The organism is Roseovarius sp. 10 (genome assembly GCF_033100315.1).
Lineage (GTDB): Bacteria > Pseudomonadota > Alphaproteobacteria > Rhodobacterales > Rhodobacteraceae > M30B80.
The window spans coordinates 1-115343 of record NZ_JAWLVH010000001.1 but is presented as its reverse complement, the minus strand read 5'-3'; the positions used below and the strand labels follow the sequence as shown (position 1 = coordinate 115343).

The following is a 115343-nucleotide window of genomic DNA, read 5'->3' as shown; positions in this document are numbered from 1 at the left end:
ATCGACCCTCCCCAAAGCCACCCCCACCCTGCCCGATGCGCAGCGCGTGACCTTTGTGAAACATTGGACGGATCGGCTGTTTTCCTTCCGCGTAACGCGGCCTGCAAGCCTGCGCTTTCGGTCGGGCGAATTTGTTATGATCGGATTGATGAGCGATAACGGCAAACCGCTATTGCGCGCCTATTCCATTGCCTCCCCCTCCTGGGATGAAGAATTGGAATTCTATTCTATCAAGGTGCAAGACGGCCCCCTGACCTCAAAGCTGCAACATATCCAAGTGGGTGATGAAATCATCCTGCGCCCCAAACCTGTGGGGACATTGGTGCATGATGCGCTGTTGCCTGGAAAGCGGATTTGGTTCTTTGCCACGGGCACGGGCTTTGCCCCTTTCGCAAGCCTCCTGCGCGAGCCGCAAACCTATGAAGATTATGACGAGGTCATCATCACCCATACCTGCCGCGAAGTGGCAGAATTGGATTATGGCCGCACCCTGATCGAAGAGATCAGGCAAGATGAGCTGTTGCGCGAATTGATCGGTGACGGGTTCGCGGATAAAATCCGATACTACCCCACCACCACCCGCGAACCGAGCCCCAAGATGGGCCGCATCACCGATTTGATGCGGGCAGGCACTGTGTTCGAAGATTTGGGTGTTCCGCCCCTCAGCCCCGAATGCGACCGCGCCATGGTCTGTGGCAACCTCGCCTTCAATCTTGAGATCAAAGATATGCTTGAGGGCTATGGTTTGGTCGAAGGGGCCAATTCCAACCCACAGCATTACGTTGTGGAAAAGGCCTTTCTTGACTGATTGCAGCAGCCAAGAACGTGCCCCCTTGAAAGCCCTTTGGTGGGCCTGTAGGTTAGTGCATCATCACTGTAAAACCACAGAAGGACAAAACCCATAGCCCGCAGACCCCACAACGCGCCGCCCAGCCGTGACACTGGCCCGCGCGTCAACGACCGTATCCGCTGCCCCGAAGTTCGCCTGATTGGCGCAGAGGGCGAGAATATTGGGGTGGTCACCCCAGAACGCGCAATGGAATTGGCAGATGAGGCAGGATTGGATTTGGTGGAAATCTCCCCAAATGCTGAACCGCCCGTTTGTAAAATCATGGATTTCGGCAAGTTCAAATATGAACAGCAGAAACGTGAAGCCGAAGCCCGCAAAAAGCAAAAGGTGATCGAGGTCAAAGAGGTCAAAATGCGGCCTGGCACCGATGATCACGATTTCGACCGCAAGGTGCGCGATGCCATCAAATTCCTTGAGAATGGGGATAAGGTGAAGGTAACGCTGCGCTTCCGTGGCCGCGAAATGGCGCACCAACAATTGGGCCGTGAATTGCTAGAACGTGTAGCCGAAAAGATTGAAGGCGTGGGTAAGATCGAGAATATGCCCAAGCTGGAAGGTCGCCAAATGGTAATGATGATCGGCCCCGCAAAATAATCTGGACGAGGGCATGGGCCTCAGGCCCATGGCACGAAAAAAGCCCCGCTTTCGCGGGGCTTTCTTTTTTTGGATTGTGCTGACCTTAAGCTGCCGCGACAGCCCGCGCGGTCAACACTTTGACCAAATGAGCGCGATAGGCGCCTGTGCCGTGCAGATCAGAGATCATCCCATCCGCCGAAGGGGCCGCTACGCCGTCAAGCGCCGCTGCGGTGAAATCCTTGGACAGTGCCGCTTCGGCCTCCGTCCAACGGAACACGCCCTCGCCTGACGCGCCCGTGACCGCCACGCGCACACCATCTGCGAATTTCGCAACAAACACCCCGACAAGCGCAAAGCGCGAGGCGGGCTGCACGAATTTTTGATAATTCGCCTTTTGCGGCACGGGGAATTTCACCTCGGTGATAATCTCGCCTTCTTCAAGGGCCGTGGTGAACATGCCTTGAAAGAAATCATCCGCAGCGATTTCGCGGCTGTTGGTTTTCACAACGGCCCCTGAGCCTAGCACCGCAGACGGGTAGCAGGCAGAGGGGTCGTTATTGGCAAGGCTGCCGCCAATTGTGCCACGGTTACGCACGGCGGGATCCCCGATATGGCCTGCAAGATCAGACAGCGCCGGATAAGATTTGGCCACCTCGCGTGCGACCTCTGCATGGGTTGTTGCCGCGCCGATGCAAATCTGGCCTGCATCATTGGTGCAAATGCCCTTCATCTCTTGAATGCCTGTGAGGCTGACCAAGGTTTCAGGCATGGCAAGCCGCGCTTTCATCGTGGGGATGAGGGTCTGCCCGCCACTGAGCGCCTGACCGCCTGCGCCAATGGCCGCAACCGCGTCTTTGATGCTGCTTGGGCGGGTAAAGTCGAAATTATACATATCCCGTTTCCTCTGGTTCCAAGGGGCATGGCCCCTCTTTGACGTTTATGGTGCGCGGGTCAGAGCACCGGCCCGCGCGTGTTTTCTTTAGCCCTGCATTGCTTGCCAGACGCGGTGCGGTGACAGGGGCATATCAATATGCGTCACGGCATGACCACCGCGGTTCAACGCATCGACAACCGCATTCACCACCGCAGGGGGCGAGCCGATTGCCCCCGCCTCGCCGCAGCCTTTCACGCCCAACGGGTTATGGGTGCAAGGGGTCTGACAGGAATGATCGACCTTGTAGAAGGGCAGATCATCGGCGCGTGGCATCGCATAATCCATATAGCTCGCCGACAAGATTTGCCCGTTCTCGTCATAGCTGACCCCTTCAAGCAGGGCCTGACCAATCCCTTGACCGATCCCGCCATGTACTTGGCCATCCACGATCATCGGGTTGACGATGTTGCCAAAGTCATCGGCGGCTGCAAAGGCCATGATCTCGACCTTGCCCGTATCAGGATCAACCTCCACCTCACAGGCATAAGCGCCCGCAGGATAGGTGAAGTTGGACGGATCATAAAAGGCTGTCTCCTCAAGACCGGGTTCGATCTCATCCAGCGGATAGTTATGCGGCACATAGGCGGCCAAGGTTACATCGCCCCAAGCCACCGATTTATCCGTGCCTGCCACTGAGAATTGACCATCTTTCAATTCGATATCGGCCTCAGACGCCTCCATCAAATGAGCCGCGATTTTCTTGGCCTTAGCGATGATCTTTTCCGTTGCGCGCACCATGGCAGAGCCGCCCACCGCCAAAGAGCGCGAGCCATAAGTGCCCATGCCCATTGGCGTGTTGGCTGTATCGCCATGCACGATTTCAACCATGTTTTCATCAATACCAATCATATCGGCCACAACTTGGGCAAAGGATGTCTCATGACCCTGCCCATGGCTGTGGCTGCCTGTCATGACAACAAGCCCGCCGGTGGCATTCACGCGCACAGTGGCCGATTCATAGAGGCCCGCGCGCGCGCCCAACTGACCGACCAATTGCGAAGGCGCAATACCACACGCCTCGATATAGGAGTTGATCCCAAGACCACGCAGCTTGCCGCGCTTTTTCGCTTCGGCAGCACGGGCATCAAACCCTTTGCGGTCGATCATCTCCATCAGCTTGTCCATGGTGGCGTTATAATCGCCCGTGTCATATTGCACGGCGACAGGCGTCTGATAGGGGAATTCGGTGACGAAATTCTGCCGCCGCAATTCCACAGGATCCACGCCCAATTCGCGCGCCGCTTTGTCAATCACGCGCTCAAGCTGGAAGGTGGCCTCAGGCCGCCCCGCCCCGCGATAGGCGTCCACAGGCACGGTATTGGTAAAGACCGCCTTCACATTCACATAGATCAGCGGGGTTTTGTAATTGCCCGCCATCAATGTGCCATGCAGCCACGTTGGAACCGAGGGCGCGAAGGTGGACAGATACGCGCCCATATTCGCATAGGTTTCAGTGCGAATGGCGGTAAAGTTATTGTCCTTATCCAAGGCAAGTTCGATTTTGGTCACATGGTCACGGCCATGCGCGTCAGACATAAACGCCTCAGACCGCGAAGATGTCCATTTCACGGGCCGTTTAATCGCTTTGGCCGCGAAGGTGCAGAAGGCCTCTTCTGCGTAATGGAAAATCTTTGAGCCAAACCCACCCCCCACATCGGGGGCAATCACGCGCAGCTTATGCTCAGGGATGCCAAGCACGAATGCGCCCATCAAAAGGCGGATCACATGGGGGTTTTGCGAGGTGGTATAGAGGGTCGATTCATCGGTGCCCTTATTATAATCACCCACCGCAACGCGCGGCTCCATTGCATTGGGGGCAAGGCGTTGGTTCACAAGTTCCAGCGTAGTGACATGCGCCGCGTTCTTGATCGCCTCATCCACCGCTGCGCGGTTGTCTTCGACAAAGCCCCAATCATAGCAAAGATTGTCGGCCAAATCGTCATGCACTTTCGGCGCGCCCGCAGCGACCGCCTTTTTCATGTCGATGACGGCAGGCAATTCTTCGATATCAACCTCGATGGCCTCGGCCGCATCGCGCGCGGCGCTCAGGCTTTCGGCCACAACGGCGGCAATCGGGTCACCCACATGGCGCACTTTCCCTTGGGCAAGGATTGGGTGCGCGGGCTCCTTCATTGGGTTGCCCTCGCGGTCGGTCACCTGCCAGCCGCAGGGGATGGTGCCCACCCCTTCAAAATCTGCGCCGGTAAAGATCCGCACCACGCCTGGCATTGCAGAAGCCGCTTTGGTGTCGATGGATTTAATCCGACCATGCGCCACATCCGAGCGCAGGAAATAGACATAAGCCTGTCCATTGAGATTGATATCATCGGTGTAGCGACCGCCACCCGTCAGAAATCTAAGGTCTTCGCGCCGCTTTGACGCGGCCCCGATGCCACTATCTTTTGGCATGGTCATTCCTCCCTTGGGTTCTGTCACGCCCACCTGACGATGAGGCAGGCCAATTTGTTTTGATTACCTACCCTCGGGCCTCCTCCGCCCGAAGGGGTGGCGTTTATTCTGCAGCCATCGCCGCGACATCTTGGCCCGAGGCCGCAAGGATCGCTTTGACGATGTTATGATAGCCCGTGCAGCGGCAGATATTGCCTTCAAGATAGGCGCGCACTTCGCCTTCGGTGGGCTTTGGGTTTTCTTTCAGCAAGGCAGCTGCCGTCATCACCATACCAGGTGTGCAGAACCCGCATTGCAGGCCATGATGCTCTTTGAAGGCTGCTTGGATCACCGAAAGCGAGCCATCAGGATTGGCCATGCCTTCGATTGTGGTCACCTCTGCGCCCGCGACATCCATCGCCAGAACCGAGCATGATTTCATAGATTTGCCGTCCACATGAACGGTGCAAGCCCCGCATTGGCTTGTATCACAGCCCACATGGGTGCCTGTCAGACCAAGTTTTTCGCGCAGCACCTCAACAAGAAGTGTGCGGCCTTCAACCTCGGCTGACATTTCCTTTCCATTTACTGATAGTTTGACCGTCGTCATTCGATCCTCCCTGAACGATTGCTGTTATCCAAACATGGATTTTGCCAATGGCAAAACAAAAAAATGCATTCGCGCCAATTTGCCCCCTCAAACCCGCGTGAGGGGGCTATCGTCTGCGTCCATCACGGGGCTGTGGCCGCGTGGGAATTTCCTTTAACAAGCCCCCAACCCCCATCGCGCCAATTTCTTCGGCGCTTGGCGGATGGCCACAGATAACCCGCTCCAACACCCAATCTGCCCCATTCAAGGCGGGACTGCGCGCGCAACCGGGCAAGCCTATGACAGGGATGTCTGCCAATGCGCCCAAAACCAAAAGATTGCCTGGATCAACGGGCATTCCAAACCGCGTCACCTGCCCCCCCGCGCCCCGCAGCGCAGCAGGCATCACATCATCAATGTCAGATGTGGCAGAGGCGGTGAGAATTAAGATCAGGCTTGACTTTGCCTGCGCAATCTCAACCTCAAGTGCGGCTTTGTCATGCGGGCAGATGTGGGTGTCTTTGAGGTCAACATGCAACGCAGCCAGACGCGCCTCAACCGCAGCGATAGATTTCGCCTCAAGCGCGGCCGCCTTTTGCCCCTCATGGCTCGTGAGGATCAGGGTGGCCGAAGAGATCTGCGGCGCGATATGGGCCAAGGCCCCACCACGGGCCGCCTCTTCCGCGGCTAAGAGCGCGGCCTCTGGCACGGCATAGGGAATGATCTTGATTGTGGCGACCATCATCCCCTTTGAGACACGCTGCCATGGCGGCAGGGTGGCAACCGTGATGCGGGGATCAATCGCATTCACCGCCGCGATTTTTGCGGCATCCACCGACACAATGCCCGCGCCGCGACTGCGCAGATTGACCCGCCCTGTAAAGGCGGCTTCAATCTCAAGGTCTGCATCGGCACCGCATAACGCATGCGCCAATCGCGCGGCGGCGGTGTTTTCATCGACATCGCCCGTCTCCATCGCGGCCACTGTCACCTCGGCCACGCCCGCGGCCTGCAGCGCCGCGATATGATCTGCCCCAAGGCGCGTGCCCTTACGGATCACCCCCCCTTCAACGGGCACGGAATGGGCCAAGATCGCGCCCATCCCTTCGGTTATCGGACGCGGCCCAAACCTCATGATTTGCGCAACCTTTCAGTGATTTGCGCCATGATCGAAATTGCAATCTCTGCAGGGCCCATCGCCCCAATATTCAAACCAACAGGGGCATGGATGCGCGCAATAGCCTCGGCACCAAAGCCTGCCTCGGTCAGGCGATCCACCCGTTTTGCATGGGTGCGCGTTGAACCCAAGCAGCCCAGATAAAACACATCGGCCCGCAGCGCGGCCATGATTGCGGGATCATCAAGCTTGGGATCATGGGTCAAGGTCACAACGGCGGTGCGGGCATCAAGCCCGATGTCATCCAAGGCCTCATCTGGCCAAGCATCAAGCAGTCGCACCGCCTCAAAGCGGGCGGTCGAACCAAAGGCCGGGCGCGGATCAACCAGCGTCACATCATACCCTGCCATTTGCGCCATTGGGATCAGGCTTTGCGCAATATGCACCGCCCCCACAACAACCATGCGCAACGGCGGGTTGTGGATTGCAATATAGCGCAAGCCCTCCGCATCAAGGCCCGATTTATCCTTGGCGAAGGCCTCGCTCAGATCGGGCGCTTCTGCGCGTTCTACGACATGCGGCGGGGCTGCGCCCGTGACATCGCTGATCAAGGCCACCGCATGGCGCGCCGCACGCGCCGCAACGAGATGCTGCAAGATGGCCTCGGGCAAGGCTCCGCCAATGGGCTGCAGCAGAATTTTAATCCGCCCCCCACAGGCCAAGCCCACAGCAAAGGCTGCATCATCAGAAACCCCAAATTCCAATAGCTTGGGCGCGGTTGCATGGGTGGCAAGCATATCCTGCGCCTCAAGAACCACAGCCCCTTCGACACAGCCCCCCGATACGGAGCCTTGCATCTCGCCATCGCCTGCAACCACCAATTGGCTGCCCACACGGCGCGGCGCGCTGCCCCATGTCTCCACCACAGAGGCCAAGACCGCACCGCGACCCGCGCGATGCCATTCAAGCGCCAATTCGGGCATATTTTCCATCATGACCCCTCCCATTCCACTTTAGCTTGCCGCATCGGATAGCATCCGCGCAAGCCGTGCTTTTTCGTTGAAATCCCCGCGCGCATTCAGCGCCTCGGCCAAGCCCTGCAACGCCGCGATATTGTGCCCCGCACGGAACATATCAACATGGGGCAAAATGGCACGAATACCTGCGGCCTTTGGCGCAAACCCCTCCCAACGCAAAAGCGGGTTAATCCAGATCAGCCGCTTAGATGACAAGCTAAGACGCTGCATCGCACTCGATAACAGTTCGGGATCATCCCGATCCAGACCATCGGTGATCAAAAGAACAATCGCGCCCTGCCCCATAACACGGCGCGACCAATCGCGGTTAAAGCGGTCGATGCAATACCCAATGCGCGTGCCGCCTTCCCAATCTTGCGCCTCCGCCCCCGCAGCGGCCAGCGCCGCATCCACATCGCGCCCACGCAAGTGGCGGGTGATATTGGTAAGTCGCGTTCCAAAGGTGAACCCATGGACCTTTGACCAACCCGCCCCTTTCGCGTTTGAGAGCGCGTGCAGAAAATGCAAAACCGCACGGCTATAGGCTGACATCGACCCAGAGATATCGCAAAGACAAATCAAGGCCGGCATCCTTTCGCGCCGCGCCTTGCGCGCGAAGCCTTGCATCTCGCCACCATGGCGCATGGCTTGGCGCAGGCTTCTGCGCCAATCGGGCTTGGTGCCATTGGCATCTGCCGCATATCGGCGGGTCAGGAGCGGTGGCACAGGCAGGCTCAACCGCGCCAAAATACGCCGCGCCTCGGCCATTTCAGCCACGGACATTTGTTCGAAATCAAGGCTGCGCAAGCGTTCTTCACGGCTCATCGTCAGGCTTGCGTCAATTTCGATTTCCGTGTCCTGCGGGCGATCCTCGCCTTTTATATCGGGGGCCTCAGGCGTGATCCCGTCCAGCAAACTTTCTGCCGCGCGTTTTTCGGCAGGTTTGGCTTGGCGCTCCTCCGCCACGCCGCGAATAGCGGGCAGCATCAAGGACATCATATGTTCCATATAACGCGGATCCCGCCAATAGAGGCGGAAGATCTGCGCAAAAATTGGCAAATGCTCGGGGCGCGTACAAAAACAAGCACGCAAAGCATAGAAAAACGTATCCCGATCCGTAAAACCGACACTGGCCAAGGCGCGCGCCGCATCCATCACACGCCCTGACCCCGCAGGCAGACCCGCGACGCGCAAGGCGCGCGCAAAATGCGCAAGGTTGCGCAAAAGCTGCGGATTGTCGGGCAGATCAAGCGGGGCGTATTCCATAGCGCCCTAGCCCAAATCGGCGCGGATTTCGTCCAAGATACGCTTGGCCTCAGACCCTTGCAGCCGCGCGATATCGTCTTGATATTTCAAAATCGCGCCAAGCGTATCTGCAATCACCTCAGGCGATAATTCGATCACATCAAGCGCAAGCAGACATTTCGCCCAATCAATCGTTTCTGCGACACCTGGCTTTTTGAATAGATCTTCGCTGCGCAGGCGCTGCACGAAAGCCACGACCTCGCGCGAGAGTGTCTCTGCCGCCTGTGGCACACGGGCGTGCAAAATCTCCATCTCGCGGGTGATGTCGGGATAGTCGACCCAATGATAGAGGCACCGCCTTTTGAGCGCGTCATGCACCTCGCGGGTGCGGTTTGATGTCAAGATGACGATGGGCGGCTCTGGGGCTTTGATCTGGCCAAGCTCGGGGATTGTGACCTGAAAATCTGACAGCGCCTCAAGGAGGAACGCCTCAAAAGGTTCATCTGTTCGGTCAATCTCATCAATCAACAAAACAGGCGCCCCTGCGGGATCAGGGCACATGGCCTGCAACAAAGGCCGTTCGATCAAATAATCTTGCGAGAACAAGTCAGCGGTCAGGCTTGCGCGATCTGCGCCGCCCGCAGCCTCGCTTGCGCGGATGGCGACCATCTGCGCGGCAAAATTCCATTCATAGACCGCAGAGGCCGCATCAAGCCCCTCATAGCATTGCAAGCGGATCAGGCGGCGGCCCAACATCGCGGCAATAGATTTGGCAATCTCGGTTTTCCCCGTGCCTGCCTCGCCTTCTAGAAACAAAGGCCGCCCAAGGCTGAGGGCAAGATAGGCAACCGTGCCCAATGATTTGCCGCAGATATAGCCTTCGGCGCTCAACCCTGCGCGCAATGCGTCAATGGATGGGGGAATTGCCGTTTGGTTTGGTGTCCCGCTCATGCTGCCTCCCTCAATGTGTTGCCCCTATCAAGGCGAGAGAATAGCGCGCGGTCAAGCCCGTGCAAATTCCCTTTGTTCCGTCCTTCTCAGCTGCTAGGATCGCAACAGGGTTACGACAAAAAAGGAGCGGCAGCGGGCGCGAAAGTGGCCCCCTTGCAACGCATATTTCATGAATGAATTGATCCCAAGCACTGGCCAGCCTCGCCCAGGCGAGGGCCAGACCGCGAATGCAGCACAAGTCTGGCGCGCGAAAATGGCGCAGCTTGGCAAGGATTATGGCAGTTTTACACAGCTTGGGCGCAAGCATTTCGCGCTCTTCGTTGAAAGTGGTATGGATTTGGTTGTGACCTTCGACAACGCAGCGCGATTGGCGGCGATGGGGACAAAAGGCCTGCCCTTGGGCACAGAATTGGCACAGCAACATGGGTTTTCCACCCTGACATTCATGTCCGCAGGGCAAACATGGTTCCGCGATTCTGATCTTTTTGCCTATATCGACAGATTGGTGGATGAGGGTTTTTTTGACAGTTTCAAACGCGTTGTCTTTTGCGGCCTTGGGCCTGTTGGCGGCTATGCGGCCGCGGCCTTGTCGATTGCAGCGCCACAGCCCGAGTTGATCCTGACCTCCCCCGTGGCCAGCCTTGCGCCCAAAGATGCGCCGTTTGAGACGCGGTTTTCACGGGCCAAGCGGTTGGATTTTTCGACCCGATTTGGCTTTGCCCCCGAGATGAGTGCGCATGCCAAAGCGCTCTATCTGATTTTTGACCCTGCAACCACGATGTCCGCCGCTCATGCCGCGCTTTATCGTGGCGCGCATGTGACGAAAATATCTTTGCCCCGCCACAGCCCGCTGATCGAACGATTGGCAATGGCCGATGGCGGATTGGGGGATCTTGTTTTGGCCCTTGAGGCAGACAATCCCACCGCCCGCTTGCGCCAAATTTTTCGGGATCGCGCCCGCGCGGATGAAACCTATTTGGTCAATCTCGCGGCACAGGCCAAGGCGCGCAATCACCCAAAACTCGCCGCACGGGCCGCAGGCTATACGCCCACCAGATAGCGCGCTTACCCCTTGGCAAGGCTGCGGGAATTCTGTAGCGCAAGGAACATGACACACAGCCTGACCCTTCGCCGCCCCGATGATTGGCATTTGCACCTGCGCGATGGTGCAATGCTGCGCGCCGTATTGCCCGAAACCGCGCGCCATTTTGGTCGCGCCATCATCATGCCCAACCTTGTGCCGCCCGTGGTCACAGGGGACGATGCCCGCGCCTATCGCGACCGTATTTTGGCGGCCCTGCCCGAAGGCATGACCTTCACCCCTTTGATGACATTATATCTGACCGAAGGCACTGATCCCAACGATCTGGCCGCCGCGCATGCGGCGGGACTGATCACGGCGGTGAAGCTTTATCCTGCAGGGGCGACCACAAATTCCGCCTCAGGCGTGCGCGACATCGCCAATGTGCGCGCCGTTTTGGAAAAGATGGCGGAGATTGGCCTGCCTTTGTGCATCCATGGCGAGGTCACGCGCCATGATGTCGATATTTTCGACCGCGAAAAAGTGTTTCTAGACACGGTTCTTGACCCGCTGCGCCGTGATATTCCTGAGCTCAAAGTGACGCTTGAACATGTCACCACAAGCGATGGGATCGACTATGTGCGGGAGGCAAGTGGCGATATTGCGGCCACCCTCACAACGCATCACCTGATGATCAACCGCAATCATATCTTGGTGGGTGGGATCAAGCCGCATTACTACTGCCTGCCCGTGGCCAAACGCGCGACCCATCAAGAGGCGCTGCGCAAAGCCGCCATTTCGGGAAATCCGCGCTTCTTCCTTGGCACGGACAGCGCCCCCCATACCGACCCCAATAAAGAAAGCGCCTGTGGCTGTGCGGGATGTTTCACCGCAGCCAACACCATGGCCTGCCTCGCCCATGTATTCGAGGAAGAAGGCGCGCTTGATAAACTTGAGGGCTTCGCCTCGCTCTTTGGCCCAGCGCGCTATGGTTTGGCCCCGAATGACACTATGATCACCTTGGTCAAGGAAGACACCCCTGTGACCTATCCCGCGAAAATCGAGACAGAAGATGGGCCTGTCACTGTCTTTGACCCAGGCCATCCGCTGTTTTGGCGGGTTCTCGACCAATAAAGGAGCCATGCCATGATCCCGGCAAGCTATCCCGATCAGGCGCAGATTGCGAAAATGTCAGCACGGATGTTGCTGGATATTGGCGCGGTGCATTTCAACGCGGACGAGCCCTATACCCATGCATCGGGCAAACGTGCGCCCACCTATATTGACTGTCGGCGGATTATTTCCTTCCCGCGCGTGCGCGCCACATTGATGGATTTCCTGACCTGCACAGTCATGCGCAATGCGGGGCTTGAGGCCTTTAACAATATCGCAGGCGGCGAGACGGCAGGCATTCCTTTTGCCGCCTTCGTGGCCGAGCGTATGGCCCTCCCCATGAGCTATGTGCGCAAAAAGCCCAAAGGTTATGGCAAAAACGCCCGTATCGAGGGGGCAATGGATGCGGGTGACCGCGTGCTATTGGTGGAAGATTTGACCACGGATGGTGGCTCAAAACTGAGCTTTGTCGATGCAATCCGCGAGACAGGCGCAAGCTGTGCGCACACGGCGGTTGTGTTCTATTACGGCATTTTCGAGGACACGATCCCGCGGTTGCGGGAGCACGGGGTTGAATTGCATTGGCTCTGCACTTGGGCCGATGTGATTGCCGAGGCACGCGCAGGCAACGACTTTGACGCGAACACGCTTGAGCAGGTCGAACATTTCCTGCGTGACCCCGAAGGGTGGCGCGCCGCGCGGGGATTCGCCTAAGCCCCAAGGCACAGGCCCTAAAACGGCCCAGAATTCACGCGGCCTCATTAGCCCGATCCATCAAGCAAAGCAGAGGCCCGAAAAAAATTTCTGCCGCCTTGCCCTATGTGGTAGGGTTTGCAAAGGGGGCACCCATATCTTGGGGTGATTGTCGGGGGTCAACATATCCACAGGATATCCAGATTGACGCTGCGGCATACGCAGCATACCGCAGATAGGGTGTGATTTGTCGGGGGAGTAATCATGAGCGAGATCGCCAATCTCAATGCCAAAGCATTGCGCAAATCAGGCGATGGTGACCCCGACACGGACGCAAGCGCCCTTTCCCCTCTGCCGCATAACATCGAAGCCGAACAGCAATTACTGGGCGCGATTTTGGCGTCAAATGACGTCATTGATCGCCTGCAAGACCTGATTGAACCTGCGCATTTCTATGACCCCGTGCATGGCGCGATTTTCGAGGTTGCGCGGGCGCGCATCCTCAAGGGGCAGCAAACAGACGCGACAACCCTGAAAAACTTTATGGCCGAACACGAAGGTCTGCGCGCCCTTGGGGGGGCCGAATACCTGTTGAAATTGCAGCTTTCGGCCATCGCCACATCGGCCGCGCGCGATTACGCCCAGCTGATCCATGATCTGGCTGTGCGCCGCAATCTGATTGATTTGGGAAAATCCATTTCAGATCGCGCGCAATCGATGCGCGAAGATGTCTCGCCCGATGAGCAGATCGTGCAGGCTGAATCCGATTTGTTCCAACTCGCCTCAACGGGCAGCACATCCCGCGGGTTTCAATCATTCTTGCGCGCGCTGCATGATGCGGTGGAAATGGCCAATGCAGCCTATAATCGGTCGGGCGGTTTGGCGGGCCTTTCCACGGGCTTGGCTGATCTGGATAAGATGTTGGGCGGTTTGCACCATTCTGACCTTTTGATCCTTGCGGGGCGCCCCTCGATGGGAAAAACCTCGCTTGCCACCAATATCGCCTTTAACGTGGCCCGTGCCTTTAAGCGGGGTCTTAAGGATGATGGCACAGAGGGCACGATTGATGGCGGTGTGGTGGGTTTTTTCAGCCTCGAGATGTCTGCCGCGCAATTGGCGCAGCGGGTTCTGTCAGAGGCGGCCGAGGTGCCATCGGAACTGATCCGCAAAGGCGATTTGAACGAGCAAGAATTCCAACGCTATCTGATCGCAGCGCAGGATTTGCAGAATTGCCCCTTGTATATTGACGACACCCCCGCGCTGCCGATTGCTCAGGTCGCCGCCCGCGCGCGCCGCCTCAAGCGCAGCCCGCAGGGGTTGGATTTGTTGATCATCGACTATTTGCAATTGTTGCGGGGCAATGGCCGCAACGAAAACCGCGTGAACGAAATTTCGGAAATCACCCAAGGGCTCAAGGCAATTGCGAAGGAATTGGATATCCCTGTGATCGCGCTGTCGCAGCTGTCCCGCCAGGTCGAAAACCGCGATGATAAACGCCCCCAATTGTCAGACCTTCGGGAATCTGGATCAATCGAGCAAGATGCCGATGTGGTCATGTTCGTCTATCGCGGCGAATATTACAAAGAGCGCGAAAAACCAGGCGAAGAAAATCTTGAGGCCATGGCAAAATGGCAGCAGGACATGGACGCGCTTCATGGCAAGGCCGAGGTGATCATCGGCAAGCAGCGTCACGGGCCGGTTGGCACGGTTGAGCTAAGCTTTGAGGGGCGCTTCACCAAATTTGGCAATCTCGTCAAACCATGGCAGCAAGGCGCGGACGGGTTCAACTAAGGCGCGCATTCGTGCCATGATCTGTTGGAATTTCGGACAAAACCCGCCTTGCCCCTTGACGGGTTCCGATGAAAACGGGACAGAAGGCGCATGGCATCTGGAAAGCTTCATATTGATCTGGGCGCGATTGTCGCCAATTGGCACGCCCTTGACGGCCTGACCAACGCGAAAACGGCCGCGGTGGTGAAGGCAGACAGCTATGGCTTGGGCGCAGGGCGCGTGGCCCCTGCCTTGGCCCGCGCAGGCGCTGACACATTCTTTGTTGCAATTGCCGAAGAAGGCGCGGCACTGCGCGCCGCCCTCACGGAGGCGGGTTTCCCGCACGCCCGCATTTTCGTCTTTTCGGGTCATATGGCGGGTGATGACGCGCTGTTGCGGGATCACAATTTGATCCCCCTTTTGAATTCCGCCGCTCAATTCCGCCGCCACCGCGATGCGGGCGACCTGCCCTATGGAATTCAACTTGATACAGGCATGAACCGCCTCGGCATGGAGGCGGCTGATTGGGCCGCCTTGCGCGATGAGGCCGAGCGCGGGCCCTGCCAGTTGATCATGAGCCATCTGGCCTGCGCTGATGAGCCTGATCACCCAGAAAATCCCGCGCAATTGGCAAATTTCCGCGCCATGACCGATGGCACGCATCACCCCCGTTCGCTCTCTGCCACGGGTGGCGTTCTTTTGGGCGAGGCTTATCATTTTGATCTCACCCGCCCTGGAATCGGGCTTTATGGGGGGCTGCCCTTTGCGGATGCGACCCCCGTGGTGCGTCTCTCCCTGCCCGTCATCCAAGTGCGGCCAGTCGAGTTGGGCGAGTTTGTGGGCTATGGCGCAGGCTATCGCCCCAACAGCCCCCGCCAGATCGCAACCGTGGCTGCAGGATATGCCGATGGGTTGATCCGCGCGATGACGGGCAAAGCCGCAGTCTATGCAGGTGACACGCCCTGCCCGCTTGCGGGGCGCGTGTCGATGGATTTGATGGGGGTGGATGTCAGCGGGCTTGGGGCAGATGTGCCAGATCACCTAGACATTCTCTGCCCCGCACAAGGCGTGGATCAACTGGCGGATCATGCGGGCACGATCGGCTATGAAATCCTCACCTCGCTTGGCGCGCGCTATCAGCGTCACTATCAAGGGGGTTAGGGATGGCTGCACTCATTCTTGCACCGCTTGCCACGATTGGCCGCTCGGTGATGGGGCTGTTGGCAGGTGTAGGGCGCGTCAGCATCTATGCAGGCGCGACTGTCTCGCACCTGTTTCGCCCGCCATTTTACCCGCGCGAGTTCCTGATCCAACTGATGCAAATTGGGTTTTTATCTCTGCCCGTGGTCGGCCTGACCGCCCTGTTTACGGGCGGGGCCTTGGCGCTGCAAATCTATTCGGGGGGCGCGCGATTTAACGCCGAGGCGGTTGTGCCCTCGATTGTGGCCATTGGCATGGTGCGCGAACTTGGGCCTGTTTTGGGTGGCCTCATGGTTGCGGGCCGCGTGGCGGCTGCGATTGCCGCCGAGATTGGCACGATGAAAGTGACCGAACAGATTGATGCGTTGGTCACGCTTTCGACCAACCCGCTCAAATATCTGACCCTACCCCGGGTTTTGGCCGCGACCCTGTCCTTGCCGCTTTTGGTGGCGGTTGGGGACAGTATCGGGATTTTCGGCGGCTATTTGGTGGGCACAACGCGGCTTGGGTTCAACGCGGCCAATTACATTCAGAACACCGTTGATTTTCTCGAAGCTTGGGATGTCATCTCGGGCATGATCAAGGGGGCGGTGTTTGGCTTTATTGTGGCCATGATGGGTTGCTATCACGGGATGAATTCAGGCAAAGGGGCCGCGGGTGTGGGCCGCGCCACAACCAATGCGGTGGTCTCGGCCTCTATCCTTATTTTGGCGTCAAACTACATTCTGACAGAGGTGTTTTTCAGCGCATGATTACCCTGTCCGATGTCCATAAATCCTTTGGCCCCAAGCAGGTCTTGCGCGGCGTGAACCTTGAGGTTCCCAAAGGCGAAAGCATGGTCATTATTGGCGGCTCTGGCACAGGCAAATCGGTTTTGCTGAAATCGGTTTTGGGTCTTGTGCGCCATGACAGTGGGATGATCCTGCTTGACGGCGAGGATGTCACCCGCGCCGCGCGTGACCCGTTTTTGGCCCGCTTTGGGATGCTGTTCCAAGGTGCGGCTCTGTTTGACAGTCTGCCCGTATGGCAGAACGTAGCCTTTCGTCTGATGCGCGGCCATCTTAAGCGGCCAAAATCAGAGGCGCGCGAGATCGCGATTGAAAAATTGCGCCGTGTGGGGCTGAAGCCCGATGTCGCTGACCTTTACCCGTCTGAATTGTCAGGGGGCATGCAAAAGCGCGTAGGCCTCGCCCGCGCCATTGCAGCGGAGCCTGAAATTATCTTTTTTGACGAGCCAACCACAGGGCTTGATCCGATCATGTCGGGCGTGATCAATGATTTAATCCGCGAAATCGTGGTTGAGATGGGCGCAACCGCCATGACCATCACCCATGATATGTCCTCGGTGCGCGCGATTGCCGATAAAATCGCCATGCTGCATGACGGGGTGATCCAATGGACTGGCCCCGTTGCGGATATGGACAGCGCCGATGACCCCTATTTGCGCCAGTTTATCACTGGCTCCGCCGATGGCCCGATTGAGGCGGTGCGCTAAGGCGCAGCATACTCTGGCCAAAGCGCGCGACCCGCGCTAATCCTGTGCCATGGCAAAACCTATAACCCAATTCATCTGCGGCCAATGCGGCACGGTTCATAAAAAATGGATCGGGCGTTGCGATGGCTGTGGCGAGTGGAACACGATTGTTGAGGAGGCCCCGCTTTCGGCAGGCCCCGCCAAATCGGGCTTGGGTGCAGGCAAGGGGCGCAAAATGGCGCTGATGGATTTGGCCAGCCAAGAGGCCCCGCCACCGCGCCACCCTTCAGGCTTGGCGGAATTGGATCGTGTTCTTGGTGGTGGGCTTGTGCCTGCCTCTGCGCTGCTTTTGGGGGGGGATCCGGGTATCGGGAAATCAACCCTATTGCTGCAGGCTGCGGCCAGTTTCGCGGCCAAGGGCCTGTCGGTTGTTTATGTCTCGGGCGAGGAAGCCAGCGCACAGGTGCGCATGCGCGCGCAACGTCTGGGGCTGGGCGCAGCCCCGATGGCCTTGGCGGCAGAAACCAATTTGCGCGATATTCTGACCACTTTGGACGAAACCCGCCCCGATTTAGTGATTATCGATTCCATCCAAACCATGTGGCTTGACACAGTCGACAGCGCGCCTGGATCTGTCAGCCAAGTGCGCGCCGCAGCACATGAATTGGTTACCTTCGCCAAACGGCGTGGGGTCAGCGTGATCTTGGTGGGCCATGTCACCAAAGATGGCCAAATTGCGGGGCCGCGCGTGGTCGAACATATGGTCGATTGCGTGCTATATTTTGAGGGCGAACGCGGTCATCAATTCCGCATTCTGCGCTCGGTCAAAAACCGCTTTGGCCCTGCGGGTGAGATTGGTGTTTTTGAAATGACCGGTGCGGGCCTTTCCGAGGTTGCAAACCCGTCTGCTCTGTTTCTCTCAGAGAATGAAGCCGCCTCACCTGGATCGGCGGTCTTTGCAGGCATTGAGGGCACAAGACCCGTCTTGGTCGAAATCCAAGCCTTGGTCGCCCCCTCCCCGCTTGGTCAACCCCGCCGCGCGGTTGTGGGCTGGGACAGCGCACGGCTTGCCATGATTTTGGCGGTGCTTGAGGCCCGTGTGGGGATCGCTTTTGCGGGCCTTGATGTTTATCTCAACATCGCAGGCGGGTTGCGGATCACTGAACCTGCGGCGGATCTGGCGGTTGCTGCCGCCTTGCTGAGCGCGCGCGAGGATGCGGCGCTGCCACAAGGGTCGGTGATTTTTGGCGAATTAAGCCTATCTGGCGCGCTTCGGCCCGTGACACAGGCGGAAAACAGGTTGAAAGAAGCGCAAAAACTTGGTTTCTCGACTGTGATCGCGCCAGAGGGCTGCAATTTTGGCTCGGTCGGGGGTGTTAAGCTGATGCAAATGGCGGATATGACGCGATTTGTGGGCGATATATTCGGCGCGGGCTAGCGCCAAAATAAGTGAGGGAGCGGGCGATGGATGGGTTCACGATGATTGACGGCATTGCAGGCGGGGTGATTTTCATCTCGGCCATCTTGGCCTATTCGCGCGGTTTTGTGCGCGAGGTCATGTCCATCTTGGGCTGGATCGCCGCCGCCATCGTGGCCTATTGGGCCGCGCCAGAAGTGCGCCCACTGATCTCGGAAATTCCCTATATCGGGCCATATGTCGATGACAGCTGCGAATTGGGCATGATCTTGGGCTTTTCGGCAGCCTTTGCTGTGACACTGATTGTTGTCTCGCTCTTCTCACCGCTGTTTTCCTCATTCATCCAGAAAACCAAGCTAGGCGGGTTTGACGCGGGTGCGGGTCTTTTCTTTGGCGTGCTGCGCGGTGTTGCCTTGGTGGCGGTGGCCTTGGTCGCCTATGACCGACTGGCAGGAAGCGATCCTGCGGCGGCAGTTGTGAACAGCCAAACCGCACAAATCTTTGCCTCGCTGACCACGCAAATCGACAGCGAAATCCCAAGCGATGCGCCGGGTTGGTTGATCGGTCGCTATGAGGGGCTGACCGCAGGATGCGTGGCCCCTGCCGCAGGCGACACGCAAAGCGCGCGCGCACTCCTATCCGTGCCCGCCGCGTAACTGCGTGCCCGCGCCGCGTTGCGGTAAAATTATACGTGAATTTCGAGCGCAAATTGTGACGCATTCATGACAGCTAATAGGTGACAGCGCCGCGCCTTTGTCCTAGGTAAGGCGTGCAACCGACTCGCCCATTTCCGTAGCTTTCGGCTATGACCGCAGGCAGGAGCCCGCCGATGCCCAGCAATTTTGCGTCCCCGCGCACCGCACAATTCCCCGCCCATCCCTTTGATCCCCTCTCTGATGATAAGCTGCGTGAAGAATGCGGCGTCTTTGGTGTGATCGGTGTGGCGGATGCCGCGAATTTTGTGGCCCTTGGCCTGCACGCGCTGCAACATCGCGGCCAAGAGGCGGGCGGGATCGTCAGCTATGACCCTGTCGAAGGGTTCAACTCGGCCCGCCGTTTCGGATATGTGCGCGATAATTTCACCAATGCCAGTGTGATGGACACGCTGCCCGGTGCGCTTGCCATCGGCCATGTGCGTTATTCCACGGCAGGCAATAAGGGCAACACGGCAATTCGTGATGTGCAGCCCTTTTTTGGCGAATTCGCCATGGGTGGGGCGGCGATTGCGCATAATGGGAATATCGTCAACGCCGATGAACTGCGCCGCGAATTGATTGAACGCGGGTCCATCTTCCAGTCCTCATCGGACAGTGAGTGCATCATTCACCTGATGGCGCGCAGCTATCAGAAAAATATCCCCGAGCGCATGAAAGACGCGCTGCGCCGCGTAGAGGGCGCGTTTTCGGTTGTGGCCATGACACGCACAAAATTGATGGGTGTGCGCGACCCACTTGGGGTGCGCCCCTTGGTATTGGGCAAAATCGGCGATGGTTACGCGCTTTCCTCCGAAACCTGTGCGCTTGATATCATCGGCGCCGAATTCGTGCGCGAGATCAAGCCCGGTGAGATGGTCGTCATCACCGCGCAGGGCATCGAAAGCTATATGCCCTTCGAGCAGCGTAAATCGCGCTTTTGCATTTTCGAACATGTCTATTTCTCGCGCCCCGACAGTATTTTGGGCGGGCGGTCAGTATATGAAACCCGCCGCCAGATTGGCGTGGAATTGGCGCGCGAAGCCCCTGTTGAGGCAGATCTCGTCTGCCCCGTGCCCGATAGTGGCACGCCTGCGGCCATCGGGTTTGCCCATGAAAGCGGCATCCCGTTTGGCATGGGGATCATCCGCAACCAGTATATGGGCCGCACTTTTATCGAACCCACCGAACAGATCCGCAATATGGGTGTGCGTCTTAAGCTGAACATCAACCGCGCCTTGATTGAAGGCAAGCGGGTGATCTTGGTAGATGACAGCGTTGTGCGCGGCACCACCTCGCAAAAGATCAAAGAAATGATTTTGGACGCAGGCGCGGCCGAGGTGCATTTCCGCATCGCCTCTCCGCCGACAGCATGGCCTTGTTTTTACGGGGTGGACACGCCACAGCGCGACAAGCTTCTTGCGGCGACAATGAGCGCCGAAGAAATGCGCGCCCATCTGGGTGTGGACAGCCTGCGCTTTATCTCGCTTGATGGGCTCTATCGTGCCGTGGGTGAGGCCAAGGGCCGTGACCCCAAAAACCCCACCTATTGCGATGCCTGTTTCTCAGGCGAATATCCTGTGCGCCCCACAGATCAAATCGCCAAAGGTTTTGCCATGAATGAACCCGCCGCTGCTGAATAAACGGCACCATGGCACAAAAGAAAAAGGCCGCTCCGAGGAGCGGCCTTTTTCTTTTGATCTTTACTGCAGATCAGCGGATCGCTTTGCGCAAGTTAAACGCCCCCGCCACAATCAAAGCTGCCAAAAGCGCCTTGACCATATCACCCGCGATGAAGGGCGCCATCCAGCCAGAGAGCAAGGTTGAAGGCTCAACCCCCATGACCAAGGCAGGCCATGCAAGGCCGGGGACATAAAGCGCGGCCGAAGCAACCAGTGCCGCAGCAAAACCAAGGATTGGCTTACGCGCCATGCCACGATCCGCAGCCAAACCCGCGATATAAGCCATCACAACAAAGCCCAGAAGGAAACCACCGGTAGGCCCGAACATATAGGCCAAACCTGCACCGCCATTGGCGAACACAGGCAGCCCCATCGCGCCCTCAACCAAATAGGCCACAAGTGCCGCAACGCCCAAACGCGCGCCCAAGGCGAAAGCAACGGTCAGGATTGCTAAGGTTTGCAGCGTCATTGGAACGGGGAACATCGGCACCGAGATTTGCGCCGCAATCGCAATCACAAGCGAGCCCGCCAAGACCAATGCCGCTTTTTGCGCAAGGCTTGTGGGGGTGGTCAGGGATTTGGTTAGAAAGTCAGAACGGCTCATAAATCGGGCTCCTCAAAGGTTCTGGGGAATTCGCGTTTAAGCTGTTTTCCGCTTGCAGCACGGCAAAGTCAAGCAAAGAGCACGCAAATTACCCACAGCCACCGCAAATCAGGCGCGGCAAAAAACCCTGCTTGCCAAATCGCTGCTTTCATCCCATGTGGGAGGCATGGAAAAGATTTTGTCAGGTAAAATCGCCCTCGTCACAGGGGCATCGCGCGGAATTGGGGCAGCCTCGGCGGAATGGTTGGCCGCTCGCGGCGCTCATGTCGTTGCCGTTGCCCGCACCACGGGCGCTTTGGAAGAATTGGATGACCGCATCCAAGCCAAAGGCGGGCAAGCCACGCTTGCCCCCATGGATATTACCACGGATGCTGCAATGGCGCATTTGTGCCGTTCAATTTTTGATCGGTGGGGGCGCGCCGATATTTGGGTGCATGCGGCCTTTCACGCAACCGCGCTGACCCCTGCCCCGCATATCACGGAAAAAGACCTTGATCGGGCCATCGGCACCAATATCCGCGCAGTATCGCGTTTGATCACCATGATCGCGCCATTGATTGAGCCGTCTGACGACCCGCATGCCGTATTCTTTGACGATACATGGGACGCGAAATTCGCAGGCACCTATGGTATGAGCAAGGCCGCCACCCGCGCCTTGGTGCAAAACTGGCAATCCGAGACGGAAAAGCACGGGCCGAATGTGCATCTGCTACACCCAAAGCCCATGCCAACCGCGTTGCGCGCACGGTTTTATCCTGGTGAAGATCGGGAGGGGTTGGCAAAGCCCAGTGACGAAGCCGAACGGCTGTTGCAACCGATCTTCGGCTAAAAGCCGAAGGTCAGCTAATCTTTATCGTCATCTTCTTCGTCCTCGACCGCAGCCGCTTTGGCCTTCGGGGCTACAGGCGTGGGACGGGGCGCTTCAACCTCAGGCATTTCTTCGATACGATCTGCCAAGGCCTCGGCGCGGGCGGCAAGCTCGGCCAACCCATCCACCACTTGCGCAGGGATGACAGCCACCTCTGCCGGCGGTTTCGCTGTTTCAAGATCTGCGATTTTCATCTGCGATTTGCGCAAAAGATCCTCAGCTTTGGCCAGCGTCTCTTCCATCGCCTTGATTTTGGTTTGCGCGGCCTCAAGCTCATCGGTTTTGGCAAGGGTTTTATCGGCCAAAAGCAGACCCGCCATCAGCAACATCCGTTCCGCAGGCAACCGACCGATCTGACCCGAGACCACAGAGGCCTCGGTGTCCAACATTTTCGCCGCCGCTTTGAGAAGGGGTTCCTCGCCCTCTTGGCAGGCGACTGGGAAATTACGGCCACCGATGGTAATCGTTACATCAGGCATTACGCGCCCCCTTCTTCGGTCACGGTATCAATCTCGGCCAAAATCTGCGCCAGTTCTTGGGCATCAGCGGCGCGCTGCGCCTTGAGCGCACGAATTTCCGCCAAAAGACCAGATTGCAGCAATTCGCGATCAAAATTCCCTTCCGGCGCCTCGCGCAACTCTTCCAAGGTCTCTTGCAGCCTTGCGATTGTTGCGCGCAATTCGCCCAATGTGCTGTTCGTCATCTGAGCGCCCCGATCCTCGAGCGCATCGCGCGCGGCATCACGCTCATCGCGGGCCTCGTTGCGTTCTTCGCGCAAGCGCGCGGCGCGCATCCGCAGGATTTGCACCTCACTCTCGCCCGTGGCTTCGGGTATTGGGGCGGCATCAGATGCGGGCTCGGCTTGGGTGGTAGATTGGGCAAGGTTAGATTTCAGCTGCTCAACCTCGGCACGGGCGGCTGCCAATTCGGCCTTGAGCGCATCCCGCGCGGCCTCGGCCTCAGCGGCCCGCAATTCGGCCCCATCTGTGCTGCCCTGCGCCTGAGCCTCCATCGCTTTAAGCCGTGCCGCCAGATCCAATCGCGTGCGCTGCTCTAGCGCCAATTCCTCGCGCAGATCGGACAGCTCATCCGAGGACGCAGTGCCGTTTGCGGGGGCGCGGGCCTTTCCCATCGCCGCATCAATTCGCGCAAGCGCAGCTGACAGGCGCGCCTCAAGCTGATCGACTTTTTCAATGGCCAAAGGATCGCTCATTTTGCCTCCCCCAATTGCGGGCGTTTGGATCGCCTCATGAAACATTTACGCGGCAGTCGTATCACGCAGACCATGTCAGATCGTGCGGGCCGAATCTGACCCCCTGCGACACATTATGATCCAATTTCGGGAGTTTGGCAGGATTTCTTGATCTAAGGCAACCCTTGCGTCTTTAGCGACCAACAGGACTTGGGCGTGGGCTTCGGGCTTGAACTTTGGTCACGCCCTGCTAAACCCGTGCGCGTTAACGCTCGCACAAGCACTCCCGCAGCCCTCTTCTAGGACATTGATATGGATCTTTCTGCACTTGCCGCCCGCAATCCTGACCATTGGCGCCGCGCCGCCTGTATCCGCACGCTTGCCCTTGACGGGGTGGCCGCCGCGAATTCGGGCCATTCTGGCATGCCGATGGGGATGGCGGATGTTGCGACCGTGCTGTTTGACAAGCACCTCTCTTTTGACGCATCGGCCCCGAACTGGCCAAATCGTGACCGCTTTATTCTGTCGGCGGGCCATGGCTCGATGCTGATCTATGCGCTGCTGTATCTCACGGGTTACAAGCAGATGACATTGGAGCAGATCAAGAATTTCCGTCAGCTGGGCGCCATCACAGCGGGCCATCCTGAATTTGGCCATGTCGAAGGGGTTGAAACGACCACAGGCCCCTTGGGGCAAGGGATTTCCAACGCGGTTGGCTTTGCCATGGCCGAGGAACATCTGCGCGCCACATGGGGCGCAAAGATTATGGATCACTACACCTATTGCATCGCGGGCGATGGCTGCCTGATGGAGGGCATCAGCCAAGAGGCGATCGGTCTTGCAGGGCGTCATGAACTCAGCCGCCTGATTGTGCTTTGGGATGACAATAACATTACCATTGATGGCACGGTTGATATGGCCTGCCGTGTGGATCAGCGCGCGCGCTTTGCCGCCGCAGGGTGGGATGTGTTTGACTGTGACGGCCATGATGCCGCCGATATCGACCGCGCGATCACGGCAGCCAAGGCAAGCCCGCGCCCCGCAATGGTGGCCTGTAAAACCCATATCGCAATCGGCTCTGCCGCACAGGACACCCCCAAAGGCCACGGCGCATTGACCGACCCAAAAGTCGTGGCTGATACCAAGGCCGCCTATGGCTGGACGCATGGGGCCTTTGAAATCCCTGCCGATCTCAAAAACTGGTGGGAAGCTGTCGGCGCAAAAGGCGCCACCGCGCGCGCCGAATGGGAGGCCCGTCTTGCCGCCCTGCCCGCCGCCAAACAGGCCGAGTTTACCCGCGCCTTTGCAGGCGAGGTTCCCGCGAAATTGGGCAATGCGCTGCGCCGCTATAAAAAATCCCTCGCGGATGAGGCGCCCAAAGTGGCGACCCGCAAGGCCAGTGAAATGGCCCTTGCCGTGATCAATCCGATCATGAAAGAGACCTTGGGCGGCTCTGCAGATTTGACTGGGTCGAACAATACCAAAACGGGCGATATGGGGATTTTCACCCCTGAAAACCGCAAAGGGCGCTATGTCCATTACGGCATCCGCGAGCATGGCATGGCGGCAGCGATGAACGGCATGGCGCTACATGGGGGCGTGCGCCCCTATGGCGGGACATTCTTTACTTTTACCGATTACGCGCGCCCTTCGATGCGACTTTCCGCTTTGATGGGGATTAACGTGGTCTATGTGATGACCCATGACAGCATCGGCGTTGGCGAGGATGGCCCAACCCACCAACCTGTTGAGCATCTCGCCATGATGCGGGCCACGCCAAATTGCCTTGTGATGCGCCCTGCCGATGCGGTGGAAACCGCCGAATGTTGGGAGATTGCGCTGTCGCAACCAAACCGCCCGAGCGTTTTGGCCCTGACCCGTCAAAACCTGCCCACGTTGCGCAGAAAACATGTCTCGCGCAATTTGGCCGCCCAAGGGGCCTATGTTTTGGCCGAGGCCGAAGGCAAACGTCAGGTGATCTTGATGGCAACAGGGTCGGAAGTCGAAATCGCCATGGCGGCCCGCGACAAGTTGCAGGCCGAAGGTATCGGAACACGGGTTGTCTCGGTGCCGTCTATGGAACTCTTTGCCGAGCAAGACGAAGCCTATCGCAAGCGCGTTCTACCTGCTGGGCCCGTGCGCATTGCGGTTGAGGCCGCTGTGCGTCAGCCTTGGGATCGCTGGTTGTTGGGCGAGCGTGGTCGTGAGGCCAAGGCGGGCTTTGTTGGCATGAACAGTTTTGGCGCTTCTGCCCCTGCTGAAGTTCTCTACGAGCATTTCGGCATCACCGCAGAGGCGGTCGTGGCCGAGGCCAAAGCGCGCCTTTAGGCACAGAACCTAAGATGCACAATCGGGCGTGTGGGGCCTCCTACACGCCCTTTTTCATTGGGAAAAGTGGCAGGATCACCGCAACGACCGGGATCAAACAGGCCCCAACACCCAAGCCCAAAATACCTGACCCGAGGGCGAACACCGCCCATTCCACCAATCCGTGGGCCGAGGCCACAGCATCCGCTGCGGTAAGGCTGAGGTGATGCAGCATCTCTTCTGGGGCGGGCCAGCCCAGTTGCGCGGCCCCGTGCAGAAGGATCGCGCCCCCCACCCACAGCATCGCCGCTGTGCCAATTCGGGTGAGCCACAACAGGAAGCTTGGCATCGCGACCACGATCCCCCGCCCCAGACGTTGTAAGGCGGGCGCGCGGTCGGGATGCGCCAAATGCAACCCCACATCATCGGCCTTCACAATCAGGGCGACCGACCCATAGACCAAAGCGGTGATGCCAATCGCCACAAAGGCAAGCGCGAAACCCGCATAAATCAGGCTCGGCGCCTCAAGCGCCGAAAGCGCGATGGTCATGATTTCAGCGGAAAGGATGAAATCTGTTTTGATCGCACCTTTGACACGCGCCTCTTCCAAATGGGCGGGGTCGCTTGCCGCAGGATCGCGCGTCTCAGAATGCGAACGAAAGGCATGAAGGATTTTTTCCGCCCCCTCGTAACACAAATAAGCCCCCCCCATCATCAACAGCGGCGGAATCGCCCAAGGGGCGAATTGCGACAACAGAAGCGCCACAGGCAAAAGGATCACCAATTTATTGACAATCGAGCCGCGCGCGATCTTCCAGACAATCGGCAATTCTCGCTCAGGCGAAAAACCTGTAAGATATTTGGGGGTGACGGCCGCGTCATCAATCACCGCGCCTGCGGCCTTTGCCCCTGCTTTGGCTGCTTGTGCCGCGATATCGTCCACGGACGCCGCCGCAACCTTGGTCAAAGCCGCGACATCATCCAACAGCGCCAATAATCCGCTCATTCACCCCATTCCTTTTGCAGCCAACAGCCGCCTCTAGCATAGCGGCACGGCATGTTCGCGCAACCGTTCGCGCTAACATCGGATGTTTTCGCTAACATTATGAAAATTCGTCATTTTTTCCTTGGGGATCGGGCGCGGCTTTTGTATGCGGTCAAGCAAGAGCGCAAATCGGATCGGAGACAGGATCATGACCATCACCCTTGGCATCAATGGATTTGGCCGCATCGGGCGGTGCACCCTTGCCCATATCGCAGAGGCTGCACGTAACGATGTGCAAGTGGTCAAGATCAACGCGACTGGCCCGCTTGAGACAAATGCGCATCTTCTGAAATATGACAGCGTGCATGGCCGTTTTGGCGGCGAGGTGCGCCTGACCGAGGACACAATGGATTTGGGCCAAGGCCCGATTAAAGTCTTTTCCACCTACGACCCACAAGAGCTGGATTGGGAAGGCTGCGATGTCGTTCTCGAATGCACGGGCAAGTTCAACAATCGTGACGCGGCAGCGGTGCATTTGACCCGCGGCGCAAAGCGGGTTTTGGTCTCCGCCCCCGCGAAACAAGCCGATAAAACCATCGTCTATGGCGTAAACCACCGCGATCTGCGCGAAGATCATCATGTGGTCTCGAACGGGTCTTGCACCACGAATTGCTTGGCCCCTTTGGCAAAGGTTCTGAATGACGCGATTGGTATTGAACGCGGGATCATGACCACGATCCACAGCTACACAGGCGATCAGCCCACGCTAGACCGCCGCCACTCCGATCTTTACCGCGCGCGTGCCGCCGCGATGGCGATGATCCCCACATCGACTGGCGCTGCAAAAGCGCTGAAAGAAGTTCTGCCTGAGCTCGAAGGTCGGTTGGATGGCACGGCCATGCGGGTTCCGACACCGAATGTCTCTTGCGTTGATCTGACCTTTGAGGCGGGGCGCGATACATCGGTGGAGGAGGTCAACCAAATCATGCGCGATGCGGCCGAGGGCCATATGCGCAGCGTCTTGGCCTATGATCCAGAACCCAAGGTTTCGATTGATTTCAATCACACCACGCATAGCTCGATTTTTGCGCCAGACCAGACAAAGGTCATCGGTGGGCGCACGGTTCGGGTTTTGGCATGGTATGACAATGAATGGGGATTTTCGGCGCGTATGGCGGATGTCTCTGCTGCCATGGGGCGTCTGATCGCCTGACCCCCTGTCCTAAGGGACGACCTTTTGCAAAACCCAGCCATGATGCATGGCTGGGTTTTTGCTTTTTCACCCCCTGAACGGCCTAAACCCTAGTTATACTGGCCCCAACCACAGATCGAACTCTGCCATCTATAACCCGCGTCCAATGGTGATTGGGGCGATTTCCTCTCAAATCCTTTCTCACGAGGCCGCCACAAACAGGTGGGCCGTTCACCACAGCAGAAAGGAAATCCACATGTCTTTCATCAAAACATCGACCTTTGTCGCAGCACTGGCCCTGACCACCGCCCTACCTTTGGCGGCACAGGCCTCTGGCTACGAGCGTCTGACTGAAGAGCAGCGCGCAAACATCACCGCCGCCATGACCGAACAGGGCTATGAGACCCGCAAGATCGACATGGAAGATGGCATGATCGAAGTTTACGCCCTCAAGGATGGCGAACGCTTTGAGCTGTATCTCAATGACAATCTGGAAATCATCCGCGTGTCCCGCGGCGATTAATCCCGACCCTGCCCGCGCGCGCGTTTTGCAGCCCCCTCCCCCGTGTCTGCAAAACGCGCCTCTGCCCCCCTCGCTGAGGATATGACATGTCACATACGAAAAGTTACAAAATCTGGGATCCGCTGATCCGCCTGTTTCATTGGAGCCTTGTGATTGGCTTTGCATCGAATGCGCTGATCACTGACCCCGAAAGCAACCTGCACGAATATATCGGCTATGCGATTGCAGGGCTGATTGCCTTCCGCCTGATTTGGGGGCTGATTGGCACGAAATATGCGCGGTTTTCTTCCTTCATGCCATCGCGCGTGTCAATCAACACCCAGCTAGACGACATCATCACCGCGCGCCGCAGCACCCATTTGGGGCATTCGCCGCTTGGGGCGTTGATGATCTTTAATCTCATCGCAACCATTATCGGCATCGCGATCACAGGCTATATGATGACCACCGTGACCTTTTGGGGCATCGGATGGGTGGAAGAAACACATGAAATTCTCGTGACTTGGGCGGAACTTTCTATCGTTCTGCACATCGCTGCCGTATTGTGGGAGTCGCGCCGCACGGGTGTAAATCTTGCCCGCGCCATGGTGACAGGCATCAAAGCCATCCCCGAGACAGTCAAAATCAAATAGGGACGCGATCCATGCAGAAGCAGCCCATGTTCCTCGGCCTTTTAATTTTGGCACAGGTGGCCTCTATCCTGTTTTTCATGACGGATGTGGTCACCGATGCGCAGAGTTTGGGACGCTTCTGGTATCTGGATCAACATTTTCGGGTGGAATTGATCGCGGCTTTGCTGCTGACGGCAGCGGTCGCGATTGAAACCCGATATCTGAGCCATTTAGTGGCCCATGCGCGGCGAATGGAGAAACAACTGTCCACCGCCGCTATGGCCTTTCATGATGTGGTGGACGCCCATTTCACCGAATGGGGGCTGACCACATCCGAAAAGGATGTCGCGCATTTCATGGTCAAGGGCTGCTCTATTGCAGAAATCTCTGATTTGCGCGGCACAGCCGAGGGCACAGTCAAAAGTCACATGAACGCAATCTACCGCAAAGCAGGCGTCACCAATCGCGGCGAGCTTTTAAGCCTGCTGATCGAAGATTTAATGCAAGCCGAGCGCCCGTAATCTTTGGGCACGCGCGGCATCACCACCATCTTCCCCCCGGCCAGAAATTTGTTTAGACTTAATTTTTATGACAAATACGATTGCAATCTGTCTGGGTGTTTTAATCCTTTGCGTCATCGCAGTGGATTTTCTTTTTCTAGATGCGGCAGGCCTCGTTTTTCTTGGCAAAGATTTGATCCATATCCTCGATAAAATGGCGTTCTGGCGATAGAGATCCCCTTTCCTTTTCGCGGCTAAGGGACTATACCACCCGCAACTGTTACCGCTAACAATGCCATGCTTGGCGCACTGGAGGGGATTATGGCTGTTAAAGTTGCCATTAATGGGTTTGGTCGGATTGGACGCAACGTGCTGCGCGCGATCATCGAGTCGGGTCGCACCGATATTGAGGTGGTCGCAATCAATGATCTGGGGCCCGTTGAAACCAACGCGCATCTTTTGCGTTTTGACAGCGTGCATGGCCGCTTTCCCGCCGAAGTGAAAACAACCGAGACGACCATTGACGTGGGTCGTGGCCCAATTGAGGTCACCGCCATTCGCAACCCCGCTGAATTGCCATGGGGCCATATTGATATCGTCTTGGAATGCACGGGCATTTTCACCGACCGCGACAAGGCCGCCGTGCATCTTGAAAACGGGGCTTCGCGTGTCTTGGTTTCGGCCCCCTCAAAAGGGGCGGATAAGACCATCGTTTACGGGGTAAACCACGGCACGTTGACAAAGGACGACATCATCGTCTCCAACGCCTCTTGCACCACGAACTGCCTTAGCCCTGTGGCCTTTGCGATCCACAATGCCATCGGCATTTCGCGCGGCTTTATGACAACGATCCACAGCTACACAGGCGATCAGCCCACCTTGGACACGATGCACAAAGACCTCTATCGCGCCCGTGCCGCCGCGATGAGCATGATCCCCACCTCAACAGGGGCCGCGCGCGCCGTTGGTTTGGTTTTGCCCGAATTGAATGGCAAGCTGGACGGGGTCGCAATCCGCGTGCCGACACCGAATGTCTCGGTTGTTGACCTGACCTTTGAGGCGGCCCGCGCCACATCAGTTGAAGAAATCAACGAGGCGGTGATCAAGGCGGCCAATGGCCCGCTTAAGGGAATTTTGGGCGTAACGGATCAGCCTAATGTCTCGATGGATTTCAACCATGATCCCCGCTCCTCGATCTTCCATTTGGATCAGACCAAGGTGATGGATGGCAATATGTGCCGCGTTCTAAGTTGGTATGATAATGAATGGGGCTTCTCAAACCGCATGGCCGATACGGCCGTAGCGATGGGAAAACTGATCTAAAGACAAAAAGGCGCGGAACACCGCGCCTTTTTCTTTGCCAAAAAATTGACCTTTGCGCTGGAAAAGTCTAGCGCAAGGAAGTCTATATTTCCCAAATATTGGAGGCCGAAAATGGGCTGGAACACCTTGGATGATCTCGATCTTGCGGGCAAAACGGTGCTGACCCGTGTCGACATCAACGTGCCCATGGAAAATGGCCGCGTCACCGATGCGACACGGATTGAGAAGATCATCCCCACGATCCGCGACATCCGTGCGAAAGGTGGCCGCGTGGTTCTTTTGGCCCATTTTGGCCGCCCAAAAGGGCGCCCCGTTCCAGAAATGAGCCTTGCGCAATTGACGCCTGCCCTTGAGGCCGCGCTGGGGCATGAGGTGATTTTCATCGAAACCCCAAGCCGCGCCGCGATTGAGGCAACTCCCACAGATGCTGTGATCTTGGTTGAGAACACTCGCTTTTCCCCGATGGAGGAGGCAAACGATCCGCAAATGGCGCAATTCCTTGCAGGGCTTGGTGACATTTACTGCAATGACGCTTTTTCAGCGGCACATCGGGCGCATGCCTCGACCGAAGGTGTCGCGCATTTGCTGCCCTCTTGCGCAGGCCGCCTGATGGCTGCGGAATTGGCCGCATTGGAAGCCGCGCTTGGCACCCCTGCCCGCCCTGTTATGGCCGTTGTTGGCGGGGCAAAAGTCTCGACCAAGCTGGATCTTTTGCACAATCTGGTGGGTAAGGTGGATCGCCTCGTAATCGGGGGCGGCATGGCCAATACGTTTTTGGCGGCACAAGGCCATGATGTCGGCGCATCTTTGTGCGAACATGATCTGGCGCAAACGGCGCGCGACATTTTGGATCACGCAAAAACCACGGGTTGCGCCATCATTTTGCCAAGCGATGTGGTCATCGCCCGCGAATTCAAATCGGGTGCTGCGCATGAGGTGGTTGCAAGCACGGCCGTGCCCAAGGATGCAATGATTTTGGATGCAGGCCCGAACAGTGTGGCAGCCGTTATTGCCCAGATTGAAACTTCAAAAACCTTGATCTGGAACGGCCCGCTTGGCGCCTTTGAACTGAGCCCCTTTGACGCGGCCACCAATGCGGCCGCACAAGCGGCAGCGCAAGCCACCCAAGCAGGCCATCTGATTTCTGTCGCAGGTGGCGGGGATACGGTCGCGGCCCTCAATAAATCGGGCGCGGCAGAGCATTTCACCTATATCTCAACCGCTGGCGGTGCCTTCCTTGAATGGATGGAGGGTAAAACCCTCCCAGGTGTTGCGGCACTGGGGGTCTGACCCCCTAAATTTAGTGCTATAAATAACTGACTCTAAATATAAAAAAAATCGAATCAGGGGGATTCCCTTTTCGATTGGGATATGCGAATCTGCCCGCACGATATCGGCACAAATTCAAAGAATGCCGAATTGATGAGGCAGTAACGCATGTCGAAGACACGCAAACTTTCCCTTGCGGGGGCAGTTCTTCAGATCACGCTGATTTTGGTCGGTGGGTATTTTGGGCTTGCCGCGATCCAAGGGGACTCGGGCCTGTTCGAGCGCATCCAAATCGAAGCGGAAGCCGATGAGCTGCGTCTCGAATTGGCAGCGTTGCAGGCTGAAACGGCCCATCTTGAGACGCTGACACGGCGCATGTCGGACACGTTCCTCGACCTTGACCTTCTGGATGAGCAAGCCCGCGAAATCCTCGGCTATCTGCGCGCGGATGAGATCGTCCTGCGTTAAGGTGCAAAAAACCCCTTCAACCGCCGCATTCCGCCTTGCCCCCATGGGATGGGCTTCTTAACACTATGGCGAGATCGGATGAAAACAGGGGAGATCACCATGCGCACCAAAGCAGCCGTAGCCCTAAAAGCGGGCGAACCATTGACCGTGATGGAGGTCGAATTGGACGGCCCAAAGGCGGGCGAGGTCTTGGTGGAAATCAAAGCCACAGGCATTTGCCATACGGATGAATTTACCCGCTCAGGCGCGGACCCTGAGGGGATTTTCCCTGCTATTCTTGGCCATGAAGGTGCAGGCATTGTGGTTGAGGTGGGCGAAGGCGTGACCACCCTGAAACCTGGTGATCATGTGATCCCCCTCTACACGCCTGAATGTCGGCAATGCGCATCCTGCCGCTCAGGCAAGACCAACCTTTGCACCGCCATTCGCAACACCCAAGGTCAAGGGCTGATGCCTGATGGCACAACACGGTTTAAGATGCTCGATGGCACGCCGATTTATCACTATATGGGCTGCTCAACCTTCGCCAATCACACAGTGCTGCCCGAGATCGCATTGGCCAAAGTGCGCGATGACGCGCCGTTTGACAAAATCTGCTACATTGGCTGCGGCGTGACCACGGGTATTGGCGCGGTGATCAACACCGCAGGGGTCGAGATCGGATCAACAGCCGCCGTGTTTGGCCTTGGCGGCATCGGCTTGAACGTCATTCAAGGCCTGCGCATGGCAGGTGCAGATATGATCATCGGCGTTGATCTCAATGATGGCAAAGAGGAGATGGCGCGCAAATTCGGCATGACCCATTTCATCAACCCATCAAAGATCGAAGGCAGCGTTGTGCAGGAAATTGTAAACCTCACCAAGCGCGGCGATGACCAGATCGGTGGCGTGGATTATTCCTTTGACGCCACAGGCAATGTCAAAGTGATGCGCGATGCGTTAGAATGCAGCCACCGTGGGTGGGGTGTTTCCGTCATCATCGGTGTTGCCCCCGCAGGGGCCGAGATCAGCACGCGGCCCTTCCAACTTGTGACAGGGCGCGTCTGGAAAGGCACGGCCTTTGGCGGCGCGAAAGGGCGCAGCGATGTGCCAAAATTTGTCGATTGGTATATGGATGGTAAGATCGAAATTGATCCGATGATCACCCATAAATTGACACTTGATCAAATCAATGAGGGGTTTGATCTCATGCATGAGGGCAAATCCATCCGCGCGGTGGTGGAATTCTGATGCAGGTGATCAGCGAAAATCGTGCATTTGGCGGCAAGCAAATTGTCGCCAAGCACCTGTCAGATGCGTGCAACTGCGAAATGACCTTTGCCGTTTATCTGCCACCACAGGCCGAAGACGGGCCTGTGCCCGTGTTGTATTACCTGTCAGGTCTGACCTGCACACATGAGAATGCGATGACCAAAGCGGGCGCCCAAGCATGGGCGGCAGAGTATGGCATTGCCGTGGTCTTTCCCGACACCAGCCCGCGTGGCGAAGGCGTTGCCAATGACGAGGCCTATGATCTGGGCCAAGGTGCAGGGTTCTATGTCAATGCGACCGAGGCCCCTTGGGCTGCACATTTTAAGATGTGGGATTACATCGCAGAAGAATTGCCTGCCTTGATTGATGCGGCATTTCCCATTGACGGCACCCGCGCGGGCATCACGGGCCATTCAATGGGCGGGCATGGGGCGCTAACCCTTGCCATGACCTATCCTGAACGATTCAAAAGCCTTTCTGCCCTTGCACCAATCGCCAACCCCACCCAATCAGATTGGGGGAAAAAGCAGCTTGCCGCCTATTTGGGGCCTGATCAGGGCCAATGGGCCGCGCATGATGCAAGTCTTTTGATGGCTACACGGGGCTATCCGAGTGACATCTTGATTGACCAAGGCGGCGCAGATCAATTCCTTGACCTGCTGCGCCCTGCCAGTTTGGCCCATGCCATGACAGAGCGCGCGCAACCTCATGTGATGCGGATGCATGAGGGCTATGATCACAGCTATTTCTTTGTTGCGTCTGCAATCGAAGACCACATTCGTTGGCACGCTGAACGGCTGTAAAAATAGCAGAAATTTGCGCAAAAACCCTTGGGCCGAATTCCCCCTACCCTTTCCCCTGACTTTTGTGATAAAGAATAGTTCAACGTTAAACTATTCTTTCGAATGGGAGGGCCCAAGGATATGGCCGCGAAACGACCGACCCCCGCATCGAGCGGAAAAACCAAAGCGAAATCAAATGTTTCGCCTGATGAATTGAAAAAATTCTATCGCGAAATGTTGCTGATCCGCAGATTCGAAGAAAAAGCAGGTCAGCTTTACGGCATGGGTTTGATCGGTGGTTTTTGCCATCTCTATATTGGGCAAGAGGCGGTTGTTGTCGGCCTTGAGGCTGCGGCCAGCGAAGGTGACAAACGGATCACCTCCTATCGCGACCACGGGCACATGTTGGCCTGCGGGATGGACGCCAAGGGTGTTATGGCCGAATTGACGGGCCGCATCGGGGGCTATTCCAAGGGCAAAGGCGGCTCGATGCATATGTTCTCGAAAGAGAAACATTTCTACGGCGGCCACGGCATCGTGGGCGCGCAGGTGCCGTTGGGTGCAGGTTTGGCCTTCTCGGACAAATATCGCGGCAATGATCGCGTCACCTTCACCTATTTCGGCGATGGTGCAGCCAACCAAGGTCAGGTCTACGAGACCTATAACATGGCCGAGCTGTGGTCGCTGCCCGTTGTTTTCGTGATTGAGAACAACCAATACGCGATGGGCACCTCGGTGCAGCGTTCAACAAAATCCCCAAGCCTATGGGAGCGCGGCGCGGCCTATGGGATCGCGGGCGAAGAGGTTGACGGGATGGATGTTCTGGCGGTCAAAGATGCGGGGCAACGCGCCGTTGCCTACTGCCGCGCGGGCAAAGGCCCTTACATTCTTGAGGTCAAAACCTATCGCTATCGCGGACATTCGATGTCTGACCCCGCAAAATATCGCACCCGCGAAGAAGTGCAGGAAATGCGCGAAAAGCGCGATGCGATTGAACATGTCCGCCAATTGTTGCTGACGGGCGGTCACGCCTCTGAGGACGACCTCAAGGCGATTGATAAAGAAATCAAAGACATCGTGAATGAGGCGGCCGAATTCTCCAAAGAAAGCCCTGAGCCACCTTTGGATGAATTGTGGACAGATATTTACGCGGACGCGTGAGCGGAAGGAGAGGATAAACCAATGGCAACCGAAATTTTGATGCCCGCCCTTTCGCCAACGATGGAAGAAGGCACTTTGGCCAAATGGCTGGTTAAGGAAGGCGACACCGTGCAAGCAGGTGATATTCTGGCCGAGATTGAAACCGACAAGGCCACAATGGAATTCGAGGCCGTGGATGAAGGCGTGATCGGCAAGATCCTTGTGGCTGAGGGCACTGAAGGGGTGAAGGTCAACACCGCCATCGCCATCATCGGCGAAGCGGGCGAGGATATGAGCGCGACCCCTGCGGCAGCCTCCCCCGCCCCTGCGGCCCCCGTTACAGAAGCGGCACCTGCCGCGCCCGTGGCCGCGGCCCCTGCGGCACCCGTGGCAGATCAAAGCCCCGATTGGCCCGAAGGCACGCCGATGAAAACGCAGACCGTGCGCGAAGCGTTGCGCGATGCCATGGCCGAAGAAATGCGCGGCAATGACAACGTGTTCTTGATGGGCGAAGAGGTCGGTGAATATCAAGGTGCCTATAAGATCAGCCAAGGTTTGTTGGATGAGTTCGGCGCAAAACGCGTGATCGACACCCCCATCACTGAGCATGGCTTTGCAGGGATCGCGGTTGGTGCGGCCTTTGGCGGGCTGAACCCCATCGTGGAGTTCATGACCTTTAACTTTGCCATGCAGGCGATTGACCAGATCATCAACTCGGCGGCAAAGACGCTTTATATGTCGGGCGGTCAGATGGGCTGTCCGATCGTGTTCCGTGGCCCGAACGGCGCCGCCGCCCGCGTGGGCGCACAGCACAGCCAAGATTACGCCGCATGGTATGCGCATATTCCAGGCCTCAAGGTGGTGCAGCCTTATACCGCGGCAGATGCCAAGGGCCTTTTGAAACAGGCTATCCGAGATCCGAACCCCGTGATTTTCCTTGAGAATGAAATTCTCTACGGCAAAACCTTTGAGGTGCCAGATCTACCCGATTTCACCATTCCGTTTGGCAAGGCAAAAATTGCCCGTGCAGGGGATGATGTGACCCTCGTGTCCTTCGGGATCGGCATGACATACGCCATGGAGGCCGCCGAACGCCTGGCCGCTGAGGGCATTTCTGCTGAGGTGATCGACCTGCGCACATTGCGCCCCTTGGATTACGGCACGGTTTTGGCCTCTGTTCAAAAAACCAACCGCTGCGTGACGATCGAAGAAGGCTTCCCTGTGGCCTCCATCGGCAATCACATCTCGGCATATCTGATGCAGAACGCCTTTGATTATCTCGATGCGCCCGTGATCAATTGCACGGGTAAAGATGTGCCAATGCCCTATGCGGCGAACCTTGAGAAACTGGCCCTTGTCACCACCGATGAAGTGGTCGCAGCGGTCAAATCTGTAACCTATCGCTAAGGAGGGGCTGATTATGGCAACCGAAATTCTAATGCCCGCCCTGTCGCCCACAATGGAAGAGGGCACATTGGCGAAATGGTTGGTCAAAGAGGGCGACACTGTGCAAGCAGGCGACCTCTTGGCCGAGATTGAAACCGACAAAGCCACGATGGAATTTGAGGCCGTGGATGAAGGCGTGATTGGCAAGATCCTTGTGGCTGAGGGCACCGAAGGGGTGAAGGTCAACACCGCCATCGCGATCATCGGCGAAGCGGGCGAGGATATGAGCGCGGCACCCGCCGCTGCGGCCCCTGCCCCTGCGGCATCTGCACCCGCAGCCCAAGCAGCCCCTGCGACACCTGCAACCCCCACCCCTGCACCTGCGGCCCCTAAGGCAGAAGGCGCACGGGTTTTTGCCTCACCGCTTGCGCGGCGGATTGCGGCGGAAAAGGGCATCGACCTGACCCAAGTGAAGGGCACAGGCCCACATGGGCGGATCGTGAAGGCCGATGTCGAAAGTGGCAAGGCGGTGGCATCTGCCCCCACGGCGACAGCGGCACCTGTGCAAAGCGCGCCCGCTCTGCCCGCCTCGCCTGGTGCAGATCAGATCAAGAAAATCTACGAAGGCCGCGATTATGAAGAAGTGGCTTTGGATGGGATGCGCAAAACTGTTGCCGCGCGCCTCACCGAAGCCAAGCAAACCATCCCGCATTTCTATCTGCGCCGCGATATTCGGATCGACAACTTACTTGCCTTCCGCGGCCAGCTGAACACGCAATTGGCTGCGCGCGATGTCAAGCTTTCGGTCAATGATTTCATCATCAAGGCCTGTGCCCTTGCCCTGCAGGAAGTGCCAGATGCCAATGCGGTTTGGGCGGGGGATCGTATCCTCAAGCTGAAACCGTCTGATGTTGCGGTGGCTGTGGCAATTGAAGGTGGGCTGTTCACGCCTGTCCTAAAAGATGCGGATCAAAAATCCCTGTCGCGCTTGTCGGCCGAGATGAAGGATCTGGCCGCACGCGCGCGGTCTAAGAAACTCGCCCCGCATGAATATCAGGGCGGCAGTTTCGCAATTTCCAATTTGGGTATGTTCGGGGTCGATAATTTCGATGCTGTTATCAACCCGCCCCATGGTGCGATTTTGGCGGTTGGTGCAGGGGTGAAAAAGCCTGTCGTCAGCGAGGATGGCGCGGTGCAAGTGGCGACTGTGATGTCGGTCACGCTTTCCGTGGATCACCGCGCGATTGATGGCGCACTTGGGGCAGAATTACTGGCCTCGATTGTGCGCAATCTGGAAAACCCAATGGCGATGCTGGCCTAACAGCTTCCGACATTCGGACAAGGGCGCGCAGGGTGAAAGCCTTGCGCGCCTTTTTATTTGGGCAATTCAATCTCGCGCCATGCGGCAGGGGGCAGGTCACCCAAAACCCAATCCCCGATTTGCCACCGAACAAGCCGCAAAACAGGCAAACCCACATGGGCGCACATCCGCCGCACTTGGCGGTTGCGTCCCTCGGTAATGGTGAGGCGCAGCCAATGATCTGGCACAGTTTGACGAAAACGCACAGGCGGCACACGCGGCCAGAGCCAGTCAGGCTCGGCCACCTGCGCAACCTCGGCAGGGCGTGTTGGCCCATCTTTTAGAGTAATCCCTGCGCGCAATGCGGCAACGGCATCGGGGTTTGGCGCGCCCTCTACCATCGCATAATAGGTCTTTGGCAATTTGGCGGCAGGGCTTGTGATCTGCGCTTGCAATCGGCCATCATTGGTCAACAGCAACAGCCCTTCGCTGTCGCGATCCAACCGCCCCGCAGGATAAAGGCCAGGCAGATCCAAATAATCAGAAAGCCCCCGCCAATGACCATCGGGCGAAAATTGGCTGAGGACATCCATGGGCTTGTTAAAAGCCACAAGCCGCCTTGGCCCCTCAAACGTCTTGCGGGGGCGCGGCCGATTTGTGCGCCGCCTCAATGCGCCTCCGCCCAATTTTTACCCTGCCCTGCATCCACGACCAACGGCACAGATAGATGCAAAACGGGGCTTGCCGCGCTTTCCATAACATCGCGGGCGCGGGCAATCAGGGCGTCCACCGCGCCCTCATCCACCTCAAAGACCAATTCATCATGCACCTGCAACAACATGGTTGCAGGCAAATCTGCGATTGCCTGATCCATGCGGATCATCGCGCGGCGGATAATATCGGCCGCGGTGCCTTGGATGGGCGCGTTGATGGCCGCGCGCTGCGCAAAGCCTGCGGCGGGGCCTTTCGCCTCGATATCGGGTGTATGAATTTTGCGGCCAAACAAGGTTTGCACATAGCGGTGCGATTTGGCGAATTCCTTGGTCGCGGTCATATAATCACGGATGCCCGGGAAACGCTCAAAATAGCGGTCGATAAACCCTTGCGCCTCGGCGCGTGGGATCCGCAAATTGCGCGCAAGACCAAAGCCAGAAATGCCATAAATGACCCCAAAATTGATTGCCTTGGCCTGACGGCGAATGTCAGAGGTCATTTGATCCAGTGGGATGCCGAACATTTCAGATGCGGTTGCAGCGTGAATGTCTTGCCCTTCGCGGAAGGCCTGTTTCAATGCATCAATCCCCGCAATCTCGGCCAAAATGCGCAATTCGATTTGGCTATAATCCAAACTGACCAAAACGCGCCCCTCAGGGGCCACAAAGGCCTCGCGGATGCGGCGACCTTCTTCGCTGCGGATAGGAATATTTTGCAGGTTCGGATCGGTTGAGGCCAGACGGCCCGTATTCGCGCCCGCAATGACGTAGGAGGTATGCACGCGGCCCGTCTCGGGGTTGATATGATCTTGCAACGCATCGGTATAGGTCGATTTCAGCTTGGCAATCTGGCGCCAATCCAACAGGCGCGCAGGCAATTCGTGACCTGCGGCGGCGAGATCCTCGAGGATATCCGCCCCCGTGGAATAGGCCCCCGTCTTACCCTTTTTGCCCCCTTCAAGGCCCATCTTGTCGAACAAGATTTCACCAAGCTGTTTGGGGCTCGCCAGATTAAACGCCTCGCCCGCCAATTCATGCGCTTCGGCCTCGAGCGCCGCCATTTTCTGCGCAAAGGCGTTTGACATACGGCTCAGCACATCGCGGTCAACGCAGACCCCTGCCATTTCCATACGCGCCAAAACGGGCACAAGTGGGCGTTCTAGCGTTTCATAAACCCGTGTCACCTGGACCTGATGCAACTGAGGCTTGAACACCTGCCACAGGCGCAAGGTGATATCGGCATCCTCCGCCGCATAGGGGGCTGCATCCTCAATCTTGACCAAGTCAAAGGTGATTGCGGCCTTGCCCGCCCCAAGCAGGGTTTTAATCGGGATCGGTTCATGATCGAGATAGCGCGCAGAGAGCGCATCCATCCCATGCCCGTGCAACCCGCCATGCAGCGCATAGGACATCAACATCGTGTCATCAATTGGCGCGACCTTGATCCCGTATCGGGCCAAGATTTTCGCGTCATATTTCATATTTTGCCCGATTTTGACAATGGCCTCATCCTCGAACACGGGGCGCAATGCATCTAGGGCTGTGACAAGCGGCATTTGCCCCTCGACCAATGCGGCGCTGGCAAAGAGATCATCCCCGCCCGCGCGGTGTTGCAGCGGGATATAACAGGCGCGCCCTGCCTTTGTGGCCAAGGACACGCCAACCAATTCGGCGCGCATTTCATCTAGGGCGGTTGTCTCGGTATCAATCGCAATGAACCCTTGCGCGCGCGCCGCCTCAAGCCACGGGGTGAGGGCCTCAAGCGTTGTGATTGTCTCATACTGGCCATGATCAAAGGCAGGGAATTCTGGTGTGGCAGGGGCCGCCCCGCCCGAAGGCGCAGGGGCCGCGGCGCTCGTCTGAATTTCAGGGGCCTCAACCCCCAAATGATCCGCGACACGCTTGGTCAGGCTGCGAAACTCCATCGCGGCCAGAAATTGCATCAGCGTCTCTGGTTCGGGGTCTTTAACCTCTAAATCGTCAAGGGTGATCTCAAGCGGCACTTGATCATCAAGACTGACCAATTGCCGCGACAATCGAATTTGATCGGCAAATTCAATCAGCGCCTCCCGCCGCTTGGGCTGTTTGATTTCCTCGGCCCGCGCCAGAAGCGTGTCCAAATCGCCATATTCATTAATCAAAAGCGCGGCTGTTTTAATGCCGATGCCAGGCGCGCCGGGAATATTGTCAACACTATCCCCCGCCAAGGATTGCACATCAATCACCCGCTCAGGCCCGACCCCAAATTTTGCAAAAACACCTTCGGCATCAATGCGCGCATTTTTCATCGCATCGAACATCTCGACCCCACCGCCGACAAGCTGCATCAGGTCTTTATCCGATGAGATAATCGTGCAGCGCCCCCCTGCCTCGCGCGCTTGCCGCGCAAGGGTGGCGATGATGTCATCCGCCTCGTATCCCTCCAACTCCAGACAGGCGAGGTTGAACGCTCGCGTGGCCTCGCGGGTCAGCGGCATTTGCGGGCGCAAATCCTCGGGCATAGCATCACGATTGGCTTTGTAGAGATCGTATAGATCATTGCGGAACGTGTGGCTGCCTTTGTCAAACACCACCGCCGCATGGGTCGGCCCGTCAGAGCCGCCATTCTCAACAATCATTTTCAAAAGCATATTGCAAAAGCCCGACACCGCCCCGATGGGCAGGCCATCGGATTTGCGCGTCAGCGGCGGCAGCGCGTGATAGGCCCGAAAAATAAAGGCCGAGCCATCAACGAGATGAAGGTGGCACCCTTTGCTAAATCCGCTCATATTCACACCGCGCTTGTTTCTGGGGTCTTGCTTCCCCTGTTCTAGCGCAGCATCAGGCGGGATGCGACCCGAAAGCGGTGCTTAGGACTTGGCCTTTTTGGCGGCGCTTTCGTGAATGAACATTTTGTCACAATAGCCACATTCGACACGGCCCGATTCATGCGGAATGGACAGCCACACCCGTGGATGACCCAAGGCCCCCTGCCCGCCATCGCAGGCCACACGCCATTGGCTGACAATCTCGGTTTCTGGGGCGTCCATGGTCATTGAGCCGTTCCTCCTGTCCTGTCTGTCTGCGCGCGATGCGCGCGGGCTGCTTGCCCTAGCCGTAGCATAGGCTTACATCTGCCTCATATCGCAGTTTGCCTCTCATCGGGCAAGAGGAGACAGGACAATGCCACGCGAAAACGCCATCGAGTTGCGCAATTTGCGCAAGACCTACGCGGCCAGTGCGCGCAGCCCTGCCAAAGAGGCGCTGAAGGGCGTTGATCTCGACATTCCGCGCGGGTCTATTTTTGGGCTTTTAGGGCCAAATGGCGCGGGCAAATCCACGATGATCAATATTTTGGCGGGGCTTGTGACCAAGACCTCAGGCCAAGTGACAATTTGGGGGTTTGATCAGGACAAAAACCCGCGCCAATCGCGCGCCTCTATCGGGGTGATGCCCCAAGAATTGAACATCGACCCGTTTTTCACCCCCCGCGCGGCATTGGATGTGCAGGCAGGGTTATATGGAATGCCAAAATCGCAACGCGATGTTGAGGGGGTTTTGCGCCTCATTGGGCTTGAGGATAAGGCCGAAGCCTATGCCCGCACCCTATCAGGTGGGATGCGGCGCAGATTGCTGCTTGGCAAAGCATTGATCCATAACCCCCATGTGCTGGTCTTGGATGAACCAACCGCAGGGGTCGATATTGAATTGCGTCAAATGTTATGGGCCAATGTGCGCCGCCTGAATGAAGAGCGCGGCATGACCATCATTCTCACCACCCATTACCTCGAAGAAGCCGAGGAGATGTGCGATGAAATCGCCATCATCAACCATGGCGCGGTGATCGCACGCGACCGCACCGAAAACTTACTGGCGCAGATGGATCAAAAAAGCCTTGTGATCTTGCCAGAAGGGCCAAGCGATGCTGTCACCGCCCCGCAAGGCGTAACACTTGAGCGGCGCAGCGATGGCGCATTGGTCTTTAGCTATAGCCGCGCCAAAACTAGCCCTGCCGCGATTTTAGACAGTCTGCGGGTTGCGGGCGTGGGCATTCGTGACGTGAAAACCCAAGAACCCGATTTGCAGGATGTCTTTGTCTCGCTCACGCAATCAGCCTGAGCGCTGCGCCAACAAGGGCCCTAAAGCCGCCCCACCCAAAAGATGCAGGTGATAATGCGGCACTTCTTGTCCACCATGATCGCCCGCGTTAGAGATGACGCGATAGCCCTGCCCGCCTTCAGCCAAGGACAGGCCAAGCTCTTTGCACAGCCGCCCCGTTAGGCGCACAAAATCCAAGATTTCCGCGTCTGACGCGTTTTGTGCAAAATCATCATAGGTCACATAGGCCCCTTTCGGGATCACCAGAATATGGGTCGGCGCCTGTGGCCCGATATCGTGAAAGGCCAAACAATGATCAGTCTCAGCGACCGTGTTGTTTGGAATTTCCCCGCGCAGGATTTTGGCAAAGATATTCTGCGGATCGTACTCATGCGGCATGTGTTGCGGCCCCCTTTTGGCATTGGCGTTTGGCAGGGGTTAGTCGTCAAACAAATGCGGCGTGTTCAACAGCCCCTGCGCCCGTTCCTGCGATATGGTGAAGAATTGCGCAAGCGCCTGCAAGTTCTCATCGCTGTTGCGTGATTGGCGGATGATGTAATGCGGATCAAACCCTGCCTCCAAAAGCTGAATTTCTTGGTGTTGGAATTCATAGCGCAAAACGGGCAGCATCCGATCCATCACCTCCTGCGGGGCATCGGCACTGGCCAGACCCACGCGATAGGCATGACCGCGCAGGTAATCATCGTCAAAATCGCATTTGATCTCCAAAATGGCGGACTTCGCACGGTCATTCATCACATCCCTAATCCATTCGATATTATTGGGATCAAGACAGATGATCAGGCGGTCGGACTGGTAATAATCAAATAACATCCGCAACAAGGCGCGCCTGTGGCGATTGCGCTTTTTTAAGGTGCGCTCAATGCCGCCCAAATGCGGCAAGCCGCAATCTTCCTCGTCATAGAGATATTCCACGGCGGGAATGCCAAGCGTGTCTTTGGCGCTGTGCAGCAGTCGTTTGGCCACATGCCATTTCTTGCACACGATCATCAGAACCTCGCGCCCCTGCCCGATGGAGCCATCCCGTTCCCAGAACCGCGGCGCAAAGCGTTGCCCGATCCGCCCCCGTTCACGCAAGAATTTATAAAGCCGCCGCCCCCCATGCGAGATCACAAAATTCGTCTCGCCTGAGGCCCAGAGTTTCGACAAAGCCTCGCGCAGAAACGATGCTTCGGCACTGATTTTTCGGGCAAAAATATAATCCTGCGCCAAAAGCATCTGCAAATGGTCGTTATAAAACGTGGCGGGCATCCCGTAATCTGAGAACATCAAAAAGGTCAAAGTGCGCCGCTCAATCTCGCGATCTGGGACAAGATGATTGACCAAGGTTTGAAAGAACGTCTCGTCAGGGATCCATGTATATTTGAAGAACCGCATCACATCGGGGCGGGCTGCGCAAAACCCAAGGATTTTTTCGATTGTATCACGGCGCAAACACCACCATTGCGACCCGATCATCACATCCAAATCACGCGGAATTCTGCGCTTTAGACGCAATGCCCGTTGCAGGCGTAACGCCGCATAAAACAGAGGCTTGCTTTCGCGCTCATTGAAGAAATGGCGATAATAAAGCCGCTCCTCCTTGATGCCTGTTTGAATCCAACCTGATTTGAAGAAATCAAAGCTTTCGATGAAATCCTTGTTTTGTGCGGCAAGGAAATTGCGCGCATAGGCAGCAGATTTGATGGCCATGCAATCGCCCGACACCATATAAAAATGCGTGGCTTTGGGAAAGGCAGACACCGCCGCGTGCACCGCATTTAGCGTGGCGCGCACAAGGCTCCATTCCCCCCAACCGCATTTGACACGCTTTTGCGCAAAGGCCACAGAAGGATTGCCTGCGAAACGCGTGGTCAGCGCCGTGTAATCCGCGGCATCTGCATTGGCGTCAAAATGCACCGCCACATAGTCCCCAGTCGCCGTCAGACCCTCGATTTGCTCGATGATCTGCTTGGGGTTCTTGTGACATAGTAGAATGAAAGCGATGCGCACCATAGCGGGCCTGCCCTGCCGTCTCTTCTTTTTTCTTCTATATATTGTTAATACCTAAATTATATTGAATAAATAGCCCAAGTTGGATTTCAAGCCACGGGCGCAGAGAAAAGCCAAAGAATAGGGCGTAAAGTTCGAGGAAGAGATTATGGGTTTCCCAGGCACATGGATGACGGAAAGCGGGTCAATGATTTATCGGGTTGTGCCCAAATGCGCCTGCTCAAGCATCGGCCAAATCATGTTTTACTCAGATCATGGCCGCTTTTTTGATGGGGACATCCATGATGCAGGCGAAGGGTTGCACAAATGGGCGCAAGAGCATTCTCAGCCCATCATCGAGGCGGGCGTGACAGCGCAAAACACCCTGACCTTCACCTGTGTGCGCAACCCCTATACCCGCATTCTTTCCAGTTTCTTTGACAAAATTTGCGGCATCCAACGCAATGGCAATCGGTATCGCGGCAATCTCGTGCCGCAAGTCATGCAGCGCTACGGGGTCGAGGTGGGCGGTGATGATGGCAAACAAGAGTTCGACCAAATCGCCAGTTTCCGCCGATTTTTACTGTTTGCGCGCGACACGATCCGTTTTCGCAAACCCATGGAACCTGACATTCATTGGTCAGCCATGTCAGGTCACATCTCAACCCTGATTGCCAATGGCGGACGTTACAACCAGATTTTCTGGACGGAGCATTTCGATCAAGGGATGCAGCAGGTTCTGGACGCTGTAGAAACACCTGTTTCAGTCAATCTGGCGGATGTGCCGCGCTTTAACGAATCCGAAGGGCACGGCCCCAAGCGCGCCCATCCTGTTGAGGATTATTTTGACGATCTGTCGATGCATCTGGTCTATGAAATCTACAAACGGGATTTTCAGTTGTTCAAATATGACTTTGAAAACCCCGCCAATAAGATGCCCATTGGCGAGATTGATCTAGACGAGGTGCACGCCAAACTGGGCGATTGATCAGATCAAGTTTTGATCAGCGAATACCGCACGCAGGCTGCGCTTGGGGCGCGGGCCGATTTGGGCGATCACCTCTGCCGCCGCAGCCACACCCATCTCGCCTGCGCGCACAATGCCAACATCCATCGCCATCCCGCCCAAGAACCCCGCGGCGAATTGGTCGCCCGCCCCTGTTGCATCCACAGGGGTGACGGGGGTTACGGCAACTTCGTAACGCGTGCCTTGGTGAATGATCTTCACCGCTTCGCCCGAATGGGTGCAGACAATCAGCCCACAAGCCCCTGCTGCCTCAGCCAAGGCCGCGTCAAGATCGCTGGTCTGATAGAGCGACAGCCATTCTTCATGGTTGCCAATGGTGAAATCCATACCTTGCGCAATCAGATTGCGAAAATCATCGCGGTGCCTGTCCACACAAAACGGATCAGAGAGGGTGATCCCAACTTTGCCTCCGCCCGCGCGGCAGGCCTGACCTGCAAGGGTAAAGGCGGACTTGCCTTCGGGCTTGTCATAGAGATAGCCCTCCAAAAACATCCAGCGCGCGGCTTTGGCAGTGTCGACATCCACATCTGCCTCGTTAAAATCAGCGCCTGCGCCAAGATATGTATTCATCGAGCGCTCACCATCTGGTGAGACAAAAATCATCGAGCGCGATGTAGGCGGCAAATCCGTGTCCGCCACGGGCGGGTTGGGAAAATCACTGCCATCGGCACGCATGCCATCTGCGTAAAATCGGCCCAACTCATCGTCTTTGACCTTACCCAAAAACGCAGTTTTCAGTCCCAAACTGGCCGCACCTGCGATTGTATTGGCCACCGATCCGCCAGCGGTCTGCACACGATCCGTCATCGCGGCATAAAGCGTCTCAGCGCGATCCTTATCGATCAATTGCATAATGCCCTTGTCAATTCCCATGTCAGCCAAAAACGCGTCATTGCCATGTGCAATCACATCAACAATGGCATTCCCGATGCCGACCAGATCATAGGTTTTGCTCATTGGGTTTTTTCCTCGAATTGACACAAGTCTTTGATGGGGCAGGCCCCGCATTTGGGTTTGCGCGCCACGCAGATATAGCGACCATGCAAGATCAGCCAGTGATGGGCATGCAGCTGGTATGGGGCGGGGACATGATCCTCAATCGCGCGCTCAACCGCATCCACCGACTTGCCAACGGCAATGCCCGTTCGATTGCCCACGCGGAAAATATGCGTATCCACCGCCTGCGCGGGCTGCCGCCACCACATGTTCAAGACCACATTCGCGGTTTTGCGCCCTACCCCTGGCAACGCCTGAAGCGCGGCGCGCGAGGCAGGCACGACACCATCATATTCTTCGACCAAGATTTGCGCCATCTTGATCACATTCTTGGCCTTGTTGCGATAAAGCCCGATGGTCTTGATATGTTCAATCAGACCCGCTTCGCCCAGCTCCAGCATTTTCTGCGGGGTATCCGCGATCTGAAAGAGCTTTGCAGTGGCGCGGTTCACGCCTGCATCTGTGGCCTGTGCAGACAGGGCAACAGCCACTAAAAGCGTGTAGACATTGACATGGTTCAGCTCTCCCTTGGGTTCAGGTTCAGCCGCCTCAAAGCGGGAAAAGATTTCGACAAGGGTGCTGTAATCCAATTGGCGTGCCATGGCCTCTTGTGGCGATTGGGGCGCGCGGGCGCAAGCCCTGTTGAAGGGCTTTTGCGCAAGTTTCGGGTCGCGCGGCACCAAAGCCTCGCGTAGGTTTAGCATAGGCACAACAGAGCACATAGGGACGAAGGCGCGCGATGAAGACCACCGAAAGTGAAACCGAGTATCACTATGGCGTCATTGCCCGCGCCATCGCCCTTATTGATGAAAACCCTGCTGCGGCCAGTAACCTTGACCATCTGGCCGCGAAAATCGGCCTGAGCCCTGCGCATTTGCAGCGAGTTTTTTCGCGCTATGCGGGCATCTCACCCAAACGCTATGCGCAATTCCTGACGCTTGGCCATGCAAAATCGCTTTTGACCACGCGCCACAGCACGCTTGAAACAGCCGTGCTGACGGGGCTTTCTGGCACGGGCAGGCTTTATGACTTATTCCTGCGATGGGAGGCCATGGCCCCAGGTGACTATGCCAAAGGCGGCGCAGGCCTGACCCTGCGCTACGGATGGTTTGACAGCGCCTTTGGCCCCGCTTTGATCGTTGCATCAGATCGCGGGATTTGCGGGCTTGGCTTTGCCGCCGAGATCGGGGAAGCGGCCTGTTTGGCGGATATGGCAAGACGTTGGCCCAAAGCCGATTTGCAGCATGACCAAGCGGCCATCGCCCCATGGGCCAATGCCGCCCTAAGCGCCAAGGGCGAGGCGTCTTTGCACCTAATAGGCGCCCCGTTTCAGATTAAGGTATGGGAGGCGCTGATGAATGTGCCCGCAGGCCATGTCACCACCTATTCCGAAATTGCAGGGGCCATTGGCGCGCCAAAGGCGGTCAGGGCGGTTGGCACGGTGGTGGGACGCAATCCCATCTCGCTGCTTATTCCCTGCCATCGGGCCTTGCGCAAATCGGGCGAGATGGGGGGCTATCATTGGGGCCTGCCCGTCAAACGCGCGATGTTGGCATGGGAAACCGCCGCCTTTGAGGCGCAGGGATAAACCTCACGCGCCTCTCACGTCTGCGCGAGGCTTTGCCGATGAGAGGCTTGCCCGCTTTCTTTTGTGTCCAGGCAAAGCTATGATGAGCGCACGAGCAAATAACCAAGAAAGAAGGTGTTCCATGGCGCAACAGACTGCAGGCCTGCGCGTGAAATCTCTGGGCGCATTGAGCGCGATTGCCCTTGTGTTGAGTGGCTGTGTCCAAAGCACCGCCGCTGATCCAAACGCCAACCGCACCCGTGACGGGGCGATTGTAGGCGCGATGTTGGGCGGCTTTCTTGGCGCGACCCGTGACGGAGAAAACAGCCGCCGCGATACCGTGATCGGTGCGGCAGCGGGGGCAGCAATTGGTGCAGGGATTGGGTCCATGCTGGATCGCCAAGCGGCTGATCTGCGGGCGCAGATGGATAATGAAAACATCATGATCCAGAACACGGGCGAGGAATTGATTGTCACCTTACCCGAGGGCATCTTGTTCGACACTGACAGCGCCGCCATTCGGGCCATGCTGCAATCGGATTTGCGGGCCTTGGCGCAGAACCTTCAAACCTATCCAGACACGACTGTCGATGTGATCGGTCACACCGATAATACGGGGTCGTCTGGCTATAATATGGATCTGTCCTCGCGCCGTGCGAGCGCGGTTGCGGGTGTCTTGCTTGAAGAGGGGGTTGCCCCTTGGCGCGTGCGCAGTTTTGGCCATGGCGAAACTGAACCTGTCGCTTCGAACCTGACCCCCGAGGGACGGCAGCAAAACCGCCGCGTGGAAATCTTTATTCGCCCGAGCACCTGATAAGTCGCTAATTCCTTGCCCCACGCCCTGTCTGGTCATATAAATTGACCAATCAGGGAGGGGCGCGCGGATGCCATTTCAACGGATCGAAGCCGAAAAACTGTCGCATTCTGTGCAGCGCCAGATAGAAATGCTGATTTTGCGCGGCATATTGCGCCCTGGAGAGAGGCTGCCATCTGAGCGGGAATTGTCAGAACGGCTTGGGGTGTCGCGCCCCTCGCTGCGCGAAGCGATTGCCGATTTGCAAGATCGCGGCCTTCTGGCAACCCGCGCAGGCGCAGGGATTTATGTCGCCGATGTCTTGGGGTCTGCGTTCTCACCTGCCCTGATCCGTCTGTTTGGCAGCCACCCAGAAGCGGTGTTTGACTATGTGGCCTTCCGCCGAGATATGGAGGCTTTGGCCGCAGAACGCGCCGCACAATTTGCCTCGGACACCGACCTCAAAGTGATCGATACCGTATTTCGCAAAATGGAAGCTGCCCATTCCAAGCGCAATCCTGCGGATGAGGCCGATCTTGATGCCCAATTTCATATGGCGATCATTGAAGCCAGTCACAATGTCATCATGCTCCATATGATGCGCTCCATGTTTGATCTGCTGCGCGAAGGTGTGTTTTACAACCGCTCAGTCATGTTCAAGCAACGCACAACGCGCGATTTGCTGCTCGATCATCACCGCGCGATCAATGATGCAATCCAAGCCCGCGATGGCGAGGCGGCGCGGGCCGCCATCCGCCACCATCTGACCTATGTCGAGGAAGATTTGCATCGGCAACAAAAGGCCGAAGCCAATGAGCAAATCGCCAAATTACGCTATGACCATGAACGCGAAAGATAACACCGCCTTCGATTTGACCCTGAACGGGGTGCGCCATCATGTTGAACGATGGGGCGGTGAGCAGGCCCCCGCGCTTGTGCTGTGTCACGGCTTGGGGTGCAGCACGCGCCTTTGGGATGGGGTGATTCCGCATTTGCCCGAAGGTTTGCAGATCATCGCCTATGATATGCGCGGCCATGGCCAGAGCGATATTCCAGACGGCCCCTATTCCATGGGGATGCTGATCCGCGATGCTGAGGCGTTGTTGGACGAATTGGGGCTTTCTGAGGTGATGTTCTTAGGTCTGTCCCTTGGGGGGATGGTGGCGCAAGGATTGGCGGCAAAGCGGCTTGACCTCATCCGCGCGCTCATCCTGTCGAACACAGCCACCAAAATCGGCACGCGCGAGATGTGGCAGTCCCGCATTGCCACAATCGCCAAGGGCGGCATGGCGGCCGCAGCCCCCGCCTTGATGGAGCGTTGGTTCACCCGCGCCTTTCGCGCCAGAGGGGGACACGCAGCCTTTGAGGAAGACCTGAAAAATGTCTCCCTGACAGGCTATCTCGCCGGGGCCGAGGCCATATCAGGCAGTGATTTTTACACCACCACCGCCGCTTTGCGCCTCCAGACCCTTGTCATTGCGGGGGCCGAAGATGGATCAACCCCGCCCGATCTGATGCGCGAGATGGCGGATCTCATCCACGGCGCGCGGTTTGAATTGATGCGCAATGCAGGACATTTGCCCCCTATCGAGGCGCCCGAAGATTATGCTGCCTTGATCACAGATTTCATTGCGGCCACAGGCCATCTGTCAACCTAGCTTGACAAGTCGCATTCACCCTCGCATGAGGGGTCTATGACAATGCGCCTGTCGCTCACCTTTATCATGATCACTGTGACGCTTGATGCCATGGGTATCGGGCTGATCTTGCCTGTCATGCCAGATCTTATTGAGGAAGTGCAGGGGATCACCCTCTCTGATGCCGCGATTTGGGGGGGCATCTTGTCGGCCTCTTATGCGGTGATGCAATTCATCTTTTCCCCCATCATTGGCAATCTGTCCGACCGATTTGGCCGCCGCCCCATTTTGCTGATCTCGCTTTTGGTGATGACGGTGGATTATCTGATCATGTCGCAAGCCAATTCGATTTGGTTGCTGTTCTTGGGGCGGATTATTGCAGGCATTGCCGCTGCAACCCATGCCACTGCCCTTGCCTATATGGCCGATATTTCCCCCGCTGAAAAACGCGCGCAGAATTTTGGGCTGATCTCGGCAGGGTTTGGGATGGGCTTTATTTTGGGCCCCGTTCTGGGCGGTATTTTGGGCGGGCTTGATCCGCGCGCGCCGTTTTATGCGGCAGCCCTTCTGGCTGGATTGAACCTGATCTTTGGGATGTTCGTAGCACCCGAAACGCTGCGGGCCGAAAATCGCCGCCCCTTCAAATGGGCACGGGCCAACCCTTTGGGCGGCATCATGGAAATTGGGTCGTTGCCAAATCTCGCGCCACTTTTGACCGTGATGTTGGCGTATCAAATTTCAAATTTCGTCTACCCCACGATCTGGGCCTATTACACCCAAGCCGCTTTTGGATGGGATACTGGCCTGATCGGGGCCTCATTGGCGGCCTATGGCGTGGCCATTGCTGTTACACAAGGCGCATTGATCCGACCTATCCTGTCCTATTTAGGCGAGGCGCGCGCGGTGCGATATGGCTTGATCCTGAATATTCTATCGCTTTGGGGTTATGGATTTGCGCCTGAGGCATGGATGGTTTGGGTGTTGATCCCGATCTCATCCGTGGGCGCGGTGGTGGCCCCTGCGATGCAGGCGCTGATGTCCCGCGCGGCAGGGGCAGATCAACAAGGGGCGTTGCAAGGCGTGCTTGCTTCCTGCTCCGCCTTGTCGATGATCATCTCACCCCTTGTCATGACCCAAGCCTTTTTCTGGTTCACCCGCGAAGGGGCCAATCTTTACCTGCCGGGCGCGGCCTTCTTGGTGTCAAGCCTGCTGATGGTGGCGTCCCTCTTGATCTTCATCAGCAAGGGACGCGGGATTAAGACCTCAGCCGCGTAAAATATCGGCGAAGAGATCAGGATCAACATTGCCCCCTGACAAGGTGACGATGGCCGTGTCGCCCTCCAACGCAGCCCCATGAAAGAGTGCGGCGGCCAAAGCCACCGCGCCGCCGGGTTCAACCACCAGTTTCAAATGCGCATAGGCAGCGCGCATGGCAGCGCGCACCTCATCATCACTGACCACGATCCCCGCCCCTGCCAGGCGGTTAAGGATGGGAAAGGTCAACTGCCCTGGCGCAGGGGTGACAATCGCATCACAAAGCCCTGCTTCTGGCCCCGTGTTGCGGCAAATCTCGCCCGCAGCCAGACTGCGGGCCGTGTCATCAAACCCTTCTGGCTCGACTGTGCGCAGGCGCATTTGTGGTGCATCCGCCTCAAGCGCCAAGGCAATCCCCGCAGAAAGCCCGCCACCCCCGCAACAGGCCAGAACCTCGGCCTGCTCGATACCTGCCTCGCGCGCCTGTTGGGCAATCTCAAGCCCGCAGGTGCCCTGCCCTGCAATCACATCTGCATTGTCAAAGGGTTTGATCAAAGGCAGGCCGCGCTCTTCTTGCAGGCGCGCACCGATCACATTTCGATCCTCCCCCCCTTTGCGGTCATAAAGGATCACCTCGGCCCCATAAAAGCGCGTATTGTCGATCTTGGCCTGTGGCGCATCGGCGGGCATGATGATGGTGGCCTGCACCCCATGCAGCGCGGCGGCATAGGCCACACCTTGCGCATGATTGCCCGATGAAAAGGCAAGCACCCCTTTGGCGCGCTCTGCAGCGGGTAAATTCGAGACGGCAGACCATGCCCCGCGAAACTTAAAACTGCCTGTCAGTTGCAAAACCTCGGCCTTGGCAAAAACCCTGCGCCCCGCGATGTCATCGAGGGCGGGCGCGGATAAGAGCGGGGTTTGACGCACATGGCCCTTGGCGCGGGCAGCAGCGGCACGGATTTGCGCGATATCGCTCATGCGATCTCCTTGAGAAATTGGGATATCACCGCCTGTGATGCGGGTTCATCGAGAAAGGGAACATGGCCGCGATCAGGTAGGTCAGCGTAAATCATATCGGGCCTGCGAGCGCGCATTTCATCGGCTACCTCGCGCGACAGGATATTTGACCCTGCCCCACGGATCAGCGCGAGGGGCAGCGCGGCCAAAGCATCGAAACAGGGCCAAAGATCAATGGGCTTGGCATCAGCGGCAAAGGCGGGCGCAACCGCCTCGCGCAGGCGCGGATCATAGCGCAGATGCAGTCCTGCCTCATCCTCGCGCCACAGCCGCGCCACATGGGCGTCCCATGTTTCAGAGGGCACGTTGCGAAAACTGGGGTGCAGATCAGGCATGGCCGCCGCCGCCTCGGCCAAACTGCGAAACTTGGGTCTGCGGCCAATATAACCCATGATCGCAGACAAGCCTTCGGGCATAATTTCGGGGCCAATATCGTTGAGGCAAACACCGCTGAGCCGTGCGCGCGCCGTAAGCCCCATAATCATCGCTACAATGCCGCCGCGCGAGGTGCCCAATATAGCCGCTTGCGCAAGTCCCAAATGATCCAGCAGGGTCACAACATCTTCGGCCTCTTGCAAAGGGGTGTAGGTGGCGGGATCCGCATAATCCGAGCCGCCCCGCCCCCGAAAATCAAGGCGAATGATGCGCGCCTGATCGCGAAAATCGCGCACCACAAAATCAAAATCCTCACGATTGCGCGTCAGCCCCGCAAGACAGAGCAGAACAGGCCCCGCCCCGCCCGTGTCATCATAGGCAAGGCGCACCCCATCTTTGGCGGTCACATAGGCCGTTTCGCCCATCAGATACCCCCCTTTCGCGCATCTATTGGGTCAGAGTATCAGTCGCCTTCGCGCGCACAATCGCAAAATTCACCAACGGGGTTTCAATCTGAGGTAGAAACGCCTAAGTTGAGACAGAACCCAATACGGGCACCTGCAAAGATGCGGCCCCGTGACATTCATTTCCCCCAAATATCCGAAAGGACAGCCATGACGCAGGCGAAAGCAGGCGATACAGTCGCCATTCATTACACAGGCACCTTGGCCGATGGCAGCCAATTTGACAGTTCCGAAGGGCGCGATCCGCTGCGCTTTACGCTTGGCTCAGGTCAGATCATCGCAGGTCTAGACGCGGCCATCACGGGCATGAGCCAAGGCGAAAAGAAATCGGTGACCATCGCCGCGGCTGAGGCCTATGGCGACCACCGCCCCGAGGCGGTTCAGGCGGTGCCACGGGCGCAAATCCCTGCTGAAATCCCCCTTGAAGTGGGTGGCGGCCTGCAAGTGCAAACCCCAGACGGCCAGACGATCCCCGTCACAGTGACCTCCGTCACCGATGAGGAAGTCACCCTAGACGCAAACCACCCGTTGGCAGGCAAGGATTTGACCTTTGCGGTGGAATTGGTCGAAATCGCCTAAATTAGGCTGATGAGAAAAACAAAACCGCCCCCAGATGCAGGGGCGGTTTTTTAATGCGGCGCGCCGTTTCTAACGCGGATCAAAATCAGCCAAAGAGCGGCCCAAAACCCGCCCGAGCCGATCATATTTTGGCCTTCGTCACAGATTCTCCGGCTGCGCCATGCCCAGAACGTGGTAGCCACCATCCACGCGCACAATCTCGCCCGTGGTGCAGGCCCCATAGTCAGAGGCGAGGTAGACCGCCGTTCCCCCAACCGCCTCAAGCGTTGCGTTGGCGCGCAAAGGTGCGTTCATCTCTGTCGTCTTAAAGGTTTTCCGCGCGCCGCCAATCGCGGCCCCTGCCAAGGTTTTCATTGGGCCCGGGCTGATGGCATTGACGCGGATATTTTGCGGGCCAAGGTCATTGGCCAAGTAGCGCACGGCACTTTCCAAGGCCGCCTTGGCCACGCCCATCACGTTGTAAAATGGCGTCACGCGGTTTGACCCTTGATAGGTCAGCGTCAACAATGTGCCACCCTCAGGCATCAATTCCGATGCGCGGCGGGCGACATCAATGAACGAGTAGCAAGAGATCTCCAAGGAATTAGAGAAATTCGCACGGCTTGTATCGGAAAACCGCCCCGTCAATTCGGACTTATCCGAAAAAGCGATGGCATGAACCACGAAATCGAGTGTGCCCCATTTCTCTTTGAGTGACGCAAATGCCGCCTCCATCGAGGCATCATCGGTCACATCAACATCAATCAAAATGTCCGACCCAACGGATGCGGCAAGCGGTTCGACCCGCTTGCCAAAGGCTTCGCCCTGATAGCTAAAGGCAAGCTCTGCACCCTCATCTGCCATGGCCTTGGCGATGCCCCATGCGATAGAGCGATCATTCGCGACCCCCATAATCAGGCCGCGCTTACCCTTCATCAAATCCGCCATAATCCCCTACCCCCGATAGCGCGACAACAGCATCGAGCCATTGGTGCCGCCAAAGCCAAATGAATTGGTCATCACCGTATCCAGATTTGCCGCCTCAACAAGTGTGGTGGCAATCTCACTGGGGTGCAAATTGGGATCAAGGGTTTCTACATTGATCGAAGGCGCAATGAAATCTTGGTCCAACATCAGCAAGCAATAGATCGCTTCCTGCGCGCCAGTGGCCCCTTGGCTGTGGCCTGTCATGGATTTAGTCGAGGAAATTGGCGGGGTCTGACCTTCGCCAAAGACGCGGCGCACCGCCTGAACCTCGCCCACATCCCCCACGGGTGTGGATGTGCCATGCGCATTGATATAGCTGATCTTGCGCCCCTCAGGCAGGGATTGCAGCGCAAGACGCATCGCGCGCTCTCCCCCCTCGCCCGATGGGGCAACCATGTCATGCCCATCCGATGTTGCGGCAAATCCCGTGACCTCGGCATAAATTTTGGCCCCGCGCGCCAGCGCGTGATCAAGGCTTTCCAACACAACGATGCCGCCGCCCCCTGCAATCACGAAACCATCACGGTCTGCATCAAAGGCGCGGCTCGCTTTTGTGGGTGTGTCATTATATTTTGAGGACATCGCCCCCATGGCGTCAAAGAGACAAGACAAGGTCCAATCCAATTCTTCCGCGCCACCTGCAAACATCACATCTTGCTTGCCCATCATGATTTGTTCAGCCGCGACCCCGATGCAATGCAAACTGGTCGAACAGGCCGAGGTGATCGAATAGTTGATCCCCTTGATCTGATAAGCGGTCGAAAGATTTGCCGAGATGGTGGAGGACATACATTTGGGCACGGCAAACGGCCCAATACGCTTGGTTGCGCCCGAATTCAGCACTGTTTGATGCGCAGCCAACATGGCACTGGTGGATGGCCCGCCTGAGCCTGCGATCAGACCTGTGCGTTCATTCACAACTTCGGCCTCAGACAGGCCTGCATCCGAAATTGCTTGCGCCATCGCGATATGCGCATAAGCGGCGCCCGGCCCCATAAAGCGCAAGGCGCGTTTATCGACATGTTCGGTCACATCAATTTTCAGCGTGCCCGAGACATGGCTGCGAAACCCGCGCTCGGCCATGTCAGGGTTGAATTCAACCCCAGACTGCCCCGCTTTCAAAGCTGCGGAAACCTCTTGGGCATTATTCCCGATGGGTGAGACAATGCCCAATCCCGTAACGACAACGCGGCGCATTCAAAGCTCCTTCTTGCGTATTCGAACCGCTTCCAATCAGCTTTCTGAAAGCGCGACTTTCATATCTTTGACTTGGTAAATCACCTCACCATCGGCCTCAACCCGACCATCGGCGACACCCATTGTCAGACGCCGTGTTTGCACGGCTTTGGTGAAATCTATATGATAGGTCAGCATTTTGCGATCAGGGCGCACCATACCCGTCAGCTTTACCTCACCCACGCCAAGCGCATATCCGCGCCCCTGCCAACCGCGCCAACCAAGGTTGAAGCCCGTCAATTGCCACAGGCCATCAAGGCCAAGGCAGCCCGGCATGATTGGGTTATTAGGAAAATGGCAGTCGAAAAACCAAAGATCTGGCTTGATGTCGAATTCTGCAACCACATGACCCTTGCCATGCGCGCCGCCATCTTCGGAAATATCGGTGATGCGATCCATCATCAGCATTGGGGGCTCGGGCAATTGCGCGTTGCCAGGCCCAAACAATTCGCCGCGCGCGCATTTCAATAGATCATCTCTGTCAAAGCGTGTCGGATATTGCGACATATGCTCTGCCTCCCCTGCTTATTTTTGCCGAGCACCCGCGAGGGGCGGCCTGTCCGATCGTGTGTATTCGACTTACCATTGCGTTTGCACCCCATGCAAGGGCAGCACGCAGCAAAGGTAACGATTTTGCGACAGCTTGCCTAAGGTTTTTTCCTGCGACTTGGCATCCAACTGCGTCAATTTCGACAAACGAATTGAAAAACCTACGCCTTAGGGCATATATTGCAATCAGAACTCGCAGGACATTGACCAATGATGACACCCGAAGCCCTAGAGCGCAGCACAAACTGGCTGGCACAGGCGGCGCTCCGCCCGACCCGTCAGCGCCTTTCGCTTGCAACTTTGTTGGTGGGGGATGGTCATCATCGCCATGTGACGGCTGAAGGCTTGCATGCAGCAACCCAAGCGGCGGGTGATCCAGTGTCCCTTGCGACCGTCTACAACACCTTGCGGGCCTTTTGCGATGCGGGGCTGATGCGCGAGGTGATCGTGGATGGCGCGCGCAGTTATTTCGACACCCGCATGGATGACCATCCGCATTTCTTCATGGAAGAAACAGGTCAGCTTGAAGATGCGCCTGCGGGCCAGTTAAAGGTCACGGCCCTACCCGATTTGCCTGAGGGCTATGAAATATCCAAATTGGATGTCGTGATCCGTCTGCGTAAAACCCCAGCACAAGCGGCGGAGTAATCCCCCGCCGCCCTGAGGCACGCTGTCATGCTTTGCCCGAGAGTTTGACCCACGCATCATATTGCGACAGGAACAATTCGCCTGACAATTCATCCAGAAAATGACTGCGCTTGAGGCGGTCAGTGACAGGCCCTTTCACTTCGGACATATGAAGCCGCACGCCCATGTCACTGAGGCGCGTATTCAACGCCTCAAGGGCTTCTAGTGCGGACATATCAATCTCGTTCACCGCAGAACACATCAGCACCACATCCTTGATCGGGCAATCCTCGACCACGCGATCCAGCACCAAATCCTCAAGGAAGCGGGCATTAGCAAAGTAAAGCGACTCGTCAATCCGAATGGCCAAAAGGCTATCCGCCGTCTCAACCTTGTGGCGGTTGATATTGCGAAAATGCTGTGTTCCCGGAACAAGACCCACTTCGGCGACATGGGGGCGCGAGGTTTTGTAAAGGTGCAGCAAGATTGACAAAATCACCCCTGCCGAAACCCCCGTCTCAACGCCAAAGCCCAAGGTCAACACAATGGTTGCAGCCACCGCCGCAAAATCGGCAAAGGAATAGCCCCATGTTTTTTTCAAAATTGATAAATCGACAAGGCTCAGCACCGCGACAATGATTGTGGCCGCAAGCGTGGCTTTGGGGAGGAAAAACACCAATGGCGTCAATGCCACGGCCGCAATGGCCAACCCCACCGCCGTATAAGCCCCTGCCGCTGGTGTCTCAGCCCCTGCATCAAAATTGACCACCGAACGGGCGAAACCACCCGTCACAGGATAGCCCCCCGTAAAGGCCGCGCCCAAATTGGCCGCACCAAGGCCAATCAATTCTTGGTCGGGATTGATGCGCTGCCGCTTTTTGGCGGCAAGGGTCTGTGCCACCGAAATCGATTCAACAAACCCAATAATCGAGATCAACAGCGCGGGCACAAACAATTGCCCCAACAGTGCTGGCGACAGGTCAGGCAGGGTCAAGGGCGGCAGGCTTTGGGGCACATCCCCCACAATCGCAACGCCGTGATCCGCCAACCCAAAGGCCCAAGTGGCAAGCGTTGTCACAACAACGGCCGCAACAGGCCCCGCTTTTTGCGCAATATCTGCCATGCGCGGCGCCATTCCCATGGCCAAAAGCCGCGGCTTTAGGCCCTTGCGCACCCAAAACAGAAACGCGGTTGCCGACACACCAATCACCACAGTGATCGGGTTGATCTGGCCAAGATGCTCGACCAAGGAAATGACCATCTCAACCAATGTATGGCCGCTGGCCTGCACCCCGATGATATGTTTGAACTGGCTTGCCGCAATCAAGATGCCAGAGGCGGTGATAAACCCTGCAATCACAGGATGGCTGAGGAAATTGGCCAAGAAGCCGAGGCGGAAAATGCCCAAAAACAGCAGCATCGCGCCCGATAACATCGCAAGGCTTAAGGCCGCCATGGCATAGCCCATTGTGCCCGCCTCGGCGACCTGTCCAACGGCAGCAGCGGTCATCAAGGACACAACCGCCACAGGCCCCACCGCCAAAGCGCGGCTTGTGCCGAAAATAGCATAAAGAATGATGGGCGCGATCGAGGCATAAATCCCCGCCTCAGGCGGCAAGCCTGCCAAAAGCGCATAAGCCAGCGATTGCGGGATCAGCATGATCGTCACGATCACCGCCGCAATCATATCATTGGAAAAGGCGTTAGAATTATATGTCCGCCCCCAATCAAGGACGGGGAGGTAACGGGAGAGCTTCTTCATGGGACAATTGCCTGTCGTCTAGCGGTAGGGTTTTGGCACGCGGCACGCTAGGTGTCGTGGCAGTTTAGCGGTCAGGGCCAGACGCGGCCCTGACCAATCTCATCCTCAGCTTGCGCTGATCTTTTCAGGCTTCACCATCCATTCGCGGCCCTTGAGCATACCTTTCCAATAGAAAGGCGGCAGGAAGCTTTCCTTCAGCCACCATGCAAGGCGCGAGGGTTTTGTGCCGTCAATCAACAGTTTCGGGAAGGAGGGCAGCAGCGCCCCACCATACCCAAATTCGGCCAAAACGATTTTGCCACGCTCAACCGTCAACGGGCAGGAGCCATAGCCATTATATTGGGCGGTGGCGCTGCGGCCATTGATGTCATCGACCACGTTTTGCGCGACCACAGGGGCCTGCATCCGCGCCGCCGCAGCGGTTTTTGCATTTGGCGCGTTCATCACATCGCCCAATGACCAGATATTGTCATAGGTTTTATGACGCAGCGTGGCTTGATCCACATCGACCCATCCCGCCGCGTCAGCCAAAGGCGAGACTCGAATGAAATCGGGTGCGATCTGCGGCGGAACGACATGGATCATGTCGAATTCCACCTCAACCTCAGTGGGCGTGGTGTCGGGCTTGGCCACAGTAAACCACGCCTTTCTCGCCTCCCCATCAATCGCCTTGAGATTGTGAAAGAAGTTCAGATTGGCGCCGTATTTTTGCACATAGCCCTCAAGCGCGGGGACGTAATCCTTGACCCCGAACAAAACACCACCTGCGTTCATGAAATCAATCGAGATGTCCTTGAGCACGCCCGCGCGCGTCCAATGATCCCCAGAGAGATACATCGCTTTTTGTGGCGCGCCTGCGCATTTGATGGGCATGGGGGGCTGCGTAAAGATTGCACGCCCCTCCTTCATGTTCTTGACGAGGTTCCATGTGTAAGGCGCTAAATCATAACGATAATTTGAGGTCACGCCATTCTTGCCAAGCGTGGCTTCCAAGCCCTCAACCCGATCCCATGCCAGTTTCAAACCAGGTGCCACGATCAGGCGTTTGTATTTAACCACCCGACAGCCATCAAGGATCACGGAATCATCTTTGGGTTCAAAGGCCGCAACGGCGGATTTGATCCATGTGACCCCGCGTGGGATCAAGCTGCCCATGGTTTTGGCCGTGTCAGAGGCCTCAAAGATGCCCCCGCCCACCATTGTCCAACCGGGTTGATAGTAATGGATATCTGCGGGATCAATCACAGCAATATCAAGCGATGATTTGCGCGATTTGAGAGAGGCCGCAACAGCAAGCCCTGCCGCCCCCCCGCCTACGATGACGATGTCATAACTTGCATCTGCGCGATCTGTTGGGGTTTTGCCGCCATTGGCAATGCGGCGCACAACGCCCCCCATATCATAGCCCGCCGCCTTGGTGGCCGCCAAAATATCGGCAACTGACATTCGATTGGCTTGCGAGAGTGACCACAAAGTGGCCGAGCGCGTGCCCGTGCGGCAATAGGCCAAAATGGGACGCGGCAATTCCTGCATTGCCGCGCCAAAATCTGCTGCATCTTGGTCAGACACTTTGCCCGACACAATCGGCAGATTGCGGATTTCAAGACCTGCCTTTTTCGCAGCCGCCTCGATTTCCGAAAAATTCGGCTGATCCGCCGCCTCGCCATCAGGGCGGTTGCAGATCAAAGCGCGAAAGCCCTGATCTGCCAATTTCTGCACCTCATCAGGCGTGATTTGCGGTGCAACCGAAATCTCGGCATTGATGGTCTTGATTTCCATTGTCGTTCCTCCCTCCGAAAAACGGAGACTGTTGGCTTATGATAGCGAGACGCTCAAAGTGTGTTCAAAGGCACCTTGAGCATCGGACGGCCATCCTTGTCTGTCGGGATGTCGCCTGCGCGCATATTCACCTGCAATGAGGGAATAATCAATTTCGGCATATCAAGCTGCGCGTCACGCTCGGTGCGGAACTTGATAAATTCCTCGCGTGTCTTGCCCTCGCCCACGTGGATGTTGTGCTTTTTCTCATCACCCACTGTGGTTTCCCACTCGATATTGCGGCCATTGGGGCCGTAATCATGGCACATAAAGAGACGCATCTCATCGGGCAGAGCCAAAACTTTCTGAATGCTGTCGTAAAGCGTGCCTGCGTCCCCGCCTGGGAAATCCGCCCGCGCAGAGCCGCCATCAGGCATGAACAGCGTGTCGCCCACAAAGGCCGCATTCCCAACCACATGGGTCATGCAAGCGGGCGTGTGGCCAGGGGTGTAGATTGCAAAGGCACGTAGCCCCCCGATCTCGTAGACATCGCCATCCTTAAAGAGCGCGTCAAACTGGCTGCCATCGCGTTGGAATTCAGTGCCTTCGTTGAACACTTTGCCGAAAGTTTCCTGAACGGTGATGATATTTTCACCAATACCGATTTTCCCACCAAGTTTTTCTTGGATATAAGGTGCTGCCGACAGGTGATCAGCGTGAACATGGGTCTCAATCAGCCACTCAACTTTGAGGCCCTTTTCCTTGACATAGGAGATAATCGCATCGGCATTTTCATAGGAAATCTTGCCCGCCGCATAGTCGATATCCATAACGCTATCGACAATCGCGCAGGAATTGGAATTGGGATCTTTGACCACATAGGAGATTGTATTGGTCGCAGGATCAAAGAACGGCTCAACCTCGGGCTGAACATTCATATTTACGGGGAAGGTGGTCATTTTCTTGCTCCTTAAAGACGATCGTTTCAGTCAGGCGCGTTTCACATTTGAATTCAGTTCGGCATTTTGACGCGCCGCTATGATGGCGCGGGCCACAAAAATACCGACAAGCATTGCGGCGACAAAGGCCAAGACATCGAGGCGACCAGTGCCGATTGCGGGCAAGGCCCCGCCAGGGCAAAAGCCTGCAATACCCCAACCCACCCCAAACAAGGCTGAGCCACCCAAGAGGCGCGCGTCTAATTTGTTTGCGGTTGGTAGGGCAAATTTACCCTCAAAAATAGGGCCAGAAGGGCGCGGCAGAACCAAGCGATACCCGATAAAGGTGACAAGCAAAGCACCGCCCATCACAAAGGCAAGGCTTGGATCCCAACTGCCCGCAACGTCAAAGAAGTTGATCACTTTTGCGGGGTTAGACATGCCCGAAAGCGAAATGCCGAGGCCGAAAATCAGGCCGATGATATATGTTGAAATATAGCGCATCAGATCAGCCTCCGATCACGTGGCGGATCACAAAAACAGTGATCGCGGTGGTTGCCATAAATGTCAAAGTTGCGGAGATTGACCGCTTGGACAGGCGCGCCATGCCGCAAACGCCGTGGCCCGATGTGCAGCCAGAGCCAAAGGTGACGCCAAGTCCCACGATAAAGCCACCGATCAAGAGCATCGGCATCGAGGCGGGCACGCTGATTTCGGGCATCTCGCCGCGCAAAAAGAAATGTGCCGCAGGGCCGGTGATCATGCCCAACATCAAGGCCGCGCGCCAAGAAAAGTCGCTGCGGCTTGCAGGTGCCAAAACGCCCGTTAAAATGCCTGTGGCCCCCATGACGCGACCCAAGGTCAGCATCAACAGAACGGCTGAGAGGCCGATCAAAATACCGCCAGTGGCGGAAAGAAGTGGTGTAAATTCGGTTTCCATCTTACGTCCATATGTCTGCGCGTAAAATCAAGGCCTAAGAGATTCGCCCTTATTTTATGCGTGATTAAGCTGGTTACGTTGTTCGCTGGAAATCTATCTACAAAATACCACCCGCGCTGACAGTGATGTAGTCACATAAGCCAAAAATTTTTTTAGGTTACGAATAGCAACCCGCGCTTAATGCTCGGAACGCGCCAGTTTTTCGATGTCGCCACGCGCCTCAATTTTGATCTGCCCCCGTGACAGGCTGATCCAACCGCGGCGCTGAAATTCGGCCAGTTGACGGGAAATGACCTCTCGCGCGGTGCCAAGTTCGGCTGCCATTTGCTGATGGGTGGCTTGGATGAGGTCATCCTTGGCCAAATCCAAAATCCGCTGTGCAAGGCGGATGTCCACGCGGCGAAATGCAATTTCTTCGATCACATGGAACAAATCGGTCATGCGCCGCGAATAGGCGGAAAACACGAAAGTGCGGAAACTTTCGGATTGGCTGATTAGATCATCAAAAACGCTGCGCGGGATCGCAACCGCCTCAACCGCCGTTTCGGCGATACCTTCGGCCGAGTAATCCTCATAGGCCAAAAGACAGGCCGAGGTCATCACACAGCTTTCCCCCGCATTGACCCGATAAAGAACCACCTCGCGCCCTGTCTCGGATGTTTGCTGCACGCGCACTGTGCCCTCAAGCAACAAAAGCAAGTTTTCAGGCCGCTTTCCTGGCCCGAAAATGACCGTGCCCTCGCGAATGGAAATCGTAGTCGCGCGCGCGGTCAGCACATCGCGCACCCGCGGCTCTAGCCGCGAAAGACCTGTAAATCGGTCAATCCAAGAGGCGCCTGCTGGCATCACATTCATCGCGCATCGTCCTTTTTGCTTGCGCCTATCATAAGTGGAACCACCTGCGGATCAAAGCGAAATCGCGGATTGCAAACATCGGCTAACAGACACTGGTCATGGGCGCAAAAATCAGCACATACTGCGCGTCATGGTGACAGCATCCACTCAAAAAACCCGTCCTCTGGGCAACAGCGCCAAGCGCCCTCGGCGCAATTTGGCGGCTTTGGCCTTGGTGGTTATGGTTTCGCTTGCCCTCAGCGTGGCCGCCCTGCCCCAGATTGAAGAGCGTTTGATGGGCGGTCGCCTGCGTCAGGATGAGGCCACAATGCGCCTTGTGACCGAGGTCATCCGTGGCGCGCTGTCACGCACCGAAGCCCTGCCCGCCTTGATCGCGGAGCGCCCCATTTTGCGCGACATTTTACGCGATCCTGACAATACAGGGCTGTTGCCCTTCGCCAATGAGCAGCTGCGCCAAACCGCGCTATCGCTTGATATTTCAGATATCTATGTGATGGATACGTTCGGCACGACCATTGCCGCATCAAATTATCGGTTGGATCGCTCATTCATTGGGCAAAATTTCCGCTTTCGCCCCTATTTCACCGATGCGCTTGATAATGGGATTGGACGCTATCACGCGCTCGGCACAACATCGGGGCAGCGCGGTTATTACTTTGCCGCGCCAATTTTTGACGGCACGCGGATCTTGGGTGTTGTGGCGGTGAAGATCACGCTTGACCGCTTTGAGGCGGCGTGGCGCGACAGTGACTCGCGCATCTTCGTAACCGATCAACATGGGGTGATTTTCATGGCGGATCGGTCGGATTGGCTGTTCCGCACGCTTGGCCCTTTGAGCGAAGCCGCGCTTGAGGAAGTCCAAAGCACCCGTCAATATCCGATCACCTTGCTTACCCCCCTCAGCCTGCGGCGCGAGGCCGTGAGCCTGTCTGATTTTCGCAGCAACGCCCTGACCCGCATGGTCATCACCACATCAGAGCAAGGGCCAGAACAGCGCCAAGCCTTTTTGGCGCAGCAATCCTTGATTGCCTCGGCTGGGTGGCGGGTGAATATCCTGACGCCATCAGGTTCGGCCCGCACCGAGGCTTTGGGGCTTTTGGCGATTTTGTGGCTGGTGATCCTGATTGCGGGACTATCGGCGGCCATTCTGTTACAGCGCCGCGCACAGTTACTTGAACGCATCGCAGCCCAGCGCGAATTGGCCGAAACCCTTGAGGCGCGGGTGCAGGAGCGCACCCGAGACTTAAACAGTGCCAACACTCAATTGCGCCAGGAGGTTGAGGAACGCACCCGCACCGAAGACCGCCTTCGCCAAACCCAAGCCGAATTGGTGCAGGCGGGCAAATTGGCGGCTTTGGGGCAAATGTCGGCGGCCCTTAGCCATGAATTCAACCAACCCCTTGCTGCGGTGAAATCCTATGCGGAAAATGCCGCGACCTTTTTGGACCGGGGCCGCGGGGATGAGGCGCGCGAGAACATCACCCGTATCTCGCATATGGCGGATCGGATGGCGTCTATCTCGAAACATCTGCGCAATTTCGCACGCCGCCCGCAAGATCAGCTGCGCGATATTCCATTGCGCGCGGTGATCCGTGACGCGCTTGATTTGCTTGATCCAAGGCTGCGGCGTGCAAAGGTAGATTTGATCCTAGACTTGCCGCCCGAGGACGATGAGATCATGGTTGTGGGTGGGCGCGTGCGGCTGCAGCAGGTCTTGGTGAATCTGCTGTCAAATGCGCTGGATGCCATGGCGGATGTCAGCGCCCCGATTTTGCACCTTTCTGTGACCGATGAGGCAGACGATATGATTGCCCTGCGGTTGCGCGATCAAGGGCATGGCCTGTCGCAAGATGCGCAAGCGCAATTGTTTGACCCGTTTTTCACCACCAAAGAGGTCGGACAGGGTCTTGGGCTTGGCCTATCAATTTCCTACAATATCATCCGTGACTTCGGCGGCCGCATTGAGGCGCGAAACCACCCAGAGGGGGGGGCGGAGTTCAGTTTGCATCTGCGCAAAGCCGCGCCAGAAACGCCATCGGCGCCAAGGGAAATGAAAAAAGCATGACCGAAACGCAGACCATCAAGAACGGCATGATCTATTTCGTGGATGACGAGGAAGACCTGCGGGTTGCTGCAAAGCAAACGCTGCATTTAGCGGATCTTGATGTGATCTGCTTTGAAACGGGTGAAGAGGCGCTTGCCCATATCGCACGCGATGGCGATGCGATCCTGATTACCGATATTCGTATGGCAGGCATGGACGGCATCACCCTGATGAACCGCGCCTTAGAGATTGACCCAGAATTTCCTGTGATCCTTGTGACGGGGCATGGCGATATCGAATTGGCAGTCAAATCCATGCAGCAAGGCGCCTATGATTTTCACGAAAAACCCTATGACCCAAAGCGTCTGGTCGATAGCGCGCGGCGCGCCTTGGAAAAGCGGCGTTTGACGATTGAGAACCGCGCCTTGCGCCGCGAGGTGGGGCAGCGCGACCCAGTCGAGGCGCGCCTGACAGGGCGGGCCAAGAATATGGTGCAGTTGCGCGCGGCGCTGCGGGCCATCGCCGCGACCGAAGCCGATGTTCTGATCGAAGGTGAAACAGGCACGGGAAAGGAGGTGGCGGCGCGCGCCATCCATCGCATGTCCCCCCGCCAAAGCGGGCCCTTTGTTCATATCAACTGCGCCGCACTGCCCGCAGCCCTCATTGAAAGCGAATTGTTCGGCCATGAGGCGGGTGCCTTTGCGGGTGCGATGCGACCCCGCTACGGAAAGTTTGAGCATGGGCGCGGCGGCACGGTCTTTTTGGATGAGATCGACAGCCTCCCCCTTGAACTGCAAGCCAAGCTTTTGACCGCGATCCAGAACCGCGTCATCACGCGCCTTGGATCAAATGAACCGATTGATTTGGATCTGCGGTTCATTGCGGCCTCTAAGGTTGATCTGGCACAGGCGGCCGAGATTGGCACGTTTCGCGCAGATCTTCTCTATCGGTTGAATGTCACAAGCCTGCGGATGCCCCCCCTTTCAGAACGGCGCGAGGATATTCCGCGCCTATTTATGGATCTCGTGGGGCAAGCGGCAGCACGCTATAAAATCAATCCCCCGCAGGTTCCTGGCGCGGTTTTAGACGCACTTGTTGGGCGGGATTGGCCTGGAAATGTGCGCGAATTGCGCAATATGGCGGATCGGTTTGTTTTGGGGTTGGATTTGGGTTTGGCGACACCCGATGCCGCCGCGCCCGAACAAGGGCTCGCTGTGCAAATGGCGCAATATGAGCGCAGCCTTATTGCGGCGGCCTTGGTGCGCTATGGCGGCAGCCTCAAGGCCACCTATGAGGGATTGGGGCTAAGCCGCAAAGCCCTGTATGAAAAGATGCAGAAACACGGGCTTGATAAAGGGGATTTCACCGAATAGCCCCGCGCGCTTGCCCTGCACTCTCTTGTGTCGATTTCGACACATGGATTTTGCGGCAATGGGTCAGCTTTGACCAACTGGCCGAGATTCTTTTGCAATCGCATAATTTGTTAGCGCCAACTTAGTTGCTTTGATGGGATTTAAACCAGTTTGTGGACGTGACGGGCTGACCCCGTTGCAGACCAAGGAGGGAGCCTTGGCTGCAAAACCTGCATCCAGATCAAGCCCAATAGAGGGGCGCATGCTGGCGCAGGATGACCTTAGGGAGAGATTTGAAGATGAAACTCACCAAAATGACCGCATTCGCGATGACCACTGCACTTTGCGCAACTGCCGCGTTTGCAGATGGCCATATGGATCGCACTGGCTGGCCTGAAAGCTTTACTGTTGGCACCGCATCTCAAGGCGGCACCTATTTCGCTTATGGTTCTGGCTGGGCAAACCTTGTCGCAGAAGAATTGGGCATGACAGGCGGCGGCGAAGTCACCGGCGGCCCAATGCAGAACATGGCGCTTGTGCACACGGGCGAAGTCGCCTTCGGCATGACCACAATGGGCCCTGCGGCGGAATCCTTGGCAGGCACCAACCCAATCGCACCTGGTCTGCAAATGACCAATGCCTGTGCGATGTTCCCAATGTATCAAACGCCATTCTCGGTGACGGCGTTGTCCTCCTCGGGCATCACAAGCATTGATGAAATCCCAGATGGCGCGCGCATCGGCTTTGGCCCTGCGGGTTCGACCTCTGACACCTACTTCCCTCGCATGATGGAAGAGTTGGGCGTCAACTTTGAGCGCCGTAACGGCGGTTGGTCGGATCTCGGTGGCCAGTTGCAGGATGGTCTGCTGGACGTGATCGCCTTTGCCGCAGGTGTTCCTGTGCCCGCGGTCAGCCAGCTTGAAGTGCAGACGGACATCAACATCATCGAATTCACCGAAGAAGAGCAGGCCCAAATCATGGCGGCCTTCCCTGTGTCTGAATTCAACATCTCTGCAGATGCCTATACCACACTCGAAGCACCTGCGCGTTCCGTTTCCATGTGGAACTTTGCGATTGCAAACTGCGAATTGCCAGAAAGCTTTGTTTACGCGGTTGTGGACACTGTGATGTCTGACAATGCGCGTATGGTTGCCATCCACGGCGCCGCACGTTCGACCTTGCCCGAAAACTGGGACAAGAACGGCGTTTTGATGTGGCACCCAGGTGCGGCACGTTGGTTCACCGAGCATGCAGGCGCGACCATCGCGGCTGATCAGATTTTCGGCGGCTAATGCTGTAATCTATCAGGCGCGCGGGGGCCTCAAACCCTTCGCGCGCCTTTTCTTTTGCCCTTATCGGCAGAGCGGAAGCAAAAATCATGACCAACACCTCACAGACCAAAGCCAGCGATCTTGACGCGATCGCGGAGACAGGCCCCGTCATCGCCGAAGGCGTAGATCAGGAACCTGTTGAGAATAACCGCCGCCTGTTCACAGGCCCTCGTATGATTGCCGTGGCTATCCTTGCAACGCTCTATGCAGGGTTTCATATGGCCGCATTGAACGGGATTTCTATCTCGGCTTGGACGGGCATAGATCTGCCGCTTTTGCCGCAATTCCCGCTTGAGACTTGGAATTTCCGAATTGTCCACATCGCAGGCGCGCTTGTTTTGGGCTTTGTGCTTTATGCGTCCTACACTTGGAAAGAAGACGCAGAAACCCCCAAAGACACGGCCCTCTTGTCTAAGGCGGGCTATGCTTTGTTCATTCCCGCCGCCTTGGCGTTATGGTCTGCGCTGTCCTTTGGGCGGTTGATCGACTCTGGCACATTGCCAGAGATGGGGGGGCTTGTGTCATGGGCCGCCTTCCCCGGAACCGAGATTTATGAAACCGAGATTTGGAACTTTGGTGTGCCCCTCTTGGTGGCGACCTTTGGCGCCATCCTCTTGGGGTGGTTTGAACGCAAGCCACGCGATAGCTTTGCGACCAGCGATTTGGTGCTTGCACTTTGCGCAATTGTGGTCGCGGCCTATCTTGTGCCGATTTTCTCAACCGCGGCGCGCAATTCAGTCGGCACGCCCTTTGTGCCAATCGGTGTGGCCTTTGCCGCGACAGCAGGCACAGCGATGATCATGGAATTGACACGCCGCGTGGCAGGTCTTGCCTTGGTGATCATCACAGGCGTGTTCCTTGTTTACACCTTCACCGCGCATTTGCTGCCTGGCATCTTGGCCGTGCGCAATCCCTATACGTGGCAACGCTTCTTCGGCCATCTCTATTCGGATGCAGGCATCCTTGGGCCAACAACGGCGGTGTCCTCAACCTATATCATCCTCTTCATCATTTTTGCGGCTTTCCTTCAGGCCTCGAAAGTGGGTGATTATTTCGTGAATTTCGCCTTTGCCGCAGCAGGGCGCGCCCGTGGTGGCCCCGCCAAAGTGGCCATTTTCGCAAGTGGCCTGATGGGTATGATCAACGGCACCTCCGCAGGGAACGTTGTGGCGACAGGATCGTTGACCATCCCTTTGATGAAAAAGGTAGGCTATCACAAGAAAACCGCAGGCGCGGTCGAAGCGGCCGCCTCAACAGGCGGCCAGATCATGCCCCCTATCATGGGCGCAGGCGCTTTCATCATGGCCGAGATCACAGGGATCCCCTATCAGGATATCGCAATCGCCGCGATCATTCCCGCGATCCTCTACTTCGTGTCGGTCTATTTCATGGTCGATCTTGAGGCCGCGAAATTGGGTATGCGCGGCATGCGTGAGGATGAGTTGCCAAAATTGAAACTGCTTTTGAAGCAGGTCTATCTGTTCTTGCCCATCCTGATCCTGATCTATGCCCTGTTCCAAGGCTATTCCGTCATCCGTGCGGGCACCTTGGCCACGCTCAGTGCCGCCGTCATTTCATGGATGCCCGTGTTGATGGTGCGCTTCTTCCCACAAAGCCTGCCTGCCGCCTCGGTCGCGGGTATGGGGCCACGGGAGATTCTCAAGGCGTTTGAATTGGCTGGCATCATGGCCATTCAGATCATCGCGGTTTGTGCCTGTGCGGGTGTTATCGTGGGTGTGATCAGCCTGACGGGTGTTGGTGCGCGCTTCTCATCCCTCCTGTTGGATTTGGCGGGTGTGAGCCAAGTTCTTGCCCTGTTCTTTGCGATGTGTATCGCGATCCTTCTGGGGATGGGCATGCCCACCACAGCCGCCTATGCGGTTGCGGCCTCGGTGGTCGCACCGGGCTTGGTTGAGCTTGGCATTCCGCAGCTGACCGCGCATTTCTTCGTATTCTATTTCGCGGTTGTCTCGGCCATTACACCGCCTGTGGCGCTGGCCTCTTATGCGGCGGCGGGGATATCGGGGGCAAATGCAATGGAGACATCGGTGGCCTCGTTCAAAATCGGGATCGCCGCCTTCATCGTGCCTTTCATGTTCTTCTACAATTCGGCCTTGCTGATGGATGGCACCACGCTTGAAATCCTGCGCGCAGGGGCAACCGCCATTTTCGGCGTGTTCCTGTTGTCCTCAGGGGTGCAAGGGTGGTTCATGGGGGCGCGCAACCCGTGGTTCTTACGCGCCATCCTTATTGCGGCCGCGCTGTTCATGATTGAGGGCGGGCTGCTGACTGATCTGATTGGCCTTGGTGGCGCAGTTGGGGTCTATGTGATCCAAAAACTGTTCCACCCAAAGGCGGATGCACAGATCGATGTCAAAGGCCTAGATTGATCCGACAAAGCGGCCCCCTTGTGGGGCCGCTTTTCATTTAGGTCTTTGTTAAATCTTCGCGCGCGACATTGATCCGGGTCTTTTGCCCCATCAGGTCAATCAAAACCCAAACGCGCTGATCTTCATCCAAGCTTTCGACTGTCGCAACAAATTGCGAGAACGGGCCCTTTTGCAAGGTCACCTGATCTTGCGGGGCCAGATCACTGGCTGCTGTCAAAACCCCCGCCTCATCGCACCGCGCCTGCAATCCCGCCATCAAATCATGGGGCACAGGGCTTGGCTGCCCTGCGAAAGAAACAATGCGCGCCACGCCATAGGTCGAGTTGATCTTGCGCCACGCCCCCTGCCCCGCATCTAGCGCCACAAAGAGATAGCCCGGGAAAAGCGGGCGGGACTTGGAGATAAACCGCGCCCCAACACGGGATGTGACACTCAGCATCGGTAGAAAAGTTTCAAACCCTTGGCGGTTCAAATTGCGCAAGGCAATGCTGTGCGAATTGGGTTTAAATTGCACCAAATACCAGTGTCTGTCAGGCCCTGCCGTCATGCGCCCTCACATACATTTACGCGATTGTGCCCCAGCACCCCGACCGAAACTGCCCAATTCGAAATCCAGTGAGAATTGTGTGATCGGTGTCAGGCCCGTCACGCGATTGTCCACGCGCGAGACCTGTGCGCGTGCGCGCAGACACTCATTGTCGAATTGCACACCAAGGCCATAACGGCGCACTGTATCCGTCTCAAGACCATAGAGGGCATAGACCTTTCCACCCCAATCAAGGGTATGACCCAGTTCAAAATTGATCGTGTCGAATTCATTATCGTCACTGTCATAGGTCCACCCCACCGAGGATCGCCAATCAACCAGATTGTCATAAGACAGCCGCCCCGTAATGAAGGACGCATCAGATTTATATTCATCATCGGTCACGCCAAGACGGGCTTCAATGAATTCGGTCAAATCTGCAGTCAAACCCAAACTCCAGCGCCGCACGGGATCGGGGTTACCAATGGCCTCGTCACGCTCAAGTTTGGTATAGGTGGCATCAAGCGTGACATTGTCCAAGGATTGGCTAAAAGTCAAAACATCCGAGACGCGCTCGAAATCAGGATTGTAGCGGCTTGTGGCCGAGAATTGGAACGGCCCCATACTGCGCCCCAACCGTAGCGTATAGAGGGCGCCCGAGCGCAGGCCTGTATTGCCGCTTGAGATGATATGATCCCGTTCGACCGAACCACCAAAGTAATAGCCCGAGGGCAATGCATAGCGATAGGTCACATCCACATCCGCAACCGTGACATCATATTGGTTGACCTGATCACGATTGACGCGGCGATACTGCCCAAGTTGGGCGTAATCAAAGGGATCAATCATATCGATTGACCCGTCAATCGAGGGCATGGTCACCTGCCCCGCCTCAAACCGCAAAAAGCCAATGGACGGTGTCAGGGTTTGCTGTGCGCCATTTGACGCGCGGAATTCAAAGGGCCAACTCAACCGCGTTGCGGCAAAACCACTTGTGCTGTTTTGCGCATCAGGCAGGGTTACATCGTCATGGATGCCGTAGCGATCCAGAAATAGCCCCAAATCCGCATCAATGCGCAGGATATCCCCCGCCTGCCACATGCCATCCCAGATCAAATTGGCCATCATCCGATCAATATCGCGGCGGCGTGGGTTAATATCGCCAAATTCGTTATAATCGGCCTGCGCCCCAAAATTCAGAGCCAAATCGCCAAAATCACCCGTCTCGCGCAGGAATGTCCATTGTGCATTCAGCACACGGTTTGAGGCTTTGTAATCATAGGTCTGATCGCGCAAAGCCGAGAACGCGGTATAATCAAAGCTCAGCACCTCATCCGAAGAACTGCGTGCGAAGCGTAAGAAATTGTTCAGACGATCTTGTGCATAAACCACAGGATCATCCCCAAAACTGGTGCGGCTATCCGCAAAGAAATCATAGGTGCTGATATAGCTGCGGTCTGAGGCCGATTGGGTCTGGAACACAAGATCAATGCCGTTGTCAAATTCCGCGCGCCCGTTAGAAAACAGAAACGCGCGTAAGGATTTCTCGGTCAGATCATCGCGGCTGAACGCCCCGTTTAATTCCAAATACCCATTGGAAAAGGCCTGCCGATATCGCCCCTCTAGGGTGCGCAAGACGCCCCCGCCCGCAGTCGCGCCCCCCGCAACCGAAATCTGCGGCGTGACCGTGATATCGGCGCTATCCCCCAACATACGGAAATAGGGCAAGCCAATGCGCGTGCCCAAGCGCGAATTGACGGAATAGGTCGGCGCAAGAAATCCGTTTGCCCGCGCCACTGAGGGATCAGGGGTGCGCAACCACGGCGTATAAAGGACAGGCGTGCCCGCGACGCGCAATTGCGCATCACGATAGGTGATGCTGCGGGTTTCTTGATCATGCACAGCGCGGCGGGCGCGCAATTCCCATAGCGGGGTCGCGTTTTCCGAACACACCTCGCAGGCTGAGGCCCGCACATAGGGGAATTCCGTGTAACGTCCTTCACGGCGGATCATTTCTTGCGCTGCAACTTGCAGGGTCTCGTCCACCAACTGCCGCGCGGCCACAATCACGCCATCTTGCAAATCGGCCGACATGTCGGCGAAAGCACCGTACAAAACCTGCCCGCCGTCTTGGCTGATAATGTAGAGCGGCCCATCCACCAAAACGCGGTCACTGACCACATCATAGGCAAGGCTTGGCGCACGCAGCTCAATACCACCGTAAAATATCTGCACATTTCCAGAGGCGCGATAATATTGGCTTTCTTGGTCGAAATAAATCTGATCCGCAATCAGCGTAGAAGGAAGATTTAGCTCAGGGGGTGCGGCCAAATCCGCGTTTTGGGCAAGGCCCCATGTGGCCGATAAAGCCAAACTTACCCCAAGCCCAAGCGGCGCCGAGAAATCGCGCACCGTGTTCCAAAAATGTCTCGCCCGTTCACGCGCCACAGCAAGTCCTCCGCACTACTCTGTTAGAGGAGTGTCATCGACCTGCCAAGAGAGGGCGGCCCCACCAAATGGGATTTTTCTAAGGCTTGGGCAGTGGCGCATCACTGCTGCGCAGATATCCCCAAAGAATGGCGATCATCCCCATACCAGCCTGACCATGTTCATTCATCATGGTGGTGTTGCCCAAGCCCGCCACAAGAAAACCTGTTGCAATTAAAAACCCTGCCTGCGCCGCCATTTGATCTGAGGATGCGGCACCCTGACGAATGGCCAAAGGCAAAAAGGCCCTAAAATAGGCCACAAGTAGCCATGTTATCAGCACCACACCAAGGATGCCGCGCTCAATCAGCATCGTTGTCCAAAGGTTATGGCCGTGCCCAAAAAACCAATACCGATCTTTTATCGCGTCATAGTTGCGCCCATCGCCCTCAACCTCGGCTCGGACGATCTCCTCGGCCGTGGCTAAGCCAAAACTTCGAAAGCCCGTTCCAAACAGCGGGTGGCGATCATAGACCTCGAGGGCAGAATTCAAGATTTTATCGCGGCCAGACCACAGATCATCGCCCGTCACGCGGTCAACCGCCTCGGCGCGGAATTCCTGTGCAACGGGGAGCGTCATGATGCCCACGCCAAGCGCCAAGACGGTTAGGCCCGCCACGATGAGATACCGCAGCCTGCGGGCCGCATAGCCCGCCATCAGGGCCGCAACCGCAATGATGGCCACAATGGCGATCCCGCTCACCAAGCTGCGCGAGGGGGGCAGATAGGCCAATGTGGTGGCCACAGCGCAGGCGCCAATGATTTTCAACCACCACGCCCGCCCTGTGAATGTTGCAATCCCCACAGCCAATGGGATTAGGGAATACATCCCCGAATGGTTCACATGGCCCACAGATCGAAATTCAGGATAGGGCCTGTCATTCAGCGACCAAGCGTAGAAGCTGTCAATCACTGCCCATGCGCCGCCCAAAAGCAACGCGGCCATTAGAATTTTCATATCACGAGAGCTGTAATTCAAGCGCCCCGCAGCAAGCACGAAAAGGCCAAGCAAACTCCAACGCGCAGCACTTTCTTGGGGTGGTAAAACGTCACGAAACTCGGACAAGGCAGGCCCAATCCACAGCACCGCAGTTAAGCCAATGATGGGCCATTCAAACGGGCTTGCTTGGCCTAGATGGCGCAGCCGCACGGACTGAACCGCGTAAGCAATCAGGAACAATAAGCTTGCGACATTCTTCGGCGCCTCGAACAAGGGCAAGGCAAAAAAAGCCAATGCCAAGAGCGCCACCTCCACCATGGAGGCCGCACGCGCCTGTTTTTGCCCCGAGGCTGAGAGATCACTCATCCCTGCCCTTCCTTTTCGTTTCAATGAATTCAAGATAGCGCGCCAAAACCCTGTCGGGGGTAAGACTCTCGATAAAGGCTTGATCCGCCGCGCTGACCTTTAGGCGATCTTCCGCCAGTTGGGTGGTTATGGCTTCCGCAAGGCCCGCATCATCCCCCTGCGCAACAAGTTGCAACGCGGTGATATGCTGCGCCAGTTCTTGTGAGCCCGCTGTCACGGTCGAGATACAGGGAATACCTGCTGCGATGGCCTCTAGCGTGGCATTGCCAAGACCTTCATATAGCGAGGTCGACACGAATAAATCTGCTGCGGCCAGATGCGCAAAAATATCATCGCTGAAGCCGGGGAGGTGAAATTGCCCCGCAATGCCAAGCTTTTGCGCCTGCGCCACAAGCCTTTCGCGCTGATATCCTTCACCTAAAATGACAAGGCGGTCATCCCGATGCTCCCGGGCCGCCACGGTTTGGGCGAACGCGCGCAACAATGCCTTGAAATTTTTGACCCCATCAAGCCGCCCCACTGAGATCACAACACGGCCCTTCGGGCCTGCTTGAACTGGGGACACGGCCGCCCCCTGTCCGCGCTTGCGATCAACAGGGTTTAGAATTGTCGTGAAAAGGCGCGGGTTGATCTCGCAAAACCGTTTTAATTCTTCCCCAATCCCCTGCGACACGGTCATGATCCCCGCCGCGCGCGGATAGAGGAGGCGGAATTCGATGGGCCGTGTGCGCCGCTTCCATGCAGAGGGGATGTCAAAGATCTGACGCGCAATCTCCGTATGCTCAACGATAAACACGGGCGGCAAAGCGGGTGCGATCAGCTTGGCACGCAGCATCGCTTTATTCACAGTGGTCATATGCGAAACGATGGCGTCAATCCGCTCTGCGGTGCAGATTTTGCGCAAAGCACGCGCATTGGCGAATGCGTTATGCGCCGCACGAAAGGCACCATATTCATAGATTTTCATGGATTTGGGAAAGGCATCTTTCAGAGGCCCCGCCTTTTGGGACACCGCCAAAACAATGTCCACATCGTCACGCGACAGGCTTGCATTGACGAGATCAAGGATCACACGCTCGGCCCCACCGCCTGCCAATGTATCGGCGACCATAAGGAGGCGTAAACGGCTCATCTTCTGCACACAGTCCCTTTCAATCCCGCTCTATGCTTGACCTTTTTGGCCGCCGCTGTCTATCACCTGTCACGGGTTTTGATCGGCGGGGCGCATCATTGCAACAGCAAAGCGACTATTTGAACCATGAGGGCGGGGCATGATCATCACGCGCCTTATCGGGGGCTTGGGCAACCAGATGTTCCAATATGCGGCAGGGGCGGCGCTTGCGGCGCGAACGGGTCAAGCGTTGCGCCTCGATCTGACCAGTTTGCGTAAATACAAACTGCATCAGGGCTATCAGTTCGACCAAATTTTTGCAGGCGATTTTCAAACCGCCTCAAAACTGGATTTGTTTCGCGTCTTGGGGTTTGGAATGCGGCGTGGCGTGCGGGGCAGCGTAACCCCAGACCCGCGCTTGCCCAACCCGCAAACAGGGCCGAAAATTCGGCAGCCCTCGCATAATTATTGGGATGGTTTCAGCGCATTATCGGGAAAAACCTATCTCGCGGGTTATTGGCAATCGCCCAAATATTTCCAAGGGGCCGAGGCGGCGATTGCCCGCGCCTTTGAGTTTCGAGAGGATTTCACGAGCGAGAATGCCGAGATTGAAGCGCAAATGGCTGCTTGCACTTCTGTCAGCCTTCATGTGCGGCGCGGCGATTATGTCAAGAACGCCAATGTGAACGCTTTTCACGGGATTTGTGATTGGCCCTATTACAGGGCAGCGATGGCGCATATGCGCGCGGCCCTTCACGCGCCGCAGTTTTTCGTGTTTTCTGATGATCTTGATGCCGCGAAAGCCGAGTTCGGCCAAGGTGCGGACATCATCTATGTCACGGGCAACACGGGCGCGGTCAGCTATCGCGATATGATGTTGATGGCGCGCTGCAAACACCATGTAATCGCCAATTCCAGTTTTAGCTGGTGGGGGGCATGGTTGGCCCGTGCGAATGGGGCTGCGGATGATGGTCAAATCGTCATTGCACCAAAAGTTTGGTTCGCAGGCAGCCCTGAGCCGATGGAAGATATCTATCAGCCCCATTGGGTAAGGATGTAGGCGCCATGAGCCCCAAACGTGAATTGCAGCGCTGGTTGCAGAATATGCGCCTGAAATGGCGGTGGCGGCGCGCGGCGCAGACCAGTCCAAGCGGCCTTGATGTGGCGCATGGCCTAGACCGCTGCGACATCACCTATATCAACCTTGATCACCGCACGGATCGGCGCGAGCGGATCGAGGCAGAATTTGCCACGATCGGCGCGCAACATGTGACCCGCTTTGCGGCCCATAAACACGCGCGCGGCGCAACGGGTTGCGCGATGTCTCACCGCGATGTGATCGAAGCCGCCACCCCCGCAGAAGGGCGGATCACCATGATCTGCGAGGATGATCTGGAATTTCTGGCAGATCGTGCGCGGCTCGATCATTTGATTGAAACATTTTACCGCGACAGCCGCATGGATGTTCTGTGTCTAGCCTATAATCGGCGCAATGGGATCGCTGTTACTGAGGATTTTCTGATCACTTCTAACACGCGCACCATGTCCTGCTATTTGGTCAAGCCGCAGGTTGTAGATGCGCTGCGCGAAACGGCGAGAGAGAGCGTCAGACGCCTGGAGGCAGGAGAGCCTGACAAAACCGCGGCTGTGGATGTAACATGGCAGTCCGTTCAGCGGAACTTTATCTTCGCCTTGGCCCGTCCTCGCGCGGCACAGCAAGCCCCCTCCTATTCAGATATTCTAGGGCGCGCGGTTGATTACAACCTGTGAGGCTGATGTCGTGAGACTGGACAGACACGGCCTGTCTCGGTATCGAAACATCTGAGGCTAATGGGGAAATACATGTTCGGCTTTGCGCAGCATCTTTTTGGATTAAGTCGCGGCACTAAGCGGCTAATCCAAGTTGCTTTTGATGCCTTGGCCATTGTGTTTTGTTTTTGGCTTGCGATGGCGCTGCGGCTTGATGGCAATGTTATGGCCATGACAGCGCGACCTTGGTTGGTTCTGATCCCCGTGATCCCAGTGACCATTTTTGCCTTCGTGATGCTGGGGCTTTATCGCGCGGTGATCCGCTATATGGCGGATCGGGCTGTGCGCACTGTGGCGATCGGGGTTCTGATTTCGGCGGTTGCCATGTTCGCGCTCAGTCAAGGGCTGAACCTTCGGGTTCCGCGTTCCGTTCCTGGGATTTACCTTGCGCTCTTGCTGATTGTTGTGGGGGGCACGCGATTTGTGATGCGCGGTATTTACCTCAGCACACAAGCGGCCACGCGGGAACCTGTTTTGATCTACGGCGCAGGCGAAGCGGGACGTCAGGTTTTGCAGGCATTGGAGCAAAGCCGCAATTACCGCCCTGCCCTTTTCGTAGACGATAATGGCAAATTATCGGGCAGCGAGATTGGCGGCGTGCGCATTGTGCGCCCAGAGCAAGCGCGCGCACGCATCAAAAATTTAGGGATCAAAACCGCGCTGATCGCGATCCCAGACAGCAACCCCGCAGGGCGGCGGCATGCGGCGCAAGTTTTGGCTGACCTCGGCCTTGAGGTGCGGGTGATCCCCAATATGTCCGATCTGGTCTCTGGCCGCGTGCGGATCTCGGAATTGCGGCGCATCACGGTTGAGGAATTATTGGGGCGCGAGCCCGTCCCACCGCTGCCTGATCTGATGTCGAAAACCACCCATGGGAAATCTGTTATGGTGACAGGCGCGGGTGGCTCGATTGGCAGTGAGCTGTGCCGCCAGATTTTGGAACAAAAACCAAGCAAGCTTGTTCTGTTCGAAAATTCAGAATTCGCGCTTTATCGCATTTTGGAGGATTTGCAGGCATGGCTTGCACCGCGCGATCACCCAACAGAGCTGATCCCAATCCTTGGCTCGGTCACGCATGAGGGGCGGGTTGCGCGCGCAATCACAGAAAATGCGGTCGAAACGCTGTTTCATGCGGCGGCGTTCAAACATGTCCCCCTTGTCGAGGCGAATATTCTTGAAGGTCTGCGCAACAATGTCTTTGGCACGAAATGCGTGGCCGAAGCCGCAGGGCGTTTGGGCGTTAAAAACTTTACCCTGATTTCCACGGATAAGGCCGTGCGCCCCACCAATGTCATGGGCGCCACCAAACGCGTGGCGGAATTGGTGATGCAAGCCACCGCCAAGGCCTATCCCCACACGCGCTTTTGTGCAGTGCGTTTTGGGAATGTCTTGGGGTCATCTGGCTCGGTAATCCCGAAATTTACCGACCAAATCCGCCGTGGTGGCCCCATCACCTTGACCGATCCAGAAATCACCCGCTATTTCATGACCATCCCCGAAGCCGCACAATTGGTGATCCAAGCAAATGCGATGGCCCAAGCAGGCGAAATTTACCTGTTGGATATGGGGGAGCCGATCAAAATTCTCGAATTGGCCCGCACTATGGCCCGCCTGCAGGGGCGCGAAACCTATATCGCAGGGCAAGAGGCCCCGATTGCCGATGGCCTCGCGATTGAGATCACAGGGCTAAGGCCTGGCGAAAAACTCTATGAAGAGCTTTTGGTCGATGACGGGGCAGAAACCACCGCGCATCCGCGGATCATGTTGGAGCCAGCCCAAAATGCCACAGACCCCAGCGACACCCCGCGCGCGCTTGCGGCCCTAGAGGCCGCGCTACAGGCTGAAGATGCCGCACAGGCCTTGGCCCTGTTGCGGGATATGCCGATCGCATATGCCTATCCGCGCGAATAAATATCTTCGTGGCGGATGATGTCATCCTCGCCCAGATAGCTGCCTGTTTGCACCTCAATCAGCACCATCGGGATTTTTCCAGGGTTCTCCATGCGGTGGATTGCGCCTAAGGGCACGTAAACCGATTGGTTCTCGGACACCATTTTGACCTCGTCACCAATGGTGATTTTGGCGGTTCCCTCAACCACGATCCAATGTTCCGCCCGATGCTGGTGCGACTGCAGCGACAACACTCCGCCCGGTTTCACAACAATGCGTTTGACCTGAAACCGCGCGCCCAAGGCAAGGCTTTCGAACCACCCCCAAGGGCGGAAGTCGCGCGGGAATTCGGTGGCCTCTTTCGCGCCTTGCTGCTTTAGCAGATCGACCGCCTCGCGCACCCGCTGGCTTTGATCTTTGGGGGCGAGCAATACCGCATCGCCTGTAGCAATCGCGACCATGTCCCGTAGCCCGATACCAACCAAGCGCAGTTTTCCATCATCGCTGCGCAGCATGGTGTTTTTACAATCGATCGCATGGGCGTGCTCAGATATCAGATTGCCCTGCGCATCGCATTGAGCGGCCGACTGTTCTGCCACGGCCGTCCATGATCCGAGATCTGACCACTGCCCCTCATAAGGCATGACCGACAGGTTACCTGCGCGCTCCATAATTGCATAATCGATAGAGATATCTGGAAGATCGCGCCATGCGGCAGGATCAAGCCTGAGGAAATCAAGGTCGGCTTTCACCCCCCCAAGGGCCGCGTGGGCGGGGGCCAGCATTTCCGGCGCATGCGCCTCGAATGCGGCGATCATCACATCCGCGCGGAACAGGAAGATACCCGCATTCCACAGGTAATTGCCCGAGGCCAACATGCCTTCGGCCGTAGCAAGATCAGGCTTTTCTACAAAGCGGCTGAGGGGCAGGCACGCGCCCCCGGCCCCTTCGCCCAATTCCAGATAGCCATAGCCCGTCTCGGGGCGGTCGGGGCGAATGCCAAAGGTGACGATCTGCCCTGCCTCTGCCGCCGTTTGCGCAGTCAAGACGGCAACGCGAAAGGCAGCAGGATCAGGAATGACATGATCTGAAGGGGCCACCAAGAGAAGGGCCTGCGGATCGCGCGCGGCGGCCCAAAGGCTTGCCGCCAAAATCGCGGGCGCGGTGTTGCGCCCCTCAGGCTCTAGGATCAGGGCCTGCGGCGTGATGCCGATGCCCTGCATCTGCTCGGCCGCGGTGAACCGAAACGGGTCAGAGGTGATCACCACAGGCCCCGCGAACCCCTGCCCTGACAGGCGCTGCGCCGCCTGCTGAAACAGGCTGCCCTGCCCATGCAATTGCACAAATTGCTTGGGAAAGGCCGCGCGACTAACCGGCCAAAGCCGCGTACCAGACCCGCCGCAGAGGATGATGGGGTAAATCATTTCAACGCCATCTATCATTTGAACATCTTACTCTTTTCGAATGTATAAATCCCACAGCCGTATTTTAATTCTGATGAAATCGCGTCACATGGTTTTTTATTGGTATGCAGATCACCTTTGTCGTCGACAAAATCGAACCTGACCATATCCAAGTTATCAGTCACTTCAGGTCTGCCAAGTATCCAATCTGGGGTGAAGACCCGATGTGCATTAAACTCAACGCGGGGTGAGTTGGAAATTGGAAAGCTAACGTATAATTTTCCCCGCGGGCTCAAAGCGTCAACAAGGTTCCGAAGCCCCTTGAGATGGCCTTCGGGATCGATCATGTCACCGTAGCGACCTAAACCAAAATGCTCTAGCGCATGCAAGCATGAGATGCTGTCTACAACTCCTAAATCTATATTTTGGGTCAAATCTGCTTGAGTAAAAATGATGTTTTCATGAACACTTGACGGCAGGTCTCGAATGTCCAAAATTTCGATCGGCCTAAAGCTCGCAACGTGTGCTACGAAACCATCAACGCGAGATCCAATATCTATGTGGCGGGTTGGATTATCTGCGAATATTAAACTCGCTACTAATAAATCCTGATGAAAATAATGCCCCTTCATTACGCCTGCGGAAGAATTAAAATCAGTCATAATGCAAAAGAACTTGTCGACCGCACCCCCGTAGCGACGCCAGACTCTGTAATCATTCAAAAGTCTGTTTAAGTTACTGATTTTTCTAATAAATTTTCGACGCACGATGTACCTCTACTAATAAAATTATAGCGTCAATTCAATAAATTTGTGAAACTAAATTATACAATGTGGCCCGTGTCAACTTCGTTGCGACCACTCTCATAAAGCCAACCAACTCGATCCCTACTGCGCGTAGTTTACCACATCCGCGTACATAAGCTCACCCCATGGATCCTCTCCCTACAAGGGATCAATATGAAGAACGACCCAATCTCTGCCATGTATATTGTTTCCACTCTAATGACCGATGCTGCTGATACGAGTGAATCACCATAGGTATACAAGATTCGAAATGGACGTGAAACCAAGTCAGGGTTCCTAGACAAACGTCCAGGACAGATAGCTTTTTGTTACCAAATAACCGCTAACAGCGGAAAAACTGAAACCGCCATAGGCGCATCAAGGAAGGGTGAATTTGGGCAAATGGACCGTTTGAGCTGAGCCGGGCAGCGTGGCTCAACACAATATTCATCGCCGGAATAACGCGCATCTCATCGAAGCTGTCGGTTCGCGCGGGGGAAAATCAGCCTGCTGTGTAACGCTTTTGTCCTATTTGTCGGCATTTTTCGGCCTAAATCGCTTGCGCCATGACCGCGCCATCCGATCGTTGAACCGTTTCAGGCACGCCCGCACGAAACTGTCCGCTCCGCAATATTCGCGGCGCAGTTGAGACATCAGGGGTGATGCGGGAAAGGCAGGTGCGGTGACGCATCGTGCGTTGACGCGCCCTGCGATCATGAAGCCATTTGCAAACGTGGGCCATGCGTTTTCCAGGACGTAATGCTGCTCCTGCGCGCCATCCAAATACCGCTCGAACCCCCATGGATCGCCAATGCCGCGAGCCAATTTGACGCTAATCAATTGTTCAAGATAAGTCACGCTCCAGATGCAAGCCACCAAAGAATTATAGGTTTCATAGCCCCGGGACATGGGCATCAACCTTGTGCGCCCCTGTGAAAGAGACGCTGAAAGGTCCCAATTCTCGTCCTTCCACGGGCGGTGACGCTTGGTTGGCCAATGGTTGAGCATATATTGTCCGCCTGCGGCTTTGAGCGCCGAGAAGGCCTCCGTCAATCTGGCATCATCCACGGGAGCCAATGGACAAAGATCTTCGAGAAGGACAAACACATATTGAACCTTGGGAAAGCGCAACCGCAGCTCGTCCAAAGCTTCGGACAACAGGGCAAGAAACGAAGCAGATGTTCCTACAAACACATCCTCTCCTGCGGCCGCACCATCAGTAGCGATCAGCATTTCAGGGCGGTTTGGCCAGAACAGGTCCAGGTTCTGCCGAATTGCGGGCAAGTATTTTTCCATTTTGGAATAGGTCATCACCAAAAGCGCCGTATCCTGACCCCAGATATCTAGGTGGCGGCGGTCATGTAGTTCGTTGCGGGATACTGCCATCCAGCGTCTCTAAATTTTGCCCCAAATGACTGTGGATTTCCCACTAAGATATCTATGATAAACCCCCACGTGTATCTAAACCCTATACATAGCGGGTTCGATCGATACCACACTGGCACCAGGATCCAACAACTCGTCATACAGAATTAGCATCTTAAAATGCCCGCAAGATAATGTTTTTGGACATTCTAAATCTCTCGTCCTTTGAAAAAGAACTCTAATACTTTTAAAGGATATTTTGATAAAATCATTAATGGGTTTGTGTAAATGCCGTTTTCCTTACAAGCTCTAAGTACTTCCCGGTTAAGTTGCAGAGTATTACGCCATCCCCGCGTACTAGCCCCGCCGGTTCGCATGCGCACTAGTACCTCCGGCAAGTATCGATATTTGAGACCACCCGCATGAAATATTCTGGCAACCAATTCGAAATCACCTGCAATACGATAATCGGAACGAAACGTACCAAATTGCTCGAAAACACGAGTATGGAGGAACAGGGTTGGATGTGCTGGCATCCAACCCCAAGCAATGCGACTGGGCGCAAAATGTGCAGATCGATACCGCCTCACAGAATGCATCGTGTTGTCGGCAGAAAAAAATTCAACATCCGCGAACATTGCATCAAGGCCCTCGCGCCCCATTACATCGGCCACCCTGGCAAGCACCTCGGTGTCGGTGTAAACATCATCAGCATTGAGAAACCCGATCAACTCACCTGTAGCCAAAGCAATGCCCTTGTTCATCGCATCGTAAATGCCCTGATCTGGCTCGGATAAAACATTCGCAAATTTCTCTTGATGACGAGCAAGAATGCCCAAAGTGCCATCGCGCGACCCCCCATCAACTACAATATGTTCAGTTTCAGCCCACGTTTGGCCAGATACTGAGTGGATCGTTTGTTCAATAGTACTCGCACTGTTGTAGCAAACGGTGATAACGGATATTTTCAGTTTCGCCACCCTAAACGGTTGAGTATCCCAAGCAACACGTAGTCAAAATGGCCATAGTTTAGGGTGAGCAACAAACGTCGGACCTGATAAAGGCGTTTCTGCCAGAGAGGTAGCGTTCTGCCATTGAGAATAACGCAGTACTCATCCGCAAACTTGGACAAGCATGTGCTAGTCTTTGTGGCATCGTGGTAACGAAGACCACCCCAGAAATTAGGCACATGCCGTACACTGTCGGAAACCCGAAGCACACGTAAAAACCATTCATAATCAAAACCGAATTGCAGCGTTTCATCCAGCCAGCCGATATTATCGTGCAATTCACGCCGCCAAAACGCAGCCTGATTGGTTAGTACCATGCCTTCTGCCAATAAAGCTTTATAAGTGGGCCTTACATACCGCTGGCCCCGAACTATGTTGTCATTTGCATCAATGATTTGCATGTCGCCAAGTATCAAGTCAACATTCGGCGCGATACGGGCTGTCTCGGCCATTTGCATAAGAGCTCCCGGGAGATAAACATCATCCGAATTCTGCCAGGCCACCCAGTCTCCAGTCGCACGACGTAGTCCCTTGTTGATAGCAGCAGTCTGGCCGCCATCCGGCTCACTCACCCACCAAGCTAAGCGATGCTCATATTTTTTAATTATCTCAACGCTACCATCCTTAGAGCCACCATCGACAATAATGTACTCAAGATTGGGATACCCCTGATTGAGAACCGAGCAAATCGTTCGTTCAAGGAATACCGCCTGATTGAAACTGGGTGTGACCACCGTAATACGTGGCAACTCATGCATGGCCTAACTTCCCCAGCAGCGTTTAAGCTGCGTACAACCAGCAATGCTCACAATCCACCATGCACCCACAGCCAAAAAAATAATTGTCATAGAACTCACCAAACACCACAAAAAAGATAATGAGCAATCAATAGAGTCCCCAAATAGCGGAGACGGCTTGGCTCATGAGCGAAAAAACAAGCCATCCCACTGAAGCGTGCGCCCGACTTCAAGGTCAAGGAATGCGGGCTCCAACGACCACAATTCGAACCCTTCAGCTTGCAAGCGGTCAACGCAATCTCGCCAAAGATGCTGGCCCCGGTAAAGCGGCACCAGAGACAACTCTATCAAGATGCCCTTTACCTTCGGCAGCGTCATCAAGGCTCCATCTAGGACCTGCCATTCATAGCCTTGTGTATCGATTTTCAATAACGGTGCATAAGCATTCTCAAGATAGGGAAAAACAGCTTTATCAACAGTGGTCAGCGGCACTGTTTCTGATCCAACGTAAACCGAGTTGGGTGCAGCACTGCTATGCGTTGTAAACATAGGAAGAACCGAACTACTAACGGAGTTTTCTGAGACGTTTAATTCAATTTCACCGTGCTGATCACCCAAAGCGCAGCGCGGATGCACCTGCCAAGCCAGATCATGCCTCTTGTTTTCCAGCAACTTGGCATGTGCGTGAGCAAGAGGCTCAAAAGATACAATCTTGTGCGTATACCCCCCCGCACGTAATCCCTTTGCAAATTGCCCCTCGTTTGCACCGATATCGACAACAATATCAATATCGAATGCTTGTAGTGCCGCGATCAGGCGTGCCGATGGTGACGAAGCCGGATCATAGCGATGCACTTCGACCCCAAACGCATTTAATAGTTTTTTAATTTTTTGTCTTGAACGCTTCAGCATCACTTCACCCGAATTAAAAATAAGTGTGATCTAATCAATTTCGTTCGGTTAATTGACGCTCATAATGGATCATTGCTCTGATCACGTCGCGCATCTTGTTCTGAGCCGACCAATCTAAAATGCGTTGTGCTTTTCCTGCGTCACCACAGTTATATCGAATCTCCGAAGGGCGGAATAGTTTTGCATCCTGAACTACATGCTGACGCCAATCCAATCCTAACTGAGAAAAAGCCGACTCAACAAAATCGTTAAGAGAGTTAGCCTCCCCTGTCGCAATTACAAAATCTTCTGGCGCTTCAAGTTGAAGCATTCGCCACATAGCATCCACATATTCGGCACACCAACCCCAGTCACGCTGGATCGCCATATCACCTAGCGTAAGTTTCTCATCTGCGCCTTGCGCAATACGCACAGCCGCGCGAACGATCTTACGTGTCACAAAGCGCGTGGGACGCAACGGCGACTCATGATTGAATAAAATCCCATTGCAAGCATAAAGCCCGTAAGCAGAGCGGTAATTATCGACCAACCAATGTGCAGTCGATTTCGCTACGGCATATGGGCTACGCGGCTGAAACGGTACATTCTCGTCAGCAAGACCCGTCACAATATCGCCAAAACATTCACCGGAGCTTGCATTGTAAAACCTGACTGGGGCACCAATAAACCGGATGACTTCTAGAAGATTTAGCGTGCCGGTTGCAATGCTTTCGAGCGCTTCTGCAGGCTGGTCAAACGAGAGCCCCACTGAGCTTTGTCCCGATAAATTATAAATCTCGTGGGGATCACTTTGACTTATGGCTTGAATTACACTTCTGAAATCACTGGCCACCATCGAGATTACTTTGACCCTGTCACGTATTCCAAGATAGGATAAGTTGGTGAGTGAGCGAGCTTGTGCATCCCGCGATGTGCCCCAAACCTCGTATCCTTTTTCAAGCAGAAATTTTGCTAAATAGGATCCATCCTGGCCCGAAACACCACAGATCAGAGCACGTTTCATCTTTCGCTCCTAGGCAAGTCTACGATAAACGTTCAACGTTTCATGAGCACAGCGATCCCATGAAAAACTGTCAAGGCGAGCGCGGCCCTTCCTGACTAACACATCCCGATGACTTTCTGAGCCCACAACACGCTCAATGGACTCCCTAATCGACCCAATATCGGCTGGATCAAAATACTCGCCACCATTTCCCACCACCTCGGGAATCGAACTAGTGGCTGCACATACCACTGGGCAGCCATGCGACATCGCTTCTAGAGGGGGAATGCCGAAACCCTCATATAGTGAGGGGTAAACAAAGGCGCTTGCTCGCGCGTAAAGACCAGACAATATCTCATCGTTACCGCCGAATTGAACGACTTGGTCACTTGTCAAATGCAACCGTGTGATCTTTTCTCGCTCCTCGGCACTAAATGGACCTCCTCCAAAGCAGACTAGCTTGAATTGGTAACGCAATGTCGGAGAAGATGCATACGCATCTAACAATCGAAGAAAATTCTTATAGCCGCCTCGATTGCCAACATATAGTAAGAACGGGCCGTCAGTTTTACCCCCTAGTTTAGCAAATGCTTCTGTTCTAGGTTTCATGAGGTCAAAACCAAGATGAATTACAGAAATCTTTTCTGGTGGTAAGTTGAGAAACTCAATAACGTCTGCTCGCGTTGCCTCTGAAATGCAGATAACGTGGTCTGCTCTCTTTGCCGCAGCAGCCTTATACCTGCTAGTTTTGTCTGCTAGCGGAAAATCCGAAGGAAAGCGTTCGTGGATCATGTCGTAAATGGTTAAAACCCGACGAGCATGTCGTGGACCTAGCGGTTGTGCAAAATAATAAGTCTCATGGACGATATCTGGACACTGTGTACGTAGGGCTATATCTCCTAACATGAGCCCGGCTCCCCGAAACAATAGTTTGAGGTATTTTGAATTAAACCGCTCAACCCTGGGGGCACGAAACCCCGTTACGATTCCTGACGGAAGATTTGGTAAATAAGAATTTATATAAAGCGGCGCAGCAATCGATATTTCAAGCCCGGGATCTTCAAACAATCGGGATGCAATCTCACAAAAATAGCGGGATACGCCACCGTAGGTCTGCGAACAAAATATTTGCGTATCATATGAAATTTTCATGCCTCTAGCTTTAAAACTTCAGGCCATTTTCTCGAGCATCAGTAGATGGTCGCTGAACGTTTTAGAGCCCAACCTTCTTCGCACCCATATAGGAGCAATGTGCGTCATCAGGCGCCCTGTCACCACACCGAGCCTTGCCTCATCAATTTGGTGTTCAGAAAATATGTGTATCCCATTAGCACTTGCAAATTTAAGGCCTAACCGTTCACCAAGCGCTTCCATAGTTCGGCGCTGGAAGAAACCGATATGTTGCCCAGTAGCAAACGTGTAGTACCACCAAGATTCAGCGGGAGGATCTCCCTCAGAATAAAGTTCCGTTGTAAAAATGAGTGTCTTGGCGCCGGAATAACTGAGAATTTCCCTGACAAACGCGACAGGATCGACCAGATGTTCGAAAACCTCGACAGCCGTGACAGCATTGCACGACCCTATCTCAGGATTATATTCAAATCCACGCGCCATAAGGTTTTCACAGAATTCATCATTCCAATAGAAATCAAACCCAAAGTCACGCATCAGTCGTGTCAGAACCCCATAGCCACCGGCAGCATCAAGATATACCCCCGCGCCTCTATCACGCAGAAGCCAGTAAAGAACCCCAGACAACTTACTCGCGATTGAAATATTCCGCATCACCAATCCCGTATCGGCACTGGAAATTGCACTCGTGTACGCTTCATTAAGCCAGTGTGGATCTCGCGCACGCAGGAAGCCGCATCGATCGCACACTTCGTAATTTGCTTGATACTTGCGAAGAACCTGGGCCGAGAAACACTGCTTCATTCTCTCTGAACAAATGGGGCAATCATCACTATGGGCAATTTGTGTTTCAATAGTCACGTCATGGCTCCTAAAAATTTATTCTGGATCCGTTTCATCAAAGGAACCTGAAAACATTTTCTTTTGCTAAAGGCATCAGCCCGCCTATCCCGAATGATACCCACTGGATGAGCCAACGGAAACGTGATCGCTTGGACAGGCAAGTTAGCCAACTCACTGCGACCTGTCGTGTGTGTGGCATTCGCATCGAAACCGATATTGGTCACTAAATTGACAGTCGGGAGTACTGTCAAACGACCTTGCAGCCAGTTTGCAAATACCCACTGATAGTCCCAAGTATCGATCTCCCCGCGATACACCCGCTCAAAAATATTATGCCAAAAAAAAGCTTCGCGCCCATGATCAAAAATGTCCGATAACCAGCCCCCATCTCTGATCCGCGGCCAGTTAGACATAGCCACGTCATAATTGGCCACCCAGCGGTCACGCCAAGTGGCCCAGCCCCATATATGGACATATTTTGAAAAATAATAGCTGTCGTCATTACGACGTCGGCCGAATTGAAAGTTATCTCCACTTATTAAGCCAATACGCTGATCGTGGCGGTAACGCACTAGCAGTTCCTGACAATACCTGAAGAAAGTAGGGTGAGGCAGGCAGTCATCTTCCAAAATAATGGCTTCTTCAACTTGGTCGAATACCCAATCTATGCCGCTAGATACACGCACTTTGCAACCAAGATTTTTATCGGAGAAGTTTGTAAGTACCTCACAATCCCAGTCCACACGGTCGATAATCGCCCTCGTTAAAGCGCATTTCTCAGCCTCTTGCACTCGGTCTCCGCGCGGCCCATCAGCAATTACCAAGAGCTTCGGGGGGCGTGCGCTTGCAATAGCAGAAAAAACTCGTTCCGTCGCATCTGGACGATTGAAAATAATAAGAGCTACTGGCGTTTTCAGCTGCCAATCAGACATTAAGAGCATTCCTAAAATAGTTGACGGTTTCTTTTAACCCGTCTTCAAGAGTAACTTGAGGCCTCCATCCAAGCTTTTCTTTCGCTAGTGTAATATCGGGCTGACGCTGTTTCGGATCATCTATCGGAAGTGGATGGAATGTGAGTTTGGATTTGCCGCCAACACAGCTTAACACTTTCTCAGCCAGATCCAGCATGGTGAATTCACCAGGGTTCCCCATGTTGATCGGCCCAGTGACCTCAGGTCCGCTGTTCATCATCCGCACAAACCCGTCAATAAGATCATCTACGTAGCAGAAAGACCGAGTTTGCTGACCGTTGCCATAAATGGTAATATTTTGACCTTTGAGAGCCTGCACTATGAAATTGCTCACAACACGACCGTCATTTGGATGCATGCGAGGTCCATAAGTATTGAATATTCTAACAACTTTAATGTCCAAGTTATGTTGCCGTTGGTAGTCAAAAAACAAAGTTTCGGCGCAGCGCTTTCCCTCATCGTAACAGGCTCGAGGACCGATGGGATTCACCTTTCCCCAGTAGCTTTCGTGCTGAGGATGAACCTCTGGATCTCCATATACTTCGCTAGTTGATGCCTGAAAAATCCGCGCTTTCACACGCTTGGCCAACCCAAGCATGTTAATTGCTCCGTGCACACTGGTTTTTGTGGTCTGAACTGGGTCATGCTGATAGTGTATCGGCGACGCTGGGCACGCGAGATTGAAAATACGGTCAGTTTCCACAAAAAGTGGAATCGTAACATCATGACGCAGAAGCTCGAAGTAAGGGTGACTAATCAAATGGGCAATGTTTGCTTTGCTACCGGTGAAGAAGTTATCCACACACAGAACATCATTTCCGTCTTCGATAAGACGGTCACACAAATGAGAACCTAAGAAACCAGCACCGCCTGTAACCAAAATTCGTTTCATGTTACTTCCTCACTAAAATATAGCTGCGTGGGTTACAGAACCCAATTTCGCAACTACTGTTACCTTGTACAAAAAAATTAACTGCGCCGCACCCTTTAACATGCGTAAAATCCATAACTTTCTTTTTTGACCAAAAACCGTGCACTATCTGATCAATTCCTATCGATCTAATCCAGGACCTCTCATGAGCATCACTTGAATTACTGATATAAGCAGCTTGACTATAAGATACATCGAAACACTATTACCAGCAGATACGCTGCGATCAAAAAGGGGATGGTATAATTTTTTCATCGATATGAATTTTTCGTATATTTATGTTGCAACAGCCTTAGAGGCCAACACAAACGAGGAAGTAAAATTTGTTAAGCGTGTTGAATATATAATGTGTTTCACGCCTAAGTACTCTCTTGCCTTAAAATATTAAAATTTCGCTAAAAAATGTATAATTTATAAAAATTATTGCGCTGTTCACTCTGACCACTAAGCACATGAAAGAGGCTAGAACCTCAACTACGCTCACTATCATCGGTGGCTTGATATACTTACCTTGACGAATAAAGTATTTTAAAAATAAAGAAATGTAAAATTCGTGAAAAACCTGCGCAACAAGATACAATAATAAAAGGCAATATTCACATAACTCACAGTCCACTTTTTAATCTGTAAAAATTACATGTCACTATAACGTACGACCTTTAAACCTCCAAAAAGTTCTAGAGATACTTGAAATAATTTATCAAATACCATTGTTATAAAAAAATTTTTTATTCACAAAACGAAATATACAACTTAAAAATTTTTATTTTAAAGTCGCGCTAATTCAAGTAAGATTTTACTCTAGTAACTTTTGAGAAAATGAAAAATCTACAAAAAAAGTCGTATTTATTGTTTTTGCATACACGACGTACCCGACGGATTTCATATATTGAAACAATGGGTTCGACGCCAGATTCTCAAGCGACAAACCCAATATTTCAACGGCAACAACAAGTGGTCGATGCTCCTCCCAATCGTTCGACTTGAGCACCTCAAGGTCAAGACCTTCTACGTCGACAGATAAAAAATCAATCTTTTGTCCATAAGGTACATGTTGCCTTAGTATTGCAGATAAAGGAAGAACTGGAACGTCAACAGTCGCAATAATGCGCCAAACTTCATTGCATCGTGATTTTGCCAAGCTTTCATCGAAGGTATTGAGAGCTGGTTCATTGAATACATAGAACTTTAATCCTTCAGCCCTATGCCCAACGCCAATTTCAAGATTAACATCTCGGGAACGATATTTTCTAAATGCATACATACTTCCAGGCATTGCATCTACATTAATACCGCTCCAGCCCCGCTTGTAGAAAAGGCATGTGTTTGAAAAGCGATATGGGTGATGGGCCCCTATATCTACATAAAATCCATTTCTTATGAAATTTTCTCCATGTATCTTTAAAAGCAGTGATGATAAAATTATATCTTCGCCATCCTGTGAGTATGATAATTTCCCACGTCTATTATGAAAATTTGCCCTGATACCTTCAATATGTCGAGCTATTTTTTGACCAGCTAATTTTTTTATTTTTTTTCTGACTGTCGCATTCATTTCAAGCCCTCAAAAGTGAAAAATCTTATCGAAGATTTTATAAGCACATTCATGAAGATATTTTTGGAAAAATTGAAAATGTTATTTTAAAAAATTGGACCCTAGTTTCACTAAAAATCATTAATAAAAAATAAGCAGAAAATCCATAAGAAACAAGTGTTGCAGCAGCGGCCCCGGACGCTCCATAAACAGGCATAAGAAAATAATTCAAGATAATATTAACAACTAACCCTAATAACGTATTAAACATTGAGAATTTTTGGAGGTTTTCGGCAATAAACCAATATCCATTAACAACACCCAACGAAACAAATATACCAGTCCAAATGTGAATAGCCAACACAGAAGCTGCCTCTCGATAATCAGCTCCGTAGATCCCTATTATAATTCGTTCTGAAAAAAATGTAACAAATATTGCCACCAATACAGCTAGATAAATCATGGTACGAAAAAATAAGTCAAGTCGGTCACTATACAATTTTTCACTTATTTTTTTTGCATTTAGTATAGCTGGAAATAAAGATTTAGCGATAACCAATGGTACGAAATACCAAGCTTCTGACAATCGCACCGCCGCGGAGTAGACACCAACCTGTTTGTTTCCAATCATTTCCATGATCATAATCTGATCTATGCGCATGTACAGACTTACCGCGACACTAGACACGATAATCGGCCATGAGCTTTTAAGCACAGTCCATGCAATACCTTTATCAAAAACCGTAAGATAACAACTTGTATTCTGCCTCCAATAAGAAAACGACAAAAAAGCAGCTAGTGATAATTGATCGATCAGCAATACTATTATAAACCAAAATAAATCAGCTTCAATGAACATTAAATAAATCTTCAATGTCGAAGATAATCCCAGCTGGGCCAATCTACAAATTGATACATATTTTGATAAAACCTTAGATTGAAAATAACAATCTACTACGTCAAACGACTGTAAAATCAGGCCACTGGCAATTATCAGTATATAAATTTTATTATCAGCTTCAGTACTGCTAAATTTGACGGTAACCGCTATCAAGCCTAGAGTAAGAAACGATCCTACAAGCTTTAGCCAGAATGCAGTACCTAAATATAAGTCACCTGCAGTGGGATTGTTTACCAGGTAGCGTACTAAAACACTATCGATACCTAATCGGGCTACAGTGGCGAATATCGCGACAAATGCTATGACATAACTGTAAACACCAAATTGCTGGGGTCCCAAATATCGAGCTACGTATATGCCGACGATAAGGCCTGCTATTATGCGCAACACTTGTTCAGCGAAGAGCCACGATGTGTTTAAAAAATATCGTCTAAAGCCCTGACTGTTAGTATCCGGAACCAATATCTGAAATATTGAATTGATTGCCTTAAACAAAGACATTGTTGTTCTTCAACTGAAAACGACTGTGGATGTTGTTAGTCACGCGTTTCATATACACTCTTCTTAATCTGAGAGCCCAAATACCAAACGCACAATAGATACTAGCTGGCTGAAACTTGAGGAGTCGAATATGATAAATTCGTTATTTTTTGATTCTTTACCAACAGCGCGATCATATGTAGATTTGAAAACATCTTACTTGTTCCAGATCCTCTACTGAATAAATCACAAAGCACATAATTTTTAAAACTTTGCGGACTAGGTGGTTAGCATAATTATTGTAGCGAGTACAGATAATAACTATGAACTAGCTTGAGCTCATGGCCGCAACATTTATTCGAAGTAGCTTTGTGGCTAAGAGTTGCGGGGATAAAATAGCTACGATCGAAAAGGTTAGCTTTGCCAGTATTACATGTAATCATTCTTATTCGGGGCTAACATCAATAGAGTAGCCATTGGCTTTTAAAAACGAGTTCCGCTTGGCTTCTCTAAGATCGTTAGCCACCATTTCTTCGCACATCTGCTTAACTGTAATCTCGGGTGACCAGCCTAATTTATTCTTTGCCTTGTTCGGATCGCCTAACAAAGTTTCAACTTCTGTTGGCCGAAAGTAGCGACGGTCAACACGAACAATGGTTTGACCCACGTCAAGGGCTGGACATTTATCGCCATCTATTTTTTCTACAACTGCTGTTTCCATAACTCCCTGACCTTTAAATTTGAGAGTAATTCCGAGCTCTCGTGCCGCCAATTGGATGAACTGACGGACGGTGTATTGTACACCTGTGGCAATAACAAAGTCTTCCGGCTGATCTTGTTGTAGCATCATCCATTGCATGCGTACGTAATCTTTAGCATGCCCCCAGTCCCGCAGAGCATCCATGTTGCCCATGTATAGGCAGTCTTCGAGACCTTGAGCGATATTAGCCAACCCACGCGTTATCTTGCGGGTAACGAAGGTTTCTCCTCGACGCGGACTTTCGTGGTTGAAAAGAACACCGTTGCAGGCATACAGCCCATAGGCTTCGCGATAGTTGACCACAATCCAATATGCATACAGCTTTGCCACTGCGTAGGGGCTGCGTGGGTAGAAAGGGGTACTTTCGTTTTGAGGCGTTGCTTGCACCAAGCCGTACAACTCAGAGGTTGAGGCTTGATAAAAACGAGTTTTTTTCTCAAGTCCAAGGATACGAATTGCCTCTAAAAGGCGCAGCGTACCGACGGCGTCAACGTCGGCGGTATACTCTGGACTTTCGAAGCTTACGGCTACATGGCTCATGGCACCGAGGTTGTAAATCTCATCAGGCTGCGTTTCTTGAACAATGCGGATTAAGTTGCTGGTGTCACTCAAATCGCCATAGTGCAGCTTGAAGTTCGCATTTCCTCGTTGAGAATCTTGATAGATGTGATCAATACGTTGTGTATTAAACAAACTAGCGCGACGTTTAACGCCGTGAACTATGTAGCCTTTTTCGAGCAAAAACTCGACAAGGTAAGAACCGTCCTGACCGGTAATGCCTGTGATAAGGGCTACCTTGGGTTTTGTTGTCACAGCACTTTCCTTTAACTTTGAGTGGCGAACTTATTGAGATAGTCTTGATAAGCAGCTTTTAACCCAGTCTCCAGCCCAATTGTAGCTTCCCAACCAAGCGCCTTCATGCGGGAACTATCCATAAGCTTACGCGGCGCGCCATCGGGTTTCGTTGGATCAGTTTGAATTTCACCAGTGTAGCCTACTGTTTGAGCAACGATTTGTGCTAATCGAGAAATGGTTATGTCTTCGCCACAGCCAACGTTAATGTGGCTCAGCATAGGTTGGGTGAATTGCTCATATGTAGCCTTTGGAATATTCATCACATGGATGCTTGCTAAGGCCATGTCGTCCACATACAAAAATTCGCGCCGAGCCTGGCCCGTGCCCCAAATATTTACACTAGGTTTTCTGTCAATCTTGGCTTTGTGAAAACGACCTATAAGCGCGGGGATTACGTGAGCGTTTTCTGGATGATAGTTGTCGCCGGGACCATAAAGGTTGGTGGGCATGACGCTTCGGTAATCAAGCCCGTGGCTGGCGCCATATTGACGGTTGTAGCTCTCGCAAAGCTTGATTCCAGCAATTTTAGCAATTGCGTACGGCTCGTTGGTAGGCTCCAAGACGCCAGTAAGCAGCGCGTCTTCACGCATTGGCTGAGGAGCCAGTTTCGGGTAGATGCAACTTGAGCCAAGGAAAAGTAGCTTTTGTACCCCATAACGAAAGGCTGCGTGGATAACATTTGCCTGAATTATCAAGTTTTGGTAAATGAATTCAGCGGGAAATGCGTTATTAGCGTGGATTCCCCCCACTCTTGCAGCAGCCAGGTAGACTTGATCCGGCTTTTCGGTTAGAAAAAAATTGTCAACTGCCGCTTGGTTTGTGAGGTCCAACTCCGCGTGGCGCCGAGTGGAAATACGTTCTTCAGGGTGACCGAGCGCAATCAGTTGACGCACTATTGCTGAGCCTACCATGCCTTGGTGGCCTGCAACATATATTTTTGGGCTTGTAGTCATTTTTCAACCTTCACGGAGAACAACGCGAGAAGTTCTATTATGTTGGGTCTCGTCTAGATCAAAGCCGTAAATCGGTCTGATCGGCGTCAAATACTGATTTCAAATCGTAAAGTACATGTGTGGGTTTTCCAAAAGCGTTTAGGGCGTCCACCCCCATAGCTCGAAATTCGTCGTGGGGAACGGCAATGACCACCCCATCATAGACGCCAGCTTTGGGTAGTTTACATAATGAAATACCGTATTCCTGCTGCGCTTCACTAGGATTTATCCATGGGTCGTACACATCAACTACAATGCCGAAAGCCTCCAATTCAGCCACAACGTCCACGACGCGAGTGTTGCGTAGGTCAGGGCAGTTTTCTTTGAACGCCAATCCCATTATTAAAACGCGTGCATCGTGCACATTGATAGCACGTTGTATCATTGCGCGCACCAATTGACCCGCCACATATGCACCCATACCATCATTGATCCGGCGCCCCGCCAAGATCACCTGCGGGTGGTATCCCATGGCTTCGGCTTTATGGGTCAGATAATAGGGATCAACACCGATGCAATGTCCTCCCACCAGACCAGGTCGGAAGGGAAGAAAATTCCACTTTGTGCCGGCGGCTTGCAACACTGCCTCGGTATCAAGGCCCATCTTATTAAATATAATCGCCAATTCATTGACCAGCGCGATGTTGAGATCGCGCTGCGTATTTTCGATCACTTTAGCGGCCTCGGCAACCCGGATTGACGGCGCCTTGTGCGTCCCCGCCGTTACAATTGAGGCATAGAGCCCGTCTACAGTATTGGCCACTTCAGGGGTTGAGCCCGCTGTGACCTTTTTGATCGTTGTCAAACGATGTTCTTTATCGCCGGGATTTATACGTTCAGGGCTATAACCACAGAAGAAGTCCGTATTGAACGTTAACCCAGAAACGCGCTCCAACACGGGCACGCAGTCTTCTTCGGTGGCGCCAGGGTATACCGTGGACTCATAAATCACGATATCGCCACGTTTTAGCACAGCACCTACTGTCTCAGAAGCACGGATCAAAGGTGTCAGGTCAGGACGCTTTGAGGCATCAATCGGCGTGGGCACTGTGACGATAAAAATATTCGCTGCCTTCAAGTCATCTGCATTTGAGGAGTAGCGCAGTTTCTTCGCCTCCAATAATTCCGCATCCGACACCTCTAAGGTAGCGTCATGCCCCGCCTGCAGCGCTGCGATCCGAGCCTCATTCACGTCAAAGCCCATAACATCATATTTCTTGCCAAATTCCACGGCGAGGGGCAGCCCAACATATCCTAGCCCTATGACAGCAAGTTTATGCTCATGTCGTGTTCCTGAGATCACTTTACTGTTCTCTTCTTTTCGAGGCTGAGTTCATGGTCATCTGCACCAAATTCCGACATCAGGTCGTCAATTTCCGCTCTGATTGCTCGGTATTCATTCAATTTTCTGGCAAGAAAATCACCCGCAAGCGCGGACTTCTCCGCGAGGCCCTTCGGCGTCAAAAAATACGCGTAACGCAATTTATTCCTACTATCTCGAAAGTTTTTCACCTTAATCGCGCCAACATCGATCAATGCATTCACACAGTAATTTACACCGCCAGCACTGACCCCGAGCGCGTCCGCGATATCACGGTGGGACAATCTAGGGTTAGCCTCAAGGAGCCTTAGCACGCGAAATCGTAAGTCTTGGGAAGATTTCGATGAACGCGATGCAACACGGCTACCGCACTGAGCTTCAAATAACCGCCCAGCTTCTTTATGCGCATCAGATCTCTTGCACCCTGCGTTCACGAGTGAACGCATATCAAAGCACATAGATTGGTCAACCGAATTCTACGACCGCGGCAGAGAAGGGCCTACAATTTTTCTTTTTTTCAATGACAAGCACAAATTGAGATCCTCTCTTAATTGCTGCGCCTGCGTCACTCCCAAACACTGTGCTGCGCCGCCTCGAGGTAACGCGACAGCGTTGCAATTGACCTCCAACCCCCAGCCCGCGCAATGGCGACAGTGTCAAACCCGCGAACTAGTAGCTCTTGTGCAGCGCCTACGCGCAGTGAGTGCCCCGACAGCTCCAAGTGCTGAGACAAGCCCGCGCGCTTCGCTGCGGCCCTCACGGCGCGCACTACGGTAACAGGGTGAAGGCCACGCTCAATAGGCTGCCCACGATAGATGGGGCAAAATAAAAATGGAAAACCACAGCCTCGCTCGGCAATCCAATTGGCAACCAAGGTTGCCGTGTCCCGTGACGTAAACGCAAACCGCCCCAGACCCGTTTGGTCGCACTTGCTGCGGGATATCGTCACGCGGAGCGTTCCATTTTCACGGACTTCTAAGTCCGTATCACACAGAGAGACAATTTCAGCGCGACGGCCAAGGATTTCGTAACCGAGAGCGAGCATGGCCGCGTCTCTGCGACCTACCAAAGTGCAGGGCATCGCCGCGAGCATGCTCCGCAATTCTGCATGGGCGAGGCCCCGCGCCTGACGCGGAGGTGAGCGCCGGGCGCGGGCGAGCCGCCTCAACGCGAGCGCCACATCGTGGCCAGTGGTCGGATCACTGACGCCATTCAGTCGATGCAGCATCCCGACTGCGATCAGGTGGCGCCGCACTGTGCGTGCGAGGCAGTCTCGACCACAGGCCTCAACGAACTCTAGCACAATTGCCGGTGTGGCGGGCAAACTAGGATAGCCTCTGCCTTCACACCATAAAGTAAACTTTTGTGCATCGCGCTTGTAAGCTGTTACGGTGTTCGGCGCATAAGCGCCTTCCAAAGCTGCCAACGTAATCATATGCTTGCGTAAATCTCATAAAGTGACATATGTCATTTTTAGTGACAAAATGGAGATTGTCAATGATCACTGGCACACAAATCAGATCTGCTAGAGCGGCCTTGGGATGGAATATCACTCGGCTGTCAAATGAAACTCAGGTCAGTGAACGGACCATCATTCGCATGGAAGCCACCGACGGCGTTCCTAAGAGCACGGCAGCCAACATCAAAATTATCCGCCTCACACTGGAGGCCGCCGGAATCGAGTTCATAGGCGCCCCAGACGACCGGCCGGGGATACGCTTCAACCCCAAGCAAACCCAAAAATAATTTTTTAGTGGAGCAGCGCTAACAGCTTGCGACCAATTGCGGGTGCTAATACCCTAACGATATGCAGTGCCACTATTAAGGGTTAGCGCAATATGTTGATAGATGTAGCCATTACACATCCCCCCATCACCACGCCAGACGAAGACCCACGCGCGCTCGAAGCGTTGATGATAGCCCTCGGCGAGGAACTGAACCCAAAGACCCACCTCGAGCGGCGCCAAGTGGAACTCATCGCCTACTCTGAATGGGAAATTGTGCGCCACCGCCGCTTCAGCGCCCGCCTGCTCACACATGAGGCGCAGCGTGTGAGCGCAGAAGCACTGCGGGAGGAGCGCAGCCGATTGCTGCCCCCCAAAGCAGACCAGAATGCCAATAATTCGCAAGGCAAAGAAGCGGCGCGTGAGTCTATGAGTGAGTTCGGGGCGGTCGCCTACGCAAATCACCTAAACATCCACGCGCACCACGAGGTGAGCGTGGAACGACTAGAGGCCCGGCGCCGACAATTATTAAAAGACTTCCACGACTTGCAGGCGCGCCGTGCGCTGGCGAATATCGATGACGCTGAAGTCTCAGAGCCATGACGAGCGCCCTCAAGCGGCAGTCCAACCGCAAAAACGCGCGGCTTAGCACGGGGCCCAAAACCGCCGAAGGCCGCCGAAAATCCAGCCAAAACGCTCGGCGCCACGGTCTGAGTGCCGCGCCACCCGCGACTGAAATTCTCCACCACCTCAGACTGATACTTGGCGACCCTGTGGCGACGCCCGAAACTGCAGCCCAGACCCCGCGCGGCGCGGCGGCGCTCCAGCTTGCGACAGCCGAGGCGCGGCTCACCCATGCCCAGCGCCACGCCGCCGAAATCGTGGCCCGCGAAACCCCACACACCCTAGCTTACGAAATAGACTTGGTGCGCGGCGAGCTCGAAGACCTTGATTATCTCTTCAATATCGAGGGGCAGATATCAGGGCGCAAATTACTGCGCCAACTCACGGCGACGTCTGCGCGTTTTGACGAACGAGACCGCCGCGCCGCGCGCCGCCACTTACAGGACGCGCACGCGGGCCGGCGCAAGGCGCTAAAGAGATTCCTAGAGCTGGATCAATTTCACAAAACGAAGCCAAATTAGATTTTTAATTTAAATTATGTATAAAAATTCTTAAATGTCGCGAAATGTCAGTTATCAAACACGCGCGAAATCAATCTCATTTCCCAACGCGATCGCCCTGCCCCGCCCCAAGGGCGGTTTGCAAGATCAACCGAATGTCCAAAATCAGACCGCGCAGAGCGATGTAGCGGGCATCCCATGCAACGAGGCGCGCGGGGTCGCTCATGTCCACGCCCGCAACTTGGGCAAGACCTGAGATGCCAGGGCGAATGTCCAAAACACCCGCCTGACCACGCAGGCGCACCAATTCCTCTTGCGCAGGCAGGCAGGGGCGTGGGCCAATAAGGCTCATGTCACCCCAAAGCACGTTCCAAAGCTGCGGCAGCTCATCGAGTTTATATCGGCGCAGCTTGGCCCCCAAGGGCGTGACGGCGGCGCTAGACACCTCATGCGTGCCCGCCTGTTTCGTGCCAATCGCCATGGTGCGGAATTTATAGCAAGTGAAGACCTGCCCGCCACGGCCCACGCGCGGTTGCGCGAAAATTGCAGGGCCATCGCCCTCTTTGCGGATCAAAGCCCATAAGATCAGCATCGGCAGCGCGAATAGGATCAAGCCACCCACTGCGGCAGCTAAATCCATCACGCGGCTGACCGCGCGATAGGTGAGGTTGCCCCCCTGCCCGTCACTCAGCACAAGCTCACGCGGGGCCGTCCGCGCGTGATGACACAGCCACTCCGCCAGCCGCGTCACGGACAGGGTCGGCTTCAGCGCCGAAATCGGGCCAAAGGCAAACCGCGCCAGAGGCTTGGGTAAGCGGTTTAGATGGCGCAGCGCGCCCGCGAATGTCGCGCCATAAATCGCGGGCAGATAGAGATGCACGACATCCCCCCCCACCGCGTTAACTGCGGCGACACCATCGCGCTTGCTTTGCGCATAGGCGGATCGGTTGGCTGCCTCCAAAGCATGGGTTGAGCTGACATTGATAAACCGCACCCCCGCATCCTGCGCCGCCTGCGCAAGCGTGGCTGCGAATTCCACATTGACGGCCTGATAGGCGCTCAGGCTTGCCCCCGCGTCTGAATTCACCACCGCCAAATTGAGCAGCAGATCTGCCCCCTGCAGCACCTGCGATAGGTTTGCATAATCCGACACTGCGCAGTCGGGGAATTTCGCCTGCAGCGCCTGAGGGTCGCGGCCAAGCAGCATCACATCTGCGCCGCGCGCGCGCAATTCGGGCACCAACATTTGCCCCACAAACCCGCTCGCCCCTGCAATGACAATGCGCATGGCATCCCCCCTCATGTTGCGCCATGTTCTGTCTGATTGGGGCCGATATGGAAAGCCCCCAAACAGACAAAAGCCCCCCGAAACCACGGGGGGCTTTGCTAAAATATCACGCGAAGTGGCCTATGCGTCAGGCGAAAATTGCGTTCATCGTGGCCGAGGGGCGCATGACGGCTGCAACCTTTGCGGGGTCTGCGTGATAATAGCCGCCCAAATCCACAGCCGCACCACGAGCGGCGTGCAACTCTGCCAAAATCTGCGCCTCATGTTCCGCCAATGCTTTGGCGATCGGCGCAAATTCTGCGGCAAGCTTTGCATCCTCGCCTTGCGCGGCCAAGGCCTCGGCCCAGTAGCGCGCGAACCAGTAATGGCTGTCGCGGTTGTCAGGCTCGCCCACCTTGCGGCCAGGGCTGCGGTTATCGTCCAACACGCCTTGGGTCGCGGCCTCGACCGCTTCGCCCAAGATACGGGCTGCGGGATTGTTCTTTGTCTCCGCCAAGAACTTAAAGCTTTCACCAAGGGCGCAGAACTCGCCCAGACTGTCCCAACGCAGGTGGTTTTCACCTTGCAGCTGCTGCACATGTTTCGGGGCAGAGCCGCCTGCACCCGTCTCAAACAAACCACCGCCCTGCATCAACTTTACAATCGACAGCATCTTGGCCGATGTCGCCAATTCAAGGATGGGGAAGAGATCGGTCAGGTAATCGCGCAACACATTGCCTGTGATGGCGATATGGTTCTTACCTGCGCGGATCGTTTCTAGGGCTTTGCGGGTCGCTTCACGCGGCGCCATAATCGCGAATTTATCGGCCACACCGTGCGCTTCCAAAATCGGGCGCACATAGGCGATTAATTCCGCATCATGGGCGCGGGTTTCATCCAACCAAAACACCGCCTCGCAGCCTTCGGCGCGTTGACGATCAATCGCCAAATTCACCCAATCCTCAATCGGTGCCTTGCGTGCAGAGGCGGAACGCCAAATATCACCCGCCTCAACAGCGTGTTCATGGATCACTGTGCCATCTTCCAAGATCATCCGAACCGTGCCTTTTGCGGCCATTTCGAATGTGGTCGGGTGGCTACCATATTCTTCGGCCTTTTGCGCCATCAGGCCTATATTCTGCACTGTGCCGCAGGTGGCAGGATCAAGCTTGCCCGTTTCTTTGAAATACTTGATCGTCTCGTCATAGACGGGCGCGTAAGAATTATCAGGGATCACACAGACCGCGTCATGTTCCTTGCCATCTGGCCCCCAGCCTTTGCCACCTGCACGGATCAGCGCAGGCATGGATGCATCAACAATTACATCCGAGGGAACATGCAAATTGGTGATGCCGCGATCACTGTCGACCATATACATTGGCGGGCGCGCTGCCATGCAGGCGTCAATCGCCGCTTTGATATCGGCCTCACCTGCAATGCGGGCCATGAGATCACCCAAACCCGAATTGGGGTTGACGCCAAGTGCCGCCAAACGATCCCCAAATTCGTCAAAGACGGGCGCAAGATAGGCTTTGACCGCATGGCCAAAGATGATCGGGTCAGAGACCTTCATCATTGTGGCCTTCATATGCAGCGAGAACAGCACGCCATCTTTCTTCGTTTGTTCAATCTCAGCCGCCAGAAAATCGCTCAGCGCGGCGGCACTCATGAAGGTCGCATCAACAACCGTGCCCGCAGGGTAGCTGACTGCATCCTTCAAAACGGTTTCAGTGCCATCTTCCGCAACGTGAACGATGCGCGCGGTTGCGGCATCTTTCAGCGTGACCGATGTTTCATTACTGCGGAAATCGCCGCCCGACATGGCCGCAACGCGGGTTTTGCTATCCTTCGTCCACTCGCCCATGCGATGTGGGTTGGCCTGCGCATAGGCCTTCACGGCTTTAGCCGCGCGGCGGTCTGAATTCCCTTCACGCAAAACGGGGTTCACAGCAGAGCCTTTGATCGCATCATATTTCGCGCGCGCGTCTTTTTCCGCATCAGTTTTGGGGTTTTCTGGATAATCAGGGATCGCATAGCCCTGCCCCTGCAATTCTTTGATTGCGGCTTGCAATTGCGGCACAGAGGCCGAGATGTTTGGCAGCTTGATCACATTGGCATCCGCCGTTTTGACCAATTCCCCCAAGGCGGCCAGATCATCACTTTGGCGCTGATCGGCGGGCAATTGATCGGCAAATGCCGCCAAAATGCGCCCTGCCAGCGAAATGTCGCGCGTGCCAACCGATACACCCGCCGCCCGCGCAAAGCGCGCGATGATCGGCAAAAGCGAAGCCGAGGCAAGTTCAGGCGCTTCGTCAACTTTGGTATAGATGATATCTGGGGTCTGGTCGGTCATAGCTTTGGCTCCTTAGGGAGGATGATTTCGGCATCCCATAGTATACAATTGACCAAATGGGAAGCGTGAAGGTTGCCGCAGCACAAAATTTACAAGGGGCCTCACCCGAGGATGATCAGCCAAATTGATGAGGTCAAAACTGTCACGCCCGTGCCAACCAAAACCGAACTGGCCGCAACGCGCCGCCCTGCCCCATACATATTGGCAAACAGATAGGCATTGGCGCCTGGGGCCATCGCGGCGGTGATGACCACAGATTTCAGATCATCACTGGGAATATGCAAAATCTGCGATCCCATCATCCACCCAATTGCGGGATGCACAATCAGCGACAGGATCAAGACCATCGCGATCACCCGCACCTCGCCCTCAGGACGATAACGATAGAGCACCCCACCCAAGCCAAAAAGCGCGGTCGGCAGGGCCGCACGGGCCAAAAGGGCAATCCCATCCTCGACAACAACGGGCATGCCAAGCCCGATGAAATTCACAACAAACCCCGCCCCAATGGCCAAGGTCAGCGCATTGCGCGACAGCGCGCGCCCCACGGCAAGGGCCAAGATATGCGGGGCCACGCGGCCCGCCTTGACCCCCTCCATTGCGGTTACGCCCACCAGATAACAAAACGGGGCGTGCAGCGCGACAATCGCAAAATTCCCTGCAAGGCTATCGGGGCCATAAGCGCGCTCCATGATCGGCAGGCCCAACAGCACGGAATTGGCGAACATGGCCACAAAACCAATCGCCACCGCATCTGTCCAAACCCGCCCAAAGATGACGCGCGCCCCGAACATCCCCAAAAGGAACACAAGGATTGAGCCAGAATAATAGCTCAGCAGCAGCGGGAAATGGAAATCTTGGCTCAGATCAAGCCGCGCAATCGCCAAAAATAGCAGCGCAGGGATCGCAATCCCTTGTGAAAACTTCATGAGAAGGTCAACGCCTTCCTCAGAAAACAAGCCGCGCCAGACCATCACATAGCCAAAGCCAATGACGATAAAGACGGGCAAGACAACTTCAAGAAGGGCGGACATCCTCTAGAAATCCAAACTGATACGCAGCCCATCATAGGCGGGCGAGATATGCGCAGGCAATTCATCGCAAAGCGTTTGATAGTCCAAATCTAAATGCATATTGGTCAGGATTGCGCGGCGCGGGCGGGCGCGGGCAATCCAATCTAGGCTTTGCTCAAGATGCGCGTGGCTTGGGTGGGGCGTGCGGCGCAGCGCGTCCAAAATCCAACAATCCAAACCCGATAGCATCTCCCAGGCAGGCGCAGGAATGTCCGAGACATCCGGCAAATAGGCCACGTCACCGATGCGAAACCCTTTCGCCATGATGCGCCCGTGTTGCACATCGAATGGCTGCAGCGTCACAGGCCCGCCTGCCCCCGTCACCACAATCTCACCCTCAATCGGGTTCAGCGTCAGGATCGGTGGATAATCCGACCCTTCGGGCTGCACAAAGGCATAGCTAAAGCGGGATAAGAGATCGCTGGCCGTGGCTGCATCTGCCCAAACATTGAGGCGGGATTTCATGTTGAAAACGATCATGCGCAGATCATCCAAACCATGCACGTGATCCGCGTGTGAATGGGTGTAAACCACACCATCCAGCGCGCCCACATCTGCATCCAATAGCTGGGCGCGCATATCAGGCGAGGTATCAATCAAGACCCGCGTTGTGCCGCCCTCGCCCAAACGCTCCACCAAAAGCGAGCAGCGGCGGCGGCGGTTCTTGGGTTCACGCGGATCACAGGCGCCCCAATTGCCCCCCAAACGCGGCACCCCGCCTGATGAGCCGCAGCCAAGTATGGTATAACGCAGCTTGCCCATAACCCTAAACGCCCCCCTGCCATTGGGCGGCCTTGGAAAACAGCCTGTCAAAATTCGCACTGGTTGCCGCGGCGAATTCGGCAAGGCTGATGCCAAAGATATCCGCCCCCACCTGCGCGGTCAGGGCTGTATAGCTAGGCTCATTGCGCCGTCCGCGATGGGGCGGCGGGGCCAAATAGGGGCTGTCGGTTTCAACCAAAATCCGATCAAGGGACGCTTCGGCAAAAATGGCGCGCAACTCGCCCGATTTTGGGAAGGCCGCAATGCCCGACATTGAAAGATAAAACCCCAAATCCAATGCCGCGCGCGCCAATTCAGCCGAAGAGCTGAAACAATGCATCACGCAGGAATAAGGGCCGTTTGCATATCCTTCGCGCAGGATCTGCGCCATATCCTCATCTGCGGCGCGGGCATGGATGATCAAGGGCAGCCCTGTCTCGCGCGCGGCATCAATATGGATGCGCAAACTGTCTTTTTGCGCCTCTGCGCTATCGGCGGTGTAGTGATAATCCAGACCCGTCTCGCCTATGCCAACGAATTTTGGATGCGCTGCAAGGGCCACTAAATCCTCAACGGTGACGGGCGGTTGATCGGCCACGCTCATCGGATGAAGGCCCGCAGCCCAGAACACGGGCGCATGGCTCTCGGCAATGCTGCGCACCTGTGGAACATTGCCCATTTTGGTGCAAATCGTCACCATGCGGGACACACCCGCCTCCACGGCCCGCGCCACGACATCGCCCAATTCGCCTTCAAAATCGGGAAAATCCAGATGGCAATGGCTGTCGACCAATTGCGGGGTGGCATCAGAGGAGGGGGTCACGCGGTCACTCATGGGCTAAAAGATCAGTCTCGCAGATTATGGCACAGCAAGGGGGTGATGCGCCCCTCCAGGAGGATCACGCCATCACACGCGGTGCCGCTTTTTCGATGCTTATGATCATATCAAGGATCAAAGCGGCAGGGTCAAGGTTCACCGCGCGCCCCTGTCGTGCCTTGGCGGATAAACGATCCGCAAGATCGGCCCATCCCCGACCCTCATGGGGGCTTGGCGAAAGGCGCGCCAAAATTGCCCCCTCGCCCGTGACAATGTCGGGGGGCAGTGCGCCAGTTACCCCCACACGGGCCAAGCGCGCCAACAACCGATCCAACAGCGCAAGCATCAGATCAAACTGCGCTTCTCCTGCTTTGCCCGTGACCTGCTCGGAGAGGGCCATCGCTTGGGCGCGATCCAATCGCGGCAAGGTTCCAATCAGCGAAACCAAAGCGCCGTAAAGCGCCAAACCGCCCCCCTCAATCATCTGCGCGGCCACCCCAACCGATCCATTGGCCAACTCAACCACCGCGCGCGGGTCGTCCACTGCCACATCAATGCTGTGCATGGCTTGGGCCATCTCATCCGCCCCAAGCGGGTTAAGACGCAACGTGCGACAACGCGAGCGGATTGTGGGCAGAAGCTTCGCGGGTTGATGCGCAACCAAAAGCAAAATCGCATCCTCAGGCGGTTCTTCAAGCAGTTTGAGCAATGCATTGGCCGCGTTGCGGTTCATCTCATCCACCGCATCAACAATCACCACACGCCGCCCGCCATCTACGGCGGAAAGTCCAAAAAATTGGTTCAGGCGGCGCACTTCATCCACAGTGATTTCGGCGGAGAGCTTCTTGGTTTTTTCATTCCATCCGCGCCGCACCAGCAAAACCCGTGACTCAGACAGCGCGCGCAAACGCCGTGCCACGGCCCCCTCAGGATCAGTGACGAAGCCCTGCGGATCAGGCGGCATGTCGAACAAAGCCGCCCCTGCGTCATCGGGGCTGTTCAATAAATGCTCTGCCGCTTTCCACGCGAATGTAGCCTTGCCAATGCCCTTTGGCCCCGTAATCAGCCACGCGTGATGCATCCGATCAGAGGCAAGCGCCGCACAAAACTCGGTCACGGCGGCGGCGTGACCAATCAGTTGCGGGGCATGGCGCGGATGCGGCAGACCCTCGGCGGCATCCGCCTCTGGCAGGAGATCATCATCTTTCATAGCCGCGCCTCTACGATCCGCGCGATATCCTGTGCAATCGCCTCGGGCGCTTGATTGGCATCAACCATTGCGCAGCGGTCAGGAAAATCGCGGGCAAGCGCCTGAAACCCAGACCGCAGCCGCTCTTGAAAGGGCAGCCCCATGTCCTCGAACCGATCTTCGCCCGATTGCCGCGCCAACCCACGCGCCAAGGCCACAGCGGGGTCCATATCCAATATCAAGGTCAGGTCAGGCTCCACCCCGATCACACGGGCATGGATATCATCGACAAGATCGCGCAGATCGCCACGCGCAGCCCCCTGATAGACACGGGTGGAGTCCGCAAATCGATCACAAATCACCACGGCCCCACGGGCAAGCGCAGGCGCAATCGTGCGCTCAAGGTGATCACGGCGCGCGGCAGAAAAAAGCAAGATCTCCGTTTCGGGCGACCAGCGATCTGGATCCCCCTCGACCAACAGCTTGCGAATATCCTCTGCCCCCGCCGCACCGCCAGGTTCGCGTGTCTCAATCACATCACGGCCAAGGCCGCGCAGATGCGCCGCCAAAAGGCGGCTTTGCGTGGATTTTCCCGCCCCATCTATCCCTTCAAGACTGATAAACAGCCCGCTTGCCGCGCCCGACATTCAATTATCACTCAGGCTAGACACCTGACCCATCACGGCCGCCATAGCGCGCGAAGTTGCAGCCCCCAGACGCCCCATTATGCCTGCCTGCGCCACATCAGTGGCGGCAATCAAGGGCACTGTTGTCGGCGCCAGCCCCTCAACCGCGATGTGCAGCTCACCCAAAGGCGTGCCCGCCGCAATCGGCGCGGGAATAGGGCCAGACAGCGTAACCTCCGCCTCAAGCAACCCGCCCGTGACCGTCAATTGCGGCAAGAGCATCCGCACATCATCGGCCACTGTCAGAGGCACGGTTGGCGTTTCGCCCAAGAACACAGGCGCCTGCGCCAAAATATCCCCCGCTGCGATCACATCGCGCTCGACAAATTGACGAAAGGCCCAATTCACGATCCGCTCCGCCTCACCGGCGCGGGCATCCGCCGTAGGCAAGCCCGAAATCACAAAGGTCACGCGGCGATCGCCTTGCACGGCAGAGCCGACCAAACCATAGCCTGCCTCCTCGGTATGGCCCGTTTTCAGACCATCAGCCCCGATGCCCAATCCCAAAATCGGGTTGCGGTTAAAGCGATTGTCAGGCGCGCGGTTGTCGAAGGGAAATTCACGCTCGTTGAAATAGTGATAATATTGCGGAAACTCGGTGATCAGACGTTCCGCCAAAATGCCCAGATCGCGCATCGACATCACATGCCCCGCAGCGGGCCAGCCGCTGGCGTTGCGAAAGGTTGCCGTCTCCATCCCCAATTGCCGTGCGCGTTCTGTCATCAGTGCGGCAAATCCTGCCTCAGTGCCATCAGGGCTTAGCGCCTCGGCCAAAACCACCGTTGCGTCATTGCCAGACAGAACAACAATTCCGCGGATCAAATCCTCGACCCGAACGCGGTCGGTGGTGTTGAGAAACATGGTTGAGCCACCAAAGGACATGGCATGCTCTGAGACAGGCAATGAGGTGTCTAACGTGAGGCGCCCATCTTCCAGTGCCTCAAACGTCATGTTCAACGTCATCAGCTTGGACATCGAGGCAGGCGGCAAGGGCACATCCGCATTCAGAGCGAACAGAACCTGCCCTGAATTGTGATCCACCACATAGGCCGATCCTGCCTGTGTCTCAAACCCTTGGGCCTTGACCGCCTGAGGCAGCAAAATTCCCAAGGCCAAGGCCAAACTGCAGCCAAAACTGCCGAGTGTCTTTGCCAATGTCACGCCCATTCCCCACCTGTCACTCGACCCGCAGGGCTTGGCTGCGGGTTCAATTGGTTACAAAATACGCATCTTGGAAGCCAAGCCTGCGTGCAACGTCCAGATTATTGGCCCGCTCCGCAGTTGTCGAGGCAGGCCCGACCACCACCCGCCAAAAACGGCGGCCATTGGAGGTCTGATCATAGATGGTGGGCTGCAATCCAGAATTTCGCAAGGCCTGCGCGGTGTTATTTGCATTTTCTTGCACTGCAAAAATGCCAATTTGCACGAAAGGCCGCTCAAGGGCGCTTGTCGCAACGGGTGCGGGGCTTGCGGCAGGTGCAGGCGCAACGGGGGCAGCAGAGGCAGGCCTATCCAAAGGCAAGGCGGCAATCGTCTCGGCCCCGCCCGCATCAGGCCCGTCATAATTCGGCGGCGCAATCCCTTCGGCAGGGGTGGCCAAGGCGATATCCTCCGCGACCTCCTCGCGGCGCAAGGCGGTGACGTTCAACATCGAGGGCGCCCCCGCCAGTAGCCCCAAAGCCGAAGCTGCGTCAGATGACACCTGAAGCGCAGGCCCAGGATTGTCGCGTTCACGGCGGAACAACGCACCAATCACAAAGCGCCCATTGGCCTCGTTGCGAATAATCACCCGCTCGGGATCCGTGGCTGACGGGTGCGCCACCCAAACACCGCCCAAGGAGGGCCGCCCATCCCAAAGCCCGTCTTCGGTCACCTGAAACACATCGGGCGCCTCAACATCGCGCTCGACCAAACGGGTCGTGCCAGTATCAGCAAGGCTTGGATCGGCCGCATTCCCCGTGAGCCCCGTCTGACACCCGCCAAGCCCGAAAGCCGCCACCACCAAAAGGGCATAGATCGGCCTTGCCCGTCCAAAAAAGGAAAAATCCATCTGCCCTACCCTGTTCTCAATCTGATGCCGCGCGCCCATCTGGGTGCAATTGTTATTTTTGCACGAATAATACACATGAAAAAGCAACCTGAAAACCCATGTCGCGCAATTTTGACTACGGATGAATCCACAACCGCAGCCCCCCTTCCAGAATCGCCCTCCACAAGCTATCCCGCCCAAGTCGGAGGAGTGGCAGAGTGGTTTAATGCACCGGTCTTGAAAACCGACGTACGTCAAAAGCGTACCGTGGGTTCGAATCCCACCTCCTCCGCCATCAGGCATCATATTTTCATGAAAATAATGGCTCTAAGCTACTGATTTACCTCGAAAATGATAGTTCGAGGCCGCCTTTGCGTGCCAGTAGAGTAGACCAAAATGAAGACCATTTCTGTCCCATACACATTCACAAAGGCAGGCTACTTTTACTTCAGCAGGCGTGTTCCTAGGGATTTAGTCTCTCAGTATCGAAGCAAGCGTGTTGTCATTGCTTTGAAGACACGATCTGCTCATCAGGCGAGGGCTTTGGCAGGGGCTAATGCTGCTAAGCTTGAGGCTTATTGGGTGCAGCTACGATTAGCATCTTCGGATATTCCGGGCCTGCATCTCGTAAAATCAGGTGTTAGGTCAAATTCTGCCTATTCCTTGGTGAATACTGTTGAGCCTGTTTCAGAAGACCAAACAACGCTGTTGGATGCTTTGCAGATATATCTGCGTCACAAGGCCAAGGGTCGCCCTAAGACATTCACAGCAGCCGCTGAGCGATCCACAGCCTATGTGATCAAAGTAGCAGGCAATAAGGCACTTCAGGAATACACTCGGGCAGATGCTTTGAAATTCCGAGATTGGTTAGTTGCAAAAGGTCTAGCCGGCAGCTCTGTCACGCGTAATTTTTCGCACATCAAAGCCATCATCAATTTCGCCTGTTCAGAACTGGCGATCGAAATGCGGAACCCTTTCTCTGGCGTATTTCATGACCGCACAGCGGGGGTTGTTGCGAGAAAGCCGATACCACTTGAGAGCATCCGAAACATTCAAGCGGCATGTAGGGATATTGATGATGATATGCGGTGGCTGGTTGCTCTAATTTCCGATACTGGAATGCGTTTGGCTGAGGCTGCTGGCCTTCTGAAGTCGGACATCATTCTTGATCACGATACGCCGCATGTAAGGCTCATCAAGCACCCTTGGCGCAACTTGAAGACCCAAGGCAGCCAAAGATTGATTCCGCTCGTAGGTGACTCTCTGTGGGCCGCTGAGAGGCTCCTGCAGGCTGATACAGCGTCACAGTTCGCCTTCCCTAGATACAATCGCCAGACGACCACTTCAGCCAACGCTGCAAGCGCTGCGTTGAACAAATGGCTCAGCCCATATGTTCCTGAAGGATGCACGATGCACAGCTTCCGCCATTCGTTCCGAGATCGCCTCAGGCAGATTGAATGTCCAACTGAAATAGCTGACCAACTCGGTGGTTGGGCCTCATACTCCGTGGGTCAAGGATATGGCGAGGGCTATTCTCTGGAAGTGTTAGCTTCGTGGATCTCGCGAGCGGCATGAATTGATCAGCGAACGCGCCACAGCATCTGCATGTGTCTTTTCCAAAAATTCGAGTCGGAATTGCTACACAATTAATACCCTTCTCGCAGATATGATGTTAAAATTGTTAGCGATATCAATTATATAAACTGCTCAAAAATGAGGCATTCTTTGCCTGCATTGTTCACAATTTTTTGATCTGAGCCATTCTAACACTGATAATTGCCTACCATTGTATGCGTGGCTGATATGCTTCCAGCAAGGAGGTCGGGATGCCTGAAAAGCAGATCATATCCCTTGCTCATTGTGCGTTTGCGGTGGCAATTATTGTCGGTGAAGCCGCTGCTGCCGGCGGACTTCTGAGCGAGAGACCCACAAATCAACGTGTGGTCATAGGCAGTGAGAATAGAATTGTTGTAAGCAACTTCATCAACAATTTTTTCAATGTTCAACGCCGTAGTTTCCAACGTCGTTCAGATGATAGCGGTTCTAGCGGGAATGAAACAGTGTCGGCTGGGACCAGTGGAGGTTCTGCAGGCACAAACTCTGGCACTAATACTTCTGGATCAGGCGCTGGAGGAAACTCGGGTGGCGGCGACACTGGAGGAGGCTCCGGCAATGCCGGTGGTGGCGGTGCGGCAGGCGGAGGATCAAGCAATGCTGGCGGAGGTGCAGCCGGCGGCGTAGGTGGAGGATCAAGTAATGCCGGCGGAGGTGCAGCCGGCGGCGTAGGTGGAGGATCAAGTAATGCCGGCGGAGGTGCAGCCGGCGGCGTAGGTGGAGGATCAAGTAATGCCGGCGGAGGTGCAGCCGGCGGCGTAGGTGGAGGATCAAGTAATGCCGGCGGAGGTGCAGCCGGCGGCGTAGGTGGAGGATCAAGTAATGCCGGCGGAGGTGCAGCCGGCGGCGTAGGTGGAGGATCAAGTAATGCCGGCGGAGGTGCAGCCGGCGGCGTAGGTGGAGGATCAAGTAATGCCGGCGGAGGTGCAGCCGGCGGCGTAGGTGGAGGATCAAGTAATGCCGGCGGAGGTGCAGCCGGCGGCGTAGGTGGAGGATCAAGTAATGCCGGCGGAGGTGCAGCCGGCGGCGTAGGTGGAGGATCAAGTAATGCCGGCGGAGGTGCAGCCGGCGGCGTAGGTGGAGGATCAAGTAATGCCGGCGGAGGTGCAGCCGGCGGCGTAGGTGGAGGATCAAGTAATGCCGGCGGAGGTGCAGCCGGCGGCGTAGGTGGAGGATCAAGTAATGCCGGCGGAGGTGCAGCCGGCGGCGTAGGTGGAGGATCAAGTAATGCCGGCGGAGGTGCAGCCGGCGGCGTAGGTGGAGGATCAAGTAATGCCGGCGGAGGTGCAGCCGGCGGCGTAGGTGGAGGATCAAGTAATGCCGGCGGAGGTGCAGCCGGCGGCGTAGGTGGAGGATCAAGTAATGCCGGCGGAGGTGCAGGACGTGGCGGACGCCCTTAGCGTAAGTGAAAAAGAGGACTACTACAGAATATCGGCCCTCTCCAAACTGCAGGGTGAAAAATGCAAGCTATCGTTGATCAAGATAATTTGCTTGCTGTTTACGATATGTGCGATCCCGACAAGCAGTTGGGCTGAAACATTTCGCTTGGAATGTAGACGCATCTACGTAGATACAACGCCATTCTTCCACTACACCCATGCGGACTTATGGCACCCGACTAATTTTTCCATCGAAGTTCACGACGACATTGCGCATTACTCAGTTGGCCTTGATGGTCGAGTGGGCCATGATGAATGGGACAGATACGAATTTGATTTTTCGGTCATTTCACCAAACAACAACGCCACGCGGTGGGATATGACCATCCTCTACATCCCAAGCACTCACCGATATATGAAACGTATAGTTGCGCCAGCTCCATACGTTCAAGGTAGTGGGTCGCAAGGTGTGTGTGAAAGAATTGAAGGCTAAGCCTCAAGCTTAGCAGCATTAGCCCCTGCCAAAGCCCTCGCCTGATGAGCAGATCGTGTCTTCAAAGCAATGACAACACGCTTGCTTCGATACTGAGAGACTAAATCCCTAGGAACACGC

109 protein-coding genes and 1 tRNA gene (1 of these 110 running past the window's edge) are annotated in these 115343 nt (G+C 55.4%); 49 read left to right on the top strand and 61 right to left on the bottom strand.

Translation table 11 applies throughout. The annotated features are described in order from the left end of the window. Positions 1–808 carry the 3' portion of a ferredoxin--NADP reductase gene (locus tag RYZ18_RS00545; protein WP_317654381.1) on the top strand. 32 nt of this gene lie to the left of the window's left edge, so the window shows 808 of its 840 coding nt (coding positions 33–840); the start codon falls outside the window, past its left edge; the stop codon is at positions 806–808. Between the two features lie 93 nt (positions 809–901). After that, positions 902–1444 carry a translation initiation factor IF-3 gene (gene infC / locus RYZ18_RS00540; protein ID WP_411567085.1) on the top strand — a complete coding sequence of 181 codons (543 nt, stop codon included), beginning with the start codon at positions 902–904 and terminating at the stop codon, positions 1442–1444. 85 nt (positions 1445–1529) lie between these two features. Here the strand turns inward: infC and RYZ18_RS00535 are convergent, their stop codons facing one another. The 7 genes from RYZ18_RS00535 to RYZ18_RS00505 form a co-directional block, all read right to left on the bottom strand. Further along, complete coding sequence (locus tag RYZ18_RS00535; RefSeq protein WP_317654380.1) at positions 1530–2318, bottom strand: xanthine dehydrogenase family protein subunit M; 789 nt, start codon at positions 2316–2318, stop codon at positions 1530–1532. Between the two features lie 87 nt (positions 2319–2405). Next, positions 2406–4769: a xanthine dehydrogenase family protein molybdopterin-binding subunit gene (locus tag RYZ18_RS00530; protein WP_317654379.1), complete on the bottom strand. Its 2364-nt coding sequence runs from the start codon at positions 4767–4769 to the stop codon at positions 2406–2408. Positions 4770–4872: 103 nt separating this feature from the next. Continuing rightward, positions 4873–5358 (bottom strand): (2Fe-2S)-binding protein, encoded by a 486-nt coding sequence (locus tag RYZ18_RS00525; RefSeq protein ID WP_317654378.1) that lies wholly within the window; start codon positions 5356–5358, stop codon positions 4873–4875. Between the two features lie 106 nt (positions 5359–5464). Continuing rightward, positions 5465–6472: a molybdopterin-binding protein gene (locus RYZ18_RS00520; RefSeq protein WP_317654377.1), complete on the bottom strand. Its 1008-nt coding sequence runs from the start codon at positions 6470–6472 to the stop codon at positions 5465–5467. Next, positions 6469–7446 carry an XdhC family protein gene (locus RYZ18_RS00515; protein WP_317655774.1) on the bottom strand — a complete coding sequence of 326 codons (978 nt, stop codon included), beginning with the start codon at positions 7444–7446 and terminating at the stop codon, positions 6469–6471. Before RYZ18_RS00515 ends, RYZ18_RS00520 begins: the two co-directional genes overlap by 4 nt. 21 nt (positions 7447–7467) lie before the next feature. Continuing rightward, entirely contained in the window at positions 7468–8736 is a 1269-nt protein-coding gene (locus RYZ18_RS00510) for a vWA domain-containing protein (protein ID WP_317654376.1), read from the bottom strand. Positions 8737–8742: 6 nt separating this feature from the next. Further along, positions 8743–9666 carry an AAA family ATPase gene (locus tag RYZ18_RS00505; protein WP_317654375.1) on the bottom strand — a complete coding sequence of 308 codons (924 nt, stop codon included), beginning with the start codon at positions 9664–9666 and terminating at the stop codon, positions 8743–8745. A 169-nt stretch (positions 9667–9835) separates the two neighbouring features. On the opposite strand from RYZ18_RS00505, the gene RYZ18_RS00500 reads away from it, so the two are divergent. The 10 genes from RYZ18_RS00500 to purF all read left to right on the top strand — a co-directional run bounded on the left by RYZ18_RS00500 (position 9836) and on the right by purF (position 20689). Continuing rightward, positions 9836–10726, top strand: coding sequence for a hypothetical protein (locus RYZ18_RS00500; RefSeq protein ID WP_317654374.1), 891 nt, complete (start codon positions 9836–9838; stop codon positions 10724–10726). A gap of 48 nt (positions 10727–10774) precedes the next feature. After that, entirely contained in the window at positions 10775–11821 is a 1047-nt protein-coding gene (pyrC, locus tag RYZ18_RS00495; RefSeq protein WP_317654373.1) for a dihydroorotase, read from the top strand. A gap of 12 nt (positions 11822–11833) precedes the next feature. Beyond that, positions 11834–12514, top strand: a complete 681-nt coding sequence (locus RYZ18_RS00490; RefSeq protein WP_317654372.1) for an orotate phosphoribosyltransferase — start codon at positions 11834–11836, stop codon at positions 12512–12514. Positions 12515–12757: 243 nt separating this feature from the next. Next, complete coding sequence (locus tag RYZ18_RS00485) at positions 12758–14284, top strand: replicative DNA helicase (protein WP_317654371.1); 1527 nt, start codon at positions 12758–12760, stop codon at positions 14282–14284. Positions 14285–14374: 90 nt separating this feature from the next. After that, positions 14375–15424: an alanine racemase gene (alr, locus tag RYZ18_RS00480; RefSeq protein ID WP_317654370.1), complete on the top strand. Its 1050-nt coding sequence runs from the start codon at positions 14375–14377 to the stop codon at positions 15422–15424. A 2-nt stretch (positions 15425–15426) separates the two neighbouring features. After that, a complete protein-coding gene (locus tag RYZ18_RS00475) occupies positions 15427–16215 on the top strand; it encodes an MlaE family ABC transporter permease (RefSeq protein WP_317654369.1) in 789 nt (262 codons plus the stop codon). Beyond that, positions 16212–16958, top strand: a complete 747-nt coding sequence (locus RYZ18_RS00470; RefSeq protein ID WP_317654368.1) for an ABC transporter ATP-binding protein — start codon at positions 16212–16214, stop codon at positions 16956–16958. The genes RYZ18_RS00475 and RYZ18_RS00470 overlap by 4 nt, the downstream gene beginning before the upstream one ends. A 49-nt stretch (positions 16959–17007) precedes the next feature. Continuing rightward, positions 17008–18375 (top strand): DNA repair protein RadA, encoded by a 1368-nt coding sequence (gene radA, locus RYZ18_RS00465; protein ID WP_317654367.1) that lies wholly within the window; start codon positions 17008–17010, stop codon positions 18373–18375. Positions 18376–18401: 26 nt separating this feature from the next. After that, entirely contained in the window at positions 18402–19010 is a 609-nt protein-coding gene (locus RYZ18_RS00460; RefSeq protein WP_317654366.1) for a CvpA family protein, read from the top strand. Between the two features lie 173 nt (positions 19011–19183). After that, positions 19184–20689, top strand: a complete 1506-nt coding sequence (gene purF / locus RYZ18_RS00455; protein WP_317654365.1) for an amidophosphoribosyltransferase — start codon at positions 19184–19186, stop codon at positions 20687–20689. A gap of 70 nt (positions 20690–20759) precedes the next feature. Here purF and RYZ18_RS00450 read toward each other — a convergent pair whose 3' ends face one another. Further along, entirely contained in the window at positions 20760–21332 is a 573-nt protein-coding gene (locus RYZ18_RS00450; protein ID WP_317654364.1) for a biotin transporter BioY, read from the bottom strand. A 166-nt stretch (positions 21333–21498) separates the two neighbouring features. Here RYZ18_RS00450 and RYZ18_RS00445 point away from each other — a divergent pair, with 166 nt between their 5' ends. Then, the gene (locus RYZ18_RS00445) at positions 21499–22161 is read left to right on the top strand and encodes an SDR family oxidoreductase (protein WP_317654363.1); all 663 of its coding nucleotides are present in this window, start codon (positions 21499–21501) and stop codon (positions 22159–22161) included. Between the two features lie 14 nt (positions 22162–22175). Here the strand turns inward: RYZ18_RS00445 and RYZ18_RS00440 are convergent, their stop codons facing one another. Together RYZ18_RS00440 and RYZ18_RS00435 are read right to left on the bottom strand one after the other, a co-directional pair. After that, a complete protein-coding gene (locus RYZ18_RS00440) occupies positions 22176–22679 on the bottom strand; it encodes a cell division protein ZapA (RefSeq protein WP_317654362.1) in 504 nt (167 codons plus the stop codon). After that, a complete protein-coding gene (locus RYZ18_RS00435; protein ID WP_317654361.1) occupies positions 22679–23413 on the bottom strand; it encodes a hypothetical protein in 735 nt (244 codons plus the stop codon). The genes RYZ18_RS00440 and RYZ18_RS00435 overlap by 1 nt, the downstream gene beginning before the upstream one ends. A 291-nt stretch (positions 23414–23704) precedes the next feature. Here RYZ18_RS00435 and tkt point away from each other — a divergent pair, with 291 nt between their 5' ends. Beyond that, complete coding sequence (gene tkt, locus RYZ18_RS00430; RefSeq protein WP_317654360.1) at positions 23705–25720, top strand: transketolase; 2016 nt, start codon at positions 23705–23707, stop codon at positions 25718–25720. 40 nt (positions 25721–25760) lie between these two features. Here the strand turns inward: tkt and RYZ18_RS00425 are convergent, their stop codons facing one another. Then, positions 25761–26705 (bottom strand): DUF808 domain-containing protein, encoded by a 945-nt coding sequence (locus RYZ18_RS00425; RefSeq protein ID WP_317654359.1) that lies wholly within the window; start codon positions 26703–26705, stop codon positions 25761–25763. Positions 26706–26892: 187 nt separating this feature from the next. Here RYZ18_RS00425 and gap (RYZ18_RS00420) point away from each other — a divergent pair, with 187 nt between their 5' ends. The 12 genes from gap (RYZ18_RS00420) to RYZ18_RS00365 all read left to right on the top strand — a co-directional run bounded on the left by gap (RYZ18_RS00420) (position 26893) and on the right by RYZ18_RS00365 (position 38450). Continuing rightward, on the top strand, positions 26893–27897 hold the full coding sequence (gene gap, locus RYZ18_RS00420) for a type I glyceraldehyde-3-phosphate dehydrogenase (protein ID WP_317654358.1): 1005 nt from the start codon (positions 26893–26895) through the stop codon (positions 27895–27897). A 235-nt stretch (positions 27898–28132) separates the two neighbouring features. Next, complete coding sequence (locus RYZ18_RS00415; RefSeq protein WP_317654357.1) at positions 28133–28399, top strand: PepSY domain-containing protein; 267 nt, start codon at positions 28133–28135, stop codon at positions 28397–28399. An 86-nt stretch (positions 28400–28485) separates the two neighbouring features. Continuing rightward, positions 28486–29031 (top strand): cytochrome b/b6 domain-containing protein, encoded by a 546-nt coding sequence (locus RYZ18_RS00410; protein ID WP_317654356.1) that lies wholly within the window; start codon positions 28486–28488, stop codon positions 29029–29031. An 11-nt stretch (positions 29032–29042) separates the two neighbouring features. Continuing rightward, positions 29043–29531 carry a helix-turn-helix transcriptional regulator gene (locus RYZ18_RS00405; protein WP_317654355.1) on the top strand — a complete coding sequence of 163 codons (489 nt, stop codon included), beginning with the start codon at positions 29043–29045 and terminating at the stop codon, positions 29529–29531. Between the two features lie 300 nt (positions 29532–29831). Next, on the top strand, positions 29832–30833 hold the full coding sequence (gap, locus tag RYZ18_RS00400) for a type I glyceraldehyde-3-phosphate dehydrogenase (RefSeq protein WP_317654354.1): 1002 nt from the start codon (positions 29832–29834) through the stop codon (positions 30831–30833). Between the two features lie 111 nt (positions 30834–30944). Further along, positions 30945–32123 carry a phosphoglycerate kinase gene (locus RYZ18_RS00395; protein ID WP_317654353.1) on the top strand — a complete coding sequence of 393 codons (1179 nt, stop codon included), beginning with the start codon at positions 30945–30947 and terminating at the stop codon, positions 32121–32123. A gap of 147 nt (positions 32124–32270) precedes the next feature. Then, the gene (locus RYZ18_RS00390; protein WP_317654352.1) at positions 32271–32570 is read left to right on the top strand and encodes an FtsB family cell division protein; all 300 of its coding nucleotides are present in this window, start codon (positions 32271–32273) and stop codon (positions 32568–32570) included. Between the two features lie 99 nt (positions 32571–32669). Then, positions 32670–33800, top strand: coding sequence for an S-(hydroxymethyl)glutathione dehydrogenase/class III alcohol dehydrogenase (locus RYZ18_RS00385; RefSeq protein ID WP_317654351.1), 1131 nt, complete (start codon positions 32670–32672; stop codon positions 33798–33800). Beyond that, complete coding sequence (gene fghA / locus RYZ18_RS00380) at positions 33800–34624, top strand: S-formylglutathione hydrolase (RefSeq protein WP_317654350.1); 825 nt, start codon at positions 33800–33802, stop codon at positions 34622–34624. Before RYZ18_RS00385 ends, fghA begins: the two co-directional genes overlap by 1 nt. Before the next feature lie 120 nt (positions 34625–34744). Next, positions 34745–35764, top strand: a complete 1020-nt coding sequence (gene pdhA / locus RYZ18_RS00375) for a pyruvate dehydrogenase (acetyl-transferring) E1 component subunit alpha (RefSeq protein ID WP_317654349.1) — start codon at positions 34745–34747, stop codon at positions 35762–35764. 21 nt (positions 35765–35785) lie between these two features. After that, positions 35786–37150, top strand: coding sequence for a pyruvate dehydrogenase complex E1 component subunit beta (locus tag RYZ18_RS00370; protein WP_317654348.1), 1365 nt, complete (start codon positions 35786–35788; stop codon positions 37148–37150). Positions 37151–37163: 13 nt separating this feature from the next. Continuing rightward, positions 37164–38450, top strand: coding sequence for a pyruvate dehydrogenase complex dihydrolipoamide acetyltransferase (locus RYZ18_RS00365; protein ID WP_317654347.1), 1287 nt, complete (start codon positions 37164–37166; stop codon positions 38448–38450). Positions 38451–38503: 53 nt separating this feature from the next. On the opposite strand, the gene RYZ18_RS00360 is transcribed toward RYZ18_RS00365, so the two are convergent. From RYZ18_RS00360 to RYZ18_RS00350, 3 genes are all read right to left on the bottom strand, one after another. Beyond that, positions 38504–39040, bottom strand: coding sequence for a pseudouridine synthase (locus tag RYZ18_RS00360; RefSeq protein ID WP_317654346.1), 537 nt, complete (start codon positions 39038–39040; stop codon positions 38504–38506). Between the two features lie 56 nt (positions 39041–39096). Next, on the bottom strand, positions 39097–41910 hold the full coding sequence (gene polA, locus RYZ18_RS00355; protein ID WP_317654345.1) for a DNA polymerase I: 2814 nt from the start codon (positions 41908–41910) through the stop codon (positions 39097–39099). A gap of 81 nt (positions 41911–41991) precedes the next feature. Continuing rightward, the gene (locus RYZ18_RS00350) at positions 41992–42177 is read right to left on the bottom strand and encodes a zinc-finger domain-containing protein (protein ID WP_317654344.1); all 186 of its coding nucleotides are present in this window, start codon (positions 42175–42177) and stop codon (positions 41992–41994) included. A gap of 127 nt (positions 42178–42304) precedes the next feature. Between RYZ18_RS00350 and RYZ18_RS00345 the strand changes: the two genes are divergently transcribed. Beyond that, the gene (locus tag RYZ18_RS00345) at positions 42305–43240 is read left to right on the top strand and encodes an ABC transporter ATP-binding protein (protein WP_317654343.1); all 936 of its coding nucleotides are present in this window, start codon (positions 42305–42307) and stop codon (positions 43238–43240) included. Here RYZ18_RS00345 and RYZ18_RS00340 read toward each other — a convergent pair. Then, positions 43232–43618, bottom strand: coding sequence for a histidine triad nucleotide-binding protein (locus RYZ18_RS00340; protein WP_317654342.1), 387 nt, complete (start codon positions 43616–43618; stop codon positions 43232–43234). The two genes, RYZ18_RS00345 and RYZ18_RS00340, sit on opposite strands and share 9 nt — an antisense overlap. Positions 43619–43657: 39 nt before the next feature. After that, positions 43658–45235, bottom strand: coding sequence for a DUF5928 domain-containing protein (locus RYZ18_RS00335; protein ID WP_317654341.1), 1578 nt, complete (start codon positions 45233–45235; stop codon positions 43658–43660). 145 nt (positions 45236–45380) lie between these two features. On the opposite strand from RYZ18_RS00335, the gene RYZ18_RS00330 reads away from it, so the two are divergent. Beyond that, on the top strand, positions 45381–46199 hold the full coding sequence (locus RYZ18_RS00330) for a sulfotransferase family protein (RefSeq protein ID WP_317654340.1): 819 nt from the start codon (positions 45381–45383) through the stop codon (positions 46197–46199). Here the strand turns inward: RYZ18_RS00330 and RYZ18_RS00325 are convergent, their stop codons facing one another. Together RYZ18_RS00325 and nth are read right to left on the bottom strand one after the other, a co-directional pair. Beyond that, on the bottom strand, positions 46200–47195 hold the full coding sequence (locus tag RYZ18_RS00325; protein ID WP_317654339.1) for an adenosine kinase: 996 nt from the start codon (positions 47193–47195) through the stop codon (positions 46200–46202). After that, the gene (nth, locus tag RYZ18_RS00320; protein ID WP_317655773.1) at positions 47192–47836 is read right to left on the bottom strand and encodes an endonuclease III; all 645 of its coding nucleotides are present in this window, start codon (positions 47834–47836) and stop codon (positions 47192–47194) included. Before nth ends, RYZ18_RS00325 begins: the two co-directional genes overlap by 4 nt. Before the next feature lie 137 nt (positions 47837–47973). Here nth and RYZ18_RS00315 point away from each other — a divergent pair, with 137 nt between their 5' ends. From RYZ18_RS00315 to RYZ18_RS00295, 5 genes are all read left to right on the top strand, one after another. After that, entirely contained in the window at positions 47974–48822 is an 849-nt protein-coding gene (locus tag RYZ18_RS00315) for a bifunctional helix-turn-helix domain-containing protein/methylated-DNA--[protein]-cysteine S-methyltransferase (protein WP_317654338.1), read from the top strand. Positions 48823–48943: 121 nt separating this feature from the next. Then, a complete protein-coding gene (locus RYZ18_RS00310) occupies positions 48944–49615 on the top strand; it encodes an OmpA family protein (RefSeq protein WP_317654337.1) in 672 nt (223 codons plus the stop codon). A 70-nt stretch (positions 49616–49685) separates the two neighbouring features. Further along, entirely contained in the window at positions 49686–50453 is a 768-nt protein-coding gene (locus RYZ18_RS00305) for a FadR/GntR family transcriptional regulator (RefSeq protein WP_317654336.1), read from the top strand. After that, positions 50407–51252, top strand: coding sequence for a 3-oxoadipate enol-lactonase (gene pcaD / locus RYZ18_RS00300; RefSeq protein WP_317654335.1), 846 nt, complete (start codon positions 50407–50409; stop codon positions 51250–51252). Before RYZ18_RS00305 ends, pcaD begins: the two co-directional genes overlap by 47 nt. A gap of 36 nt (positions 51253–51288) precedes the next feature. Next, positions 51289–52506: a TCR/Tet family MFS transporter gene (locus RYZ18_RS00295; RefSeq protein ID WP_317654334.1), complete on the top strand. Its 1218-nt coding sequence runs from the start codon at positions 51289–51291 to the stop codon at positions 52504–52506. Here RYZ18_RS00295 and RYZ18_RS00290 read toward each other — a convergent pair. Beyond that, complete coding sequence (locus RYZ18_RS00290; protein WP_317654333.1) at positions 52495–53466, bottom strand: threonine/serine dehydratase; 972 nt, start codon at positions 53464–53466, stop codon at positions 52495–52497. The two genes, RYZ18_RS00295 and RYZ18_RS00290, sit on opposite strands and share 12 nt — an antisense overlap. Continuing rightward, a complete protein-coding gene (locus tag RYZ18_RS00285) occupies positions 53463–54305 on the bottom strand; it encodes an alpha/beta hydrolase (protein WP_317654332.1) in 843 nt (280 codons plus the stop codon). The genes RYZ18_RS00290 and RYZ18_RS00285 overlap by 4 nt, the downstream gene beginning before the upstream one ends. A gap of 189 nt (positions 54306–54494) precedes the next feature. On the opposite strand from RYZ18_RS00285, the gene RYZ18_RS00280 reads away from it, so the two are divergent. Continuing rightward, positions 54495–54923 carry a peptidylprolyl isomerase gene (locus RYZ18_RS00280; protein WP_317654331.1) on the top strand — a complete coding sequence of 143 codons (429 nt, stop codon included), beginning with the start codon at positions 54495–54497 and terminating at the stop codon, positions 54921–54923. 138 nt (positions 54924–55061) lie between these two features. Here RYZ18_RS00280 and RYZ18_RS00275 read toward each other — a convergent pair whose 3' ends face one another. The 3 genes from RYZ18_RS00275 to fabA are packed head-to-tail and all read right to left on the bottom strand — an operon-like array spanning position 55062 to position 57632. Next, positions 55062–55850 (bottom strand): enoyl-ACP reductase, encoded by a 789-nt coding sequence (locus RYZ18_RS00275; RefSeq protein ID WP_317654330.1) that lies wholly within the window; start codon positions 55848–55850, stop codon positions 55062–55064. A 6-nt stretch (positions 55851–55856) separates the two neighbouring features. Then, complete coding sequence (gene fabB / locus RYZ18_RS00270) at positions 55857–57086, bottom strand: beta-ketoacyl-ACP synthase I (RefSeq protein WP_317654329.1); 1230 nt, start codon at positions 57084–57086, stop codon at positions 55857–55859. 36 nt (positions 57087–57122) lie between these two features. Continuing rightward, entirely contained in the window at positions 57123–57632 is a 510-nt protein-coding gene (gene fabA, locus RYZ18_RS00265) for a bifunctional 3-hydroxydecanoyl-ACP dehydratase/trans-2-decenoyl-ACP isomerase (RefSeq protein ID WP_317654328.1), read from the bottom strand. A 255-nt stretch (positions 57633–57887) separates the two neighbouring features. Here fabA and irrA point away from each other — a divergent pair, with 255 nt between their 5' ends. Next, positions 57888–58322: an iron response transcriptional regulator IrrA gene (gene irrA / locus RYZ18_RS00260; protein ID WP_317655772.1), complete on the top strand. Its 435-nt coding sequence runs from the start codon at positions 57888–57890 to the stop codon at positions 58320–58322. A 25-nt stretch (positions 58323–58347) separates the two neighbouring features. Here the strand turns inward: irrA and RYZ18_RS00255 are convergent, their stop codons facing one another. The 6 genes from RYZ18_RS00255 to RYZ18_RS00230 form a co-directional block, all read right to left on the bottom strand. After that, positions 58348–60063, bottom strand: coding sequence for a sulfate permease (locus tag RYZ18_RS00255; RefSeq protein ID WP_317654327.1), 1716 nt, complete (start codon positions 60061–60063; stop codon positions 58348–58350). Positions 60064–60168: 105 nt separating this feature from the next. Beyond that, positions 60169–61842: a bifunctional protein tyrosine phosphatase family protein/NAD(P)/FAD-dependent oxidoreductase gene (locus RYZ18_RS00250; protein WP_317654326.1), complete on the bottom strand. Its 1674-nt coding sequence runs from the start codon at positions 61840–61842 to the stop codon at positions 60169–60171. A gap of 53 nt (positions 61843–61895) precedes the next feature. Continuing rightward, positions 61896–62780, bottom strand: coding sequence for an MBL fold metallo-hydrolase (locus tag RYZ18_RS00245; RefSeq protein ID WP_317654325.1), 885 nt, complete (start codon positions 62778–62780; stop codon positions 61896–61898). Positions 62781–62810: 30 nt separating this feature from the next. Continuing rightward, on the bottom strand, positions 62811–63263 hold the full coding sequence (locus RYZ18_RS00240; protein ID WP_317654324.1) for a YeeE/YedE family protein: 453 nt from the start codon (positions 63261–63263) through the stop codon (positions 62811–62813). Between the two features lie 4 nt (positions 63264–63267). Further along, positions 63268–63699, bottom strand: coding sequence for a YeeE/YedE family protein (locus tag RYZ18_RS00235; protein ID WP_317654323.1), 432 nt, complete (start codon positions 63697–63699; stop codon positions 63268–63270). A gap of 177 nt (positions 63700–63876) precedes the next feature. Next, the gene (locus tag RYZ18_RS00230) at positions 63877–64554 is read right to left on the bottom strand and encodes a Crp/Fnr family transcriptional regulator (RefSeq protein WP_317654322.1); all 678 of its coding nucleotides are present in this window, start codon (positions 64552–64554) and stop codon (positions 63877–63879) included. Between the two features lie 130 nt (positions 64555–64684). Here RYZ18_RS00230 and RYZ18_RS00225 point away from each other — a divergent pair, with 130 nt between their 5' ends. The 4 genes from RYZ18_RS00225 (at position 64685) to RYZ18_RS00210 (ending at position 71671) form a co-directional block, all read left to right on the top strand. Next, positions 64685–66619 carry an ATP-binding protein gene (locus tag RYZ18_RS00225; protein ID WP_317654321.1) on the top strand — a complete coding sequence of 645 codons (1935 nt, stop codon included), beginning with the start codon at positions 64685–64687 and terminating at the stop codon, positions 66617–66619. Next, a complete protein-coding gene (locus RYZ18_RS00220; RefSeq protein ID WP_317654320.1) occupies positions 66616–67971 on the top strand; it encodes a sigma-54 dependent transcriptional regulator in 1356 nt (451 codons plus the stop codon). Before RYZ18_RS00225 ends, RYZ18_RS00220 begins: the two co-directional genes overlap by 4 nt. Positions 67972–68249: 278 nt before the next feature. Continuing rightward, positions 68250–69242: a TAXI family TRAP transporter solute-binding subunit gene (locus RYZ18_RS00215; protein ID WP_317654319.1), complete on the top strand. Its 993-nt coding sequence runs from the start codon at positions 68250–68252 to the stop codon at positions 69240–69242. Between the two features lie 86 nt (positions 69243–69328). Continuing rightward, the gene (locus tag RYZ18_RS00210) at positions 69329–71671 is read left to right on the top strand and encodes a TRAP transporter fused permease subunit (RefSeq protein ID WP_317654318.1); all 2343 of its coding nucleotides are present in this window, start codon (positions 69329–69331) and stop codon (positions 71669–71671) included. 37 nt (positions 71672–71708) lie between these two features. On the opposite strand, the gene RYZ18_RS00205 is transcribed toward RYZ18_RS00210, so the two are convergent. From RYZ18_RS00205 to RYZ18_RS00190, 4 genes are all read right to left on the bottom strand, one after another. After that, complete coding sequence (locus RYZ18_RS00205) at positions 71709–72218, bottom strand: transcriptional activator RfaH (protein ID WP_317654317.1); 510 nt, start codon at positions 72216–72218, stop codon at positions 71709–71711. A 6-nt stretch (positions 72219–72224) separates the two neighbouring features. Then, positions 72225–74645 carry a hypothetical protein gene (locus RYZ18_RS00200; protein ID WP_317654316.1) on the bottom strand — a complete coding sequence of 807 codons (2421 nt, stop codon included), beginning with the start codon at positions 74643–74645 and terminating at the stop codon, positions 72225–72227. A 79-nt stretch (positions 74646–74724) separates the two neighbouring features. Continuing rightward, on the bottom strand, positions 74725–75990 hold the full coding sequence (locus RYZ18_RS00195; RefSeq protein ID WP_317654315.1) for an O-antigen ligase family protein: 1266 nt from the start codon (positions 75988–75990) through the stop codon (positions 74725–74727). Beyond that, positions 75983–77122 carry a glycosyltransferase gene (locus tag RYZ18_RS00190; RefSeq protein WP_317654314.1) on the bottom strand — a complete coding sequence of 380 codons (1140 nt, stop codon included), beginning with the start codon at positions 77120–77122 and terminating at the stop codon, positions 75983–75985. The genes RYZ18_RS00195 and RYZ18_RS00190 overlap by 8 nt, the downstream gene beginning before the upstream one ends. Positions 77123–77261: 139 nt before the next feature. Here RYZ18_RS00190 and RYZ18_RS00185 point away from each other — a divergent pair, with 139 nt between their 5' ends. From RYZ18_RS00185 to RYZ18_RS00175, 3 genes are all read left to right on the top strand, one after another. Then, positions 77262–78161 carry an alpha-1,2-fucosyltransferase gene (locus RYZ18_RS00185; protein ID WP_317654313.1) on the top strand — a complete coding sequence of 300 codons (900 nt, stop codon included), beginning with the start codon at positions 77262–77264 and terminating at the stop codon, positions 78159–78161. A 5-nt stretch (positions 78162–78166) separates the two neighbouring features. Then, the gene (locus RYZ18_RS00180; RefSeq protein ID WP_317654312.1) at positions 78167–78871 is read left to right on the top strand and encodes a hypothetical protein; all 705 of its coding nucleotides are present in this window, start codon (positions 78167–78169) and stop codon (positions 78869–78871) included. Between the two features lie 72 nt (positions 78872–78943). Further along, a complete protein-coding gene (locus RYZ18_RS00175) occupies positions 78944–80821 on the top strand; it encodes a nucleoside-diphosphate sugar epimerase/dehydratase (RefSeq protein WP_317654311.1) in 1878 nt (625 codons plus the stop codon). On the opposite strand, the gene RYZ18_RS00170 is transcribed toward RYZ18_RS00175, so the two are convergent. The 18 genes from RYZ18_RS00170 to RYZ18_RS00085 all read right to left on the bottom strand — a co-directional run bounded on the left by RYZ18_RS00170 (position 80806) and on the right by RYZ18_RS00085 (position 100148). Beyond that, on the bottom strand, positions 80806–82224 hold the full coding sequence (locus RYZ18_RS00170) for a mannose-1-phosphate guanylyltransferase/mannose-6-phosphate isomerase (protein WP_317655771.1): 1419 nt from the start codon (positions 82222–82224) through the stop codon (positions 80806–80808). The genes RYZ18_RS00175 and RYZ18_RS00170 overlap by 16 nt on opposite strands. 14 nt (positions 82225–82238) lie before the next feature. Then, entirely contained in the window at positions 82239–82865 is a 627-nt protein-coding gene (locus RYZ18_RS00165) for a DUF268 domain-containing protein (RefSeq protein WP_317654310.1), read from the bottom strand. Positions 82866–83516: 651 nt separating this feature from the next. Continuing rightward, a complete protein-coding gene (locus tag RYZ18_RS00160; RefSeq protein WP_317654309.1) occupies positions 83517–84374 on the bottom strand; it encodes a hypothetical protein in 858 nt (285 codons plus the stop codon). Between the two features lie 188 nt (positions 84375–84562). Next, a complete protein-coding gene (locus tag RYZ18_RS00155; RefSeq protein WP_317654308.1) occupies positions 84563–85333 on the bottom strand; it encodes a glycosyltransferase family 2 protein in 771 nt (256 codons plus the stop codon). After that, positions 85321–86121, bottom strand: coding sequence for a glycosyltransferase family 2 protein (locus RYZ18_RS00150; RefSeq protein ID WP_317654307.1), 801 nt, complete (start codon positions 86119–86121; stop codon positions 85321–85323). The genes RYZ18_RS00155 and RYZ18_RS00150 overlap by 13 nt, the downstream gene beginning before the upstream one ends. Positions 86122–86283: 162 nt before the next feature. Next, entirely contained in the window at positions 86284–87012 is a 729-nt protein-coding gene (locus RYZ18_RS00145) for an FkbM family methyltransferase (RefSeq protein WP_317654306.1), read from the bottom strand. A gap of 34 nt (positions 87013–87046) precedes the next feature. Then, positions 87047–88015 (bottom strand): GDP-mannose 4,6-dehydratase, encoded by a 969-nt coding sequence (locus RYZ18_RS00140; protein WP_317654305.1) that lies wholly within the window; start codon positions 88013–88015, stop codon positions 87047–87049. A 9-nt stretch (positions 88016–88024) separates the two neighbouring features. Continuing rightward, positions 88025–89146, bottom strand: coding sequence for a glycosyltransferase family 1 protein (locus tag RYZ18_RS00135; RefSeq protein WP_317654304.1), 1122 nt, complete (start codon positions 89144–89146; stop codon positions 88025–88027). Positions 89147–89164: 18 nt separating this feature from the next. Beyond that, positions 89165–89986 carry a class I SAM-dependent methyltransferase gene (locus RYZ18_RS00130; RefSeq protein WP_317654303.1) on the bottom strand — a complete coding sequence of 274 codons (822 nt, stop codon included), beginning with the start codon at positions 89984–89986 and terminating at the stop codon, positions 89165–89167. Next, the gene (locus RYZ18_RS00125; RefSeq protein WP_317654302.1) at positions 89983–90900 is read right to left on the bottom strand and encodes a hypothetical protein; all 918 of its coding nucleotides are present in this window, start codon (positions 90898–90900) and stop codon (positions 89983–89985) included. Before RYZ18_RS00125 ends, RYZ18_RS00130 begins: the two co-directional genes overlap by 4 nt. Beyond that, positions 90893–91831 (bottom strand): UDP-glucuronic acid decarboxylase family protein, encoded by a 939-nt coding sequence (locus RYZ18_RS00120; protein ID WP_317654301.1) that lies wholly within the window; start codon positions 91829–91831, stop codon positions 90893–90895. The genes RYZ18_RS00125 and RYZ18_RS00120 overlap by 8 nt, the downstream gene beginning before the upstream one ends. 835 nt (positions 91832–92666) lie before the next feature. Continuing rightward, positions 92667–93425, bottom strand: a complete 759-nt coding sequence (locus RYZ18_RS00115; protein WP_317654300.1) for an FkbM family methyltransferase — start codon at positions 93423–93425, stop codon at positions 92667–92669. A gap of 49 nt (positions 93426–93474) precedes the next feature. Then, positions 93475–94806, bottom strand: coding sequence for a flippase (locus RYZ18_RS00110; RefSeq protein WP_317654299.1), 1332 nt, complete (start codon positions 94804–94806; stop codon positions 93475–93477). Between the two features lie 424 nt (positions 94807–95230). Further along, positions 95231–96358, bottom strand: coding sequence for a GDP-mannose 4,6-dehydratase (gene gmd, locus RYZ18_RS00105; protein WP_317654298.1), 1128 nt, complete (start codon positions 96356–96358; stop codon positions 95231–95233). A gap of 11 nt (positions 96359–96369) precedes the next feature. Beyond that, a complete protein-coding gene (locus RYZ18_RS00100; RefSeq protein WP_317654297.1) occupies positions 96370–97353 on the bottom strand; it encodes a GDP-L-fucose synthase in 984 nt (327 codons plus the stop codon). A gap of 58 nt (positions 97354–97411) precedes the next feature. Then, positions 97412–98695 (bottom strand): Vi polysaccharide biosynthesis UDP-N-acetylglucosamine C-6 dehydrogenase TviB, encoded by a 1284-nt coding sequence (gene tviB / locus RYZ18_RS00095; RefSeq protein WP_411567064.1) that lies wholly within the window; start codon positions 98693–98695, stop codon positions 97412–97414. Next, the gene (locus RYZ18_RS00090) at positions 98692–99159 is read right to left on the bottom strand and encodes a MarR family EPS-associated transcriptional regulator (protein WP_317654296.1); all 468 of its coding nucleotides are present in this window, start codon (positions 99157–99159) and stop codon (positions 98692–98694) included. Before RYZ18_RS00090 ends, tviB begins: the two co-directional genes overlap by 4 nt. 119 nt (positions 99160–99278) lie before the next feature. Continuing rightward, positions 99279–100148, bottom strand: coding sequence for a tyrosine-type recombinase/integrase (locus tag RYZ18_RS00085; RefSeq protein ID WP_317654295.1), 870 nt, complete (start codon positions 100146–100148; stop codon positions 99279–99281). Positions 100149–100210: 62 nt separating this feature from the next. Between RYZ18_RS00085 and RYZ18_RS00080 the strand changes: the two genes are divergently transcribed. The 3 genes from RYZ18_RS00080 (at position 100211) to RYZ18_RS00070 (ending at position 101582) form a co-directional block, all read left to right on the top strand. Then, on the top strand, positions 100211–100459 hold the full coding sequence (locus RYZ18_RS00080; protein ID WP_317654294.1) for a transcriptional regulator: 249 nt from the start codon (positions 100211–100213) through the stop codon (positions 100457–100459). Positions 100460–100551: 92 nt separating this feature from the next. After that, the gene (locus RYZ18_RS00075; RefSeq protein ID WP_317654293.1) at positions 100552–101040 is read left to right on the top strand and encodes a hypothetical protein; all 489 of its coding nucleotides are present in this window, start codon (positions 100552–100554) and stop codon (positions 101038–101040) included. Continuing rightward, positions 101037–101582: a hypothetical protein gene (locus RYZ18_RS00070; protein WP_317654292.1), complete on the top strand. Its 546-nt coding sequence runs from the start codon at positions 101037–101039 to the stop codon at positions 101580–101582. The genes RYZ18_RS00075 and RYZ18_RS00070 overlap by 4 nt, the downstream gene beginning before the upstream one ends. A 76-nt stretch (positions 101583–101658) precedes the next feature. Here the strand turns inward: RYZ18_RS00070 and RYZ18_RS00065 are convergent, their stop codons facing one another. From RYZ18_RS00065 to RYZ18_RS00025, 9 genes are all read right to left on the bottom strand, one after another. After that, a complete protein-coding gene (locus tag RYZ18_RS00065) occupies positions 101659–102849 on the bottom strand; it encodes a sugar transferase (protein WP_317654291.1) in 1191 nt (396 codons plus the stop codon). 127 nt (positions 102850–102976) lie between these two features. Next, positions 102977–105181, bottom strand: coding sequence for an NADP-dependent isocitrate dehydrogenase (locus RYZ18_RS00060; protein ID WP_317654290.1), 2205 nt, complete (start codon positions 105179–105181; stop codon positions 102977–102979). 101 nt (positions 105182–105282) lie between these two features. After that, positions 105283–106215, bottom strand: coding sequence for an AEC family transporter (locus RYZ18_RS00055; protein WP_317654289.1), 933 nt, complete (start codon positions 106213–106215; stop codon positions 105283–105285). Between the two features lie 3 nt (positions 106216–106218). After that, positions 106219–107016 (bottom strand): MBL fold metallo-hydrolase, encoded by a 798-nt coding sequence (locus RYZ18_RS00050; protein WP_317654288.1) that lies wholly within the window; start codon positions 107014–107016, stop codon positions 106219–106221. Positions 107017–107020: 4 nt separating this feature from the next. Beyond that, positions 107021–107851 (bottom strand): TatD family hydrolase, encoded by an 831-nt coding sequence (locus RYZ18_RS00045; RefSeq protein ID WP_317654287.1) that lies wholly within the window; start codon positions 107849–107851, stop codon positions 107021–107023. Between the two features lie 64 nt (positions 107852–107915). Next, entirely contained in the window at positions 107916–109043 is a 1128-nt protein-coding gene (locus RYZ18_RS00040; RefSeq protein WP_317654286.1) for a DNA polymerase III subunit delta', read from the bottom strand. Next, positions 109040–109669 (bottom strand): dTMP kinase, encoded by a 630-nt coding sequence (gene tmk / locus RYZ18_RS00035; RefSeq protein WP_317654285.1) that lies wholly within the window; start codon positions 109667–109669, stop codon positions 109040–109042. The genes RYZ18_RS00040 and tmk overlap by 4 nt, the downstream gene beginning before the upstream one ends. Beyond that, on the bottom strand, positions 109670–110863 hold the full coding sequence (locus RYZ18_RS00030; RefSeq protein WP_411567063.1) for a D-alanyl-D-alanine carboxypeptidase family protein: 1194 nt from the start codon (positions 110861–110863) through the stop codon (positions 109670–109672). It lies immediately after the preceding gene. A gap of 52 nt (positions 110864–110915) precedes the next feature. Continuing rightward, entirely contained in the window at positions 110916–111758 is an 843-nt protein-coding gene (locus RYZ18_RS00025) for an SPOR domain-containing protein (protein ID WP_317654283.1), read from the bottom strand. Positions 111759–111941: 183 nt separating this feature from the next. Here RYZ18_RS00025 and RYZ18_RS00020 point away from each other — a divergent pair. From RYZ18_RS00020 to RYZ18_RS00005, 4 genes are all read left to right on the top strand, one after another. Beyond that, positions 111942–112032 (top strand) — tRNA-Ser (locus tag RYZ18_RS00020). 101 nt (positions 112033–112133) lie between these two features. Beyond that, the gene (locus RYZ18_RS00015; protein ID WP_317654282.1) at positions 112134–113312 is read left to right on the top strand and encodes a DUF6538 domain-containing protein; all 1179 of its coding nucleotides are present in this window, start codon (positions 112134–112136) and stop codon (positions 113310–113312) included. Between the two features lie 423 nt (positions 113313–113735). After that, complete coding sequence (locus tag RYZ18_RS00010) at positions 113736–113978, top strand: hypothetical protein (protein ID WP_317654281.1); 243 nt, start codon at positions 113736–113738, stop codon at positions 113976–113978. A 735-nt stretch (positions 113979–114713) separates the two neighbouring features. Continuing rightward, positions 114714–115223, top strand: a complete 510-nt coding sequence (locus tag RYZ18_RS00005) for a hypothetical protein (protein WP_317654280.1) — start codon at positions 114714–114716, stop codon at positions 115221–115223. Here the strand turns inward: RYZ18_RS00005 and RYZ18_RS14185 are convergent. Next, positions 115220–115343: DUF6538 domain-containing protein (locus tag RYZ18_RS14185; RefSeq protein ID WP_411567084.1), on the bottom strand; the 124-nt coding region annotated here is incomplete at its 5' end. The genes RYZ18_RS00005 and RYZ18_RS14185 overlap by 4 nt on opposite strands.

Excerpts from the sequence above, each read along its gene's own strand:
- RYZ18_RS00295 (WP_317654334.1), top strand. The coding sequence starts at position 51,289 with ATGACAATGCGCCTGTCGCTCACCTTTATCATGATCACTGTGACGCTT.
- RYZ18_RS00285 (WP_317654332.1), bottom strand. The coding sequence starts at position 54,305 with ATGGGCGAAACGGCCTATGTGACCGCCAAAGATGGGGTGCGCCTTGCC.
- RYZ18_RS00040 (WP_317654286.1), bottom strand. The coding sequence starts at position 109,043 with ATGAAAGATGATGATCTCCTGCCAGAGGCGGATGCCGCCGAGGGTCTG.
- RYZ18_RS00340 (WP_317654342.1), bottom strand. The coding sequence starts at position 43,618 with ATGCCGCATGAGTACGATCCGCAGAATATCTTTGCCAAAATCCTGCGC.
- RYZ18_RS00530 (WP_317654379.1), bottom strand. The coding sequence starts at position 4,769 with ATGCCAAAAGATAGTGGCATCGGGGCCGCGTCAAAGCGGCGCGAAGAC.
- RYZ18_RS00450 (WP_317654364.1), bottom strand. The coding sequence starts at position 21,332 with ATGAGCCGTTCTGACTTTCTAACCAAATCCCTGACCACCCCCACAAGC.
- RYZ18_RS00335 (WP_317654341.1), bottom strand. The coding sequence starts at position 45,235 with ATGGTGCGCATCGCTTTCATTCTACTATGTCACAAGAACCCCAAGCAG.
- radA (WP_317654367.1), top strand. The coding sequence starts at position 17,008 with ATGGCAAAACCTATAACCCAATTCATCTGCGGCCAATGCGGCACGGTT.
- RYZ18_RS00100 (WP_317654297.1), bottom strand. The coding sequence starts at position 97,353 with ATGACTACAAGCCCAAAAATATATGTTGCAGGCCACCAAGGCATGGTA.
- RYZ18_RS00445 (WP_317654363.1), top strand. The coding sequence starts at position 21,499 with ATGGAAAAGATTTTGTCAGGTAAAATCGCCCTCGTCACAGGGGCATCG.
- RYZ18_RS00240 (WP_317654324.1), bottom strand. The coding sequence starts at position 63,263 with ATGCGCTATATTTCAACATATATCATCGGCCTGATTTTCGGCCTCGGC.
- RYZ18_RS00215 (WP_317654319.1), top strand. The coding sequence starts at position 68,250 with ATGAAACTCACCAAAATGACCGCATTCGCGATGACCACTGCACTTTGC.
- nth (WP_317655773.1), bottom strand. The coding sequence starts at position 47,836 with ATGGCACGCCAATTGGATTACAGCACCCTTGTCGAAATCTTTTCCCGC.
- RYZ18_RS00225 (WP_317654321.1), top strand. The coding sequence starts at position 64,685 with ATGGTGACAGCATCCACTCAAAAAACCCGTCCTCTGGGCAACAGCGCC.
- RYZ18_RS00080 (WP_317654294.1), top strand. The coding sequence starts at position 100,211 with ATGATCACTGGCACACAAATCAGATCTGCTAGAGCGGCCTTGGGATGG.
- RYZ18_RS00305 (WP_317654336.1), top strand. The coding sequence starts at position 49,686 with ATGCCATTTCAACGGATCGAAGCCGAAAAACTGTCGCATTCTGTGCAG.
- RYZ18_RS00050 (WP_317654288.1), bottom strand. The coding sequence starts at position 107,016 with ATGGGCAAGCTGCGTTATACCATACTTGGCTGCGGCTCATCAGGCGGG.
- RYZ18_RS00470 (WP_317654368.1), top strand. The coding sequence starts at position 16,212 with ATGATTACCCTGTCCGATGTCCATAAATCCTTTGGCCCCAAGCAGGTC.
- RYZ18_RS00165 (WP_317654310.1), bottom strand. The coding sequence starts at position 82,865 with ATGACTGATTTTAATTCTTCCGCAGGCGTAATGAAGGGGCATTATTTT.
- RYZ18_RS00290 (WP_317654333.1), bottom strand. The coding sequence starts at position 53,466 with ATGAGCGATATCGCGCAAATCCGTGCCGCTGCTGCCCGCGCCAAGGGC.
- RYZ18_RS00440 (WP_317654362.1), bottom strand. The coding sequence starts at position 22,679 with ATGCCTGATGTAACGATTACCATCGGTGGCCGTAATTTCCCAGTCGCC.
- RYZ18_RS00190 (WP_317654314.1), bottom strand. The coding sequence starts at position 77,122 with ATGAGCCGTTTACGCCTCCTTATGGTCGCCGATACATTGGCAGGCGGT.
- RYZ18_RS00175 (WP_317654311.1), top strand. The coding sequence starts at position 78,944 with ATGTTCGGCTTTGCGCAGCATCTTTTTGGATTAAGTCGCGGCACTAAG.
- RYZ18_RS00110 (WP_317654299.1), bottom strand. The coding sequence starts at position 94,806 with ATGTCTTTGTTTAAGGCAATCAATTCAATATTTCAGATATTGGTTCCG.
- RYZ18_RS00410 (WP_317654356.1), top strand. The coding sequence starts at position 28,486 with ATGTCACATACGAAAAGTTACAAAATCTGGGATCCGCTGATCCGCCTG.
- RYZ18_RS00250 (WP_317654326.1), bottom strand. The coding sequence starts at position 61,842 with ATGGAAATCAAGACCATCAATGCCGAGATTTCGGTTGCACCGCAAATC.
- RYZ18_RS00460 (WP_317654366.1), top strand. The coding sequence starts at position 18,402 with ATGGATGGGTTCACGATGATTGACGGCATTGCAGGCGGGGTGATTTTC.
- RYZ18_RS00390 (WP_317654352.1), top strand. The coding sequence starts at position 32,271 with ATGTCGAAGACACGCAAACTTTCCCTTGCGGGGGCAGTTCTTCAGATC.
- RYZ18_RS00500 (WP_317654374.1), top strand. The coding sequence starts at position 9,836 with ATGAATGAATTGATCCCAAGCACTGGCCAGCCTCGCCCAGGCGAGGGC.
- RYZ18_RS00415 (WP_317654357.1), top strand. The coding sequence starts at position 28,133 with ATGTCTTTCATCAAAACATCGACCTTTGTCGCAGCACTGGCCCTGACC.
- RYZ18_RS00330 (WP_317654340.1), top strand. The coding sequence starts at position 45,381 with ATGGGTTTCCCAGGCACATGGATGACGGAAAGCGGGTCAATGATTTAT.
- RYZ18_RS00425 (WP_317654359.1), bottom strand. The coding sequence starts at position 26,705 with ATGAGCGGATTATTGGCGCTGTTGGATGATGTCGCGGCTTTGACCAAG.
- pyrC (WP_317654373.1), top strand. The coding sequence starts at position 10,775 with ATGACACACAGCCTGACCCTTCGCCGCCCCGATGATTGGCATTTGCAC.
- RYZ18_RS00505 (WP_317654375.1), bottom strand. The coding sequence starts at position 9,666 with ATGAGCGGGACACCAAACCAAACGGCAATTCCCCCATCCATTGACGCA.
- gap (WP_317654354.1), top strand. The coding sequence starts at position 29,832 with ATGGCTGTTAAAGTTGCCATTAATGGGTTTGGTCGGATTGGACGCAAC.
- RYZ18_RS00520 (WP_317654377.1), bottom strand. The coding sequence starts at position 6,472 with ATGAGGTTTGGGCCGCGTCCGATAACCGAAGGGATGGGCGCGATCTTG.
- RYZ18_RS00405 (WP_317654355.1), top strand. The coding sequence starts at position 29,043 with ATGCAGAAGCAGCCCATGTTCCTCGGCCTTTTAATTTTGGCACAGGTG.
- RYZ18_RS00275 (WP_317654330.1), bottom strand. The coding sequence starts at position 55,850 with ATGGCGGATTTGATGAAGGGTAAGCGCGGCCTGATTATGGGGGTCGCG.
- RYZ18_RS00120 (WP_317654301.1), bottom strand. The coding sequence starts at position 91,831 with ATGAAACGAATTTTGGTTACAGGCGGTGCTGGTTTCTTAGGTTCTCAT.
- purF (WP_317654365.1), top strand. The coding sequence starts at position 19,184 with ATGCCCAGCAATTTTGCGTCCCCGCGCACCGCACAATTCCCCGCCCAT.
- RYZ18_RS00325 (WP_317654339.1), bottom strand. The coding sequence starts at position 47,195 with ATGAGCAAAACCTATGATCTGGTCGGCATCGGGAATGCCATTGTTGAT.
- RYZ18_RS00160 (WP_317654309.1), bottom strand. The coding sequence starts at position 84,374 with ATGGCAGTATCCCGCAACGAACTACATGACCGCCGCCACCTAGATATC.
- RYZ18_RS00045 (WP_317654287.1), bottom strand. The coding sequence starts at position 107,851 with ATGAGTGACCGCGTGACCCCCTCCTCTGATGCCACCCCGCAATTGGTC.
- RYZ18_RS00015 (WP_317654282.1), top strand. The coding sequence starts at position 112,134 with ATGAAGACCATTTCTGTCCCATACACATTCACAAAGGCAGGCTACTTT.
- RYZ18_RS00525 (WP_317654378.1), bottom strand. The coding sequence starts at position 5,358 with ATGACGACGGTCAAACTATCAGTAAATGGAAAGGAAATGTCAGCCGAG.
- RYZ18_RS00310 (WP_317654337.1), top strand. The coding sequence starts at position 48,944 with ATGGCGCAACAGACTGCAGGCCTGCGCGTGAAATCTCTGGGCGCATTG.
- RYZ18_RS00475 (WP_317654369.1), top strand. The coding sequence starts at position 15,427 with ATGGCTGCACTCATTCTTGCACCGCTTGCCACGATTGGCCGCTCGGTG.
- RYZ18_RS00435 (WP_317654361.1), bottom strand. The coding sequence starts at position 23,413 with ATGAGCGATCCTTTGGCCATTGAAAAAGTCGATCAGCTTGAGGCGCGC.
- RYZ18_RS00125 (WP_317654302.1), bottom strand. The coding sequence starts at position 90,900 with ATGTCTGATTGGCAGCTGAAAACGCCAGTAGCTCTTATTATTTTCAAT.
- RYZ18_RS00140 (WP_317654305.1), bottom strand. The coding sequence starts at position 88,015 with ATGAAACGTGCTCTGATCTGTGGTGTTTCGGGCCAGGATGGATCCTAT.
- alr (WP_317654370.1), top strand. The coding sequence starts at position 14,375 with ATGGCATCTGGAAAGCTTCATATTGATCTGGGCGCGATTGTCGCCAAT.
- RYZ18_RS00005 (WP_317654280.1), top strand. The coding sequence starts at position 114,714 with ATGCCGGCGGAGGTGCAGGACGTGGCGGACGCCCTTAGCGTAAGTGAA.
- tkt (WP_317654360.1), top strand. The coding sequence starts at position 23,705 with ATGGATCTTTCTGCACTTGCCGCCCGCAATCCTGACCATTGGCGCCGC.
- RYZ18_RS00205 (WP_317654317.1), bottom strand. The coding sequence starts at position 72,218 with ATGACGGCAGGGCCTGACAGACACTGGTATTTGGTGCAATTTAAACCC.
- RYZ18_RS00025 (WP_317654283.1), bottom strand. The coding sequence starts at position 111,758 with ATGGATTTTTCCTTTTTTGGACGGGCAAGGCCGATCTATGCCCTTTTG.
- RYZ18_RS00150 (WP_317654307.1), bottom strand. The coding sequence starts at position 86,121 with ATGCATGAGTTGCCACGTATTACGGTGGTCACACCCAGTTTCAATCAG.
- RYZ18_RS00180 (WP_317654312.1), top strand. The coding sequence starts at position 78,167 with ATGAGCCCCAAACGTGAATTGCAGCGCTGGTTGCAGAATATGCGCCTG.
- RYZ18_RS00170 (WP_317655771.1), bottom strand. The coding sequence starts at position 82,224 with ATGATTTACCCCATCATCCTCTGCGGCGGGTCTGGTACGCGGCTTTGG.
- RYZ18_RS00255 (WP_317654327.1), bottom strand. The coding sequence starts at position 60,063 with ATGAAGAAGCTCTCCCGTTACCTCCCCGTCCTTGATTGGGGGCGGACA.
- RYZ18_RS00065 (WP_317654291.1), bottom strand. The coding sequence starts at position 102,849 with ATGCGCATTGTCATTGCAGGGGCGAGCGGGTTTGTGGGGCAAATGTTG.
- fabA (WP_317654328.1), bottom strand. The coding sequence starts at position 57,632 with ATGTCGCAATATCCGACACGCTTTGACAGAGATGATCTATTGAAATGC.
- RYZ18_RS00135 (WP_317654304.1), bottom strand. The coding sequence starts at position 89,146 with ATGAAAATTTCATATGATACGCAAATATTTTGTTCGCAGACCTACGGT.
- tmk (WP_317654285.1), bottom strand. The coding sequence starts at position 109,669 with ATGTCGGGCGCGGCAAGCGGGCTGTTTATCAGTCTTGAAGGGATAGAT.
- polA (WP_317654345.1), bottom strand. The coding sequence starts at position 41,910 with ATGAGCGGATTTAGCAAAGGGTGCCACCTTCATCTCGTTGATGGCTCG.
- RYZ18_RS00280 (WP_317654331.1), top strand. The coding sequence starts at position 54,495 with ATGACGCAGGCGAAAGCAGGCGATACAGTCGCCATTCATTACACAGGC.
- RYZ18_RS00060 (WP_317654290.1), bottom strand. The coding sequence starts at position 105,181 with ATGACCGACCAGACCCCAGATATCATCTATACCAAAGTTGACGAAGCG.
- RYZ18_RS00535 (WP_317654380.1), bottom strand. The coding sequence starts at position 2,318 with ATGTATAATTTCGACTTTACCCGCCCAAGCAGCATCAAAGACGCGGTT.
- RYZ18_RS00245 (WP_317654325.1), bottom strand. The coding sequence starts at position 62,780 with ATGACCACCTTCCCCGTAAATATGAATGTTCAGCCCGAGGTTGAGCCG.
- RYZ18_RS00485 (WP_317654371.1), top strand. The coding sequence starts at position 12,758 with ATGAGCGAGATCGCCAATCTCAATGCCAAAGCATTGCGCAAATCAGGC.
- RYZ18_RS00345 (WP_317654343.1), top strand. The coding sequence starts at position 42,305 with ATGCCACGCGAAAACGCCATCGAGTTGCGCAATTTGCGCAAGACCTAC.
- RYZ18_RS00085 (WP_317654295.1), bottom strand. The coding sequence starts at position 100,148 with ATGATTACGTTGGCAGCTTTGGAAGGCGCTTATGCGCCGAACACCGTA.
- RYZ18_RS00510 (WP_317654376.1), bottom strand. The coding sequence starts at position 8,736 with ATGGAATACGCCCCGCTTGATCTGCCCGACAATCCGCAGCTTTTGCGC.
- RYZ18_RS00070 (WP_317654292.1), top strand. The coding sequence starts at position 101,037 with ATGACGAGCGCCCTCAAGCGGCAGTCCAACCGCAAAAACGCGCGGCTT.
- RYZ18_RS00185 (WP_317654313.1), top strand. The coding sequence starts at position 77,262 with ATGATCATCACGCGCCTTATCGGGGGCTTGGGCAACCAGATGTTCCAA.
- irrA (WP_317655772.1), top strand. The coding sequence starts at position 57,888 with ATGACACCCGAAGCCCTAGAGCGCAGCACAAACTGGCTGGCACAGGCG.
- RYZ18_RS00230 (WP_317654322.1), bottom strand. The coding sequence starts at position 64,554 with ATGAATGTGATGCCAGCAGGCGCCTCTTGGATTGACCGATTTACAGGT.
- RYZ18_RS00115 (WP_317654300.1), bottom strand. The coding sequence starts at position 93,425 with ATGAATGCGACAGTCAGAAAAAAAATAAAAAAATTAGCTGGTCAAAAA.
- RYZ18_RS00075 (WP_317654293.1), top strand. The coding sequence starts at position 100,552 with ATGTTGATAGATGTAGCCATTACACATCCCCCCATCACCACGCCAGAC.
- gap (WP_317654358.1), top strand. The coding sequence starts at position 26,893 with ATGACCATCACCCTTGGCATCAATGGATTTGGCCGCATCGGGCGGTGC.
- RYZ18_RS00350 (WP_317654344.1), bottom strand. The coding sequence starts at position 42,177 with ATGACCATGGACGCCCCAGAAACCGAGATTGTCAGCCAATGGCGTGTG.
- RYZ18_RS00195 (WP_317654315.1), bottom strand. The coding sequence starts at position 75,990 with ATGAGTGATCTCTCAGCCTCGGGGCAAAAACAGGCGCGTGCGGCCTCC.
- RYZ18_RS00385 (WP_317654351.1), top strand. The coding sequence starts at position 32,670 with ATGCGCACCAAAGCAGCCGTAGCCCTAAAAGCGGGCGAACCATTGACC.
- RYZ18_RS00515 (WP_317655774.1), bottom strand. The coding sequence starts at position 7,446 with ATGGAAAATATGCCCGAATTGGCGCTTGAATGGCATCGCGCGGGTCGC.
- fghA (WP_317654350.1), top strand. The coding sequence starts at position 33,800 with ATGCAGGTGATCAGCGAAAATCGTGCATTTGGCGGCAAGCAAATTGTC.
- RYZ18_RS00315 (WP_317654338.1), top strand. The coding sequence starts at position 47,974 with ATGAAGACCACCGAAAGTGAAACCGAGTATCACTATGGCGTCATTGCC.
- RYZ18_RS00090 (WP_317654296.1), bottom strand. The coding sequence starts at position 99,159 with ATGCGTTCACTCGTGAACGCAGGGTGCAAGAGATCTGATGCGCATAAA.
- RYZ18_RS00365 (WP_317654347.1), top strand. The coding sequence starts at position 37,164 with ATGGCAACCGAAATTCTAATGCCCGCCCTGTCGCCCACAATGGAAGAG.
- RYZ18_RS00220 (WP_317654320.1), top strand. The coding sequence starts at position 66,616 with ATGACCGAAACGCAGACCATCAAGAACGGCATGATCTATTTCGTGGAT.
- pcaD (WP_317654335.1), top strand. The coding sequence starts at position 50,407 with ATGAGCAAATCGCCAAATTACGCTATGACCATGAACGCGAAAGATAAC.
- RYZ18_RS00370 (WP_317654348.1), top strand. The coding sequence starts at position 35,786 with ATGGCAACCGAAATTTTGATGCCCGCCCTTTCGCCAACGATGGAAGAA.
- fabB (WP_317654329.1), bottom strand. The coding sequence starts at position 57,086 with ATGCGCCGCGTTGTCGTTACGGGATTGGGCATTGTCTCACCCATCGGG.
- RYZ18_RS00490 (WP_317654372.1), top strand. The coding sequence starts at position 11,834 with ATGATCCCGGCAAGCTATCCCGATCAGGCGCAGATTGCGAAAATGTCA.
- RYZ18_RS00010 (WP_317654281.1), top strand. The coding sequence starts at position 113,736 with ATGTTCAACGCCGTAGTTTCCAACGTCGTTCAGATGATAGCGGTTCTA.
- RYZ18_RS00210 (WP_317654318.1), top strand. The coding sequence starts at position 69,329 with ATGACCAACACCTCACAGACCAAAGCCAGCGATCTTGACGCGATCGCG.
- RYZ18_RS00395 (WP_317654353.1), top strand. The coding sequence starts at position 30,945 with ATGGGCTGGAACACCTTGGATGATCTCGATCTTGCGGGCAAAACGGTG.
- RYZ18_RS00055 (WP_317654289.1), bottom strand. The coding sequence starts at position 106,215 with ATGTCCGCCCTTCTTGAAGTTGTCTTGCCCGTCTTTATCGTCATTGGC.
- RYZ18_RS00145 (WP_317654306.1), bottom strand. The coding sequence starts at position 87,012 with ATGCTGAAGCGTTCAAGACAAAAAATTAAAAAACTATTAAATGCGTTT.
- pdhA (WP_317654349.1), top strand. The coding sequence starts at position 34,745 with ATGGCCGCGAAACGACCGACCCCCGCATCGAGCGGAAAAACCAAAGCG.
- RYZ18_RS00235 (WP_317654323.1), bottom strand. The coding sequence starts at position 63,699 with ATGGAAACCGAATTTACACCACTTCTTTCCGCCACTGGCGGTATTTTG.